This is a genomic window from Shewanella insulae (genome assembly GCF_009831655.1).
Taxonomy (GTDB): domain Bacteria; phylum Pseudomonadota; class Gammaproteobacteria; order Enterobacterales; family Shewanellaceae; genus Shewanella; species Shewanella insulae.
Map to the genome: position 1 here is coordinate 1 of NZ_WRPA01000009.1, position 115,343 is coordinate 115,343.

General features: G+C 54.6%; 99 protein-coding genes and 1 riboswitch (1 of these 100 running past the window's edge). Of the genes, 45 read left to right on the plus strand and 54 right to left on the minus strand.

Translation table 11 applies throughout. The annotated features are described in order from the left end of the window. Positions 1-140 precede the first annotated feature (140 nt). Both GNT65_RS10845 and GNT65_RS10850 read left to right on the plus strand, forming a co-directional pair. Positions 141-10,199: a VCBS domain-containing protein gene (locus GNT65_RS10845; RefSeq protein WP_160796112.1), complete on the plus strand. Its 10,059-nt coding sequence runs from the start codon at positions 141-143 to the stop codon at positions 10,197-10,199. A 375-nt stretch (positions 10,200-10,574) separates the two neighbouring features. After that, positions 10,575-11,732: a putative sulfate/molybdate transporter gene (locus tag GNT65_RS10850; RefSeq protein ID WP_160796114.1), complete on the plus strand. Its 1,158-nt coding sequence runs from the start codon at positions 10,575-10,577 to the stop codon at positions 11,730-11,732. A 91-nt stretch (positions 11,733-11,823) separates the two neighbouring features. Here the strand turns inward: GNT65_RS10850 and GNT65_RS10855 are convergent, their stop codons facing one another. Further along, positions 11,824-12,915 (minus strand): alkene reductase, encoded by a 1,092-nt coding sequence (locus GNT65_RS10855; RefSeq protein WP_160796115.1) that lies wholly within the window; start codon positions 12,913-12,915, stop codon positions 11,824-11,826. A 126-nt stretch (positions 12,916-13,041) separates the two neighbouring features. On the opposite strand from GNT65_RS10855, the gene GNT65_RS10860 reads away from it, so the two are divergent. Then, entirely contained in the window at positions 13,042-13,959 is a 918-nt protein-coding gene (locus GNT65_RS10860; protein WP_160796116.1) for a LysR family transcriptional regulator, read from the plus strand. 69 nt (positions 13,960-14,028) lie between these two features. Here GNT65_RS10860 and GNT65_RS10865 read toward each other — a convergent pair whose 3' ends face one another. Continuing rightward, on the minus strand, positions 14,029-15,405 hold the full coding sequence (locus GNT65_RS10865) for an ammonia-forming cytochrome c nitrite reductase subunit c552 (RefSeq protein ID WP_244952157.1): 1,377 nt from the start codon (positions 15,403-15,405) through the stop codon (positions 14,029-14,031). Between the two features lie 41 nt (positions 15,406-15,446). After that, positions 15,447-16,658, minus strand: a complete 1,212-nt coding sequence (locus tag GNT65_RS10870; RefSeq protein ID WP_160796120.1) for an NnrS family protein — start codon at positions 16,656-16,658, stop codon at positions 15,447-15,449. A gap of 259 nt (positions 16,659-16,917) precedes the next feature. Between GNT65_RS10870 and GNT65_RS10875 the strand changes: the two genes are divergently transcribed. After that, entirely contained in the window at positions 16,918-17,259 is a 342-nt protein-coding gene (locus GNT65_RS10875; protein ID WP_160796122.1) for a thioredoxin family protein, read from the plus strand. Between the two features lie 5 nt (positions 17,260-17,264). Here GNT65_RS10875 and GNT65_RS10880 read toward each other — a convergent pair whose 3' ends face one another. From GNT65_RS10880 to dauA, 3 genes are all read right to left on the minus strand, one after another. Continuing rightward, positions 17,265-17,807, minus strand: a complete 543-nt coding sequence (locus GNT65_RS10880; protein WP_160796124.1) for a NifB/NifX family molybdenum-iron cluster-binding protein — start codon at positions 17,805-17,807, stop codon at positions 17,265-17,267. Positions 17,808-17,816: 9 nt separating this feature from the next. Beyond that, the gene (locus GNT65_RS10885) at positions 17,817-18,101 is read right to left on the minus strand and encodes a DUF134 domain-containing protein (RefSeq protein ID WP_160796126.1); all 285 of its coding nucleotides are present in this window, start codon (positions 18,099-18,101) and stop codon (positions 17,817-17,819) included. A 243-nt stretch (positions 18,102-18,344) separates the two neighbouring features. Next, positions 18,345-20,081 carry a C4-dicarboxylic acid transporter DauA gene (dauA, locus tag GNT65_RS10890; RefSeq protein WP_276508668.1) on the minus strand — a complete coding sequence of 579 codons (1,737 nt, stop codon included), beginning with the start codon at positions 20,079-20,081 and terminating at the stop codon, positions 18,345-18,347. A gap of 481 nt (positions 20,082-20,562) precedes the next feature. After that, a riboswitch (glycine riboswitch) is annotated at positions 20,563-20,682 on the plus strand. Positions 20,683-20,897: 215 nt separating this feature from the next. On the opposite strand from dauA, the gene GNT65_RS10895 reads away from it, so the two are divergent. Then, positions 20,898-22,271: an alanine/glycine:cation symporter family protein gene (locus GNT65_RS10895; RefSeq protein ID WP_160796130.1), complete on the plus strand. Its 1,374-nt coding sequence runs from the start codon at positions 20,898-20,900 to the stop codon at positions 22,269-22,271. A 356-nt stretch (positions 22,272-22,627) separates the two neighbouring features. On the opposite strand, the gene GNT65_RS10900 is transcribed toward GNT65_RS10895, so the two are convergent. Continuing rightward, positions 22,628-23,329: an arginine N-succinyltransferase gene (locus GNT65_RS10900; RefSeq protein ID WP_160796132.1), complete on the minus strand. Its 702-nt coding sequence runs from the start codon at positions 23,327-23,329 to the stop codon at positions 22,628-22,630. A 183-nt stretch (positions 23,330-23,512) separates the two neighbouring features. Beyond that, the gene (locus GNT65_RS10905; protein WP_160796134.1) at positions 23,513-24,265 is read right to left on the minus strand and encodes a hypothetical protein; all 753 of its coding nucleotides are present in this window, start codon (positions 24,263-24,265) and stop codon (positions 23,513-23,515) included. Between the two features lie 217 nt (positions 24,266-24,482). Between GNT65_RS10905 and GNT65_RS10910 the strand changes: the two genes are divergently transcribed. Together GNT65_RS10910 and GNT65_RS10915 are read left to right on the plus strand one after the other, a co-directional pair. Further along, a complete protein-coding gene (locus GNT65_RS10910) occupies positions 24,483-25,004 on the plus strand; it encodes a hypothetical protein (protein ID WP_160796136.1) in 522 nt (173 codons plus the stop codon). Between the two features lie 120 nt (positions 25,005-25,124). Next, positions 25,125-25,379, plus strand: a complete 255-nt coding sequence (locus GNT65_RS10915; protein WP_160796138.1) for a DUF2999 family protein — start codon at positions 25,125-25,127, stop codon at positions 25,377-25,379. Positions 25,380-25,461: 82 nt separating this feature from the next. Here GNT65_RS10915 and GNT65_RS10920 read toward each other — a convergent pair whose 3' ends face one another. Continuing rightward, entirely contained in the window at positions 25,462-27,489 is a 2,028-nt protein-coding gene (locus tag GNT65_RS10920; protein WP_160796140.1) for a prolyl oligopeptidase family serine peptidase, read from the minus strand. Between the two features lie 349 nt (positions 27,490-27,838). Here GNT65_RS10920 and GNT65_RS10925 point away from each other — a divergent pair, with 349 nt between their 5' ends. The 5 genes from GNT65_RS10925 to GNT65_RS10945 all read left to right on the plus strand — a co-directional run bounded on the left by GNT65_RS10925 (position 27,839) and on the right by GNT65_RS10945 (position 31,527). Then, positions 27,839-28,165 (plus strand): ArsR/SmtB family transcription factor, encoded by a 327-nt coding sequence (locus GNT65_RS10925; protein ID WP_160796142.1) that lies wholly within the window; start codon positions 27,839-27,841, stop codon positions 28,163-28,165. A gap of 53 nt (positions 28,166-28,218) precedes the next feature. Next, positions 28,219-28,467: a thioredoxin family protein gene (locus GNT65_RS10930; protein ID WP_160796144.1), complete on the plus strand. Its 249-nt coding sequence runs from the start codon at positions 28,219-28,221 to the stop codon at positions 28,465-28,467. A 27-nt stretch (positions 28,468-28,494) separates the two neighbouring features. After that, a complete protein-coding gene (locus tag GNT65_RS10935) occupies positions 28,495-29,499 on the plus strand; it encodes a permease (RefSeq protein ID WP_160796146.1) in 1,005 nt (334 codons plus the stop codon). A gap of 92 nt (positions 29,500-29,591) precedes the next feature. Continuing rightward, positions 29,592-30,221 carry an excalibur calcium-binding domain-containing protein gene (locus tag GNT65_RS10940; RefSeq protein ID WP_160796148.1) on the plus strand — a complete coding sequence of 210 codons (630 nt, stop codon included), beginning with the start codon at positions 29,592-29,594 and terminating at the stop codon, positions 30,219-30,221. Positions 30,222-30,255: 34 nt separating this feature from the next. After that, positions 30,256-31,527 carry a hypothetical protein gene (locus GNT65_RS10945; protein ID WP_160796150.1) on the plus strand — a complete coding sequence of 424 codons (1,272 nt, stop codon included), beginning with the start codon at positions 30,256-30,258 and terminating at the stop codon, positions 31,525-31,527. Between the two features lie 73 nt (positions 31,528-31,600). Here GNT65_RS10945 and GNT65_RS10950 read toward each other — a convergent pair whose 3' ends face one another. Together GNT65_RS10950 and GNT65_RS10955 are read right to left on the minus strand one after the other, a co-directional pair. Further along, positions 31,601-32,389, minus strand: a complete 789-nt coding sequence (locus tag GNT65_RS10950) for a hypothetical protein (RefSeq protein WP_181006246.1) — start codon at positions 32,387-32,389, stop codon at positions 31,601-31,603. 2 nt (positions 32,390-32,391) lie between these two features. After that, positions 32,392-33,558, minus strand: a complete 1,167-nt coding sequence (locus GNT65_RS10955) for a BamA/TamA family outer membrane protein (RefSeq protein WP_160796152.1) — start codon at positions 33,556-33,558, stop codon at positions 32,392-32,394. A 416-nt stretch (positions 33,559-33,974) separates the two neighbouring features. On the opposite strand from GNT65_RS10955, the gene GNT65_RS10960 reads away from it, so the two are divergent. Further along, entirely contained in the window at positions 33,975-34,631 is a 657-nt protein-coding gene (locus GNT65_RS10960) for a Qnr family pentapeptide repeat protein (RefSeq protein WP_160796154.1), read from the plus strand. A gap of 95 nt (positions 34,632-34,726) precedes the next feature. On the opposite strand, the gene GNT65_RS10965 is transcribed toward GNT65_RS10960, so the two are convergent. The 3 genes from GNT65_RS10965 to GNT65_RS10975 all read right to left on the minus strand — a co-directional run bounded on the left by GNT65_RS10965 (position 34,727) and on the right by GNT65_RS10975 (position 36,687). Beyond that, on the minus strand, positions 34,727-35,131 hold the full coding sequence (locus GNT65_RS10965) for a hypothetical protein (RefSeq protein ID WP_160796156.1): 405 nt from the start codon (positions 35,129-35,131) through the stop codon (positions 34,727-34,729). Positions 35,132-35,226: 95 nt separating this feature from the next. Next, positions 35,227-36,303 carry a tetratricopeptide repeat protein gene (locus GNT65_RS10970; protein ID WP_160796158.1) on the minus strand — a complete coding sequence of 359 codons (1,077 nt, stop codon included), beginning with the start codon at positions 36,301-36,303 and terminating at the stop codon, positions 35,227-35,229. 42 nt (positions 36,304-36,345) lie between these two features. Then, on the minus strand, positions 36,346-36,687 hold the full coding sequence (locus GNT65_RS10975) for a hypothetical protein (RefSeq protein ID WP_160796160.1): 342 nt from the start codon (positions 36,685-36,687) through the stop codon (positions 36,346-36,348). Between the two features lie 883 nt (positions 36,688-37,570). On the opposite strand from GNT65_RS10975, the gene GNT65_RS10980 reads away from it, so the two are divergent. From GNT65_RS10980 to GNT65_RS10990, 3 genes are all read left to right on the plus strand, one after another. Beyond that, positions 37,571-38,368, plus strand: coding sequence for an NYN domain-containing protein (locus GNT65_RS10980; protein ID WP_160796162.1), 798 nt, complete (start codon positions 37,571-37,573; stop codon positions 38,366-38,368). A 277-nt stretch (positions 38,369-38,645) separates the two neighbouring features. After that, positions 38,646-39,818 carry an SIR2 family NAD-dependent protein deacylase gene (locus GNT65_RS10985; protein ID WP_160796164.1) on the plus strand — a complete coding sequence of 391 codons (1,173 nt, stop codon included), beginning with the start codon at positions 38,646-38,648 and terminating at the stop codon, positions 39,816-39,818. A gap of 3 nt (positions 39,819-39,821) precedes the next feature. Continuing rightward, positions 39,822-41,663, plus strand: a complete 1,842-nt coding sequence (locus GNT65_RS10990; protein WP_160796166.1) for an ATP-binding protein — start codon at positions 39,822-39,824, stop codon at positions 41,661-41,663. 498 nt (positions 41,664-42,161) lie between these two features. Here GNT65_RS10990 and groL read toward each other — a convergent pair whose 3' ends face one another. Both groL and GNT65_RS11000 read right to left on the minus strand, forming a co-directional pair. Beyond that, entirely contained in the window at positions 42,162-43,811 is a 1,650-nt protein-coding gene (groL, locus tag GNT65_RS10995; RefSeq protein WP_160796167.1) for a chaperonin GroEL, read from the minus strand. Between the two features lie 48 nt (positions 43,812-43,859). After that, the gene (locus GNT65_RS11000) at positions 43,860-44,150 is read right to left on the minus strand and encodes a co-chaperone GroES (RefSeq protein WP_011864277.1); all 291 of its coding nucleotides are present in this window, start codon (positions 44,148-44,150) and stop codon (positions 43,860-43,862) included. A gap of 227 nt (positions 44,151-44,377) precedes the next feature. On the opposite strand from GNT65_RS11000, the gene GNT65_RS11005 reads away from it, so the two are divergent. Both GNT65_RS11005 and GNT65_RS11010 read left to right on the plus strand, forming a co-directional pair. Further along, positions 44,378-45,745, plus strand: a complete 1,368-nt coding sequence (locus GNT65_RS11005) for an MATE family efflux transporter (protein WP_160796168.1) — start codon at positions 44,378-44,380, stop codon at positions 45,743-45,745. A 17-nt stretch (positions 45,746-45,762) separates the two neighbouring features. Further along, on the plus strand, positions 45,763-46,434 hold the full coding sequence (locus tag GNT65_RS11010) for a Qnr family pentapeptide repeat protein (protein ID WP_160796169.1): 672 nt from the start codon (positions 45,763-45,765) through the stop codon (positions 46,432-46,434). A gap of 2 nt (positions 46,435-46,436) precedes the next feature. On the opposite strand, the gene GNT65_RS11015 is transcribed toward GNT65_RS11010, so the two are convergent. Beyond that, entirely contained in the window at positions 46,437-47,381 is a 945-nt protein-coding gene (locus tag GNT65_RS11015) for a LysR family transcriptional regulator (protein ID WP_160796170.1), read from the minus strand. Positions 47,382-47,577: 196 nt separating this feature from the next. Between GNT65_RS11015 and GNT65_RS11020 the strand changes: the two genes are divergently transcribed. The 5 genes from GNT65_RS11020 (at position 47,578) to GNT65_RS11040 (ending at position 53,301) form a co-directional block, all read left to right on the plus strand. Beyond that, positions 47,578-48,660: an efflux RND transporter periplasmic adaptor subunit gene (locus GNT65_RS11020; RefSeq protein WP_160796171.1), complete on the plus strand. Its 1,083-nt coding sequence runs from the start codon at positions 47,578-47,580 to the stop codon at positions 48,658-48,660. Between the two features lie 3 nt (positions 48,661-48,663). Further along, on the plus strand, positions 48,664-51,738 hold the full coding sequence (locus GNT65_RS11025) for an efflux RND transporter permease subunit (RefSeq protein ID WP_160796172.1): 3,075 nt from the start codon (positions 48,664-48,666) through the stop codon (positions 51,736-51,738). 195 nt (positions 51,739-51,933) lie between these two features. Beyond that, positions 51,934-52,344: a c-type cytochrome domain-containing protein gene (locus tag GNT65_RS11030; RefSeq protein ID WP_160796173.1), complete on the plus strand. Its 411-nt coding sequence runs from the start codon at positions 51,934-51,936 to the stop codon at positions 52,342-52,344. Between the two features lie 165 nt (positions 52,345-52,509). Continuing rightward, a complete protein-coding gene (locus GNT65_RS11035; RefSeq protein WP_160796174.1) occupies positions 52,510-52,881 on the plus strand; it encodes a hypothetical protein in 372 nt (123 codons plus the stop codon). Positions 52,882-52,917: 36 nt separating this feature from the next. After that, positions 52,918-53,301, plus strand: coding sequence for a DUF6677 family protein (locus GNT65_RS11040; RefSeq protein ID WP_160796175.1), 384 nt, complete (start codon positions 52,918-52,920; stop codon positions 53,299-53,301). A gap of 118 nt (positions 53,302-53,419) precedes the next feature. Here GNT65_RS11040 and GNT65_RS11045 read toward each other — a convergent pair whose 3' ends face one another. Then, positions 53,420-53,728 (minus strand): hypothetical protein, encoded by a 309-nt coding sequence (locus GNT65_RS11045; protein WP_244952158.1) that lies wholly within the window; start codon positions 53,726-53,728, stop codon positions 53,420-53,422. A 256-nt stretch (positions 53,729-53,984) separates the two neighbouring features. Here GNT65_RS11045 and GNT65_RS11050 point away from each other — a divergent pair, with 256 nt between their 5' ends. After that, positions 53,985-54,290: a hypothetical protein gene (locus GNT65_RS11050; protein WP_160796176.1), complete on the plus strand. Its 306-nt coding sequence runs from the start codon at positions 53,985-53,987 to the stop codon at positions 54,288-54,290. Between the two features lie 244 nt (positions 54,291-54,534). Next, positions 54,535-54,789 carry a hypothetical protein gene (locus GNT65_RS11055; RefSeq protein ID WP_160796178.1) on the plus strand — a complete coding sequence of 85 codons (255 nt, stop codon included), beginning with the start codon at positions 54,535-54,537 and terminating at the stop codon, positions 54,787-54,789. Positions 54,790-54,913: 124 nt separating this feature from the next. Here the strand turns inward: GNT65_RS11055 and GNT65_RS11060 are convergent, their stop codons facing one another. The 3 genes from GNT65_RS11060 to GNT65_RS11070 form a co-directional block, all read right to left on the minus strand. Beyond that, positions 54,914-57,313: a zinc-dependent metalloprotease gene (locus tag GNT65_RS11060; protein ID WP_160796179.1), complete on the minus strand. Its 2,400-nt coding sequence runs from the start codon at positions 57,311-57,313 to the stop codon at positions 54,914-54,916. Between the two features lie 217 nt (positions 57,314-57,530). Further along, entirely contained in the window at positions 57,531-61,229 is a 3,699-nt protein-coding gene (locus GNT65_RS11065; RefSeq protein ID WP_160796181.1) for a response regulator, read from the minus strand. A gap of 252 nt (positions 61,230-61,481) precedes the next feature. After that, the gene (locus tag GNT65_RS11070) at positions 61,482-62,876 is read right to left on the minus strand and encodes a PhoH family protein (protein ID WP_160796183.1); all 1,395 of its coding nucleotides are present in this window, start codon (positions 62,874-62,876) and stop codon (positions 61,482-61,484) included. A gap of 376 nt (positions 62,877-63,252) precedes the next feature. Here GNT65_RS11070 and rapA point away from each other — a divergent pair, with 376 nt between their 5' ends. Together rapA and GNT65_RS11080 are read left to right on the plus strand one after the other, a co-directional pair. Continuing rightward, positions 63,253-66,159 (plus strand): RNA polymerase-associated protein RapA, encoded by a 2,907-nt coding sequence (gene rapA / locus GNT65_RS11075; protein WP_160796185.1) that lies wholly within the window; start codon positions 63,253-63,255, stop codon positions 66,157-66,159. Positions 66,160-66,329: 170 nt separating this feature from the next. Further along, a complete protein-coding gene (locus GNT65_RS11080) occupies positions 66,330-67,208 on the plus strand; it encodes a DUF3530 family protein (RefSeq protein ID WP_160796187.1) in 879 nt (292 codons plus the stop codon). Between the two features lie 19 nt (positions 67,209-67,227). Here the strand turns inward: GNT65_RS11080 and GNT65_RS11085 are convergent, their stop codons facing one another. After that, a complete protein-coding gene (locus GNT65_RS11085; protein WP_160796189.1) occupies positions 67,228-67,725 on the minus strand; it encodes a YqhA family protein in 498 nt (165 codons plus the stop codon). 170 nt (positions 67,726-67,895) lie between these two features. Then, positions 67,896-68,705, minus strand: coding sequence for a crotonase/enoyl-CoA hydratase family protein (locus tag GNT65_RS11090; RefSeq protein WP_160796191.1), 810 nt, complete (start codon positions 68,703-68,705; stop codon positions 67,896-67,898). 392 nt (positions 68,706-69,097) lie between these two features. On the opposite strand from GNT65_RS11090, the gene GNT65_RS11095 reads away from it, so the two are divergent. Next, positions 69,098-70,093, plus strand: a complete 996-nt coding sequence (locus tag GNT65_RS11095; protein WP_160796193.1) for a response regulator — start codon at positions 69,098-69,100, stop codon at positions 70,091-70,093. A 13-nt stretch (positions 70,094-70,106) separates the two neighbouring features. Beyond that, complete coding sequence (locus GNT65_RS11100; protein WP_160796195.1) at positions 70,107-71,078, plus strand: GGDEF domain-containing protein; 972 nt, start codon at positions 70,107-70,109, stop codon at positions 71,076-71,078. Between the two features lie 101 nt (positions 71,079-71,179). On the opposite strand, the gene rraB is transcribed toward GNT65_RS11100, so the two are convergent. The 6 genes from rraB to GNT65_RS11130 form a co-directional block, all read right to left on the minus strand. After that, positions 71,180-71,587 carry a ribonuclease E inhibitor RraB gene (gene rraB, locus GNT65_RS11105; protein WP_160796197.1) on the minus strand — a complete coding sequence of 136 codons (408 nt, stop codon included), beginning with the start codon at positions 71,585-71,587 and terminating at the stop codon, positions 71,180-71,182. A 24-nt stretch (positions 71,588-71,611) separates the two neighbouring features. Continuing rightward, positions 71,612-72,346 carry a 1-acylglycerol-3-phosphate O-acyltransferase gene (locus tag GNT65_RS11110; protein WP_160796199.1) on the minus strand — a complete coding sequence of 245 codons (735 nt, stop codon included), beginning with the start codon at positions 72,344-72,346 and terminating at the stop codon, positions 71,612-71,614. 235 nt (positions 72,347-72,581) lie between these two features. Next, on the minus strand, positions 72,582-73,373 hold the full coding sequence (locus GNT65_RS11115; protein WP_160796201.1) for a metal ABC transporter permease: 792 nt from the start codon (positions 73,371-73,373) through the stop codon (positions 72,582-72,584). Between the two features lie 57 nt (positions 73,374-73,430). Further along, complete coding sequence (locus GNT65_RS11120; RefSeq protein ID WP_160796203.1) at positions 73,431-74,342, minus strand: metal ABC transporter solute-binding protein, Zn/Mn family; 912 nt, start codon at positions 74,340-74,342, stop codon at positions 73,431-73,433. Continuing rightward, the gene (locus GNT65_RS11125) at positions 74,326-75,531 is read right to left on the minus strand and encodes a hypothetical protein (protein ID WP_160796205.1); all 1,206 of its coding nucleotides are present in this window, start codon (positions 75,529-75,531) and stop codon (positions 74,326-74,328) included. The genes GNT65_RS11120 and GNT65_RS11125 overlap by 17 nt, the downstream gene beginning before the upstream one ends. A gap of 76 nt (positions 75,532-75,607) precedes the next feature. Beyond that, a complete protein-coding gene (locus tag GNT65_RS11130; protein ID WP_160796207.1) occupies positions 75,608-75,919 on the minus strand; it encodes an ABC-type zinc uptake system zinc chaperone in 312 nt (103 codons plus the stop codon). 179 nt (positions 75,920-76,098) lie between these two features. On the opposite strand from GNT65_RS11130, the gene GNT65_RS20530 reads away from it, so the two are divergent. Continuing rightward, positions 76,099-76,296 carry a hypothetical protein gene (locus GNT65_RS20530; protein WP_181006261.1) on the plus strand — a complete coding sequence of 66 codons (198 nt, stop codon included), beginning with the start codon at positions 76,099-76,101 and terminating at the stop codon, positions 76,294-76,296. Positions 76,297-76,403: 107 nt separating this feature from the next. Here the strand turns inward: GNT65_RS20530 and GNT65_RS11135 are convergent, their stop codons facing one another. Then, the gene (locus tag GNT65_RS11135; protein WP_160796209.1) at positions 76,404-76,739 is read right to left on the minus strand and encodes a hypothetical protein; all 336 of its coding nucleotides are present in this window, start codon (positions 76,737-76,739) and stop codon (positions 76,404-76,406) included. A gap of 124 nt (positions 76,740-76,863) precedes the next feature. Here GNT65_RS11135 and GNT65_RS11140 point away from each other — a divergent pair, with 124 nt between their 5' ends. Further along, a complete protein-coding gene (locus tag GNT65_RS11140; protein WP_160796210.1) occupies positions 76,864-78,486 on the plus strand; it encodes a mechanosensitive ion channel family protein in 1,623 nt (540 codons plus the stop codon). Positions 78,487-78,561: 75 nt separating this feature from the next. On the opposite strand, the gene GNT65_RS11145 is transcribed toward GNT65_RS11140, so the two are convergent. Next, positions 78,562-80,256, minus strand: coding sequence for a formate--tetrahydrofolate ligase (locus GNT65_RS11145; protein ID WP_160796212.1), 1,695 nt, complete (start codon positions 80,254-80,256; stop codon positions 78,562-78,564). A gap of 173 nt (positions 80,257-80,429) precedes the next feature. On the opposite strand from GNT65_RS11145, the gene GNT65_RS11150 reads away from it, so the two are divergent. Further along, positions 80,430-81,320, plus strand: coding sequence for an aldo/keto reductase (locus tag GNT65_RS11150; RefSeq protein WP_160796214.1), 891 nt, complete (start codon positions 80,430-80,432; stop codon positions 81,318-81,320). 114 nt (positions 81,321-81,434) lie between these two features. Here GNT65_RS11150 and GNT65_RS11155 read toward each other — a convergent pair whose 3' ends face one another. Next, positions 81,435-82,274 (minus strand): MaoC/PaaZ C-terminal domain-containing protein, encoded by an 840-nt coding sequence (locus GNT65_RS11155; protein ID WP_181006257.1) that lies wholly within the window; start codon positions 82,272-82,274, stop codon positions 81,435-81,437. A 202-nt stretch (positions 82,275-82,476) separates the two neighbouring features. Between GNT65_RS11155 and GNT65_RS11160 the strand changes: the two genes are divergently transcribed. Then, positions 82,477-83,259, plus strand: a complete 783-nt coding sequence (locus GNT65_RS11160; RefSeq protein WP_160796218.1) for a methyltransferase — start codon at positions 82,477-82,479, stop codon at positions 83,257-83,259. 8 nt (positions 83,260-83,267) lie between these two features. On the opposite strand, the gene GNT65_RS11165 is transcribed toward GNT65_RS11160, so the two are convergent. Both GNT65_RS11165 and GNT65_RS11170 read right to left on the minus strand, forming a co-directional pair. Continuing rightward, on the minus strand, positions 83,268-83,900 hold the full coding sequence (locus tag GNT65_RS11165; RefSeq protein WP_160796219.1) for a chemoreceptor glutamine deamidase CheD: 633 nt from the start codon (positions 83,898-83,900) through the stop codon (positions 83,268-83,270). A gap of 108 nt (positions 83,901-84,008) precedes the next feature. Next, positions 84,009-84,893, minus strand: coding sequence for a TraB/GumN family protein (locus GNT65_RS11170; RefSeq protein ID WP_160796221.1), 885 nt, complete (start codon positions 84,891-84,893; stop codon positions 84,009-84,011). A gap of 48 nt (positions 84,894-84,941) precedes the next feature. Between GNT65_RS11170 and GNT65_RS11175 the strand changes: the two genes are divergently transcribed. Next, positions 84,942-85,253 carry a prephenate dehydrogenase gene (locus tag GNT65_RS11175; RefSeq protein ID WP_160796223.1) on the plus strand — a complete coding sequence of 104 codons (312 nt, stop codon included), beginning with the start codon at positions 84,942-84,944 and terminating at the stop codon, positions 85,251-85,253. A gap of 117 nt (positions 85,254-85,370) precedes the next feature. Further along, positions 85,371-87,143, plus strand: a complete 1,773-nt coding sequence (locus tag GNT65_RS11180; protein WP_160796225.1) for a bifunctional diguanylate cyclase/phosphodiesterase — start codon at positions 85,371-85,373, stop codon at positions 87,141-87,143. Positions 87,144-87,157: 14 nt separating this feature from the next. Here the strand turns inward: GNT65_RS11180 and GNT65_RS11185 are convergent, their stop codons facing one another. Then, the gene (locus tag GNT65_RS11185) at positions 87,158-87,679 is read right to left on the minus strand and encodes a DUF3016 domain-containing protein (protein WP_160796227.1); all 522 of its coding nucleotides are present in this window, start codon (positions 87,677-87,679) and stop codon (positions 87,158-87,160) included. A gap of 248 nt (positions 87,680-87,927) precedes the next feature. Here GNT65_RS11185 and GNT65_RS11190 point away from each other — a divergent pair, with 248 nt between their 5' ends. Then, positions 87,928-88,239: a hypothetical protein gene (locus tag GNT65_RS11190; RefSeq protein WP_160796229.1), complete on the plus strand. Its 312-nt coding sequence runs from the start codon at positions 87,928-87,930 to the stop codon at positions 88,237-88,239. A 195-nt stretch (positions 88,240-88,434) separates the two neighbouring features. Continuing rightward, positions 88,435-88,734: a hypothetical protein gene (locus GNT65_RS11195; RefSeq protein ID WP_160796231.1), complete on the plus strand. Its 300-nt coding sequence runs from the start codon at positions 88,435-88,437 to the stop codon at positions 88,732-88,734. Between the two features lie 21 nt (positions 88,735-88,755). Here GNT65_RS11195 and GNT65_RS11200 read toward each other — a convergent pair whose 3' ends face one another. Further along, positions 88,756-89,265: a DUF4240 domain-containing protein gene (locus GNT65_RS11200; RefSeq protein ID WP_160796233.1), complete on the minus strand. Its 510-nt coding sequence runs from the start codon at positions 89,263-89,265 to the stop codon at positions 88,756-88,758. Positions 89,266-89,536: 271 nt separating this feature from the next. Between GNT65_RS11200 and GNT65_RS11205 the strand changes: the two genes are divergently transcribed. The 4 genes from GNT65_RS11205 (at position 89,537) to GNT65_RS20535 (ending at position 91,907) form a co-directional block, all read left to right on the plus strand. Beyond that, a complete protein-coding gene (locus GNT65_RS11205; RefSeq protein ID WP_160796235.1) occupies positions 89,537-89,947 on the plus strand; it encodes a hypothetical protein in 411 nt (136 codons plus the stop codon). A gap of 254 nt (positions 89,948-90,201) precedes the next feature. Continuing rightward, positions 90,202-90,474 carry an HU family DNA-binding protein gene (locus tag GNT65_RS11210; RefSeq protein WP_160796237.1) on the plus strand — a complete coding sequence of 91 codons (273 nt, stop codon included), beginning with the start codon at positions 90,202-90,204 and terminating at the stop codon, positions 90,472-90,474. A gap of 238 nt (positions 90,475-90,712) precedes the next feature. Then, positions 90,713-91,405 carry a TorF family putative porin gene (locus GNT65_RS11215; RefSeq protein ID WP_160796239.1) on the plus strand — a complete coding sequence of 231 codons (693 nt, stop codon included), beginning with the start codon at positions 90,713-90,715 and terminating at the stop codon, positions 91,403-91,405. A 328-nt stretch (positions 91,406-91,733) separates the two neighbouring features. Further along, positions 91,734-91,907, plus strand: coding sequence for a hypothetical protein (locus GNT65_RS20535; RefSeq protein ID WP_011864234.1), 174 nt, complete (start codon positions 91,734-91,736; stop codon positions 91,905-91,907). A gap of 40 nt (positions 91,908-91,947) precedes the next feature. Here GNT65_RS20535 and GNT65_RS11220 read toward each other — a convergent pair whose 3' ends face one another. The 5 genes from GNT65_RS11220 to GNT65_RS11240 all read right to left on the minus strand — a co-directional run bounded on the left by GNT65_RS11220 (position 91,948) and on the right by GNT65_RS11240 (position 97,367). After that, a complete protein-coding gene (locus tag GNT65_RS11220; protein ID WP_160796241.1) occupies positions 91,948-93,405 on the minus strand; it encodes a methyl-accepting chemotaxis protein in 1,458 nt (485 codons plus the stop codon). Positions 93,406-93,593: 188 nt separating this feature from the next. Beyond that, positions 93,594-94,157, minus strand: a complete 564-nt coding sequence (locus GNT65_RS11225) for a chalcone isomerase family protein (RefSeq protein WP_160796243.1) — start codon at positions 94,155-94,157, stop codon at positions 93,594-93,596. 126 nt (positions 94,158-94,283) lie between these two features. Further along, positions 94,284-95,144: a hypothetical protein gene (locus GNT65_RS11230; RefSeq protein WP_160796244.1), complete on the minus strand. Its 861-nt coding sequence runs from the start codon at positions 95,142-95,144 to the stop codon at positions 94,284-94,286. Between the two features lie 73 nt (positions 95,145-95,217). Then, positions 95,218-96,399: a DUF5692 family protein gene (locus GNT65_RS11235; protein WP_181006248.1), complete on the minus strand. Its 1,182-nt coding sequence runs from the start codon at positions 96,397-96,399 to the stop codon at positions 95,218-95,220. Positions 96,400-96,461: 62 nt separating this feature from the next. Beyond that, on the minus strand, positions 96,462-97,367 hold the full coding sequence (locus GNT65_RS11240; protein ID WP_160796246.1) for a hypothetical protein: 906 nt from the start codon (positions 97,365-97,367) through the stop codon (positions 96,462-96,464). 946 nt (positions 97,368-98,313) lie between these two features. Here GNT65_RS11240 and GNT65_RS11245 point away from each other — a divergent pair. The 3 genes from GNT65_RS11245 to GNT65_RS11255 are packed head-to-tail and all read left to right on the plus strand — an operon-like array spanning position 98,314 to position 101,331. Further along, on the plus strand, positions 98,314-99,267 hold the full coding sequence (locus GNT65_RS11245) for an HlyD family secretion protein (RefSeq protein WP_160796248.1): 954 nt from the start codon (positions 98,314-98,316) through the stop codon (positions 99,265-99,267). After that, entirely contained in the window at positions 99,267-100,244 is a 978-nt protein-coding gene (locus tag GNT65_RS11250; protein WP_160796250.1) for an ABC transporter ATP-binding protein, read from the plus strand. The genes GNT65_RS11245 and GNT65_RS11250 overlap by 1 nt, the downstream gene beginning before the upstream one ends. After that, entirely contained in the window at positions 100,231-101,331 is a 1,101-nt protein-coding gene (locus GNT65_RS11255) for an ABC transporter permease (protein WP_160796252.1), read from the plus strand. The genes GNT65_RS11250 and GNT65_RS11255 overlap by 14 nt, the downstream gene beginning before the upstream one ends. Positions 101,332-101,404: 73 nt before the next feature. Here GNT65_RS11255 and GNT65_RS11260 read toward each other — a convergent pair whose 3' ends face one another. The 8 genes from GNT65_RS11260 to pmbA form a co-directional block, all read right to left on the minus strand. After that, positions 101,405-102,778 carry an alanine/glycine:cation symporter family protein gene (locus tag GNT65_RS11260; protein ID WP_160796254.1) on the minus strand — a complete coding sequence of 458 codons (1,374 nt, stop codon included), beginning with the start codon at positions 102,776-102,778 and terminating at the stop codon, positions 101,405-101,407. A gap of 315 nt (positions 102,779-103,093) precedes the next feature. After that, a complete protein-coding gene (locus tag GNT65_RS11265) occupies positions 103,094-103,549 on the minus strand; it encodes a CopD family protein (RefSeq protein WP_160796256.1) in 456 nt (151 codons plus the stop codon). A gap of 361 nt (positions 103,550-103,910) precedes the next feature. Further along, a complete protein-coding gene (locus GNT65_RS11270; RefSeq protein WP_160796258.1) occupies positions 103,911-104,159 on the minus strand; it encodes a PspC domain-containing protein in 249 nt (82 codons plus the stop codon). A gap of 185 nt (positions 104,160-104,344) precedes the next feature. Beyond that, entirely contained in the window at positions 104,345-105,574 is a 1,230-nt protein-coding gene (gene arsJ / locus GNT65_RS11275; protein ID WP_219822468.1) for an organoarsenical effux MFS transporter ArsJ, read from the minus strand. A 3-nt stretch (positions 105,575-105,577) separates the two neighbouring features. After that, a complete protein-coding gene (locus GNT65_RS11280) occupies positions 105,578-106,588 on the minus strand; it encodes an ArsJ-associated glyceraldehyde-3-phosphate dehydrogenase (protein WP_160796262.1) in 1,011 nt (336 codons plus the stop codon). Positions 106,589-106,623: 35 nt separating this feature from the next. Beyond that, positions 106,624-107,658, minus strand: coding sequence for an ACR3 family arsenite efflux transporter (gene arsB, locus GNT65_RS11285; RefSeq protein WP_160796264.1), 1,035 nt, complete (start codon positions 107,656-107,658; stop codon positions 106,624-106,626). A 4-nt stretch (positions 107,659-107,662) separates the two neighbouring features. Then, positions 107,663-108,013, minus strand: coding sequence for a metalloregulator ArsR/SmtB family transcription factor (locus tag GNT65_RS11290; RefSeq protein WP_420853517.1), 351 nt, complete (start codon positions 108,011-108,013; stop codon positions 107,663-107,665). Between the two features lie 177 nt (positions 108,014-108,190). Further along, positions 108,191-109,531, minus strand: coding sequence for a metalloprotease PmbA (gene pmbA, locus GNT65_RS11295; protein WP_160796268.1), 1,341 nt, complete (start codon positions 109,529-109,531; stop codon positions 108,191-108,193). A gap of 150 nt (positions 109,532-109,681) precedes the next feature. On the opposite strand from pmbA, the gene yjgA reads away from it, so the two are divergent. Further along, positions 109,682-110,221, plus strand: a complete 540-nt coding sequence (gene yjgA / locus GNT65_RS11300) for a ribosome biogenesis factor YjgA (protein ID WP_160796412.1) — start codon at positions 109,682-109,684, stop codon at positions 110,219-110,221. A gap of 59 nt (positions 110,222-110,280) precedes the next feature. Here the strand turns inward: yjgA and GNT65_RS11305 are convergent, their stop codons facing one another. The 5 genes from GNT65_RS11305 to tldD all read right to left on the minus strand — a co-directional run. Then, positions 110,281-111,411 (minus strand): ABC transporter permease, encoded by a 1,131-nt coding sequence (locus GNT65_RS11305; RefSeq protein ID WP_160796270.1) that lies wholly within the window; start codon positions 111,409-111,411, stop codon positions 110,281-110,283. Between the two features lies 1 nt (position 111,412). Then, positions 111,413-112,579 (minus strand): ABC transporter permease, encoded by a 1,167-nt coding sequence (locus GNT65_RS11310; RefSeq protein ID WP_160796272.1) that lies wholly within the window; start codon positions 112,577-112,579, stop codon positions 111,413-111,415. A gap of 12 nt (positions 112,580-112,591) precedes the next feature. Continuing rightward, complete coding sequence (locus GNT65_RS11315; RefSeq protein WP_160796274.1) at positions 112,592-113,563, minus strand: HlyD family secretion protein; 972 nt, start codon at positions 113,561-113,563, stop codon at positions 112,592-112,594. Next, on the minus strand, positions 113,553-114,956 hold the full coding sequence (locus GNT65_RS11320) for a TolC family protein (protein ID WP_160796276.1): 1,404 nt from the start codon (positions 114,954-114,956) through the stop codon (positions 113,553-113,555). The genes GNT65_RS11315 and GNT65_RS11320 overlap by 11 nt, the downstream gene beginning before the upstream one ends. Positions 114,957-115,138: 182 nt before the next feature. Beyond that, positions 115,139-115,343 carry the end of a metalloprotease TldD gene (tldD, locus tag GNT65_RS11325; protein ID WP_160796278.1) on the minus strand. Its footprint extends 1,244 nt past the window's final position, so only the last 205 of its 1,449 coding nucleotides appear in the window; its start codon lies beyond the right edge, outside the window; it ends in the stop codon at positions 115,139-115,141.

Below are 115,343 nucleotides of genomic sequence, written 5' to 3' on the forward strand. Positions count from 1 at the left end.
CTGGCACTGGCACTGGCACTGGCACTGGCACTGGCACTGGCACTGGCACTGGCACTGGCACTGGCACTGGCACTGGCACTGGCACTGGCACTGGCACTGGCACTGGCACTGGCACTGGCACTGGCACGCATGAAAATCCGTTGCATATTGATAGTCAACAAAATTTTCAAACGATTAAAGAAAACAGTGTTATCGATACGGTATCAGGAAAACTCGCGGCTAGCGGCGACACCAAGGACGCCATCACCTGGTCGGTAGAGACCAGCAAGGGACAATATGGCGATCTTGTGCTCAACCCCAGCACGGGTGAGTGGCACTACCATCTCAACAACTTCGATGCCAAGACCAATGCCCTCTCCGAAGGCGAGCACCACAATGAAACCTTCACCATTACGGCAACTGACAATCAGGGCAACAGCGTCAGCAGCGTCATATGCGTCGCCGTCGAGGGCAGTAACGATCTGCCGGTGATCTCTGGCGTCCATCATGCCAGCCTAAATGAACAGGGCTCGGTTGACCGAGTATCGGGGCAATTGATCGCCACAGATCCCGACTCGGGAGACGGCGTCCATTGGGCCGTGCCCCATTCATCCGGCGTCTATGGCGAGCTAGTTATCGACCCAGATACAGGTCTCTGGCAGTATCGGCTCGATAATAGCTTCCCCAACACCCTGGCCCTACATGCGGGCCAGGTGGCCACTGAGACCTTCAGAGTCACAGCAACCGACAGCTCAGGACAACCCGTCAGCCAGATAGTGACCATAGAAGTTCACGGCACAGATCAGCGAGCCATCATCCATGGCATGGCCAGCGGCTCGGTGACAGAAGACAAAGACCTGGTCGCCGGGCAGCTACAGACATCCGGGCAACTGACGGTGATCGATCCCGATGGCGGCGATGCTCACTTCATTGCTACCACACACCAAGGGCAATTCGGCACACTTACCATCAATGATTTAGGGCACTGGACTTACACCGCCGATAACTCACAATCTGCGATTCAGGGGCTGAAAGCTGGCGAGTCGCTTACCGAAACCCTGTTTGTACACTCGGTCGATGGCACCGAGCAGAAGGTGACCGTCACCATTAACGGCACCGACGACAAGGCAGTCATTGGCGGCGCGGCCACGGGCGCTGTGACCGAGGACAAAGACCTTTACCAAGGACATCTCCGCGTTGATGGCGCGCTCACCGTTACCGATCCCGACAGCGGACAAAACCAGTTCATCGCCACCAGCCTGCAAGGCCAATACGGCACCCTGACCATCAACGATCTCGGCCACTGGACCTACACAGCCGACAACTCTCAGGCCACCATTCAGGGGCTCAAGTCAGGTGAATCACTCACCGAGACCCTGTTTGTTCACAGCGTCGATGGCACAGCGCAGAAGGTGACCGTCACCATTAACGGCACCGACGACAAGGCAGTGATTGGCGGCACGGCCACGGGCGCTGTGACCGAGGACAAAGACCTCTACCAAGGGCATTTGCGTGTTGATGGCGCACTCACCGTCACCGATCCCGACAGCGGACAAAACCAGTTTGTTGCCACCACTCTTCAAGGCCAATTTGGTACCTTGTCGATTGATTCAAATGGCCACTGGACCTACACCGCTGATAACTCACAATCTGCGATTCAAGGGCTGAAAGCTGGCGAGTCGCTCACCGAAACCTTACTGGTGCACTCGGTCGATGGTACCGCGCAGAAGGTGACCGTCACCATTAACGGCACCGACGACAAGGCGGTGATTGGCGGCGCGTCAACGGGCGCTGTGACCGAGGACAAAGACCTCTACCAAGGGCATTTGCGTGTTGATGGCGCACTCACCGTCACCGATCCCGACAGCGGACAAAACCAATTTGTAGCCACCACTCTTCAAGGCCAGTACGGCAGCCTCACTATTAACGAGCATGGCCATTGGACTTACACCGCTGATAACGCACAAGCCGCGATTCAAGGCTTAAAAACCGGTGAGTCACTCACGGATACCGTGCTGGTTCACTCGGTTGATGGCACTTCACAAAAAGTGACTGTGACCATTAACGGCACCGACGATAAAGCGATGATTGCGGGTGCCTCAACCGCTTCAGTGACCGAGGACAAAGACCTCTACCAAGGACAACTCCGCGTAGATGGTGCGCTCACCGTCACCGATCCCGACAGCGGACAAAACCAATTTGTAGCCACCACTCTTCAAGGCCAGTACGGCAGCCTCACTATTAACGAGCATGGCCACTGGACCTACACCGCTGATAACGCACAAGCCGCGATTCAAGGCTTAAAAACCGGTGAGTCACTCACGGATACCGTGCTGGTTCACTCGGTTGATGGCACTTCGCAAAAAGTGACTGTGACCATTAACGGCACTGACGATAAAGCCGTGATTGGCGGTGTCGATACCGGCAGTGTTACCGAAAATTCCGCCGGTAAAGATATGTCACCTGACTATGCGCAACCAGGTATGGCTCACCTTGGCCGTAACCCTCTGTATGCCAGTGGCACCTTAACCATTTCGGACTTGGATTCCGGCGAAGCAGCCTTCAACACTCACGGGGTCGGCTTCACCTACTCGGGTAAATTTGGCGATCTACTGCTGCAAGAAAATGGTCAATGGACCTATTATGCTGATGCTGGCGGTGTGCGTATTAAAGGTGGCTACGCGTCCAACAGAGGATCGACAATTGACCAGCTCGGTGAAGGGCAAAGCCTGACCGATACCATTACCGTTTATTCAAAAGATGGGACATCTCATGACATTGTTATCACCATCCATGGCAGTAATGACCGCCCCTATTGTTCATCCGAGGTCGTACTACAAAGTGGCACTGAAGATACACGCCAAACGCTGACGACCGCTCAACTGTTGGCAAACACTGTCGATGTGGATGCCAATGACGCGGGTAAACTAACTATTGAAAACCTACACGCCGACCATGGTTCGATATTAATTAATGGCGATGGTACCTTCACTTTTACCCCAGAAAAAGACTATAACGGCGCGGTGCACTTTAGCTATGACGTCAAAGATGCACACGGCGGTATGACTCATACTGGCGCCAGTACCACTTTAGCGGCGGTACAAGATAATGCGGTTATTGCAGGCATTGATACAGGTAGTGTTACTGAAGACCTAAACCCTCATGCCAGCGTGCAAGGAAACTACGCCTATAAATTGGAGACTCAAGGCTCATTATCTGCTATCGACCCCGACAAGGATGAATCAGGCTTTGATTTTAAAACCCTTATCTCAGCAGCAACGCACCCAGAGTGGCGGCCATATTCATCATCGCTGGGTGGCCAATTGGCAATTGACCCAAAAGGAAACTGGAATTACTACATAGATAACCGCAAACCTGAAATCCAGCACTTAGGGAAAGGTGAAACCTTAACGGATACGGTGACGGTACACTCTAAAGATGGCACCACCCACGATATCGTCATTACCATCCACGGCACTAATGACGCCCCGACAGTATCAAGTGAAGTGCAGTTAAACTCAGGCAAGGAAGACTCTGTTCAAACCATTACTGCGGCTGATTTGCTGGCGCATGCAACCGATATTGATGGTAACGACCAAGGTCAGCTTACCGTCGCTAACTTGATTGCCAACCATGGCTCCATTCGAGACAACCAAGATGGCACCTTTACCTTCTCGCCAGAAAAAGACTACAACGGCGAGGTGCATTTTACTTACGATGTGAAAGATGCCCATGGTGGTATTACACATACAGGTGCTTCCACCAACCTAGCGGCCGTTGACGACAAGACTGTGTTTGGCGGTGTCTCAACTGACTCAGTTAAAGAAGACATCGATCCTGGAGTCAGCTCTTATGGCAACTTTGGCGGCAGTCGCTTCGCCGACTCACAATGGCATCAACTGACGATTACCGACATTGACAGTAAGGTCGATCAGGTTGACATTGAATTTGGCGGTAAAACGGTTACTTGGCAAGTCGGTTCGCCTCTTGATATTCAAACCAAATATGGCAAATTCGAACTAACAACATATTCTCATGGTCCGCACAAGGGGGAGCTAGTTTGGTTGTATAACGGTGATAATCGCAACCCATCAATTCAAGGTTTAAAAGAGGGCGAGTCTTTACATGAAAGTATCACCTTAGTTGCACCAGATGGCACCCGCCAGTCTCTATCGGTTGAAATTAAAGGGACCGAAGATCACGTTATAATCGATACACCCAATCATCTTGGGGATGTGATTGAAGATCAAAACACGGGTGCACAAATTACGGGGCAATTACTCGCACATGATACTGACGCCCATGACTTGGTGAGCTGGACAGTGACCCAAGCAGCCGGTAAATATGGTGATTTTTCGGTTGATGCTGATGGCAACTGGCAGTTCATTGTTGATCAATCTAAAGCGATATCTTTAGGTGAAGGAGATGAATGGAACGAGCATTTCACCATTGAAGCGTTATCGACTGATGGAAGCAAAGTGAGTAAAACGGTCACTGTCGTCGTGCACGGTAGTAACGATGCTCCAACGGTGACAAGTGGACTCGTGCTGACACAAGGCATTGAAGATAAGCAGGTTATATTAACCCAACAGGATTTGTTAGCCCATGCCAGTGATAGTGACCGCAACGATCAAGGCTGGCTAAGAGCCACCCACTTAAGCGCCGACCATGGGACAATCAGCAGCAATGCCGATGGCAGTTTCACCTTTACGCCAGAAAAAGACTACAGCGGAGATGTGCACTTTACCTATGATGTCATCGATCGCCACGGCGGCACTACGCACACAGACGCAACGATCAATTTAGTTGCAGTCAATGATGCTTCCGTACTTGCGAGTGCGTTATCTAGTAACGAAGTAATTGAAGATCATCTTAACGGTTCCTCTTCTCATACGTTAACTTCTTATTGGAAAAATCTTGATATTACTGACACCGATGCTCAAGCAGATGCACAAGTTGTCAAAATTGAAGTTAATGGTGTTGAGCATAGCGTCCCCGCCAATTTTGCAATGACTTTACAGGGTGCTCACGGTTCATTTGTCACCACTCATGGCTTTGATGGACATAATAAATGGCGTTATATCGCAGATAATAATCACCCTGAAATTCAACAATTAAAAGATGGTCAAAGTCTCACCGATCACATGACATTGATCACCGCAGATGGCACACGTATTCCTATTACAGCGACGATTAAAGGCACAGAAGATAGCGTCATTATCGATACTCCTGATTCGTTAACAGCATCGATAGGCACTGCCATTGAAGATCAAAAAGCCGCCCTATCGGGCACATTACTGGCACACGATGTTGATAAAGATGACAGCGTGCATTTTCAAACGCAGAATTTAACCGGTAATTTTGGCAGTTTCAGTGTCGCTAAAGATGGCACTTGGCATTACCAATTAGATCCGGCCAAAGCACAGCACTTAACGGCGGGACAAAATCAAACAGAAGGATTTGATATTGTTGCCATTTCAAGTGATGGCTCTACAGCAACACAACATATTCAAATAAATGTACAAGGTAGCAACGACTCTGCGATCATCGCAGGTGTCGATACTGGTTCAATTACTGAAGATCGGCACGTTTTCCCCGATTCGATGCATCATATTCAAGTGACCGGAAGCCTTTCTATATCCGATCCAGATGCTGGTGAAGATCACTTTAGGGCGTCAGGGGCATTTGGACACGAAAAAGCTATCAGTGACCCCTTCCAGGGAGAAATGCACATCGACCGTCATGGCAATTGGGATTACGTCCTAGCAAATGGCAATCCAGCGGTACAAGCCCTAAAGCAAGGTGAAACTAAAGATGTCATCTATGAGGTTCATTCTTCGGATGGCACGTCTCACCGCATTACTATTACCGTTACGGGCACTAATGATGCTCCGACTGTGTCATCGTCAGTCATATTGGCTACAGGAAAAGAAGACACGACTGTGACCTTGCAAGCTTCTGATTTGCTAGCCCATGCCAGTGATATTGACCATAACGCACAACTGAGCATACATAATTTGTCTGCCGATCACGGACAAATTGTAGACAACCACGATGGTACTTTTCGTTTTACACCTGACAAGGACTATAACGGTCCAGTCCAGTTTAGTTACCAAGTGCAAGATGAGCATGGGGCGTCTATACCACAAACCGCCTCTATTAACTTGGTGGCAGTGAACGATGTTGCAAAGATTTCAGGTGATAACAGTGCCTCTGTCACTGAGGGCGGTTCACAAGGTGCTATGCCAGATTTGACGGTTCCCCAAGGGGCTTGGCTGGCCACCATTTCTGCTGGTTTTGACTTTCCACCGGTGACCAAAAACGATCCAAACGCTGGTCGTTGGTATTCTGTAGGCGGTGATGAGGGTCCGGCAGGTGGTGCTGCTCAGGGCTTGGATCTGCAGCATGGGTTTTGGGTAATGAACATGGGAGACCCAAATTATGGTGTAAATGGCTATGCAATGTTTACGCGCGGGACAAACAGTGCCACGGCGCATTTTAATGGTGTGACCGATGATGCCCATGGTGACTTGCATATTACTGATCCAGATGCGACCCCAGACACCTTTGTTAATGTACAAAACCAAATAGGAGATCATGGTTACGGTACTTTCACTATGAAAGATGGTCACTGGTCCTTTGTGGCTGGTGATAAAGCCACATCCTTGCCAGATGGCGCAAAAGCCCAAGAAACCTTTACGTTTAGAACCCACGATGGCGTGACCCATCAAGTGACAGTTAATCTAACGGGCACGGACACCCCTTCTGAATTTAAAGGGGATTTTTCAGGAAACTTAACGGAAGGAAATGTGGGAGATGTTGCTACGGTGCACGGCAGTATTTCCATCACCGACCCAGATACGAATCAAACGCCAACACTGCCAGATATGCCGGCCACATCAGGTGACAACGGTTACGGTTCTTTTACGATGGTCAACGGACGTTGGGAATACACGCTTGATCAAAGTAAAGTGCAACATGTTGGCGCCCAAGAGAATGTACAAGATAAGATCACGGTGACCGCCAGTGATGGAACCAAACATGACATTGTAGTCACAATTCTGGGAACCAACGATGCGCCAGTTGTTAATGGGCAAACCTTTATCACGCCGCAAAATGGTAATACACCTATCGCTTTACGTGATTTGCTGGCTAATGTTCACGACTCAGATACGTATGACAATCAGCATTTAAGTGTCAGCCACCTACAAGCGGACCACGGCACCATTACTCCTGATGGCCATGGAGGTTATCTTTACCATCCTGAAAATGGATACAAAGGGCCGGTAGACATCAGTTATCAGGTCACCGACCCTGAAGGAGCTTCAGTGTCTGTTCATGCCAGTATGGGCAGTGCGCCAACGGCAAGCTCCGGGATCATTCAGATGCATGAAGATTCCCCACATACCTTTACTGCTGCAGAGTTCAGTGCGGACAATTTTGATCAGCTCACCATCAGTTCTTTACCTGATGTAACACACGGCACTTTGACGTTCAATGGGCAGCCTGTGGCAGCTGGACAACATATCGACACAGCCCACATTGACCAGCTTGTTTTTACACCAGCGCAAAACTACCACGGTGATGCCAGCTTTGGATTTACCGTGAGTGAAAATGGCATGCAGTCGGCAGCGGCTTCAGGTCATATTACGGTAGACAGCGTCACCGATGCAGCGTCGATTTCGATGCATCTGAGCGCGACTGAAGCAACCATGCAATCAGGACAAGGGAATGGGCTTGCTGTTACCCGCTTGGATGGTTCTCACCTTACCCATCAGACTTCACCAGAATTAACCGCTGAAGTCGTGGTTAAAATTCCTTCAGGCTCACACCTTAATAAAGAATCCGTTTTAATACAATTTGGTAATGCTGTCGCCAAAGGTGAACAACAAGGAGCTGCAGCAGTATGTAAAATTTATTCAGACGACAGTCATACCAACACGTTAAATACATTTACGGTCACCAACCCACAAAACCTTACTATTTGGCTACCGGGACATAAACCAATTCAAACAGGTATTGATATTACTCAAAACCATGATCCACATCGACTCACCTTCTCAGTAAATACTGCATCGCATAGCGCCACTGTTTATCAAGATGGTCAACCTGTCTTTCACACCAACAGTGCTCAGATATGGCATGATAGTGATTTAGGCATGAATAGTTACAACACTGCTGGAGATGATGCACAGATTTTTGGAAATCCTACCTTTTGGTTTAACCACCAAGGTCGTGGGGGAGACCATATACCAATCTTTATTGCAAAAGCAGTAGGACATACTGGGGTTAATTTAGGTGATGGGTTACACCCACTGATGAATGAAAATGGGCAGGTAATGTACAGCGATGGGCAGATGAAAGCGCCTGCGAGTGATTTAAGTGTGCAAGCTGTATTTACCAGTGCTGTCATTATGCAAGGAGAAGTAACAGCCCAACAGGTAGCCTCTGGACCATTAAGTGAATCAACACCAGGAATTGGTTCTGGCAGGGTTTTACTGGAATTAGGCATCCAAGGCGGGCAACTAGTCGATCATACAGGACACCAAACCGATGCATTGGCACATCACACTTTGAATACACCACAAATAGGGGGGAATCCATTCCATCACGATCTGAACCTGGATGTGCAGCCCAATGATCCGGATGATCATGTTACAAGCGTTAAGCTAACTGGCCTTCCGGATGGTACAACTCTTGATGACGGCCATGGACACACTGCTACAGTTCAGAATGGCCAAGCAGTCGAAGTGCAAGATTGGCATCGTTCAAGCATTGAGGTTGTACTCCCTAAAACTGCACCAACTGGAGATGTCCCCTTACATGTAGAAGTCACCACCACAGGGCCTGATGGCACTACGGCAACCAGTGCGGCGGATAATCATCACTACAGCACCGATACTACGGCCATTAGGGTTAACCCAATCACCAGCGACAACATCATTGACGCCAGCGAACACCAGCAAGCGATTGATATAACGGGTACAGTATCTGGCGTTGAAGATGGGCAAACGGTTACAGTAACGATTGCGGGTCAGCAGCATCAAGCCGTGGTAACTCAAGGCGCTTGGCACACTTCATTAACCGCAGCGGAGGTTCAGGCGCTGCCTGGGGGAACGGTTGATATCACCGCATCGGTTCAAGATTTAGCGGGGAATTTAGCATCAATACACAGCCCTCTGTTTATTAGCGATAGCGCTAACCCTGTACCCACTTTGAGCTTTAAGACCCCCCCTACACCAATAGGTAGTGGTAGCATTGGCTCACATATCTCAGGCGATCTCATTGCGCCGCCATTGCTTCAGCAACTCACCCCTAACTTATCCACCAAGGGCGCCTGGGCGATAGATGACGGCCATGGGCACCCTACACTCAGCCTAAGGGGTCAATATGGCACACTCACCATAGACCCAGATACAGGCCACGTAGACTATCTCTATAACCAGGAACCAACACCGGGCGATAAGGCTGCCGGCGGCACCCACTGGGCGGGGGAAACCATCTCTGAAACCCACCACGATATCTTCCATATCCTCTATCACGACAGCCACTCCTCCAATGTGGATGTGGAGGTGAATCTGGATATCACCTATATCCATGGGCACAGCGGCCACAACCAGCAATCCACTCAGTTGGTGGATATGACTGTCACTCCGGTCACCACAATCCCTGCCCCGCCACCACCGCCGCCTGAACTGCACGATGTTCCCCAATGGGGTGACAACCAGGACGCCAGCGATGATGCCCAAATCATCGTCATCCAGGCAAACGAAAGTGAGGCAGAGGATAAGCATGCACAACGCGCGGCAGCTCAAGATGAGGAGCCTGTTAATCAGCCCCATGAGCTGGCGGCAAGTGGTGCCGCCCCCTCTCATACAGAGGCCGGCACCCAGCCATTGGCGGCCGCTACGCCCGCCCCCGTGGATCACTATCTGCAGATGGTGGGGCTGAGTCAGCAGGATCTGGCGCAAGTCGATAGTCACACTAAGCCTCAGCCGGATCTGGATACGCCGTTGCTGGCCACGGAGCACTTCGACGCAGACGATCTCACCCTGACTCAGGCGGATCAGTTCGACAACCCGCTGCTGGAGGAGCATGAGAAAGAGAAGCCTCATCCATCGCTTGTGGATATCGACGATCCCAGAGACGATCAGCATGCCAGTGCCCATGACGACGACCTGCTACACAACGCCTTAAACGATATGCACAACCAACTCTGAGGCAATCACAAGGCCCGTTTACGGGCCTAGTGCCGATAAAACATTAGTGGCTCAACACCCGATCTACAGCAAAGACCCTAGTCCCAATTTAACAAACAGCGTTTCTCCTCTAACCTATTCACTGTTCGTTTGTCAGAAGCGGGATACTTACAGCCACAAGCAGCCCAAAATTCACTGCTAGCGCAGACTTCATAAAAAGTCAGCATCAATCAATATTGAGATCTCTTGTCCCAGTGCTGACCAAGAGTGTGACAACTTGTCTCACCCAGGTTAGCTAAATGGCCCATTTTGCCTCGGTTTTCCCCATAAAAGCCTACAAAAAACATGGCATTAAATTTGCCATGAAATGAGTGATGATTTCCCACGGCAAGTAATATGAGATGTAACACCCAAGACGACAATCCGCTACACAGACACATAGGAGAATTCAGCGGCGCCTTCGCCGATCTCGGCACCTTTCTGCCACTGGTGCTCGGCCTGATAGCTATCAACCACTTCTCCCCCCAGGGGATCTTTCTCGGCTTCGGCCTGTTTGCCTTTTTTACCGCTTACTTTTATCGTCGGCCCATTCCTGTACAGCCGATGAAGGTGATCGCAGCGCTGGTGATCGCCCAGGGGCTGACGCCGGGCATGCTGCAAGCCAGCGGCATCTTGATGGGCCTCATACTCTTGCTGCTGGCCTATAGCGGCGCCATCGGCTGGATGGCCAAACAGCTGTCACCCGCGGTGAGCATAGGCATACAACTGGCGATTGGCCTGCAGCTCATCTGGATGGGTGGGCAGATGATGAGCGGTACCTGGCTCATCGGCATACTGGCATTCACCGCCCTGTTTGTCAGTCGCTTCCTCCCACTTCCCTATCTAGCGATGCCGCTGGTGTTGGGCCTGGGTGTACTGTGGCAGGCCAATCAGGGCTCGGCACCCAGCTTTACCCTGTCCGCCACCACAGACTGGCAACTGGGCTGGCCCAAAATAGATGAGTGGCAATCTGCCGCCCTGCTGCTGGTGTTGCCGCAGCTGGCACTCACCCTCACCAATGCGGTCATCGCCACCTCCGCAATGGCCGGTGAGAAATTCCCCCAAGATGCCCTGGTAGATGATAAACGCTTCGCACCGCGGCGCCTGGCCACCAGCTCGGGCTGGGCAAACCTGCTGCTGGCCCCCCTGGGTGCCACGCCCATGTGCCATGGGGCGGGCGGCTTGGCGGTACAATACCATTTTGGCGCCAGAAGCTGGCGTGCCCCCGTGCTGTTCGGTATCTGCTGCCTGCTTATCGCCCTGTGCTGGGGCGACACTATCGCTCAGCTACTGTCTCTCATTCCCTTGGCGATTCTGGGGAGTCTGCTAGCGATCGCCGGCCTGCAACTGGCCTGGTCTAAGCGCTTCCTCGATGGCAAGCCCTTCTGCATCTTAGTGATCTTATCCACCGCCGCCGTCTGCCTGACTATCAATACCGCCGCCGGGCTCGCCGTCGGAGTGGTATTGGAGATGGGCCGCCGACAGTGGCACCTGATCTCTGACCTAAGACATTAGGTCAATAGACGCCCCTAACACCAATTCCTAACCCCTAGCCACCAGCGTCTTGAGGCTAGGGGGATTCCACTCATCAAACTTGATATCATACCTAACGCACGGCAGGATAGTCCGTATACCCGGCTGCGCCGCCCCCAAACAGCGGGCCCTTGTCGAAGTGCGCCAACGGCAACTGGTGTTGCAACCTGTGGGGCAGGTCAGGATTGGCGATGAAGGGACGACCGAAGGCCACCAGATCCGCATAGCCCTTGCTCAGCACTTCGCTGGCTCTGGCGAGATCGTAGCGTCCGGCAACGATAATACTGGCGTCGAACAGGTTACGCAGCTGCACCCTGAAGGACTCGGGGATCTGCGGTGCGTCATCCCAATCCGCCTCAGACAGATGAATATAGGCGATGCCCATCTTTGAAAGCGATTTGGCCGCCAGCAAGATGGTATCTACGATCTCGGGGCAGTTCATATCCTTGAAGGTCACGAAGGGGGCGAGACGCACGCCGACACGCCCGGCGCCAATTCTTTCGCTCACGGCCGCGACTACCTCAAGCAGGAAGCGAATACGTTTCTCGGCGCTGCCACCATAGGCATCGCGGCGCTTGTTGGAGTTGGTGCGTAGGAACTGGTCGATGAGATAACCATTCCCGCCGTGGATCTCTACCCCATCGAAGCCGGCGGCCACCGCATTGCTCGCAGCCATGGCAAAGTCCTTCACCACGCCGTCGATATCCGCCTGGCTCATCTCTCTGGGCGTCGGACAATCCACCATCTGCCCCTCGGGGTGCGCCTCGTCGACCACCCAAACCTGGGTTCCTTCGGGCTTGATGGCCGAGGGAGCCATGGGCGCCTCTCCCCCCTGAAAGACAGGGTGAGACACCCGGCCCACATGCCAGAGTTGATTGAAGATCTTACCGCCCGCACTGTGCACCGCATCTGTCACCTGACGCCAGCCATCGATCTGCGCCTGGGTATAGATGCCGGGAGTAAAGGAATACCCCTGGCTATCGTCGGAGATCTGGGTCGCCTCGGTCACTATCAGTCCCGCCGAGGCACGCTGGGCGTAGTAGGTGGCCATCATCTCATTGGGTAGATTGCCCGGCTGACTGGTGCGTGAGCGGGTCATGGGCGCCATCACGATACGGTTGGCCAAGGCATGCTGGCCCATCTGGTAGGAGTTAAAGAGTTTCATCGGGTTTCCTTATGCCGACAGGTGGCGGCAATTACATTCAAGTTGTTCGATGAAACCGAGTGTATTACCCGTTATATAATTTGATAATTAGGCTAGTATTGAAATCATTTTCAAAAATTTTTTGACATGTACCATCTCAAAGATCTGCAACTGGCGATCCGTATCGCCGACCTGCACAGCGTATCGGCCGCCGCTCGCGAACTGGGCATGACCCCGGCCTCCGCCAGCGCCGCCCTGCAGCGTCTGGAACACAAGCTCAACTGTCAACTGTTTGCCCGCTCGACCCGTAACATGCAGCTCACCGAGGAGGGCCAGGCCTTCATCGACACAGGGCGTCAGGCCCTCAGCCTGCTACAGGGTGCCAGCGATGCCCTCGCCGACAAGCGAGGCGAACTCAGGGGTGAGCTGCGCATCGCCCTCCCCTCAGATCTTGGTCGCAACCGGGTCAGAGCCTGGCTGGATGAACTGACGGCCCAGGCTCCCGAGCTGACCCTGCGGCTCTATTTCGGCGATCAGCTGGACGACCTCATCGAACAGAATGTCCATCTGGCGCTGAGGTACGGTGAGCTGCAGGACTCCTCCCTGATGCGGCGGCAACTGGCGCGCATGCACAGGGTGGCGGTGGCCTCCCCCGAATACTTAGACCGCCATGGCCGCCCCAGCCATCCCCAGCAGCTGAGTCAGCATAAGATCTTACTGCTCAACCGCGGCAATACCCCATGGCACAAGTGGCGCTTTGCCGACAAACGCCAGCCCCTCGAGGTCGAGCTGACGGGCAGCAAGAGTTGCAACGACGGCGCCGTGGTTAAGGAGTGGGCCCTGGCGGGGGAAGGGATCGCCTATAAGAGCTGGTTCGATGTGGCTCAGGAGGTCACAGAGGGCAGGCTCGAGCTGCTGCTGACCGACTATCTGGCCGAGCCCATTCCCCTGCAGCTCACCTACCTGCAGACGGAATACCCAAGCCATAAGGTTCGCACCTGCATCGAGTTTCTCAAGCAGAAATGCCTGGCCTTCGACAGCCAATATCCGCTACCCAAACCCTAGCAACAAAAACGCCGGCCCGGTATCCAGGTCGGCGTTTTATACCGAATCAATAGCTAGACTAGAAAACGACTAGTAACCCGTGCGGCTCACCGCGGGCCAGTGTTTGTCCACCTCTTGCTTGATAAAGGCCTGCTTAGCCTCGGTCAGCTTATCCAACTCTATCCCGACGGCCTGCTGCGCCGCCTCCTTGGTGGAGATGTCGGGGTAGTTAACCTGAGTGACAGACAACATGCTGAGGATTTCGCTAAGTGCGCGGCGGGCATGTTCTGCCTGAAGGATCGCCGTGTCCAGCAGGTCGTTAGCCTCCTGGGGGTTATGGGCATAGCTGCCGTGGGATGACATAGCAAAGTCCCAGCGCCATTGAGAATGACGGATCGCCATGATGGCATCGTTCATGATGGCCCAGCTTGCGCCCGCGTCCCAGGCGGCTCCCGCCTCATAATGGGCCTTGACCAGCAGCTGCTCAACGCGTCTCGCCTTCTCGGCAATCTGCGACTTGGCCGAGGTAAGCTGCTTCATCAGGGCCTGTTTATTCTCGTGGCAGCCCTGACACACGGCATCATAGTTTGGCAGCGCCTTACCCACCTGATGATTGGTGTATTCCTTGCCCTCGCCGTCGGTCGCCGCCGGCATGTGACAGGTCACACAGGTGACGCCCACCTTAGCGTGTTCGCTGCGGCTCCAATGCTCAAACTCAGGGTGACGCGCCTTGAGGATGGGCGTCTTAGAGATGGGATGGATCCACTCGTAGAAGCGGCGAGTATCGTAATATTTCTCTATAAGATCCGCGCTACTGCCGAAGATCCAGGGAATATTAACCTTGTTGCTGCGCTCCGGCTGAAAGTAGTAGGTCACATGGCATTGACCACACACCTGGGCCCCTTGCATCGCCTCGTCCTGCTTATCGAAGGGCAGATGGACCTTAGCCATGGCATCGCGGGCATGAGGGCGCGGCAGGGTCAGCGCCGCCTTGCCCTTGACGTGACAGTCGCTGCAGTAGACCACGCTGTTCATCTCGCTACCGAGATCGGTGAAGTTCTTCGCCGAGAAACCTTCGACCCCCAGCTCATCGATAAGCCTTGGCACATCCGGCGACTTACAGGTCCAGCAGCTCGCCGACAGCCCCTTCTTGCCCTCTCCCGACGCCACGCCTGTGCGCAGGGTATGGGTCACGTCGGCCACCGCAAACTGATGCCCCCTCGGGCTATGGTACTCCTTGGCGTAGGCCGAGCCCGCCCAGAGAATGACGGCGGCGGGATAGCTGGCCAGCATGTCGCTGCGCGCAGCCTGGGTCGAGGTCGCCTGCCAGCTGGCATATTGGTTAGGGTATTTGGCCTGCATGGCCCGCTTGCTCTCCATGACCTCAGTGCTTACATCTGCGGCAAGCGCCTGACTCAGGGTGCACCAGCCCAACAGGCTCAATGCGATGGCAGTTAGTTTCTTCATTACACTTTCCACACTCATTTAAATGACTACTTGTGTCAGGGCTAGCCCGGACGTCCGTCGACTCTGGGCCGGGTCAATATAGGCGCGTAGCACCAGACAAACCAGCCAAAGGCCAGGCTCCAGCAACTGCCGGCTATCCACAGCCACTGTTCGCTATACTCGGGAAACCACAGCGGCATCACGGCCCGGCACAGCGCCGCCAGCGTGATCCCCATGAAGGCCAGTGACATCTTGGGGCCCTGATAGATGTTGCGGCTGGTATGACCCAGGGAGACCCGGGAGATCATCGACAGGCAGAGCCCCGCCATTGTGCCTATGGCAAACAGATGCAGCAGATGACGATAGGCATTCTCATCATCTATATTCCAGGCGATCGCCGCCAGGGTCAGGGGCAGACAGAGATAGGCCAGCTGCAGGGACCAGAGCATGGGCTCTCTTAGCGTCTTGTGGGGCAGCCAGCGACTCCAGCGCAGCAGATGTGCCAGCGCCGTCACCGCCAGCAAGGCCTGCTCGGCCCCGGGCGCGAGGTATTTAGTGATCCCTTGGGCAATCAACAGGATCATTAAGGCTATCAGGCTGATATCCAGAGCCTTAATCGGCTCGGGCTTGGCCTGTTTGATGCGCACAGCGGTAAAGAAGGGGATCACCCGACCGCCCACTATGGTGATCAGCAATCCCAGCCACCAGAGCATGCCCTGCCAGATATGGTGGCTCAGCACGAAGTCACGCTGGCTCAGGGCGTAGTAACTCAGCAGGTTGATCCCCGTGGCCACCAGCAACATGATGGGAAAGCCTATGTTACGCCACTGCTTGACCCTATAGATACAAGACCAGAGCTTAGCCGCCGTGAGCAGCAAAAAAAGGCTGTCAAATAGCGCCGGCAGCCACACCGGCAACTCAAACGGCGATAGCAGGAGCACGCGCGCCAGCAACCAGCAGGCAAACACCAAGGCTAGGGGCCAGCCCTTGAGGCTAGGCTGATTGGTCCAGGTCTGCACCGAGGTGAGCAGGAAGCCTGAGACGATCGCCATGGCAAAGCCGAACAGTAACTCGTGGGGATGCCACCAGAGCGGTACCACCTTGACCCAGAACTGGGATCTCAGCAGGCTCATCTCAGGCAGATACCAGGTGATCAGCCAAAGCGGCACATACAGGGTCGCCAGCAGGGCGCCGCCCAGGAAGAAGGGCCTAAATCCCAGGCGCCAAATCGCCGGTGTCTTGTCGACTACTCTAGGATCATCGATATTAAGCATCTGCTGCGCCTCGACCTGAATAAGGGACTAAACAAACATCCTGAATATAGCTTTATTGCCGCCAGTCTACTCAGAGGAGAGATGGCGGACAACGGATATTCGACCCGAACAAAAGAAGTGTGAACCAGATAGGTTAATTAGGCTATGATATTGAATTTAAATACCTCTTTAGAGGCATTCTCAATAAGCGGAGTAACACCTGCGAAGCCACTCGAGAGCGTCGAGACTAGAGAGCAGGTAAGAGACAAGGGTAATGTAGATGGCACAGTTAACAGCAGACCATATTGAGTCGAATGAAGCCTTGGGTGACTACTTAGCCGCCCATGAGGCCGTGCTCCTGCTCTTTGGCGGCGCCCATTGCGGCGTCTGCCAGAGCATCAAGCCCAGACTGCTACAGATGCTGGTCGTGGAGTTTCCCAAGATGCAGCTTTGTTATATCGACTGTGCAGAGCAGGGCGAGATCGCCGCCGCCCACCGAGTCTTTACCCTACCCGTTGTTGAACTCTATTTTCACGGCCAGCCCTTCGAGCGTTTCATCAAGGTCTTCTCTATGGCCGAGGTGAGAGAGGCGATCGCTCGCCCCTATCAACTGCTAGACTGATGAGCCTAACTCAGGGGGCGAAAGCCGCTATAGGAGACAGACGCCTCACCCTGGGCTGACTCAGGCTTTTGTAGCAAGCTCGATACCTCAGACTTAGGCTTATGACCGCCGCAGCCACATCCGCCCTCGGCCGAACCACATCCCCCCTCGGCCGAACCACAGCCTCCCCCGCTGGCGCAACAACCGTCCTTCTTGGCGTGATTGAGGGAAGCCCTTCCCTGGAAGGCGTCCAGCAGACGACGCTCCAGCAACTGGGTCTGGCTGAGCAGCACTTCTATGCTCTCGCCGTTGTCCCCCTGGCTGACGCCGATCCCCGCCGCCAGCAACTTACCCAGCATGCGCTCGCCGATATGCTGCACTATCACTATGTCTGTCTTCTGCGCCTTGATTAGGCTTAGCAGCTCACTCTTGGCACGACAACCACCACCTAAGGCCGGGTTATCGAAGCTGGTGATCAGCTGGTGATATTCGTTAAAGAAGCCGATGCGCTGCGCCTTGGTAAAATGCGCCGCCAGACGGCCCCTGCTCATGGGCATAGCAATTATCATGATGATTCCTTATTGATTCGATGTCGGCAACACTATGGCCTGCCCCTGGGTGATCGCCGTCGCCACCTTGTGGCGGGCACTGGCCAGCAGATTGCCGAAGGTCTGGCGAGAGATCCCCATGGACGCAGCCGCCTCCAACTGACTCAGGCGCTGCACATCTCCCAGCGCTAGGGCCTCAAATTCGTCGGCCTCCAATTGGATCTTCTCCAGCTCCACGCTTGGGATCCCATTTGGCTTAAATAGGCTGCAGGGCGGACGGCACTGCAGGCGGCGACATTTCTTGGGTCTTGGCATGGCCATTCCCTTTATCCGATAAAATATTGATGAGTTATTGGCGTACGCCAATAACTGAATTGTGGGAGATCTTATGAAATGAAACTGAGGGCCAGCTCACACTGGCTCATATTCGCGATAGCTAAAAAAACAAAAAAGCGAATCACCCTACCTGTGATTCGCTCTACTGTTAACCTTAGCCAATTGTGGCCTCTCTGGAGCGCTGCACTTTGACATACCGCGGCCCCAAGTGCCCGAATAGGTTTATCCCTGCGCCGTCATTCGCCGCGCCAAGGCAAAGCTGTCGTCCATGGTACGGGCGTACTCCACCTGACCACGGCGCTTGCGGATCCCCGCCCGCCTGAGCTTGAGCAACATGCGCGGCTGCAGATTGTTGATGATCAATGCCACCTTCTTGCTCGACAGATCTTGAGCGATCGACTCCATGGCGACGATGGCGCTCATATCCAGCAGGGTTACCTCGGACATATCCAGAATCACCACCCGCACGTCTGGACGCACCAGGGCGATGGTCTTGAGCGCCTTGTGAGCCGAGCCGAAAAATAGCGGCCCGTTGATGTCATACACCACCACACTCTCAGGCACCTCATAGGCCTGATGGTTGGTCTCTACAGCCCTGGCATCGGTCAGGCTGATGCTGCGGCGAATAAACAACATGGCCGCCAGCCCCATGCCCACAGCCACGGCAATCGTCATGTCGAACAGCACGGTAAGGGCGAAACAGAGCACTAAGATCAGCACATCGTCCCTCGGCGCCACCTTTAAGGTACGGGCGAAGTGTTTCGCCTCACTCATGTTCCAGGCAACCACCAGCAGCAGCGCCGCCATGGACGCCATGGGAATGTATGACAGCAGCGGCGCCAGCAGGAGGATCCCCGCCAAGATAAACAGGCCGTGGACCACTGAGGCCAGCGGCATACTGCCCCCGGCCTTGACGTTGGCCGCGGTGCGGGCGATGGCCGCCGTCGCCGGGATCCCACCAAACAGGGGCACCAGCATGTTACCCAGCCCCTGGCCGATCAGCTCGTCGTTGGGGTTGTGTTTCTTGCCCGACATGCCGTCGGCCACCACGGCGCACAGCAGGGATTCCAATGCCCCCAGGATAGCTATGGTGATGGCCGAGGGCAGCAGCTCACGCACCAGCTCGAAGCTCATGCCTATGGGTTGGCCATCGGCGCCCGGCAGGTTCCAGGGCCACTCGAAGCTGGGCATGATGGGCGGAATACCGCTGCCCAGCAGGCCATCGAGCTCATAGTGAAAGCGGCTGCCTATGGTCGCCACCGAGAAGCCATTTACCATCTGGGTCATGATCCAGGCGATGAGTGCGCCTACCAATAGCGCGGCCAGGTGGGCCGGCACCTTAGACTTGAGCCTGGGCCAGGCCAGCAACACGGCCAGAGTCAGGGCGCCGATCAGCGTCTCCTGCCAGTTAATGCTGGTCAGTGCCTGGGCGATATGGGAGAGCTTCTCCAGGTAATGTTCGCCACCGGCGGCCACCTCGAGCCCGAAAAAGTCTTTGATCTGAAAGGTGGCGATCACCACACCTATCCCGGCGGTGAAGCCCACGGTCACGGGATAAGGCACTATCTCGATCAACTTACCCAGTTTGCCCAGTCCCATTAGCAGCAGTATCACCCCGGCCATCAGGCCGCTGAGCAGCAGCCCCCCCAGACCAAACTGCTGTACGATTGGCAGCAAAATCACCACGAAGGCCGCCGTCGGCCCCGAGATGTTGACCTTAGAGCCGCCACACAGGGCGATCACTATGCCGGCGATCATCGCCGTGTAGAGGCCGTGCTGGGGCGGCACGCCGCTGGCGATCGCCAGTGCCATTGAGAGTGGCAGGGCTATCACCCCCACGGTCAATCCCGCCAAGATATTGGTCTGTATCTCCTGAAAAGAGGGTTTAGCGCTAATGCTTTTTTTGACTGCTGAAAACATGTTGATCCCGATGAAATAATGCTTGCGGCCGCAACACAGTTGCGAACATCTGAGTGTAACGAGTCGAGATCAAGGCTTGTCTGCACTTGGCAAAAAATGGCAAGTCGTGAGGTGACGATACACCTGAAGTTTCTGTGAGCGTAGAGGCTGGACTGCTAAGCAATGAATGCCAGTATAACCACAGTGTGATTATGAGCTTTTATTCTAAACCTAGCGCGGGCGCCAAGGTAAGGGGCTGAACGAAAAAAATCGTACGCCTTTGGTCTAAGCCTGGCGTTTATGCTCTCAGCTCCCCTCTTTGCCACACTTCTCAACCAAAAGTGTGACTCACCCCCTTGAGATGGCGCGGCGTTTGACGCATGCTATACGGCCCCGGGGGCTAGCGCCCCCGGATTCCGTTCGGATGAAGGTAGCAGGAGAGTGGGGAGTCAACCCCACACCGACGAGGCAAGTTTGTCGCCAGGCGTTATCGGCGAGAAACCACTCTTTCAGGTGCCATATTGTGGCGTGGACTGTTACTGGACGAGCCTCTGGAGAGACTGTGAGCCCAGGATAACTCTTAGGTATCACGGCGCCGAAGGCGAAAGTGCAGCCCCAATGGCTGTGCGAAACGCTCAGGCAAAAGGACAGAGGAGAGGATGACTGTAGCGGTTATAGCCCTGGCTATATTCAGTCACTGTCGTTTGTTGCTTTTGCCTGTTGCTGCGTGCCACTGTTAAAGCCTATTGCTGTTAATCGGTGTCCCTGTTAATAAGAATCACCTAGCCACAAACGCCGGTCTCCACACAGACATTTCTTTTCCTCCTCCATATTAGGGGGTCTACGGACCCTAGAGTTTAATATTCGAGGAACATCATGAATTTTCACGCGTTACTTAGCGAGATCAACGCCATCGTCTGGGGCCCTATTACCCTGTGCCTGCTGGTCGGCACCGGCCTCTATCTCACCCTGCGCCTCAGGCTGATCCAGGTCTTTAAGTTACCCCTGGCACTCAGGTTGCTGTTTAAACCCGCCAGCGGCCAGGGGGATCTCTCCTCCTTCGCCGCTCTGTGCACCGCCTTGTCGGCCACCATAGGCACGGGCAATATCGTCGGGGTGGCCACCGCCATCAAGATCGGTGGCCCGGGCGCCCTCTTCTGGATGTGGCTGGCGGCCTTCTTCGGCATGGCCACCAAGTATGGCGAATGCATGCTGGCGCTCAAGTATCGCACCACAGATGCGCGTGGCAATATCGCCGGCGGCCCCATGTACTACATAGAGCGCGGCCTGGGCCTCGGTTGGCTGGCCAAGCTGTTTGCCCTGTTCGGCGTCGGCGTCGCCTTCTTCGGCATAGGCACCTTTGCCCAGGTCAACGCCATCAGCGATGCCATGACCATCGCCTTCCACGTGCCCGCCTGGGTCACGGCCCTGGTGCTCACCCTGCTGGTGGCCGCGGTGACCCTGGGGGGCGTCAAGCGAATCGCCAAGGTGGCACAGAAGCTGGTACCCAGCATGGCGCTGGGGTACGTGCTGGCCTGCCTGTGGATCCTGGTGACCTTCAGCGAGCAGATCATCCCAGCGTTGCAGCTGGTGATCCACTCGGCCTTCAGCCCCATCTCCGCCGCCGGTGGCTTCCTGGGGGCTACCGTGGCCCAGGCGATTCAGATAGGGATCGCCCGCGGGGTCTTCTCCAACGAGTCGGGTCTGGGTAGCGCCCCCATCGCAGCGGCCGCAGCCAAGACCAAGGAGCCGGTAGAACAGGGATTGGTGAGCATGACGGGCACCTTCTTCGATACCCTGCTCATCTGCACCATGACGGGACTGGTGCTGATCATCACAGGCGTCTGGAGCGGCGACGCCGCGGGCGCCGCCATGACCAGCGCGGCCTTCGCCACCGGCGGTTCGGCGGTCATCGGCCAATATCTGGTGACCATCGCCCTGGTCTGCTTCGCCTTCACCACCATTCTGGGCTGGCACTACTACGGCGAGCGCTGCTGGTACTATCTCACTGGCCACAAGCTGGGCGAGCGAGGCATTAAGCTCTACCAGTTTATCTTTCTGAGTCTAATCGCCCTGGGTGCCTTCATTCAGCTGGATCTCATCTGGCTGCTGGCCGATACCGTCAACGGCCTGATGGCGATTCCCAACCTGATCGCCCTCATCGGCCTGCGCAAGGTGATCATCGCCGACACCCTGAGCTATTTCGCCGCCAGAGACAGCCAAGGGACGCAGCAGGAGCTGACGGCCTGAGGCCATTTACATTCGCCAGAAGACTTGAGTGAGCGCCGCCGAACGCGGCGGCGATCACAACAAGTCGACAAAAGCTGATCGAGATCAAATACCCGAGTAATTTAATCAAGTACTCTGTGGCCAGTTAATCGAACCAACAGGAGTCATTATGAGTTGTTGTGGCGGATGCGGCGGACAGGCCGAGAAACCTAAACAGGAAGAGACCAAGCAAGAGAAGGCAGCAGAGCAGGAGGCCAACACCCAGCAGACTAAGGACTAGGCGCCATCTCACCATCTCCCTACACCACTGCATCGAAAGCCGGCCCTCATCAACCGGCTTTTATTTTGCCTCCAATTCAGACTGAGGCCGGGCGATTCTAGCGGCGTAATTTAAGGTAGAGTTCACCATCGCGGATCTGCAGATCGTCGACCCCATCGGCGAAGGTGGTCCAGAAGCCGCGATCGCCAAACTCCCCCACCAGATTGACGTTCTTCATGTTACCCAGCCAGGCATTGGGGATGGGCACGCCCATCAGGCTCACGCCGACAAGCGCCACCACGGGGCGACGGCTGGCGTCCAGATGGATATCCAAGCCGGCGTTCACCCGTAGGATCTCACCGGCCATGATGGGAAAATCCTGGGGAATGGGGATCAAGATCTTGGCGCTGGCCAGGTTGTCGGAAAAATCTATCGCCACCCGCTCGGCAAAGTCTGGGTTGCGGCCTATCATGGCGTTGACCTCCTTCTCGCTGAAGGTCACCTTGCGGTCGGCGTCGCGCTCACGATAGGGCTCGGGCTCAAGCTTGCCCGCCCCGCCGTGGCGATCGTCCTTGCGCTCCACCTGCCATCCCAGCTGCGACAACTTGTTGTCCAACCGCCGCTCCTCCTTCGCATTGAGGGTCACGGGGGTGAAGGGAGAGGGAAAAATATAGGTCTTAATGATGAAGAAGCTGGCGAGCGCCGTCAGTACCATGGTCAGCAGCACGATTAAGAAGATCTGCATCCCGCTGAAGCCTCGCTGGCGACGAATCACGGTCATGGGGCCGATTTTTTTAGCAAACAATATGTTAGCAAGCATTACGCCTTCCTTTGGCCGCCGAATTGTGTCGATCGCGGCACTATGAATCAATTTGTTGCAGGCTATGGTACTTGGCAGAGGCCGATAAGAAAACCTGGGCCACACCCTAAGGTGGGCCCAGGCGGAGATCGCCGACACTAGGAGAGAGGTTAGTGTCGGCAAAATTGTCGATAAAAGGCTGATTTAAAATACGTAAAAATAGCGCAGCTTCAGGGTCGACTCGGTACCCACCACGTAGCCACCAATGGGTGAGTTTTCACCTATGTAACGGGTTCTGTGGTCGGTAGAGGCGTTGTTAACCAAGAATCGCTCATGCACCAACATCAGCTTATGACGTTTGTCGTCGGTCAGATTGGCAGTCAGGTTAAACTCCAGCTTCATGGTTTGGCCCAACTCATCGTCGTTCCAGCTGGCATACTGAGGGTGGAAGGTCGCACTGAAGGTATCGTTAAACTGGTAGTCAGCCTTAAGGTTTAGCTGGACACCATGATCCTTAAACACCTTACCATCCACGCCCTTCATGTCGATCCCTGCCAGCGTCGGGTTGACCCGCAGGCAGAACTTGCCCCAGCAGTCTTTATAGGCGAGACCCACCGCGGCAATATTTGGGCCGGCGCCGAGCCAGTCCCCCTTGATGAGATCCACCGACATACCAAAGTTGTCGTTCCAGAAACCATAGCCCCAGTTGCGCGCCACCGTAATATCGCCATTACGGTTCACCTTGGCGGCGGTGATGTTGTTCCAGTTAAGCCCTAGAAACTCCACATTTGCCGCCTGTAAAATGGCTTCGAATTGCTGCTTTTCCTTCTTCTCGGTAGACTGCACGGTTTTTGCCGACTCGAAGCCTATGCCACCGATAATGGTCGCCGCCGATGCATGGCTAGGGGCCATTAAGGCGCCCGCCATCAAAGCTGGAACAATAAGTAAATTTTTCATGGACCTTCTCTCTCATCAGTCATCACATGGATTAATTGAGTGGCATTTTATCCCCGTAGGGGGGATTCGCCTCGGCAGGTATTATGCGAAAAACCAATAGATACAGGGGCACGATAACTATGACAGACCAACAGCCCCCTCGACAGGCTAGGCATTCCTGGGGATTCTGTTAGAGTAATTAAGATTAACTATAGATTAGAGCATGAGGAACTTGCCCATGGGTGTAATCACCAAGATTTCAATCCCCCTACTCGCCGCCCTGGCGCTGTCGGCCTGCAACCAGCAAGAGCAATCTGCACCGGCACAGCCACCTGCCGCAGAGCAAAGCTCGGCAGAGGAAAGTGCTAAAGAGACTGTCGCAATTAAGGCCGATGAGGCCAAGGCGACTCAAGTCGAAGCGGACAAGGCTCAGCCAAAGGCCGAAGATCTTCAAATCGTCGCCGATGGCTTATCTAAGGAGACCAGCGACTCACTGCAGAAGGCGATCACCATGACACAAGGCACGGTTAGGTATTTCAATCTCGAAGGGGGCTTCTGGGGCATAGTCGCCGATGATGGCCGCCACATATTGCCGCAAAATCTCCCCCAGGAGTATCGCAAGGATGGCCTGCGCCTGAGTTTCAAGGCCCAGGAGGTCAAGGATATGATGACCATACAGCAGTGGGGGATACTCTCTAAGCTAAGCGATATCGAGGTGATCGGCCAGGTCGACAGCAAGTCCGGCGATCCTCGCCTCTAGGCGCTCGCAGCGCTAATGGGGAAAGCCTATCAGGCCTGCTTCAGGCGCTATCACTTGAGCTAGCCACAGAGGATGCTAAACTTGCGGCCTGTTTACATTCAACCGAGATAAGGTAGTGCAATGAATCCTATTATTGCAATCTTAAAAGAACACAAGGTCAGCGACGCACAGATCCAGGAGCTATTTCAGGCCCTGACTGAAAACCCTCTGATGGCCATGGGCACCATTGGCCAACTGGGGATCGCCCCAGAAAAGCTGCAGCAGCTGATGGCGTTGGTGATGCAAAACCCTGCCCTGATCAAAGAGGCTGTCACCGAGCTGGGCCTGGATTTCGCCAAGGTCGAGGCCGCCAAGGCGCAGTTACAGAAGTCTTAAGCTGTTAATCTCATTAAAAAAGGCTGCACCCTGTAATTGGGGCAGCCTTTTTTATTGCTGACGTAAAGGTTGAATTTATCCCCTACTTGCCACCCGGCTCGGCGAAGCGGGTCATCCAGTCCTTCACCTGGTGATACCAGTAGATGGAGTTGTTAGGCTTCATGATCCAGTGGTTCTCGTCGGGGAAGTAGATCATGCGCGACTCCACACCGCGGGTCTGCAGGGTTCTGAACAGCTCGAAGCCCTGACCCACAGGCACGCGATAATCCAGCTGACCGTGGATCACTAGGGTCGGGGTGTTGAAGTTGCCTGCGCCGTAATGCGGCGAGATCGACTGGTAAATCTCAGGGTTATCCCAGTAGTTGCCAAAGCGTGGACTGTGCACCGAGAAGTCCGCCGCCATCTGCGAGTACATGTTGTAAACGGCGGCGTGGATCAGCAGGGCGTTGAAGGGATGCTTCTGCCCCAGGATGATAGAGGTCAGGTAACCACCGTAACTGGCACCACCGGCCACCATGCGCTTGTCATCGATCCAGGACTGCTGCTTAAACCAGTCGGCCGCCTTTAACACATCTTCCAGGGACTTGTTCTTCCAGTCCGGGTTGATGCTGTCGGCAAATTCCTGACCGAAGCTGCTCGAACCATGGAAATTAGGCCAGGCGGTCACATAGCCCCAGGAGGCGAAGGTCTGGGCGTTCCAGCGGTAATGGAAGCCGTCCGAGATGGCGTTGTGCGGCCCGCCATGCACCAGCATCATCAGGGGGTATTTCTTGCTGCGATCGAATCCTGGCGGGTAGTGCACCCACATCTGAATCTCTTGGTCCTTATAACCCTTGTAGGTCACAGACTCATAGGTGCCGAGATCCACATCGGCCAGGACCTCATCGTTAAAGCTATCCAGGCGAGTGGTCTTGCCATTTCTGGCGTTAACCTTCACCAGACGCGCCGGGTAGAGGAAGCTGTCGTTGGCCGCCACCAGGGTGCCGTCTTTGGCGATGGCTGGCTTGCCGAAGTTGGTCGACTTGGTGATCGCCTTCACCTTACCCTTCTTGGCGTCGATATGGTACAGGCGCCGGGTGGCCGCATCGTCGATGGCGGCATAGAAGCCCTTGCTGTCCGGGGTCCACACGAAGCGGGCTACCGAGCGATCCCACTCCTTAGCGAGCATCTTAGTGCTGCGCTTCTTGAGATCGAACAACATCAGCTTGGCGGTATCGGCGTAGAAGCCCTGAATATGCTGGCGGGTGAAGGCCAGTGTCTTACCGTTGGGGCTGAACTTAGGGCTGCCGTCTGGCGCTAGGTTGTCGGGAGTGATGTTTTCCGCCTTGCCGCTACCGATAGCCGCGAGGAAGATATCTCGTTTAGGATTTACCTGATTGTCGCTGCCGTTGGCATTAAAGGCGATCCAGGCTTCATCCGGGCTGATGTCATAGCTGCCCGCGCCTTGGGATGAGCGCGGCAGCTCGATATTCAGGGGCTGAGTGATCGCCTCCACCTCGCCACCCTTGGCGGCAATACGGAACACGTGGGCCTGACGGCCTTCGTCTATCCAGTGATCGAAGCTCGAATAGGGCAGCGCGTTCCACTGATGGGCCGACACCTTGTTATCCTTATCGGCCTTGAGCTGCTCACCTATCTCTGTCCAGTTCTTACCCGGATAGACAGAGCTGATGAAGTAGAGATGCTCGCCCACCCACTTGATGCCATAGACTCCGCTCGGCACATCGGTCAGGCGCTGAGCCTCGCCCGGCCCATCCATAGGCAAGAGATAGATCTGTCCCGCCTCATCCTTATCGCGCTTACTGATAAAGGCCAGGGTCTTGCTGTCTGGCGAGAACACCGGCTCGCTCACCCGCATCCCCTTAGCGGTCAACGCCCGCTGCTGCTTGCCGTCCTGGCTAAACAGCCACAGCTGGGTATTGCCCTTATCTTCGGGCACATCGTATTCGGTTACCGGGGCGATGATGTAATCGCCATTGGGGGAAATACTGGGGTTACCTATCCGGCTGAGCTGCCACAGCACCTCCACCGACAGAGGCTTGCCCGTTTGGGCAAAAACCGTCGTCACCGGCATCAAGATGCACAGCAAGAGTATGGCTATCTTCTTCACGCGTCCTCTCCTTCAAGTTGTTTTTATTGTGATTTGGCCCACATGATCGGCCCTAACACTTAAACTAAGCTTAATCCTTAGCACACCTCCAAGAACTTCACTCTATCACCACGCAACATAAGTACAAATTTTCGCCACACAGATAGACTATCCTGCGCTTGAGGCTCGACAGAGTTGCACAAACTGCAAATCTGATTCACCCAGATTGCAAATCAGCCAGGGCTCACAAAGCTCTCGACAGTTGACAGGCCCATCACAAACCCGAGCTAAACCCTTGATAAAAACTAACTCGCCCAAAGAACATTTGGCTATTATGCCAAATGAAGGCTCCACTCTTTTGAGGCGCACAATGAAACCAACGACAGCTCAGGCTCAGCAACAGCGACTCAATAATCGCGTCGCCGTACTCAAGGCCCTGGCCCATCCGACCCGTCTCTGGCTGGTTGAGCAGCTGGAACAGCAGGAGCGCTGTGTCTGCGAGCTCACCGACGGCGTGGATGCCGACATCTCTACCGTCTCCAAACACCTGTCACTACTCAGACAGGCGGGCATAGTCACCAGCCGCCGTGAGGGCAAGCAGATCTACTACCGCCTTGAGACGCCCTGTCTGCTCGGCATGCTGACCTGTATCGAGACCGCCCTCGAGACGAAAACGCCAGGCTGCTGCGGTAACTAGTGCTTATCAAAGACCAAGGCACAAGATTCAATCCATGCAATAAGGGGAACACAATGAAGATAGAAGTACTCGGCAGCGGCTGTAAACGCTGCACCAACCTCGCCGACGATATCGCCAGAATCGCCGATGAGCTCAACCTAAAGATAGAGCTGAGCAAGGTCACCGACATCGCCCAGATCGCCGCCTATGGCGTCATGTCTACCCCTGCCATAGTGATCGACGGTGAGGTACTGACAACGGGCCGCCAACCCGGCGAGGAAGAACTCACCCAGTTGCTAACCAAGATCCACAAGGTGCAATAACGTCTCAGCCGTCTCAGGGGAGGGCCTATGCTAGCCTGGTTTACCCAACTCGCCGACCTCCTGGTCTACGATCTATTTGGCCTCTCCAGTCAGAGCGCGGCAGGTGGGGCACTGCACTTCTTCGTCGAAGACACAAGTAAGATCTTCGCCCTGCTAGTGGTGATGATCTACCTGATCGGCTGGCTTAGGGCCGCACTCAATGTCGAACGGGTGCGCGACTATCTCGCGGGCAAGCCTAGGCTGCTGGGTTATGGCCTGGGGGCAGGCTTTGGCGCCATCACCCCCTTCTGCTCCTGCTCCAGTATTCCCGTCTTCCTCGGCTTTACCACAGCAGGGATCCCCGTGGGGATCACCATGGCGTTTCTGCTGACCTCGCCGCTGATCAACGAGGTGGCCATCCTGCTGCTGTTTAGCCTGCTCGGCGCTAAGGTTACCCTGCTCTACGCCCTCACCGGCATCACCATAGGCATGCTAGGTGGTGCCCTGCTGGATCTATTGCACGCCGAGCGCTGGCTACAGCCCCTCGCCGCCAATGCCTATCGACGCGGCGTATCTCAGGCGCAAACTGCCGCAGATCACTCCTCGACCAAGAACCCGCCAGGCATGAGCTGGCGCCAGCGCCACCAATTTGCCAAGGAGGAGACACTCACCATCTTCGGCCGGGTGTGGAAATGGGTCATCATAGGGGTAGGCCTGGGCGCGGCGCTGCACGGCTTCGTGCCAGCCGGCTATCTGGAGGCCAACCTGGGCGACGGCCAGTGGTGGTCTGTGCCCATCGCCGTGCTGATGGGCATCCCCCTGTATGCCAATGCCACCGGCGTGATCCCTGTACTGGAGAGCCTGTTGATCCAGGGCGTGCCCCTGGGCACCACCCTAGCCTTCTGTATGAGCACGGTCGCCGCCAGCTTTCCCGAGTTTGTCATGCTCAAACAGGTGATGCAGTGGCGCCTGCTGGCCCTGCTGTTTGCCCTGCTACTGGTCGCCTTCACCCTGATGGGCTGGGTGCTGAACCTGGTCACCATTAGCGGGTGACAAAGGATGAGAATTCGCGATAGCATAGGCGAATAATATTGCTTAGCCGCTGAATCAACAGGCAAATAATTCATAAAAGGACAATCTTAGCCATGGAAAGAGGCACACTGGTCCGCTGGAACCACGACAAAGGCTTTGGCTTTATCAAGCCCAACACGCCCAATGCCCAAGATGTGTTTATCCATATCTCGGCCCTGAAGCAGATGGCCAGAAAGCCTGTAGTGGGCGACGAGATCATCTACCAAAGCCAGCAGCAGAGTGACGGCAAGATAAAGGCTGTCAAGGCCAGCATTGAAGGCGTCGCCGTGATTTCAGGCATAGCTTCGGGGAGGGCTTCTGGCCTTGCGAATAAATCGACTCGCTCCCAATATAAAAACCATTCGTCCACGTCTCACTATTCTCACCGCCGCTCCGGCTCTCGCCTGCAGCGGATGATCTTCATTGTCATACTCGTGAGTATCGGCAGCTTTGCCGTCAAGCAGTATCAGGCACTCAATGCCACTCCGGTGCTCACCTACGAGGAACTCCCCGCAGTCGAACCCCAAGAGTGGCAACCGACTACCCCCAAGTTTCGCTGTGAGACAGGCAAGACACATTGCAGTCATATGAGCTCCTGTGAGGAGGCAACCTACTACATACGTCATTGCCCAGGCACAGAGATGGACGGTGACGGCGACGGCGTACCCTGTGAGCGACAGTGGTGCCGCTGGGATAAAACATAAAACACATTTAAATCAACAACTACAAGGAAGCTTCATGAAACAAGGATTGGTATTTCTCGGTCTGACCCTGGGCGGCCTGGCCCTCAACGTCAACGCTCAGCAGTGCGATCTCACCATCACAGGTACTGTACCCGAAGGGATTAGCCTGGATAAGCTGGTCGTCTCCACCTACAACAAGGAGCTGCCGGTCACCAGCCGGGACTATTCCCTGTGTGCCAGTAAGCAAGATCTTGAGGTCGTCGGCCGCCATAGCCCTAACAACACCATCTACCTGATGGACAAGAGTGGCGCCATCCCCAGGGGTATATATACCGCCGAGGTGTTTGTGCAGAGCAAGGCGATCACCTTAGGCCCTGCCTCCAGCCTGACTAAGCAAGCCTGTAACCTGCGCTGTGGCTACTATGCCAGCCAAAGAGTGCTGCACTCAGACAAATTGCAGCAACTGGCAAGCCAGTACCAACAATTACCTGCCACAGATGGCAAGGCAATTGGCGCCTTCGTTAGCCAGCATAAGACAGAGTTAGCCCAGCTCTACTATGGCGATATGCAGCCCAAGTCCATGGCGCCTGTCGATACCGGCGATCTCTGGGTCGATCCCTACAGCGGTGCCGGACTCTACTTCGATTCGCCCGATAACCTGCTCAACAGCACCTTTAGAGATACTGTGGGCACCAAGGCCAGGGAGGCCCGCAAACAGGATAAGGCCGTCGCCGAGGTGATGAAGCAACATAAGGCCTCACTACAAGGACTTATGAAAGGCTTCGACAGCTGGCAAGAACGTGTAGAGGCAGTCGACAGGGTCAGCGGCGAGCTAAAAGCCACCCAAGATCCGGCGGCAGCACAGGTGGCACAACTACTGGAAGACGCCATAAAAACAGCCGAGGAGACGCTTAACAACTACCTTACCAACGACAACAAGACGCCCGTCGCAACCCTGGCCCAGGCCGATAAGGCGTTCGACCTCTTGTTGGCCGACTGGACCATTGCCGCCTATACCCACACCAAGGATAAGCAGGCCTTCTCGGCGCTATTCAGCGAACACTTTAAGCAGCAACTGCCGATACGGGATCGCGAATTAGACAAGGCACTGAGCCGCCTTATCGACCTGCCACAACATCTGGGTAAGATGTCACTAAACGATGGCTATCAACACATTCAGGTCGAGTTTAACCATGCCCTGCCAGCTTCGAACACACGCTATGAGTTTAAGGATGCCCTGCACAGCGTCAGCTTCGTCTACGAGAAAGGCGCCTGGCGACTCGACAGTGTCAGCCAGCTGCCCATTAGCCACTATAACCAGGGCTAAATCAGGGTTAAAGCAGGGCCAAGCGTCTTGACCCTAAAAGCCTTACCAAAGTGAGGATAGTTGCGGCTCAGCCCTATGAGGCCGAGTCGCAACTCGAGCTGTAGTGATTAAGCTCGATAAGCCCTTGCAGCAAGATACCGTGATAGCGCGCCTTGATGAGCTGATAATCCAGCTCGGGGGCGAAGTAGTAGGTCACCTCTTCGGCGCCTGTCTGCTCCACCGGCACTAAGGTCAGCTTCCCCCAAGGGGTCTGCTGCGAAGGCTGAGGGGATTTGACGTAGAATTGATAAGGCTCCATGGCATCCGAGGCCTGACGAACCAGGGCAAACTGGTGTCGCCCCTTTAGCAGCAAGCGGCGCATCTCGATAGCCAGTGTGTCCACATCCCGCAGGGCCTTGTCTTTAGAGCGATAGTCGGTCACCTCACCATCCAGTGCCACCCGCGCGGCGCGGCCATTGTCGCTAAACTCTACCTGCATGTCGCGGGCGCGAAAGCCGCTCACCTGTTGATGAAACGCCTGGGTGATCCACTCCTGTGTGGCCTCCGACCAGCTTAGTTCGGCCCGCTGCCGATAGCGGGTGCCTATGCCTAGGATGCTGGCCTGACTGTCTGAGGTCACCACCGCCCGTTTGCCCTGCCACTGTTCGGTGCGGCTCATGGTGCCCGTGTGTATGCCGCTGAGATAGATATCATAGTCCGAGCGGCGACTGCACTGAGCCTTTTTATCTTGTGCATCACGGATCTGAGTCTCGCCCGCCAGCACAGGCTGGCTCGTCGCCAGGGCGGAGATAACAACCGAGGCAACCAGCACAAACTTGGCGTTGAGACGCAATCGGGCAGGCAGAGCGAGCGGCTGTTGCATCACTAGAAGACTTCGTTGACGTTGAGGTAGAAGTTGGTCTCGTTCTCGCCGACACCAATATCCAGACGCAGGTTAATCTTGTCTTTGAGCTTGAAGCGGAAGCCTGTGCCATAGGTGGTCAGCAGCTCGTCGTTAAGCTCGCTCACCTTGTCGGCCACGCTGCCCACACCCCCCCAGAACACCATGCCATAACGCTGGAAGATAGGCAGACGGTACTCGACCTGCCCCATCATCATCTGCTTGTCACGGTAGCGGCCCTTGATGTAGCCGCGCATGGCACTTGAGCCGCCGAGGTCCGGCAGCATGTTCCAAGGCACGTCGCCACTGGTAAAGTGACCCTGCACCTGCCAGGCGATAAGGCCAGGCATCTGGCTCAACCAAGAGGTGGTGCTGAGATCGATATAGTTGGCCAGCTCGAGGTCATACTTGGCGAAGCTGTCGTACTCGCTGTTTTGATACAGGCCCGCGTCCAGCTGCAACAACCAGCCCTTGGTGGCGTTGAGGCGATAGTCGCGGGAATCATAGATGCTGGTGACCACCAGGCCAGAACTGAAGTTGTCCGGCAAGATGCCGTCGGATGGCAGCGGAATGTCGCCCTCTACCCGAGTAAACTTGTCGGCACTGGCGTAGGTAAAGTCGGCGCCCACACCAACAAAATAGTTGTCGGCCACCTGGGTCATCCAACGCGGCGTGAAGCTGTAGAGCTGCTCGTCGAACTCATGGTGATTGCTGTCGATGTTGCCGTCCGCTATGCCGCGGCCGTAATAGACAGACACCTCGTTATGCAGCTCGAGTCCCAGCAACAGGCGCTGCTTGCCGCCGTTGAAGAAGGTCATGTTTTCCACTTCGACGCCGTAGGAGCTATTCATCGACACGAAGGAGTTAAGCACCAGGGAAGAGGGTTGCTCCTCGGGCGCGGCGCCATCTGCCTTGTATAGGCCGACCATCAGCAGGCCCACGCCAAACTTCTTCTCGGGCGTGTAATAGGCGGTCGGCAGATAGCTCATGTCTATGGTCTTGCTCTCGTCAAACTCACCGTCGGCGCCGAAGACGTCCAGGATCTCATCGACCCAGGTAGGCTGCATATCTTTCGGGGTTTCAATCAGGGGGTCGACCGCAAAGGCCATTTGAGAAAAGGCCAGCAGGGACAAACATAAAATCCGTTTCATAGACACTCGAATCAGTAATGGAAAAAGAGAAATAAGCCCGGCACTCGCGAGATGACCCCAAGTTAGGCCACGGCCGGACCGAAGCCGAGCGGCATTTTAACACCCCAGCGGGTTTCAACAACGACTTTTCGATTAACAAATGTTCAAAAATAGCCCCAATGGCTCAATTAAAAGTGCCGCGAAGATGCAACTCGCCCCCATGATCGGTCCAAATTTAAACAAACTCTCTGGGGCTAAAAACTTTTTTCATCATCTGTTCATACCGATTCGATAACGAAAGTGGCTTACAGCGCCATTTTGCCCCCTTAAAATCGCGATTTAGGCATAGTTTAAACCGCTGATTTTCAAGGAGTTAATTTTAATGAAAATCAAGACCTTGGATGCTAAGGTGCAGGCGATTTATTTGAGGAGTAAGCATGGATCTTATTGACAAAGTTTTTACACAACAGGACTTTTCGCACCAAGACTTGAGCGACAGACGTTTTCGACGTTGCCACTTTTACCAGTGTGATTTTCGCCACGCCAATCTGCGCGATGCCAGCTTCGAAGAGTGTTATTTCATCGAACCCGGCGCCATAGAAGGCTGCCACTTTAACTACGCCGATCTGCGTGATGCGAGCTTTAAGGCGTGCCGACTCTCTCTGTCCATCTTTGCAGGCGCCAACTGTTTTGGCATCGAATTTAGAGAGTGTGATCTCAAGGGAACAAACTTCTCACGCGCCCGGTTTTACAACCAGATCAGTCATAAAATGTATTTCTGCACCGCCTACATCTCTGGCTGTAACCTCTCCTATGCCAACTTGAGCGACCAATGCCTGGAGAAATGCGAACTATTTGAAAATAACTGGCGCAACGCCAATCTCATCGGTGCATCGCTAATGGGATCCGATCTTAATCGCGGCACCTTTTCTAGAGATTGCTGGCAGAACTTGAACATACGCGGGTGTGATCTCACCTACGCCGAGCTAGAGGGGCTCGACATCAGAAGCGTCAACTTGGAAGGCGTGAAGATCTGTGCCTGGCAGACGGAACAATTACTGGAACCGCTAGGCATAGTCGTGATGCCAGACTAACCGCGATAGGGATAACCTTATACTCATAAGCGATACCCATATTACGCGAGGCAAGCCAAAGCCCCCGATAACTATTTACGGGAGCTGAGGGTTCATTAGCGTACCCAGCGCATTAGCTGATTGGCGTCTTGCACCGCAAACTGGCGCTTGATCAGCTTACCCGAGCCGTCGAACAACAGGAGTTCGGCGGCGCCCGCCCGGTATTTGGCGATAAGCTTATCCCCATCTGGGGTGCCGACTCTCGCCAGCAGAAACACCAGGTTATCGCCCAGATGACCACGCGCCTCGTTCATCTGCTCTGTCTGGCTATGGCTCACCGCCAGATTTGGGTCATACACAAACACCAGCGCCGGCGTGCCTTTACCTATCTCCTCATGGGTCGCCTTAAAGCCCTTGGGCATCATCATAAGCAGCAGCGCGATCAGCCCCACCACGGCCAGGCTGACCCCAATCGCCATCCAAGGCCCACGCTTAGTCCCGTTTAAATGCCGCTCTCCCATGATGCTCGCTCCCTTTGATAACCATTCCAGATACAGAACAGTCACCATGTTACCTAGGCAAGCTGAGGCAAGTCTTAAAAATGGGTAGCAAAATCCTATCTCATGCTGGCTAGCTTCTCTTTCGCTTTAACATTTCCCTTCGCTGCAGACAAACTAAGCCACTTTTTAGCTTCGACATAATCTATCGGCAGACCTAAACCTGAGCCATACATGATGCCAATTAGGTACTGAGCAGTACTATGCCCTTGTTCAGCCGCAAGCAGAAAATAGTGAGCCGCTTCCTCATAATTAAGCGGTTTCCCGGCTCCCTTAAAGAAACAATATGCAACTTTTGCCTGGGCTTCAGCGTGGCCTTGATCAGCAGCTAATTGAAACCAATCACAGGAGACTGTAGGGTCCTTTTTTACCACTTGACCGACTCTATAAACCTCACCCAGATAATATTGCGCCTCAACAAGTTGTTGCTCAGCAGCTAAGTTTAATAATCTCATAGACTCTTGATTATTTAACTCAACACCTTCACCATTGGCATACAACAAAGCCATGCTGTATTGAGCATCGGGATTGTTAAGGTTCGCCGCCTTTGAAAAATACGTTACGGCAAGCGGCAGGTCTTTTGGTACATCAGTACCATAATAATACATTGATGCCAGAACATAACCTACCTCACCAGACCCGCCTTCCACCGCAAGCTGATACCATTTTATTTTCTCTTGTATATTTTTCTCGACGCCCAAACCTTTTGAATACATAGTTCCAACAACATCATATGCAGGTACAAATCCTTGTTCTGCGGTTTTGAGCAACCATTTAAACGCTAATTCATAATTAATGTCAGTGCCCAAACCTGCATAATAGGAAAGCCCCAAGTTAAATTGAGCCCGCACATTGCCAAGCTCTGCAGCCTGTTTATACAAGTTAAACGCTTTAGCGTGATCCTTATCGACAACAATACCTTCATCATAAAAGCTGGCTAAGTAGCTTATAGCATCAGGATCTCCGCCATCAGCCAAGGGCTCTATGATCGCAAATGCTGCCGCATAGTCACCATTTTCCATAGCTAACTCGGCGCGTTCGATATTGGCATAGCAACTGAATGATGCAACGCCAAGCAATATTAAACAGATAAACTTCCTCATCGCTTTTCCATACTCTAATTTTTCTGCTTCCACAGTAAACAAACTTCGGAACAAAACTCTCAATCCAACGCGTTTTTAAATATCCATTATTGCCATCGGCAAAGCGAATAACATGACTAGGCTATTAACTATAGAAATAGCTGCTGTAATTTTTGCAAGGATCGCCCAATAAACTTTTCCCTGATATAAACTAGCAGCCTTCCACACGCCAATGCATACAACCAGAATATAGACCGCATAGCTCATATTGAAAATGAACAGTGCACTGACATCTTGCAGTGCTTTAATGATGACATTAAAAAGTATCCCGCCTAAGAAATATGCGCCCCAAAATGTATCAACCAAGCCCAGTTTCCCAGTAATTAACTTTTTTATAATCCCACCCTCTTGAGGCACCTCTGAACTAAGCTCTTCCATGTACTTATCCTTTTAAAAAACGGTAAACTCCACCCTCATTACAAAACGATAACATATCACAATGTTTGACTTAGAAAAGCAAGCTGAGGCAAGTCTTAAAAATGGGTCAATAGACAGGGAAAGGTTACGACTAGCTGAAATGCAGGCTCGAACACTGGCCATACACGCCTCTCAGCCCCCAGTTATCCCCAAGCGATATCTTGTTCACTATTGCCTTGCGCGGCGGCGATACTGTAGGATAAGTTAATATTTTGTTGTTAAAACAACATTTAAGCGTTAGCTAAAGTACGCGAATAAATGTCAGGGATGGCGCCGCTCTCACCAGAGAGACGGCATAAGGCAAGGACAGCTTTCACACCTCACCTCAAACTCCCCTCTCTGGCTCATTGCTCTGACTCTGGCTCGATGGCTCTGACTCAGCCGACTTTAAGAACGTTAGTAAAGCAACTCAGCAAACTGTGCAGTTTGTGACCTTGGATAAGGTTTTATCTACGGCAGCTTGATAGCTTTATGTTTTTATTAGATTAATCTGATTTTTCGCGCTCTGGAATAGCTAGGATTCACTGCGGTAGCTATCGCTGTCGAATATCGGATAGCCGCCAAGCCACGCTTGGTTAAAGTCGTGGTGTTCCACACCACACCGGGATAAGGGGCCGTTTCGACAGGCAATTGCGTCCATGCAAAAGAGCCAGCTCACCATCCATGGTTCGCGCTCATAAACGCTATACGAGCAATCGCCCTTATCAATCCCTTGCAACCCGCGACGAAGCGGAAATCTCCTTCGAGCGGGGGTTGGGGCAATCTGAATCCCGTACCCTTCATGTAAGGCTACCTGCATCTAATCAACAAGTCTCAGAGATGCATTTTCAAAGGAATGGTTTAAATGCAAGACGTAGCAAAAATAGCGGTGTTTATCGATGCCGATAATGCACCGGCAAGAAAGTTTGATGTGGTACTGGCTGAGCTGGCCAAACATGGCGTGGTGAGTATTCGCAAGGCCTACGGCAACTGGAAAAGCCCAGGCCTGAAGCATTGGGAAGACATTCTCCACGAATATGCCATTCAACCGATTCAGCAGTTCGACCTGACCAAAGGAAAAAACGCCACAGATATCGCACTGGTGATAGATGCCATGGACATCTTATACACCAAAGATATAGATATCATGTGCCTCATCTCCTCAGACTGCGACTTCACCCCCTTAGTCACAAGAGTGCTCTCGGACGGCAAAAAGGTATTCGGCTTTGGTGAACGTAAAGCCCCCACCGCATTCGTTAACAGCTGCTCCCGCTTCCTCTACCTAGACGCAGAACCCGAAGTTGAAACCGAAGTGGAAGTCCCAGTAGAGAAAGCAATAGAGCCGACAACAGAGAAAGAAGCTAAAACCGTCACGCCAACCACAAAAGCCAGTGTTCCCCGCAAACAAAACCTTAAAGGTGATGCCAAATTAATTCACCTGCTGCGACAGGCAATTGAGGCAACCGAAGAGGACGATGGTTGGGCACAACTTGGCCCCATCGGCTCTCACATTTCGAACCACAGCTCATTCGACCAAAGAAACTATGGCTTCAAGAAACTCAGCGACCTGTTCGCCGCCATCGACCTATTCGAGATGCGAAAAACCAACGGTTCAGTTATGTGGATCAGAGAAAGCAAACGAGCCAAGAAGAGTGTGAAATAGGTGGGGTGAGTGCTAAAAAAAATACCGACAAAATAAGCCTGCTCGATTATTGAAATAGCAAAAAAAGCAAGAACTCTCGAATGCAAAAAAGACACGATACCTACACGCCGAATTGCTGAGGGTATGATTGTGATCTTAGAGCAATTTAGGGGGGAAGTTTAAGCTGACCTTACTTATTCATAAAAGTGATTTGGTTCTACTAAATTATAAAGAAAAGACTGAAAGTTTTATATTTTGAATAAATCAAAAAGCCTATATTTGTAATAAAGGGATATACATGGATGATTTAACAAATGAAGAGCTATTTTCACAAATAGAAGAACACCTGAAATGTACTGAACTTAACTGGTTGATGGGCGCAGGTATTAGCTTTGACGCTAAGCTACCACTTATGTACCCGCTAACAAATAAAGTTAAGAAGGACTTAAAAGCGGACGACCAAGACGTATTCGATAAGATTGTTGCTCCACTGTTCACAGAGTTACCTCAAGAGTGCCATATCGAACACATCCTCAGTCATTTAGGTGACTATGCCGCCTTAGCAGAGAGGAGTAAAGACAAAAAGATCAGTATCAATGGGGCTGAAGTAACGTTAGTTGAGTTGCAAGAAGCCCATCGTTTAATTCTTGACTCAATATCAAATGTAATTAGAAGTGGCTACGTTGAAGACAAAGCAGGAAACACAACTGAACAAGGAACTATCGCTGAACCAATAGTAGAAATTGACTCTCATTTAGAATTTGTTGACACTTTATTCAATCACGCAGGCGCTGGCATTTATGAACGGAGGAAATCCGTAAACATTTTTACCACCAACTATGACACTTTGTTAGAAGATGCTTTGGCATTAAACAAAATTCCCTACTGGGATGGTTTTTCTGGAGGTGCAGTAGCTCACCGAACTCAACGTTATGGTGAACCTCTACCTACTAATGGTCAACGTGCCAACTTAATCAAAATGCATGGTTCAATAGACTGGTTTCTTTGTGAAAAGGGACATGTCTGGAGAGTCAGAGATAATGTTCGCTATCCAAAAGCTGATCGCCGAGTTCTTATTTACCCTCAAGCTACAAAATATATAGCAACCCAACAAGATCCATTCTCTGCACAGTTCGACCTATTTCGTAAAGCTCTGAACTCTTCAAATAGTAATGTGTTAGCTGTATGCGGATATAGCTTTGGAGATGATCATATCAATAACGAAATTGAGTTCGCCCTGTCTAAAGACGACAACAGAACCGTTTTAGTCGCGTTTCTTGAATGCCGAGAAGAAATTCCGTCCTGTCTAGAGCGATGGCGCAAGTCGAGTTATGGCTCGCGAGTAATAATTGCATCTCTTCATGGTCTCTATGTAGGTGCGCAAGGCCCCTTTAAAAGAAAAGACGATGACGACTATTGGTGGACATTCAAAGGTGTCACATCAGTACTTAAAAACGGATGTGAGGTATAAATCATGTTTACACCAACTGATGAGCTGAAAATAGGCCAAGTTGTTGAGGTCTCAGGGACGACTATCAAAGTTGAAATTTCGAGTAAGATCTCAGAGTTAACCAGAACTTTCAATGGTAGAGTTTATCCTATAGGCCAAATCGGCAGCATGGTTAAGATCCACTACGGTCGAAAGGTTATTTTCGGTTTAGTGACAATGCTTCGAATGCGCTCTGAAGAATTGCTAGAGGCTGGTATGCCTATAAATACTGATTCTGACCAACGATTAATGGAAGTGCAGCTACTGGCTGAAGGTAGTTGGAATAACTCTAGCTCCAAATTATCCTTTAAACGAGGTATTAAGACATATCCATTACCTCAACAAGGTGTGTTTTTATTAACAAACGATGAGATTGCATGTGTTTATCGCTCAGCTGAAGGTGAGCGAGAAGAGAAAGTAAATCCATTAGTTCCATTTGCTGTATATAGCGCATCGGAGTCAACTTCTTGCAGAGCGAATATAAACAAAATGTTCGGGATGCACTGTGCAGTATTGGGCTCAACAGGTTCAGGGAAATCGGGAACTGTCGCAGCAATAATTCATAGTGTTTTGGAGCATAACATAGGAGAAATGAGCTTTTCTCCGCAAATAGTCGTAATTGACCCACATGGGGAATATGGTGCAGCATTCAGTGAAAGGGCTATACAGTATAGAGCATATAACATCGCAGCAGGTGAGGATCAGCAAGAGTTAATAAAATTACCATACTGGTTAATGTCAAGCGATGAATTTACCAGTTTGATAATTGGTAAAACTGAAGAAAGTGCCACTAGCCAAAACAACATAGTTCAAAAAGCTTTGACGCATGCTCGAATGGTTGCGGCAGGAATAGTTCAACCGTGTCCTAGAGAGTTTGATACCGAAGAACTGAAAGAACTAGAAAACCATGATGATCCAAAACTTTGTGATAAAAAAGACGCATCGGACATTCTTGAATTTGATAGAGATAAACCAAGACCATTTTGCTTAGATGAGTTTGAGAGTCATATAAAATTTATACAAGGAGGACGTTTTAAAAAAGGCACAAAAATCCTTGAGACATTGCCACCTACAGATTTAGGGAAAGCTCGTATTCCATCAGTCTTAGATAAGGTGAGAGTTCTCCGAAAAGATAAGCGACTCTCTTTTATGCTGCAATGTTGGAAAGGTGAACAAGATGAAATTAAACTTCACAAGGTTTTAAACCAACTTGTTGGGGTTCCTGTTCAGGATAAGAAAGATATTAGAATAATAGATATTTCAGGTCTTCCTAACGAAGTTGCGGGCCCTCTAGCTGCCTTGATTTCTAGATTATTATTTCAATATAAAGTATTTCAGACGCAAGAAGAGAAGGAAAAAGATCCAATTCTACTCGTATGCGAAGAAGCACATAGATATGTGCCTGATCATGGAGAAGCGCAATATGCAGCAGCACAAGGAGCTATAAGACGTATTGCGAGAGAGGGACGAAAGTATGGGATTGGTCTTATGCTTGTTAGCCAAAGGCCTGCTGATGTGGATAGTACTGTCATATCACAATGTGGCACTTGGGTTGTATTAAGGCTTACTAATTCTGCTGATCAGCAGCATGTTGCACGCTTTCTACCTGATGGACTATCTGGAATGGTTGGTGCACTGCCTATTTTATCACAACAGGAAGCCATATTTGTTGGTGAAGGTGCAGCGCTACCTTCAAGGATAAGAGTTAGAGACCTTCAGAAAAACAAACTTCCGAAGTCCAATACAATCCCATTTGCTGAAGGTTGGGCCAATGGCCGTCTAGATCTCAAGAAGCTTGAGGCTATTGCTAAAAGAATGTGCAACTAAATAAACAAAAATCAAAATAAACCTTTACTACTAAGAAACTACGCGCATACCAAACCTCATAAAAAACCGACACTGATTCCAGCCTCGGGTTTTTATGAGGTTTTTCTCTTAGCGATTAAACTAAACACTCAGACCTAAGGAACAGATGTTCTAGCGCAGGAAAAATCGTTTTAGAGCAAGGCATCTTGCCGCGACGTTTAGCTGTCTGCTAACACCTTACAAGCATGTGGCAACAAAACTCTACTCACTCTCACCACAAAGCAAATCCCCTCTTAGTATATCCATATACTCCGGGGATAATCATCTCCCTATGAAAAAGCCCCGATACTGTTAAGTATCGGGGCTTTCATTTATTTGGTTTCAGGCTGTTAAGCGTTAGACCAGCAGAGTATCTAGCGTAGGAAAAATCGTTTTAGAGCAAGGCATCTTACCGCGACGTTTAGCTGTCTAAACGAGTGGCAAGATAACGCCGCTATAGACGATTTTAACCAGCTAGAATTACATCATGCCGCCCATTCCGCCCATACCACCCATTCCGCCCATACCACCCATATCAGGTGCAGCAGCTTCTTGTGGGATCTCACCAACCATAGCTTCGGTAGTGATCATCAGACCCGCGATAGATGAGGCGAACTGTAGCGCACTACGAGTCACCTTAGTTGGGTCAAGGATACCCATCTCTAGCATATCGCCGTATACGTCGCTACCGGCGTTGTAACCATAGTTACCTGAGCCGTTCTTAACGTTGTTGGCAACCACTGAGGCTTCTTCACCCGCGTTGGTAGCGATCTGACGTAGAGGCGCTTCCATGGCGCGCAGTGCGATAGTCACACCGTGCTTCTGGTCTTCGTTAGTCACTTCGACTTCGCCGATCTTAGAGGCAACGCGTACCAGGGCAACACCACCACCGGCAACCACACCTTCTTCAACGGCGGCGCGAGTCGCGTGTAGCGCATCTTCTACGCGAGCCTTCTTCTCTTTCATTTCGACTTCGGTAGCCGCACCGACCTTGATCACTGCAACACCGCCGGCCAGCTTGGCCATACGCTCTTGCAGCTTCTCTTTGTCGTAGTCAGAAGTTGACTCTTCAGCCTGTACCTTAATCTGCGCAACGCGTGCAGAGATCTGCTCTTGCTCGCCGGTACCGTCGATGATGGTTGTGTCATCTTTGGTGATAACCACGCGCTTAGCGGTCCCCAGGTCTTCCAGAGTGGCTTTTTCAAGCTCTAGGCCGATCTCTTCGGCAATCACAGTACCGCCAGTCAGGATAGCGATATCTTGTAGCATCGCCTTACGGCGGTCACCAAAACCTGGTGCCTTAACCGCAGCAACCTTAACGATGCCGCGCATGTTGTTCACCACCAGCGTCGCCAGGGCTTCGCCTTCAACGTCTTCGGCGATGATCATCAGTGGCTTACCAGTCTTGGCCAGACCTTCAAGGATCGGCAGTAGCTCACGGATGTTAGAGATCTTCTTGTCAACCAATAGGATGTATGGGTTTTCAAGTTCAACGCTGCCGGTTTCTGGCTTGTTGATGAAGTATGGAGACAGGTAACCGCGGTCGAACTGCATACCTTCAACCACGTCCAGCTCGTTCTCTAGTGCCTGACCTTCTTCAACGGTGATCACGCCTTCTTTACCTACGCGCTCCATCGCAGTTGCGATGATCTCACCGATAGACTCGTCAGAGTTAGCAGAGATGGTACCTACCTGAGCGATCGCCTTAGTGTCGCTACACTCTTGAGATAGTGTCTTCAGCTCGGCAACGGCAGCGACAACCGCCTTGTCGATACCGCGCTTAAGATCCATTGGGTTCATGCCAGCGGCAACGGCTTTCAGGCCTTCGGTTACGATAGCTTGCGCCAGTACGGTAGCGGTAGTGGTACCGTCACCGGCGGCGTCGTTGGCTTTAGAAGCAACTTCTTTCACCATCTGGGCGCCCATGTTTTCGAACTTGTCTTCCAGTTCGATCTCTTTCGCTACCGATACACCGTCTTTGGTGATCAGTGGTGCGCCGAAGCTCTTGTCTAGAACTACGTTACGGCCTTTAGGGCCTAGGGTGACTTTTACTGCGTTAGCCAGTACGTTTACGCCCGCAAGCATTTTTACGCGTGCGTCATTACCAAATTGAACTTCTTTAGCTGCCATGTTCTGTATCCTTTAATAAAATTTTGGTTAAACGGGATATTGAGTGGATTATTCCACTACAGCCATTAAATCTGATTCAGAAAGGATCAAGACCTCTTGACCGTCGATCTTCTCTTTCTTCACGCCATAACCTTCGTTGAAGATCACTATGTCACCGACTTTAACGTCTAGCGGCTGTACAGTGCCATTTTCAAGAATTCGGCCATTGCCTACTGCAAGAACTTCACCGCGAGTTGACTGCTCGGCTGCACTACCTGTTAGTACGATGCCACCGGCTGATTTTGATTCAACTTCAGAACGCTTAACAATGACGCGGTCATGTAATGGACGAATATTCATCTACGGACTCTCCTAATGATTTTTTTGCCCAACAAACGTTGGCGGTTTATCAAATTAAAAGTGCGGCGAGTTACCTTTCGCCACGGGATGTTCGATATATGGGGATAAGGTTTAGCAGATCCAAGGGCTTTGCAAAAAAAATCTGATTTTTTTTAACTGGGTTTTATAAAAGATCAGCCTTTCCTGATAGAATTGCCCTCCTTCTGTTACCTAGGCAATCCACTTACATGAGAGACAGACACGGGCTGCTCAGTCAGCCAATCGGTCGTGTACTGCTAAATATGAGCCTCCCGAACCTGATTGGTATTCTCACCATTCTTGGGTTCAGCCTTGTAGACACCTTTTTTATCAGCCAGTTGGGTACAGAAGCCCTAGCCGCCATCAGTTTTACCTTTCCGGTCACCCTGATCGTCTCCAGCATCGCCATCGGCATTGGCGCCGGGGTATCGACTAACCTTGGCCGCCTCATCGGCAGTGGCAACAGCCCCAAGGCCAAGGTGTTTCTGCACGATGCCCTGCTGATCACCTTCTGGCTGATCGCCGCCCTCTCCTTGCTGGGCAGCCTGTTTATCGGCCCGCTGTTTACCCTGTTGGGTGCCAACGACGACAGCCTGCCGTTGATCCGCGACTATATGTTTCTCTGGTATCTGGGGGCGCCGCTGCTGGTGCTCTTGATGGTGGGCAACCAGGGGCTGCGCGCCACAGGAGATACCAAGTCGCCGGCCAAGATCATGGCCCTGGCGGCGGTGATCAATCTGGTGCTGGATCCGCTGCTCATCTTCGGCCTGGGGCCCTTCCCCCGCTTGGAAATTCAGGGCGCGGCCATCGCCACCCTGATCTCCTGGGTGGTGGCCCTGTCTCTGTCGGGATACCTGCTTATCATCAAGCGCAACCTGGTGGACTTTGCCGAGTTTAATCTGCAGCGCATTCACTGCAACTGGCGCCAGCTGGCCCATATTGCCCAGCCCGCGGCGCTGATGAACCTGCTCAACCCTGTGGCCAACGCCATCATAATGGCCATGCTGGCCCGCATCGACCACAGCGCGGTGGCGGCCTTCGGCGCCGGTACCCGCCTTGAGTCTGTGCTGCTGATCGCCGTGATGGCGCTCTCCTCCAGCCTGGTGCCCTTTATCGCCCAGAACCTGGGGGCGGGACAGACAGAGCGCGCCCGCGAGGCCCTGATGCTGTCGCTCCGTTTCGTGCTGGTGTTCCAGACCCTGATCTACCTGCCGCTGATGCTACTGGCGACCCCTATCGCCCAGTTGTTCAGTAAAGATCCCCAGGTGATCGAGTGGCTCAGCTTCTACATCATCGCCCTGCCCGCCGCCTATGGCCCGCTGGGGATGGTGATCCTCACCGCCACCTCGCTCAACGCCTACCACAGGCCGATGAGTTCCTTGGTGCTTAATGTCTGTCGCCTGTTTCTGCTCCTGCTGCCGCTGGCGGCGCTGGGCTCTTACCTGGGCGGCGTGAAGGGGCTGCTGCTGGCACTGCCGATCACCAACACCGTGATGGGTATCGCCTGTTATATCCTGGCCAGTCGCATCACAGAGCCGGACACCACGCCCAAGCATGTCGAGATCTATAAGCGTTAACAGAGGGCGCGGCCGCCATGGATGATTTGCAACACGAGACGCTTGAACGAGATTACTTTGAGCATGACTTTGGCGGCGAGGATCTACAGGGCCTGCAGTTTCGCCGCTGCCGCTTCGTGCGCTGCAGCTTTAACCGCGCCGACCTGACCGACTGCCACTTCGAGCAGTGTCTGTTTGTCGAGCCTGGCGATCTGCTGGGCTGCGATTTTAGCTACGCCACCCTGATCAACGCCAAGTTCAGCGACTGTCGCCTCAACCTGGCGCGCTTTACCGGGGCCCGCTGTTTCGGCTCCGAGTTTCGAGACTGCAACCTGCAGGGCGCCGACTTTTACCGCGCCGGCTTCGCCAACCAGATAGGCACCAATCATTACTTCTGCAGCGCAGTGATCACCGGCTGTAACCTCGCCTATGGCAACCTGTCGCAGCTGATACTGGAAGAGTGCGAACTCACCGACAACCGTTGGCGTGACGCCAACCTGACCGGGGCATCGCTTAGGGGCAGTAACCTCAGCGGCGGCGAGTTTAGCCCTGAGCTGTGGGGGGAGTTCGATCTCAGGGGCGCCAACCTGACGAGGGTGGACCTCGAGGGGCTGGATCCCCGCGAGGTGGCGCTGGAAGGGGTGATGATAGACGCCTGGCAGCAGAGTCAGCTGCTGGCGCCCTTCGGCTTAATCGTCTGCGGCGAATAGCGTTAAATTAACGGCTTAATCGCCCCCTTGGTCCTGGCTTCACGATCGCAGGCACCATTTTGAAGACACTCATCTATTGCCCTCAACACATGGTCGATAAAGCGTTGACTGGCGAGGCTAATGAAACGCCGCGACGGATAGACGAGGAAACACTTACCCTCATAGGGCTCGATATCTTTAAATAGCATCACCAGCTTGCCATTATCCACATACTCCTGCGCTATCGGCAGTGGCATCAAGGCGATGCCACGCCCCATCAAGGCGGCCTCTAAGCAGGTGCCCAGGCTATTGACACACAGGTTGCCTTTTACCGAGATAATTCTGTCTTTTCCGAAGGGCACTTCGTTGAAGATCCTGCCGTTGGGGTAACGAAACAAAATGGAGTTATGCCCATCCAACTCTTCAGGCATAGTAGGCGTACCCGCCCGCGCCAGATATTCCGGACTGGCAAAGAAGTGAACTGTCTCGCTGATGACGTGCCGCGCCACCATCTCATTCTCGTTAAAAGCATCTTCGAGCATAAAGGCCAAGTCGATATTGTTGCGGATCATATCTTTAGGCTCGGAACTGACGATGAGCTCCACCGTCAGCTCAGGGTTGAGATCCATGAACTCAAATATCGCGTGGGTGATATGCAATATTTCCGGAATGGGAAAGATCAAGATACGTAAATGGCCGGTGACCGCCGCTTCCTGCCCCGATAGCTCAGAGAAGGTCTGCTCCAAACTCGCCAGCAAGGGCGTGGTTTTATTGTAGAAATGACTGCCCGAGGCGGTGAGGGTCATGGCGCGACTCTGGCGATGAAACAGCTTAACATTGAGCTCATCTTCGAGCGTCTGCAGGCGTCGACTCAGGGTCGATTTAGGCACGTTGAGAATATCGGCAGCCTCCACCAGGCTGCCTGTCTCGACGATGCGGTGGAACAGGGCAATATCTTCGGTTTTCATCACAGTCTCACTTCAATAACAGGCGGCAGACCTGATTCTGTTATTACTTTGCACACAGTCACTGGGGTAAATCAAGTTAATACAGTTTCAATTTTTGGAACTCATGATTCCATATAATTCCATTTTAATAGATGTATCACGCTGCTATCTTAGCCGCCATGAGATACACCTTGTCACAAATGATGGAGTTTACGACATGAAACCCCTTACAACGTCACTTTCACTACTCGTATTAACTCTAGTACTTGCCGGTTGCAGCACAGAATCTGCCGAGATCGCTCCCGAGAGTGTTCGTCCCGTTAAGCTGCTGGAGATCACCGAGTTGGGCAGCGGCACCCTGAGAAGCTTCCCCGCCAAGGTCGCCGCCACCAAGCAGGCGGAACTGTCATTCAGATTATCCGGTCAGCTGGTCGAGTTCTCTCTGGTGGATGGCCAGCGCGTCACCAAGGGCGAGGTGCTGGCGCGTCTCGACGACAGAGACGCACGCAACCAGCTGCTCAACCGCGAGGCGGATCATGAACTGGCCCAGGCCGACTTTAATCGTAAGGGCGAGCTGCTGCGTCAGGCACTGATCTCCCAGGCGGAATATGACCTGGCCAAGGCCCAGCTGAAATCCAGCGCCGCCAACCTGGCCAGCGCCCAGGATCAGCTGAGCTATACGGTGATCAAGGCGCCCTTCAGCGGCACGGTCGCCAAGACCAAGATAGAGAATTTTCAGATAGTACAGGCCAACCAGCCGGTTCTGGTGCTGCAGAAAGATCGCTTCATCGACGTGGTGATCCAGGTGCCCGAGTCGCTGGCCAGCAGTGTGACCTCCTTTAACCCACATTCGCCTTCGCTGCCCATGGTGACCTTTAGCAATCACCCGGAGCAGCAGTATGCCGCGCGCCTGAAAGAGTTTGCCACTCAGGTGACTCCGGGCACCCAGAGCTATGAGGTGGTGTTTACCCTGCCGACTCCGACCGAGTTTAGCGTGCTGCCGGGCATGAGCGCCCAGCTGATCTTGGATATCGCCGGTCCCGATGCCGACAAGAAGAGCGCCATAGTGCCGCCGAGCGCCGTGCTCAAGCGAGATCAAGACGGTGAGCAGATAGTCTGGACCTATGATCTGGGCACGGGCCAGGTAAGCGCCCGCAAGGTGAGCCTGGGTAAGGTGACCAGTCAGGGGATAGAGATCACCCAGGGGCTGGCGGTAGGTGACCGCGTGGTGGTTGCCGGTGTGGCCCAGCTACACGAGAATCAGCAGGTCAAGCCTCTGCGCTGGCAACGAGGTGTTTAACCGATGAATTTTGCCGAGTATTCGATCACCCACAAGGTGGTCAGTTGGATGTTTGCCCTGCTGCTCCTCATAGGTGGCAGCCTGTCGTTCATGAGCCTGGGGCAGCTGGAATTTCCCGAATTTACCATTAAAGAGGCACTGGTCGTCACTGCCTACCCTGGCGCCTCACCGGAGCAGGTGGAGGAAGAGGTCACCCTGCCTCTGGAAGATGCACTGCAACAGCTAGATGGGGTGAAACATATCACCTCAATCAACAGCGCCGGCCTGTCGCAGATCCAGATTGAGATGCAAGACAAGTATGACGCCGAGAAGCTGCCGCAGATCTGGGACGAAGTGCGCCGTAAGGTGAGCGATACCCTGGGAGAGCTGCCCAGCGGCGCCATGACGCCTAAGGTGATCGACGACTTCGGCGACGTCTATGGCATTTTGCTCAACCTCAGCGGCGATGGCTACAGCGAACGCGAGCTGGAAAACTACGCCGATTTTCTGCGCCGCGAGCTGGTGCTGGTCGATGGGATCAAGCGCGTCAACATCGCCGGTATCGTCGATCAACAGGTAGTAGTGGAGATCTCCACTCAGAAGATCAACGCCTTAGGCCTTAATCAGGACTATATCTATGGCCTGATTAACAGCCAGAACGTGGTCTCTAACGCGGGGAGCATTCGCGTGGGCGACAACCGCATCCGCATCCACCCCACGGGTGAGTTCGACAGCGTCGAGGCGCTATCACGCCTGGTGGTGAGTGCGCCAGGTAGCGCCAAGCTGATCTACCTGGGGGATATCGCCAACATCTACAAGGCGATGGACGAGACCCCGAGCAACCTGTATCACAGCGGCGGCGACATGGCGCTGTCTGTGGGCATTGCCTTCTCCAGCGGCGTGAACGTGGTCAAGGTGGGCGAGGCCGTCAATCAGAAGATGATGGCGCTGAGCGACGAGCTGCCGGTGGGCATGATGCTGACCACAGTCTATGACCAGAGCAAGATGGTGGATCAGACCATCAACGGCTTTTTGGTGAACCTGGCGGAATCGATCGCCATCGTCATCGGCGTACTGCTGATCTTCATGGGGCTGAGATCTGGCCTGCTGATGGGGCTGGTGCTGCTGCTCACCATACTCGGTACCTTCATCATGATGAAGGTGCTCAATATCGAGCTGCAGATCATCTCGCTGGGGGCATTGATCATCGCCCTGGGGATGTTGGTGGATAACGCCATCGTGGTGACCGAAGGGATCATCATAGGCCTCAAGCGCGGTCAGTCGCGTCTGGAGACCGCCAAGCAGGTGATCACCCAGACCCAGTGGCCACTGCTGGGGGCGACGGTTATTGCCATCATCGCCTTCGCGCCTATCGGTCTGTCGGACAACGCCACCGGTGAGTTTTGTATCTCTCTGCTCCTGGTGCTGCTGATCTCCCTGTTTATCAGCTGGATCACCGCCATGACGCTGACCCCCTTCTTCTGCGATCTGCTGTTTAAGGATGGCGAGATCCCCGATGAGGCGGATAGCGACCCCTACAAGGGTTGGCTGTTCCAGCTCTATCGCGGCAGCCTAGGCCTGGCGATGCGTTTTCGCGGCCTGACCCTGCTGGTCGTGCTGCTGGCCTTGGTGGGCTCGGTCATGGGCTTCGGTCAGGTGAAGAACGTCTTCTTCCCGGCCTCTAACACCCCTATCTTCTTCGTGGATGTGTGGATGCCGGAGGGCAGCGACATCAAGGCCACCGAGGCGCTGCTGGGTCGTATCGAGCAGGATCTGATGGCGGAGCAGGAGAAACAGGATCTCGGCCTGGTAAACATCACCAGTGTGGTCGGCCAGGGCGCCCAGCGCTTCGTGCTGCCCTATGTGCCGGAGAAGGGCTACGCCGCCTATGGCCAGCTGCTGATCGAGATGACCAATCTCGAGACCCTCAACGCCTATATGCGTAAGCTGGAACAGGACCTGGTACAGCACTATCCCGAGGCGGAATATCGCTTCAAGTATATGGAGAATGGCCCCAGCCCGGCGGCCAAGATCGAGGCGCGCTTCTACGGTGAAGACCCAGAAGTGCTGAGGCAGCTGGCCCAGCAGGCGAGCGAGATCTTCCTCGCCGAGCCGAGCGCCACCAGCGTGCGCCACAACTGGCGTAATCAGGTGACCCTGGTACGTCCACAGCTGGCGCTGGCTCAGGCCCGCGAAACCGGCATTAGCAAGCAAGACCTGGATAATGCCCTGCTGACCAACTTCAGTGGCAAGCATGTCGGCCTGTATCGTGAGAACAGCCACCTATTGCCGATTATCGCCCGGGCACCGGCCGATGAGCGTCTCAATGCCGACAGCATCTCGGCGCTGCAGGTGTGGAGCACGGAAAACAATGTGTTCGTGCCCATCTCTCAGGTGGTCAGCGACTTCACCACTGAGTGGGAAGATCCGCTGATCATGCGCCGCGACCGTAAGCGGGTGCTCTCTGTGCTCGCCGACCCGGTGAACGGCAGCAACGAGACTGCAGATTCTGTGTTTAGAAAGTTACGTGACAAGGTCGAGGCCATCAGCCTGCCTGCCGGCTATGAGCTGGAATGGGGCGGCGAATATGAGACCTCCAGCGAGGCGCAGCAGTCGGTATTTAGCTCGATCCCACTTGGCTACCTGGCGATGTTCCTGATAACCGTGCTGCTGTTTAACTCGGTCAGACAGCCTCTGGTGATCTGGTTTACCGTGCCGCTGGCGCTGATCGGTGTGGTCTCTGGCCTGCTGCTGTTCGACGCCCCTTTCAGCTTCATGGCACTGCTGGGTCTGCTGAGTCTGACCGGGATGATCATCAAGAACGGTATCGTCCTGGTGGATCAGATCAACCTGGAGCTGAGCCAGGGTAAGGAAGCCTACCGCGCGGTATTCGACTCCTCGGTGAGCCGTGTGCGTCCCGTGTTGATGGCGGCGATCACTACCATGCTGGGGATGATCCCCCTGCTGCCGGATGCCTTCTTCGGCTCCATGGCGATCACCATCATCTTCGGCCTGGGCTTCGCCTCTGTGCTCACCCTGGTGGTGCTGCCGGTGGCCTACACCCTGATCTTCGGCATCAAGGTGCCTAAGGCGCAATAAGCCCTTTCCATTTCGCTTCCCGGCGTGCCCGGCTCGAGAGAGTCGGGCTTTTTCTTTGGTTCATCTCGGATTAGCGGCAAGCTGGATTTACACCCGCTCACCACAGGCGCCTTGTCTCACTCATCGCGCAGGAGGATTCTCCCTCTCAGGACTATACTTAAACCGTACTTAAAACAAGGTTATTGGGAGGATACTATGTATGCTCATCACTCCATCGACAGGCGCCTGTTACTGGTGGCAGCATTGGCCACCACGGTGCTACTGGGCTGTGAGCGGCCGGTGAGCTTCTCATCCGAAGTACAGCCCATACTCAACGCCTCCTGCATCAGCTGTCATTCGGGTGCAGGCGAAGGCATGGCAAAAACCCATCTGGCACTGGATAGTTATCAGGGCGTGATGCGCGGTACCCAGCTTGGCCCCGTCGTGGTTCCCGGCAGCTCCGCCTCCAGCACCCTCTATCTGGCGATCGACCATAAGGTCGACAGCAAGATCCAGATGCCCCCCCACCACAGTGATAAATTTGCGCAAGGCGAAGGAAAGCCCCTCAGCAGCGAGCAGATCGCCCTCATCAAACGTTGGATAGATGAAGGCGCGAAACAGAACTAGCATGCCAATCTGCTGACCACCGCCTCGAGGCGGTGGTTTTTTCTGGCCCGCTACAATGAACTGCGCGCATTTAGAGAGAACAAAATTTAAACCTGAAAACTAAACAGACCCAAAAGAGCTGTTATTATCAGACTCATCCCATAAATCACTGAGTCGAATACGCCTATGGCTCGTCTGCTTTTGCTCTCCTTATTCGCTGCCAGCCTGCTCGTCGCATGCCTGATGACGGGCTGCGCCAACATGCCCAGCCAATCCCAAACTCAAATCCAAGCCCAAGAACAAGCGGAGCAACAAGCCCTGGGGGCCATGGTGCAGGTGCTGCAACAAGCGATCGCCAGCCCATCGCCGCAGCATCTGGAGGTGATCGCCCGCTACGGCACGGATTCACGCTACTATGTGATGGTGCGCGGCTGGCTGGTACAGGAGCTGAGCGGCATTGAGAGTCAGCTCGCCGCCCACGGAGACAGTGCGCCCGAGGCGATGCGCGCCAAGGCGGAGCATCTCAGGGCCGCCATCAGACGCATCGACCTCGAATAGCGCCAACAGGTAAGATTCAATTAACAAGCGAGCATTATGAATAAAGCCATCATCGCCACCCTGCTTTCGGCCTTCGTCTGCCCAGGTTCGGGCCACTTCTACCTCAAGCGCTACAACGCAGGGACGCTGATCTCTTGCCTTAGCCTGAGCGGTCTCGCCTACCTCTTGTACCAGGCGGTCAATCGCGCCGTGACAGTGTCGGACCAGATCCTATCGGGTGAGCTGCCACTGGAGTTTGGCGCCATCTACGCCGCCATCAGCCAGGTCACTCAGGGCAGCGAGGCCTTCTGGATCGAGGCTGCCACCTGGGCCTTCATCCTAGGCTGGCTCATAGGCATCCTGGACGCCTACCGCCAGGGCCGTAAGCTGATGCGCCAGGAGGCACGGCAGAGCCAAGATCATGCCGAGGCAAATCACTGACTCAGCCTGCTAGCTCAAACTGCTAGCTCAGGCATCTGGCTCAAAGGGCTGGCTAACGCCACGAAAACTGCCATAAAAAAAGGAGCCTAAACGGCTCCTTCACAAGATCAAAAATGCTTTAGCTCTGTTTCCTGGCCGCTTCCGTGCGCGAGAAATCGTGCTGAGTCGTTCTCGGCTCGAGTTCGGTCTCATCGGCGGGTGAATTGTCGATAAAATGATACTCACTGTTGGCGGCGGTCGTCTTGGAAAAATCATGACGACTGCTCGAAAGCGGCACCTGATTCTGTTTCGCAACAGGGTTGTCGGCAAAGCGATAATCGGCCCTTGCCGCGGCGGTCTTAGAGAAATCCGGTCTCTCGGCAAACGCCTGGGTAGTAACTAGTAGAGAGGCTAAAGCTAAGGTCGTGCTGGCTAACAACTTCATCATGTACTCCAATCTTATTGACCACAATTAGCTAACAAATATACTAACCTAAACCCCACATTTTTTGAACAAGGTCACAGTAAGACTTGCAAATTGTTACACTTTTTGCATGGTACTCTCCCAGGTTGAAAATTTGCCATCTTGGCGATCCGACGGGTACACTGGCCTAAGGGCAATGCGCCCTAATAAGCTAAGTCAAACAGATAGAAGCGTTACGGATAACCCCTTAGCCCAGGGCTAAGCAGACAAGGAAATAAGCATGTCGCACCTGATCAAACTGGCGGCCCTGGTGGCTGCACTCTATTTCGGCTACCAACATTGGTTTGCCCCTTACCCGCTGGAAACCTATCGCCTCACCTCGGTGCCAGTGAGCCTCAAGTTGCTGCCAGAAGCTAAGGTGCTGCACAAGCAAAACGCCCAGGTGGAATTCGAGTCGCTCAATACCCAGAAAAATAGAGAGGACAAACTCACCATGTTCGTGATGAGTTTCAAGTCATCCATGGAGCGTATAGAACCAGAGGACTTGGAGTTCTTGCCCAAGGGTCTGTTTATCTTTCAGGTTTAATTTCCGTTCAATCTAAACGCATTTTGCACGCGGCGAGAGCCATGCAGCATAGTGGTGCTATGCGAGTGACGAACAACAAAGTACAAGATGTGTTTAGATGAACCCCACGGGCAGCGTTTGTAGGCGATTTCTACTGCGTTATTACCTGTTTATGTAGAGTAACTACACCGCACAGTCTCTGCCTTGTATAAACCGCCTACACACTGCTGCAGAAATAAACAGGAAAGGTCAACAGACCCTTTCAATGGACAAATACACCGCCATGGCGGGGCCTGAAGTGGCCAGCATTTTCGAGGATATGATCCTCAGCAAGGGCTATATCAATACCAACGGCATGCGTGGCTACGAGGTTGAGATGCGTCTGCCCAAGGACGAGACTCGCCTGATTCAGCATATCTATATCGTCGACGATCACCTGCTGTTGCTAGTGGCTGGCTATCAGTCCAGCCGCGAAGAACAGACCGCCCGCAACTTCCTCGATTCGGTGCAGCGCCTCTAGCCCACCGGGCGCAGAACCAGGCCTGAACTAGAAGCTGAGTCGACAATTTCAGACCATAAAAAAGCCCCGTGATGCGGGGCTTTTAGCTAGATACCATTTTCGCTCAGAAGCGCTTCTGACGAGTTTAGATGGGCGAGCCCGGCGGCATGGCCAGCGGCTTGTCGATCAGCTTGTGCTTGCTATCTTTCAGTCCCTTCTCTACACCATCCAGCAGCCACTGATAGTGCGCCGACTCATAGTCGCTGCTGCGTTTTACCAGGCGGCTGAGCTGTTTCTGGGCGAAGGCCAGACGACCCGCTAGCTGGGCCTTCACCTCAGGCGAACTCATCTTGTCATGATAACTGGCTAACAGGGCATCGAGTACCACGGCATTGACCCGCATCCATACCCCCTGCATAGCGCCGTTAGGGGCATCGCTAAACACTGTCCTGGCCAGCAGCTTATTCACCAGAGTGACGACGGAGAGCTGCTCTCGATCGGCGAAGTAGCCCTGATTGACGCGATTGAGTCGCATCGGCTGCAGCAGCTGCCCACAGGTGTGACGGCTCAGCACCTCGGCCATGCCGATAGGATCGATCACCACGCCTGTGGCGCTATCGAAGCTCTCACGGGTGGCACCATAGTTGCCCGACTTAGGCACCAGGGCATCGGTCACCCTGGCTGGCAACGCCAAGGCCTCCACACTCAGACCTTGTAGCAGGGCATCGAGGGCATTCTTTTGCAGCTCAGGCGCCATATAGTGCCAGCTGCGTCCGCCTTCCTGGGTGGAGTAGTTGTAGTCGGTGCCACCGATAAACTTGGCTGCGGCGGCGATCTGATAACGGGTCAGCAGATAGACGGGCACGAAGGCGTCGCGCAGCTCACCATAGGGCTGGCCTTGCAGCAGGGCCGCGTCGTTAAAGCCTTCGATGGCCGCCTCGCGCACCCTGGCCAGACGGCTCAGCTCGGCGACAGGATCCTGACCATTATCCCACAGGCTGGCGTAGGCATGGCTGGCACCGGCGCGGCGCGAATCCGCCTCGCCGATATACCTCAGCCCCTGGCGCTCCACTGCCTGCATCAACTCGGTCAACTTAGCCTGTTGATCTTCCTGGCTAAACTGACCATAGCCATAGGCCACAGTAAACTTATCCCAGGCACCTACGCCCTCATCATAGGGGGCGGAGATATCTATCTTGTCGCCCTTTAGGGTCGCCTTAGGGTGCGGGTAATCCATCACAGAGGCGTTATCGTTACTCGACGCCGCGAAGTTATGATCTAGGCCTAAGGTGTGGCCCACCTCATGGGCCGAAAGCTGGCGAATACGTGCCAGTGAGAGCTCAGTCACCGCCTGGGCGGCCGCCTCTCTGTCCTGCCAGCCCGCGGTGAGGCCTCGGGCGATGAGGTGATCTTGTCTGACACGCTGACTGCCCAGGGTCACATGGCCCTTGATGATCTCACCGGTACGGGGATCGGCGATGGCGCTGCCGTAAGACCAGCCGCGGGTCGCCCTGTGTACCCACTGGATCACGTTGTAACGAATGTCCTGGGGATCGGCATCTTCCGGCAGCAGCTCCACCTTGAAGCCGTTGATGAAGCCCCCCTCGTTGAAGGCGGTCTCCCACCAGCGGGCCCCCTCTAACAGGGCTCCACGAATGGGCTCGGGCACGCCGGGATCCAGATAGTAGATGATAGGTTTTACCACCTCGCTGGGCGCATCCCCCTGAGTGACCTTCTGCAGGCGGTGACGCAGCAGATGACGCTGCACGATATCGCTGTCGATTGCTGTGCCGTAATCCAGATATTCGTCGGACAGGTAGCCGCTGTTGGGGTGATAGGCCCTGGGCCTATAGTTGTCGTCCGGCAACTCGACAAAGGAGTAGCGCATCCGCAGCGACATCTGTTTGCCATCCGGGGTGACCTGGGCCACCTGGGGCCCGGCCTTGGCGCCCTTGAAGGTAAGCAACACGTCAACATCGCTGTTACGCTCGAAGGATTTCACGCCCTTAGGCAGGATCAGCGATGTATCCCGCTCCAGCTGATAGTGACCCTGCTTGGTCTGTTCCAGTGTCTCGCTGATGCCGTGGAGGTCGCGCAGCACAAGATCATTGATCGACACCAGCGCCCGCTTACCCGCCAGCAGCTTGCCGCGCCAGAGCACAGACTCGGCGAAGGCCTCCTTTACCGCCCGCTGCTCGGCATCGCTGTCTGTGGTCGCCCGGTAACGGGTGTTGAGCTGCTTGAGGATGATATAGGGACCGTGGCGCTCAAACTGCACCAGGCGGGTCATCCCCAGCTGGCCGCGATCCAGGCCGATGTCGTTAGAGCCCACGCCATGGGGCAGACTGGTAACCAGCAAAAATGGCTGATTGAGACGTGTCGCCTCCAGGTAGAGATCACCCGAACCTTGCTGATAGAAGAGGTTAATAAAGCCTTTGGCAGCCTGGCTGCTCTTGATCACCTTAGCGCTATTTTCGGCGGCGAGCAGGGAGCCCGTCGGGACTAGGGTTAAGGCAAGGGCCAGGGCGAGTGTAGAGGGTCTCATGTTATCTCCTTGCTGAGACTTATGATGGGAGACTTAGTTGTTCAAATATTATGCGTCTCGTGATTATCAGTCGCTTAGCTTAACAGGTCTCACTTCTGGCTCAAGTGCAAATAATTCACTCGGCCTGTTAGCCCTTCCTGCCTCGCGGTCAATGGAGTAACAGACACAAAAAAGGGGCCAAGGCCCCTTCATACGCAGGCACTAGCTCATTGTCCGATTAGTGACGCACTATCCACTGCGTCAGGGTATCGAACAACTCGTTGAGCACGATAGGCTTAGTGATGTGGGCGTTCATGCCCGCCGCCAGACTCTTCTCGCGATCCCCCGACATGGCGTGGGCCGTCATGGCGATCACAGGTAGCTCCTCCTTGGAGAAACGCTTCCGCAGCTCCTTGGTGGCCGTCAGACCGTCCATCACAGGCATCTGAATATCCATCAGCACGGCGTCATATTGTTTGGCGTCCACCATATCCAGGGCCACCTGACCATTCTCGGCCACATCCACCTCGTAACCCGCGCTCTTGAGCAGCTCGGTCGCCACCTGTTGGTTGATGAAATTATCTTCCACCAGCAGGATCTGCCCCGAGCCAGTACTCGCGGCGCTGCCTTGCTCCGGCAGGGCCGCCGCAGGATTGATCTTAGGCTTGTCGATGAAGGCGGCGATGATCTCGTCGAACAGGGCCGAGGCCTTGAAGGGTTTCTGCAACATGGCGTAGATGTCGAGATCGTCCAGATCTTCCTTAAGCGGCTCGGAGGCATAGGCGGTCATCATGATGATCACCGGACGCTTCTCCAGGCGACCGTCGGCCACCATGGCGTCCAGCGCCTTGATCACCTCGACCCCGTCCATCTCTGGCATCATCCAATCCAGCAGCAGGAGATCCACCGGCCTGTGTTCCAGCTTGTACAGGGCCTCGGCGCCGTTAGAAGCGGTATCCACGTCGAAGTGGAAATCGCGCATGGCGGTGGAGTAGATCTGCAGCGCCGTCGGGTTATCATCCACTACCAGTGTCTTCAGGTTGCCGATCACCTCGGGCACGATAAGGGGTTTCACCTCGGCCTCCTCGGCGATCTCGAAGCTGATGGTGAAGCTGAAGGTACTGCCGACCCCCAGCTCACTCTGCACCTGCATGGTGCCGCCCATCATGGAGACCAGATGTTTGCTGATGGAGAGACCCAGACCCGTCCCCCCATACTTGCGGGTGGTCGAGCCGTCGGCCTGGGCGAAGGCGTCGAACAGGCTTGCCTGCTGCTCCTTGCTGATCCCTATGCCGGTATCGCGCACCCAGAACTTGAGGGTGATGCGATGATCCCGCTCGCCCACATCTTCACAGCCCAGCTCGATCTCGCCGCTCTGGGTAAACTTGACTGCGTTGCTGAGCATGTTGATCAGCACCTGTCCCAGACGCAGGGGATCCCCCTCGAGGATCAGCCCGGCGGTCACCGGGGCGTACAGCAGCAACTCGACGCCCTTCTCCTGCGCCTTGAGGGCGTTGAGGTCCAGGGCGTGGTCCAGCACCTTATCCAGCGGGAAGGCAACCCGCTCCAACTCCAGCTTACCGGCCTCGATCTTGGAGAAGTCGAGGATGTCGTTGATGATGCGCAGCAGTGACTGGGCCGAGAAGCCCGCCTTATCCAGATAATCCGCCTGCTGCGGCGTCAGCTGGGTACGGCTGGCCAGTTGCAACATGCCTATGATGGCGTTCATCGGCGTGCGGATCTCGTGGCTCATGTTAGCCAGGAACTCACTCTTATAGAGGTTGGCCGATTCGGCGTCCTGCTTGGCTTCCAGCAGCGCCACCTCGTTGCTCTTGTGGCGGGTAATATCCTTGTGGGTACCCACCATACGCTTAGGTTGATTGTCCGAGGTGAACTCCACTACACGGCCACGACTGAGTACCCAATGGTACATGCCGCTCTTGCCGCGCATACGGAATTCGATGTCGTAGGCGCCGATAGGATCCGCCAGATACTGCTCGCGGTACTCCTGCACCCGAATGCGATCGTCCGGATGCACCAGCTCGTCAATGGTCGACACCAGGGCCGGGAATTCGTTGCTCTTATAGCCGAGCATAGAGTAGTAGGCCGGATTACAGATGATCTGCTCAGAATCCAGATACCAGTCCCACAGGCCATCTTCTACCGCGTCCATCGCCAGGTGATAACGCTCCTCCGACAGCCTGAGCTGCTCGGCGGATTCATATTCCCGGGTCACGTCACGCCACACGGCGATAAGCCCCAGCAGTTCGCCACGGCGGTTGTAGAAAGGCAGCTTGAGGGTATCCAGCAGCACCGGCTTGCCCGCCAGCTCCACCTTCTCCTGATACCTCAGCGGCGTACGCTCGGACAGCACCCGCTCATCTTCGGCGCGGATCCGCATCGACTGCTCGTTGCTGGTCATCGACTGTGAGTCCTGACCTATCATCTCGCTCTCGGTATAACCCAACATGCGCTCGGCGGACTTGTTACAGCCCAGGTATTTACCCTCTTTATCCTTGAAGATGATCGCCTCTGGGATGGAGTCCAGCAGGGATCGCAACAGGGCGTACTCGCGCTCGCGCCGCTCCGTGGTCTCCTTGAGACGCTCGGTGCGCCGCGCCACCAGGTTATCCAGGCGACGGTTCTGCTCCGCCAGGTGGCGGGTATACTGTTGGTTCTCTTCGAAGATACGGCTCACCAGCTGGAACCATGGCTCCCAGCCCAGGGTGATCTTGGCCGGTGGCTTACGCGGCTCCTGCGAGCAGCCCTCTAGGTGCGATAACAGGCGCGAGGCCGGATTCACGAAGGATCGACGGGTCTGCCAGTGCACTATGGTCACCAGCACAGACAGGGCGATCACCACCAGCAGGAAGGTCAGCTCAAGCTTTTCCCAGGAATCCTTAAACAGCTCATTCTCGTCCTGCAGATAGAGCAGACGCCAGGGGGCGTTTTGCAGCGCCACCGAGTGAATATAGTAGCCGTTACGCATGATCCCCTCATGGGCGTCGAACAGCTCAGACTCGGGCACCGAGTGCAGCGCCGAGGGGATCTTCTGGCTGATATGGAAGACGCGGTTGATGTCGGCGGCGTCGATATCGCTGTGGGAGAGAATGTTGTTCTGCTGATCCAGCAGGATCACCGTGCCCGGCATCTTGAAGTAGAGGCGGATCTGCTTATCCAAGGAGGAGAGGGTCATGTCCAGGTTAATGGAGCCGATAAACTCATCTTCCAGATAGATAGGCACGCCCACAGTAGTCAGCAGCCCCTTGCCGTTGGGCTCCACATAGGCGGGGCTCCAGGCTACGCTGCGCTGCGGGTTCATGGCGGGAGTGACCAGCTGGAACTGCTGCTTCTTCAGCAGCTCGTCACGAAAACGCTGTTCGTCCGAGGGCCAGGGATAGTAAGACATCATCCTGTGTTTGGAGATGTAGTAGATAGAGGAGGCCTTGGGCGCCGCCTGTCTGGCGACCGGGAAAGAGAGGGAGAGCTCGAACAGCATCTCCAGCTCCTGATAAAACTTGTCGCTGCGGCCATTGAGGGAACCCGCCCCCGTGATCCGCCCCATGTTGGTGAAGGGCTTGCCGCTCTGGGCATAGCTGGGCTCAAGGGTGAAGAACTGGCCGCTCTCGTTGAACTTCTCATATTGGGGCAGTCGCTCGGTACGCACCAGCTCCCCAAGACGCAGGTGATCCACCGCCACGTTGCGCAGGCTCTTCACTGCGCGGATACTGGATTCCAACAGGAGGTCGATCTGCAACACGTGACGTTCGACCAGCTCTTCGCGCTGCTCCATCATCTGGGTCTTTTGGCGCTCGAAGAAGATCCAGGCCGTCAGCAACGCCATGATGATCACGCCGATATAGGTATAGAAAACCGCGCGATTGTAGTTTTTTTGAATCGGAGACTTAAGCTGTAAGTCCGGCTCTATCGACTTCATTGATTACCTTTGAAAACAAGCATCTGCCCTTGGGCTTCCCCTGAGCGGCGCATCATATTCTGCATATAGTATCAGGAAGCCGGCCCAATGGAATACAAAGGGTAGTCGCTTTTGCCAGAATGATCTCAGTCGTCAGGCTGGCACAGGGCCGAAGAGTTTACTCAGGCCCCCAAGATCGCCCCTTCTTTAGACAAAAGACTCCGCCAAGGAGCCTTTTATCTTAGATCACCGCTTAGGTCACCGCATGGGCGGCTAGAGGTTTTCCTCGGCAAACTCTGCCAGGCGAGAACGCACCACACCATTGAGGTAGACATTGGCACTGCCATCGAAGTTTTTAAAGCGCTCGACGATATAGGTAAGCCCCGAGGTCACCGCCGTCAGATAGTTAGAATCGATCTGCGCCAGGTTACCGCTACAGATCAGCTTAGTCCCCTCGCCCATACGGGTGATCATCGTCTTGATCTGCGAGGCGGTCAGGTTCTGACACTCATCCAGCAGGACCACAGAGTTCTGTATCGAACGTCCGCGCATGAAGTTGATCGACTTGAACTGTATGTTGGCCTTGTCCATGATGTAATTCATGCTGCCGCTGGGATTGACGTCATGCTTGTGCAGCACCTCCAGGGTATCGGTAATGGCCGCCAGCCAGGGCGCCATCTTCTCCTCCTCGGTGCCGGGCAGGAAGCCGATAGACTCGGCGATCTCCGGCGTGTTGCGGGTCACGATCACCTTGTCGTAGAGGCCGCGCTCTACCACCATCTCCAGGGCCGCCGCCATGGCCAGCAGTGTCTTACCACAACCTGCGGGGCCGGTGAGGATCACCAGATCGATGTCGGGATCCAGCAGCGCCTGCATCGCCATCCCCTGATAGATGTTCTTGGGCTTGATGCCCCAGGCATCAAGATTAAGCAAACGGTCCCGGCCGAGATCCAATATCTCCAGATCTTGGTCGTCGTTGCTCAGTACTCTACCGCAGAAGTTAGAGTCTTGGTCGATAAGGAATTGGTTGGTATAGAAGTTCTCTTCGCCCACCTCCTTAACAGGCACACGGTGCACCGTATGGCGCCCCTGGGTCTCGGTATTGACATGTTCCTTACGCGCCCAGAAATCCCCCTCGAACTGGTGGAAGCCTTTGGTGAGGAAACGAATGTCGTCGATCAGCTGGTCGGTTCGATAGTCTTCGACCAGGTTGATGCCGGCACCCTTGGCCTTGAGACGCATGTTGATATCTTTGGTCACCAGTACCACGTGGCGCGGGGCAAACTGGTTCTGCAGATGCAGGGCGGTGTTGATGATGCGGTTGTCGTTGTTGTCGCCGGGCAGGGATGCCTGGGTAAATTCGAGTTGATGGTCGGGGAAGATAGAGAGGGAACCTACTGCGTCACCGTGCCCTTCACGTTTGGGCAAGGTCACCCCGCTGACGATCTCTTCCGGGGTTGTCTGTCCACCGAGTATGTCTTCCAATGCGCGAATGGCGACTCGGGCATCTCGACTGATATCTCTTTTCCTGTCTTTGATCTGATCCAACTCTTCAAGGACAGTCATGGGGACTACGACATCATGCTCCTTAAACGAATAGATGGCTAAGGGTTCATGCAGTAACACATTGGTATCCAGTACAAACAACTTCTTGTCGTCTTGTTCCATGGCGCCTCCACTTGTGCGTAGGGTGTTATATTTGTCGTCAAGCGAACTGAGCGAGTGATTAGCCTCCTTCTCTGTCAGTATGGTGATGCGCAACAAAGCACTTAGGGATTAAATCCATACTGACACCAAAATCTCACGGCTTCAACGGAAACTTGCCCAGAAAATAGCCCGACCCAGTTCGAGACTGGTAGCCTAAAATGACAATAAGATGACAAGACGGGCGGCGGCCGATCCGATTGGATAATTTGTAATCTAACATGAGAGGAATTAGGCTTTTTAAGACGGTAATTACGGGGCAGATATGTTCGACATCAAAGCCTCGATTGGATAACATACGCGCCCTTTCGTGATTCACCCTGTAGATGAGAATTTGTAAATGCCCTTTTCCTTAGGTCAACGTTGGATTAGTGATACCGAATCGGAACTCGGTTTAGGTACTGTCGTTGGACTCGAAGGCCGTATGGTCACCCTGATGTTCCCCGCCACTGACGAAAACCGCATGTTTGCCCGCGACGATGCCCCGCTAACCCGAGTGATCTATAACCCTGGCGATATCATTGAGAGTCACGAAGGATGGAGTCTCAAGGTCAGCGAAATCGAAGAGAAGAACCAGCTGGTGATCTACCACGGTATCCATACCGAGACCGGCGAAGAAGTCAGCCTCAGAGAGACGCTGCTCAACCACAATATTCGTTTCAACAAGCCCCAAGACAGGCTGTTTGCCGGTCAGATCGATCGTCTCGACAGGTTCGGCGTGCGCTATCAGAGCCAGCTGCTGCGTCACAAGCTGGCCACCTCAGATCTGCTGGGCCTACAGGGCCCCCGCGTTGGCCTGATCCCCCACCAGCAGTGGATCGCCCATGAAGTGGGCCAGCGCTTCGCGCCGCGGGTCCTGTTAGCGGACGAAGTAGGCCTGGGTAAGACCATCGAAGCCGGCCTGATCATTCACCAGCAGCTGCTGACCGGCCGCGCAGAACGTATCCTGATCATAGTGCCAGACACCCTACGCCATCAGTGGCTGGTTGAGATGCTGCGCCGCTTCAACCTGCGCTTCTCGGTGTTCGACGAAGACAGATGCGTCGAGGCCTACGCCGACCACGACAACCCCTTCTACACAGAGCAGCTGGTGATCTGCTCATTAGAGCTGCTGCGGAAGAAGAAGCGCCTGGATCAGGCCCTGGATGCCGACTGGGATCTCATGGTGGTCGATGAGGCCCACCATCTGGAGTGGACCGAAGAGGCGCCGAGCCGCGCCTACCGCGTGGTCGAGGCCCTGAGTGAAGTGGTGCCCGGCGTGCTATTGCTGACCGCCACACCTGATCAGCTGGGGCACCAGAGCCACTTCGCCCGTCTACGCCTGCTGGACCCAGACCGCTTCTACGACTATCAGGCCTTCCTCAAAGAGGAGGAGAGCTACAAAGAGGTGGCCAGCGCCGCCGATGCCCTGGCCAGCGGTAAGCGCCTGCCCGACGAAGCCGTTGCCAGCCTGACCGAGCTGCTCAACGAGAAAGATATCACCCCTGCGCTGCGTCTGATCGAAGATGAGAGTGTCGATGGAGAGCTGCGCGACCAGGCCCGTAGCGAGCTGCTGCAGGAACTGCTGGACAGACACGGCACCGGCCGAGTGCTCTACCGTAACAGCCGCGCCTCGGTGAAAGGTTTCCCGGCCCGGCACTTCCATGCTCACCCTCAGGCCATGCCGGCTCAGTATGAGACCGCCGCCAGAGTGTCTGAGATGATGGGTGGCCAGACAGATCTGACCGCCAAGGTAAAGCAGGCCCTGAGCCCGGAGAAGCTGTACCAGGCCTTCGAGAGCGACAGTGCCAGTTGGTGGAAGTTCGACCCTAGGGTCGACTGGCTGATCGATTTTCTCAAGAACCATCGCAGCAAGAAGGTGCTGATCATCGCCAGCCAGGCGGAGACCGCCCTGAGCCTGGAAGAGGCCCTGCGTACCCGCGAGGGTATTCAGGCCACAGTGTTCCACGAAGGCATGTCCATCATTGAACGCGACAAGGCCGGCGCCTACTTTGCCCAGGAAACCGGCGGCGCCCAGGCGCTCATCTGTAGTGAGATCGGCTCGGAGGGTCGTAACTTCCAGTTTGCCAGTCACCTGGTGCTGTTCGACTTGCCGCTGAATCCAGATCTGCTGGAACAGCGCATCGGCCGTCTGGATCGTATCGGCCAGGCCAACGACGTCGAGATCCACCTGCCCTACCTGGCAGGCACGGCGCAAGAAAACCTGATGAACTGGTACCACAAGGGACTCAACGCCTTCGAGCAGACCTGCCCTAGCGGCCATATTCTGTTTAACGAGTTTTCCGAAGAGCTGCTGACCCAGCTGGTCTACCGCGACGAAGACAAGTTCACCCAGCTGCTCAACCACACCCAGAGCCGCTATAAGGAACTGAAGAAGGCGATGGAACAGGGCCGCGATAAGCTGCTGGAGATCAACTCCCACGGCGGCGACAAGGCGCAGAAGTTAGTGGAGAGCCTGGCGGCACGCGACCAGGACACCCAGCTGATCGGCTCAGTGATCCGCCTGTGGGACATCATAGGCGTAGAGCAGGAAGACAGCGGAGAAAACGCCATAGTGCTGCACCCGAGCGAGCACATGATGTTCCCGACCTATCCCGGCCTACCTGAAGATGGCATTACCGTCACCTTCGACCGTGAGATAGCCCTGTCCCGTGACGATATCGCCCTGATCACCCAGGAGCACCCTCTGGTGCAGACGGGTCTGGATCTGATCACCTCTTCGGAAACCGGCACTACCAGTGTCGCCGTGCTTAAGAACAAGGCGCTGCCGGCGGGCACCGTCTTCCTGGAGCTGATCTATATGGCCGATGCCTCGGCGCCGCGTTCGAGCCAGCTCTACCGCTACATGCCACCAACCCCGGTGCGCGTGCTGCTGGACAAGAATGGCAACAACCTGTCGGAGAATGTCAGCTACGAGAGCTTCGACAAGCAGCTGAGCGCAGTTAACCGACATATCGCCAGCAAGCTGGTGAATGCTTCGCAGACCCTGCTGCATCCTCTGTTTGCCAAGGGCGAAGAGTTTGCACTGGCGGCGATGAAGCAGCTGACCGAAGAGGCCAGCAACAGGATGACTCAACAGCTCACCGCCGAGCTGGAACGTTTGGAGGCCCTCAAGGCGGTCAATCCCAACATTCGTGACGAGGAGCTGGAGCACCTGAGAAATCAGATGGTCGAGCTGGGCAACTACTTAGATGCCTGTCAGCTGCAACTGGACGCCGTGCGTCTGGTCCTGGTCAGCCATGCCTAAGCCAAGCCATGCATAAGTCCAGTCACGCCTAACCTCCTAATTCGGCATATCTACTCATGGCACCGACACCAGTTCGGTGCCAGCTTTTTTTGCATTTTGTCGCCAATGGCAAGCACTTAGGCTTATACTGACGCCATAGCCAAAGTAAATGCCCAATGACTTAGATACCGATGAATCTACGCTCCACACTGCTTAGTCTTTTCCTGCCCTCTCTGATGAGCCTGGCCCTACTCCCTTTTATGGCCTCTGCCCAGCAAAGTGCTACACCCGATTATGACTACCTGCCACCAGAGGAGATCGCTAAGATCACTCTGGACGAGAGTGAGCAAGCTGTATTGGTACGCCCCTGGCAGGGGCGTCATGAGTATGGCGCGGCAGTCATATTAGGGGATCTGGGTGAGGATGCCGACCCAGAGGGCCTGCTGGCCTTTCTCAGACGCGAACTCACGCCTAAGGGCTGGGCGACCCTAAGCATTGGCGCGCCCCAGGGCGCGGCGCAGCCCAACCACATTACCGACGCAGGCGAGATATCTAAGCCGGGCGAGCAGCAGCTGAGCCAGAAGAGTCATCAGAGCCTGCCCAAATACAGCCAGGAAGATTGGGCGACGCTGCGGGAGAAGCAGAAGACAGCCATGAGTCAGACCCTGGGGCAGCTCGACTCTCTGGGGAGCAACTATCCGGGGAAACGCATCCTTATCGTCACAGGCCAGAGCGCCGGCCTGGTTATCGAGATGCTAGCGGCCGCGACGTTGCCGAGCCCAGATCTGCTGGTGGTGATCAATCCCTACCTGGAACAGGATGCGGAGAATCGGGAGCTGCCAGGCAAGCTGGCTAAGCTGGAGCTGCCGGTATTGGATATTCAATCCCCCAACGGGCTACCGGCCTCGCTGGCAACTCAAGATACCCGCAAGGCACTCTCCCCCATGGGGCAGCCACTGCGTTATGAGCAGCAGCGACTGGCGTTAAACCTGGATCAGCCCACAGCCTGGCAGGAGGTACTGACCCTAATTCAGGGCTTCGCCCAGCGCATCCTACGGGCCTACCCGTAAAAAATGGCTATCTAGTCCCTTACTTCTTGTCTTTGCTAAGCATCAGCGCCAGGGCGATCAGCACCACTATGACGCCCATGTAGAGCAGCTCGAGCATGGAACTCGGCTTCATCTCGGTAAAGTAAGAGAACACCTTAATGATCAACATCATAAGGATCACCTTACCCAACTTGCTCTTGAGCGAGTCTATGCTGCTGATCACCAATATCTTACCGCCGGCGACACTGTCTTCCGCCGCCTGCAGGTTGCTGATAAATAGCTCATACAGGCCAAAGGCGAAGATAAGCAGTACTGAGCCCAGCAGGAAGGTATCTAAGATCTCGACCACCACCATCACCAGATCGTTGCGCACCTCGTAGCTGCCGGTCAGCACATAGTCCCACAGCAAGGCGACCATGTGGACCACATCTTTCACCCCCATGATAAACACCACAAAGGCCGCCAGCACACAGGCAAACACCCCAATCATCACAGAGAGGCGGCTACTCCAGAGAAATCGTTCGAACCCTTGTCGCATTATCATGCTTTCCTTAATCAAAAATTTGGCAGCAGGATACTAGCGAGCCTAGGTATGCCCGTCTCGCCCAGCGAGAAGGAGTGTGAAGCAGGTCACATTGAAAAATGTTTATGTCTCATTCGCTTAGCTGCACGCCCTAATGATGCCAGCCTCGCCAATAAGGCCCCAGGCTAGCGCCACCAGGGCTGACGCACCTGGTAACGACGCTCAGGATCTTTGGTCTGACGCAGGGCGGCAATCACCCGGTTCTTACCCAGCAACAGGCGCACCTGACTCAGAGACTCACGGGCCAGCAGGCTGCGCTCGCTGGCGCGCCAGCTCTTGTTGATGCTGAACTTGATCGCCGCATTGGCATCGGGCGAGGTGTTTGCCAGCCTCAAGGCCAGCGCCTCGGCGGCCTCGCGCGGCGCCTCACTCACCTGGGTCACCAAACCATAGGCCTTGGCCTGCTCGGCGTCGATCACCTCTGCGCTCATGGTAAGCTGCATGGCGACATCCTTTCCCACCAACTCTCGCAAGCCGACCAGGCCAGCCATGTCGGGCACCAGGCCCCACTTGGCCTCCATGATGGAGAGGCGGCAGTCTGGCGCGGCGATGCGCATATCGGCCCCTAAGGCTATCTGAGTGCCGCCGCCATAGCAGATCCCCTCGAGCACACAGATCACAGGCACAGGCAGGCGTCGCCAGCCGATAGACACCCGCTGTGCCAAGTTGGCACTGCCCGGCAGCCATTTAAACAGCAGCTTAAAGGCCTGCATGGGCGACTTCATCACGCTACCTACATCCAGGCCGGAGCAGAAGTTGCCACCGCTACCGCTGAGGATCACCGCCCGCACATCCCGGCGTTTGGCGATGTGCCTCTGCACCTTCACAATAGATTCAAACAGGGCGTAATTGAGGGCGTTGTACTTTTCCGGTCGTGACAGTTCCACCCAGGCGATACCTTCGGCTATGGTCAGGGTGACGTGGGGATGTTGCATTCCTTTACTCCTCAATCGCTGCAGTTAACTCTATTACTGGTCAGTCCAGAGGAAATGTAACACATTTGGCAAATATCCCTAAAAGATATAACATAAGCCCGTTTCTTGACTGGTGTCAAAATATTGCCACTGAGCGGTTTACGGTTGTTAATCAAGCTGATAGATAATAACCTTTAGACAGAGCTTCTCATTCGTGTACGCCAACTTAGCCATGGATGCCAAGGACTCGGGTAAACCCCTAGGTAAATATATCAAAGAGTAACTCCCATTAAGCCCTGTCGTGACCACAGACAAAACCGATAAAACTGCCTCAGGATGAAGCTTTTAGCCACCAAGCGAGTGATTTGGTGTTATCTTCTAATAATGAAGGCAGATTAGGATGTTATAACTAGATGTCGATCCCCGTACTCATATGCGATGACTCCGCACTCGCTCGCAAGCAGATGGCCAGAACCCTGCCCAAGGAGTGGGATGTCGAGATCACCTTTGCCAACAATGGCGCCGAAGGTATCGAGGCGATCAGGGCCGGCAAGGGTGAAGTGGTCTTTCTCGATCTCAACATGCCGGTGATGGATGGTTATGAGGTACTGGAGACGATTCAGAAGGAAGATCTGCCCGCCCTGGTGATCGTGGTCTCGGGCGATATTCAGATCAAGGCTCATGAAAAGGTTAAATCCTTGGGTGCCCTGGACTTTATCCAGAAGCCCGTGAGTGCCGACGCCATCAGCAATATCCTCCAGGAATACGGCATACTCACCATTGCACTTGGTGAGCAAGATAACGACAACCCCATGATAGAGGTGGATCTGCGCGACGCCTGCCAGGAAGTGGCCAACGTCGCCATGGGCCGCGCCGCCGATCTGCTGGCCAAGCTGCTGGATGTCTTCGTGCTGCTGCCTATCCCTAACGTCAACGTGCTGGAAGTCAGCGAACTGACCATGACCCTCAAGGCCACCGAGCAGTACAGCACGGTTTCCGCCCTGTGCCAGGGTTTCATCGGCGCAGGGGTTGCGGGCGAGGCGCTACTGCTGTTTCACGACTCCTCCTTTCAAGACATGGCCAAGCTGATGGGACTGGCCAATCCTGAGGATGCCAACACAGAGATAGAGGTGATGATAGACACGGGCAACGTGCTTATCGGCGCCTTCCTCAGCGGCATCTCGGAGCAGCTGCACATGAAGTTCAGCCAGAGCCATCCCGTGGTGCTGGGGCGTCACTGCACGGTAAACGACCTGATCCACGACAACTCGGAGAAATGGTCCCGCACCCTGGCGATGGAGATCAACTACCGCATCGAAGGCCATGATATTCAATGCGATCTCCTGCTGTTATTTACCGAAGACTCTTTGCCGACGCTTAACTATAAGCTGGGCTACCTGCTGGATTAAGTTGGACCAAGATATGTCATATGACCAAAGCGCGATGAACGAACTCCACTGGCTAATCGATATGGTGCAGACCATAGAGGTCGGCCTGGTCGTGCTGGATCGCGACTACAACATCCAGCTCTGGAATGGTTTCATGGAGAATCATAGCGGCATCTCACCCAACTCCATCAAGGGCAAGAATCTATTCGATCAGTTCGACTACCTGCCGGCCACCTGGCTGCAGCAGAAGATGGAATCGGTGTTTCTGCTGAAGAATCGCGCCTTCATCAGCTGGGAACAGCGCCCCTATGTGTTTAAGTTCGGCAACTATCGCCCCATCACGGGCCGCGCCGACTTCATGTACCAGAATGTGACCCTGTTGCCACTCTCCTCCCTCACGGGACAGATCACCCATATCAGCATGATCATCTATGACGTTACCGATGTGGCGATCAACAAGCTACAGCTCAAGGCCGCCAACGAGCGCCTGGAACATCTGAGCCAGACGGATGGCCTGACCCAACTGCACAACCGCCGCCACTGGCAGCTCTGCATGCAGAAGGAATTCGACCGTCATGCCCGCTACGGCGAGCCCACCACACTGGTGATGTTCGACATAGACCATTTCAAACGGATTAACGACACCTATGGCCATATCGCCGGCGACAAGGTGATCCAACATGTCTCTCATATCCTGCGTCAGTCCCTGCGGGACACAGATTGCGCCGGCCGCTATGGCGGTGAGGAGTTCTCCGTGGTGCTGTCGAACACCAATGCCGAGGCCGCACTGCATTTTGCCGACCGTCTGCGGGAGAAGATTGAAGCATCTGAGCTGAGGTTCGAGAGTGCCATCCTCAAGGTCACAGTCAGTATCGGCATCTGCGGCATAGATGAACACCTGAGCAACAGCGCTCAATGGTTAGCGCAGGCCGACAGCGCCCTCTATCAGGCCAAACAGCAGGGACGTAACTGCTGCGTCATCTTCAGCTCAGATGAGGCAGAATGAGACAGGAATATAACGGGCTAAAAACCACAAACAATTGAGAACAAGACACAAAAAAAGCCCATCCATGATGGGCTTTTTGCTCAGGGCGAGATAGCGCAGGATTAATGGAAGCGAGAGTCTTCCTCTTCATACTCCTCGTCATCACCTTCCATCTCGTCGCCGATGAAATAGGTGCCCCAGCCGTCGTAATCCACCTTCAGCTTAGCCGCCAGCTGGATCAGATCTTCACAGGCCTTATCCAGCAGGGCCACCTCGAGCTTATGGTAGGCGATGGCGTCGAAACAGAAGATCACTGAGCCGTCTTCCAGCTCCATCTCTTCGGCATCGTTCACCTCGAAGCCCATCTTAAAGGCTTCTACCGCCGCCTTCTCCAGGCGATCGAAATTAGAGGCCGAGAAGTGATGTTCTATGGTGTATTCGGCATCTGGCTCAGAACCATCGGCAAGAATCGCATCCACGATCTCCTGGTTTTCCTGTTTCTGTTCCTGCAGCTGACGTTCTGTAGACATGGATCTCTCCGAATAAAAATGTTCTTAATTAATTGCTTTCTTGGCCATCAGGGCACTGGCTTCCTGATTAAGCTGAGCCAACTTCTCCGCCATCATGGCATGAATCCGGGTAGAAAGCTCTTTTACCTGGGACTTGGCCAGCCCCTTGGTCTCTATGGGATCCATCATCTCTATGATCACCACGCCGTTATTCCAACGATTGAGCTTAATATGTTCCTGATTAGAGGCCAGCACAGGCACCATGGCGACCCCTGCCTCGATGGCGGTATGGAAGGCGCCCGCCTTGAAAGGCAGCAGCCCCTTGCCCCGTGAGCGCGTGCCCTCTGGGAAGATCCAGATAGAGAGGCACTTATCCTTAATCTTCTTCGCCGTCTGCGCCATGGTCTCGAAGGCACGGTTACGGTTTTTGCGGTCGATCAGTATGTTACCCGACAGCCAATAGATCTGGCCGAAGAAAGGGATCCAGGCCAAGCTCTTCTTGCCCAGGCTGACTGTCCCCTTAGGCACGGCGGCCGTATGGGTGAACATATCGAAATTGTTCTGGTGGTTAGCCAGGAAGATACAGGGTTCGCAGCGCTCTACCTTGGGCTTGCGCACCACCACCTTGACCCCCAGCACCGGCGCGGCCCAGGAAAAAATCTTAGCAAACAGATGAACATTGTCTCTATGACGGGGGCGCAGCAGGCAATAGAGGCCACCGAAGACAAAGGCCAACAACAACATGATGGCTAAGATCAGAGATCTGAAGATTAACAGCACAACTTACTCCTGTGATTTCAGTGGCGACATTATAGCAGCAGGCTTTTTGACTTACACCTGTCGTCTTAAGCCCCTCTCGGCCTTACAGGATAAGAAACAAATGTTAAGGGGATAAGTCACGGAATTAACAGTAAAAAGATATTGCCTCAATCAAAGGTTACCAAGAAAAAAGCGGGCCAGAGCCTATCTGGCCCTACCCGCTCATCGTTCAATAGCTTGGTTATTATCGACTTTTCTAGTTAGCCTCAACCTTTGTAATCGAACTACCTCCGAGTAGTCTGGCCAGCAGCAGACGAAACACTACCGTGCTCACCGCCAGGGTCGCCACGATCGCGGCGCCACTTGGCAGGTCGAAACTGGCCGACAACAGCAGGCCTATACCATAGCCCAGCAGACCCACCAGATAGGCCAGTGGCCACTTTCCCTTGCCGTGCAGCTTGTTGACCGCCAGGGCCGGCAGGATCAGCGAGCTGAACACCAGATAGACGCCCACCAGTTCCACCGACAGGGTGATCACTAAGGCGAATAACAGGTAGAAACCGGCGCCATTGAGTATGGCGGGACGCAGGGCGATGATCGCCAGCACCAGGCCCGACACCAGAGCCGGTAGGACCAACTGTGACCAGTTCACCCAGAGGATCTGCCCAGACATCAGCTGCTTAAGCATCTCTGCGCCATGGGGATCGTTCGACAGCAACAACATGGCCGCCACCGCCGACAGCACATAGAAGCAACCTATGATCGCCTCCAACTCGTCCGCCATACGCTTGGCCAGCCAGGCGATGAAACCGGCTCCCAGCAAGGCAAACAGGGCCGGCATCCAGACTGTGGCATAGGGCAGATGCTCCAACTCATGGTTGGTGTGGGCGATGATGGCCCCCAGCGCCGCCACTTGGGCAATCGCCAGGTCGATGAAGATGATGCCCCGCTTGAGGACCTGACTCCCCAGCAAGACGTGGGTTGATAGCACCAGAATACCCGCGGCGAAGGCGGGTAACAGGATAGATAAGAGATCGAAATCGAACATGATTGAATACCAAAAAGCGAACAACGGCGCCCCATGGGGCGCCGGATCTAAACCAGGCTAGCGATTCACGCCCAGTAATAAATGGATAACGCTGTCGTACAGGCCGAAAAGATCCTGGGCGTCATCGTTACCGCCGACCGACATGGGCAGGTTGACCACGGGCAGGCCGGTACGCTCACCGAGCCAGTTGGCGCCGCGCTCATCCTGATAGGAGGCAACAATAATCGCCATCACATCACCCTGTCCGGCGCGCCCCTGCAGGCTGGCCAGGTGTCCGGTACTTGGCGGCAGGCCAGGCTTAGGCTCAAGATCCCCCACCTGCTCCATGCCTAACCAGTTGAACAGGTAGCGGAAGCTGGTGTGATAGGCGATCACCTTCTTACCTTGCAGCGGTGCCGCCTGTGACTGCCAACGGCCTGTCGCCGCCTGCCAACGTTGACTGAAATCGGCCAGAGCAGACTCGTAGGCCGGACGATTGTCCGGGTCGAGCGACACCATCTTGGCCGACAGCGCCTTAGCCACCTCCAGCAGACGCTCTGGGTCGAAGTGCAGATGCGGATTGCCCTGGGCATGGACGTCACCCATGCTGCGATCCACCTGAGCCAGCTTATCCAGGGTCTGGGTGTGCTCAGCGGCGTAGAACAGCCCCTTGTCGGTTGAGCGCACCTGGGCATTGGCCGACTTCATCTGCAACATGGGCAACCAACCCACCTCGAGATCGGCACCGGCACAGACCGCCAGATCCGCCTGGCGCATCTTGGCGATCAGACTCGGTCTGGCCTGCACCTGATGGGGATCCTGCATAGCGGTAGTCGCGGCGTAGATCTTGGCATCCGGTGCCAGCTCCTTGGCCAAGGCGGCATACTCTGGCTCGCAGGCGAAGATATTCAATTTCGCCTGTGCACCACAGGCAAAGCTCAGTGCCAACGCCGCAACGCCGGCCTTTAGATAGTTAGAATTGATGCGCACCGTGAGCCCCCAGAGTCATGACATATTGAAGTGTAATGACATTATCATCAGTGATGCCGTCAAAGTTAGTGCCTTGCTGATTGGTGTATTGTAGACGCACTGTAGAGAAGTGGCTGTGATGCCAGGCCAGGCTAACTTCTGTTTCTTTTAACTTCTGGGCATCGAAATGCTCATCATGCAACAGGTGGGTATCGACCTGACCATAACGCAGGCCAGCCGACCAATTTGGCGAGAACTGATAGACAGAGCTGAGATACCAACCCGTGTGGGCATCCGGCTTAGCGGTATCATGATCGTCCACAGCCTCATGATCATGGTCATGGTCGTCCAGCGGTTCATAGTCGCTCACGCGGAAATACTCGCCGCTCAGGGTCAGGTGCTGATACTTATAGTTGCCCTGTGGTGCCCACTTATAAACGAAGTCCGCCATATAGGTGTTCTCGCCAGTGTATCTCGCGGCGTGACTATGGTCATGATCATGACCAGCCTCGGCGACCACCTGCTCTTCATGCTCCTCATGGGCGGTGAGACGACCATTCTCGTTACGCAGATAACTCAGGCCCAGCTGCCAGGAGCTACTGACGCCAATATCGCCCCCCAACTTAGTGTAGGCGGTGTAGACGCCGACGTTCTTGAATTCGCGCTCACCGTGCTCATCTTCGGCGCGCATGCCATCGCCCTTGAAGGCCTCGACGCCCATGGACCAGTAGAGATCCGTGGGCGCGACATAATCCAGACGCACACCATCATCGAAGTAGTGACTCCCCAGGAAGGCACGGTAGGCCGCGGGGCGATCTGAGAAGGCGTCTGTGTGCACATGCTGATTGTTGAGGTAACCCACATCCGACAGGAAACGACCGCCGCGCATCGAGAATCCATAAGGCATCGCCAGAGTCTGAATGAAGGCCTCTTCGAGTCCCACCTCGGTCTCGCCATCGTGCACCTCGATCACAGAGGTCAGCTTGCCATAGAACATGTCATCTATGTTGGCACTCAGGGCCAGCTCGGTGTGACCCAGACCAAAGCCCTCGACGCGCTCTGCCATGGGGCGCTCGGCGTTTTGATAATAACCATCGAGCACCGCACTGATGGCTGGGTTAGTCAGGCTAGGATCCGCCGCAAAACTTAGACTTGGTAAACAGGCACAGGCAAGGGCAACCGCCGACAGGCGGGCATTGAAATTAATCATAATGTCTCCAAAAAACAGCTAAACAACTCCGCCACCTATGGGCGCAGAGTATTAATTATCTTGAGTCTTTGAGGTATTACGATTGTGCGGGCGGGGCGCGGCTCTGGAAGTAGTCGACATGGACGGTGGCAAGGGCCGTGGGTTCGCGCAGCGGCACTTCCACCGTAAGGCTAGGCAGGCTAAAGCTGAACTCACCGACCGGCAAGACACTATTTAGCTGCAGTTTTTGAATACACAGGGTGCAGTGTGTGGTGGCGCCCTCGTCCAGATGTTCCAGGCTATGGGCAGGCGCAAGCACAGACAAGCAGAACAATATAGCACTTAGCCATATCGCCACTCCTCTTACTTTTCCTTTTACCGACATTGCCATGGGATCTACTGGACGCATTCAAATTTCGACCAAGTTTAGGGATACGAGTGATGAAGTCAAGCCAGAATTGGCGGTAGCTCGGGCTGGAATGTAACAAAAGTTATGAAAAAGTTTTACTTAAGTGCCAGCCTAAAGCGTGGCCCACATCACGGCCAGATTGGCTAAAATTAAGTCTGACTTAAGTTAGTGACACTAAGATGACAACTAAATTGAGCGGCTGCTTTGAGCAACCGACTCTCCCCATTCAAGGTTTAAAGGAAATGCTCTCTATGAAGGAATTTTTTCGCGAAAATTTCAAACTGCTGTTCTGGACTGCGATCTTCTTTGTCGCCATCCTGGGCGGGATCTATTATGTCGAAACGGCGCTAGAGGCGCAGGTTCAGGTCGTAGAATAACGACTCGGGTAATAACACCAGAATAACGATTCGGCTATCAGATGAGCTAGGCTCTAGGCCTAGCTCAGGCACGGCATCATCTCTGCGGGCTCACACAGCCACGCCCCTCAACGATACTTCTGTCTGTGCTCGCTGTCGTCCAGCACTTGCCGCGGCGGTGCCTGGGTCACCTTGAGGTGATCCATCATGTGGCTAACCAGTAGTATCATCACGGCAAAGATCGCCACAGGCGTGGTCAGGTTACGCCACTCAGGCCAAAAATAGCCCACGACCAGCATCACCAGCCCCAGATAGAAACCCAATATCTTCAATCGCATCAAGGTGGTACTTCGCCCCAACCAGGCCTCGCAGTGAGGACATTGGATCTGGGCATCTAACCCCTTGCCTCGCTGGGCGGCCACCTGCTGGGCGCGAAAGGAGTGACTACAGTGAGAACACAGCACAACAAACTCTCAAATAACGGCAAAGAGTGCTAGTCTATCAGATTGCGCCGCAGCGCGTTGCGAATTTACAGCGCAGATGGAACAGATTATGATTCCAGCCATTAGCTAACACAGGACGGATAATATGTTACGCACCCTAGCCTTGGCGCTGGTGACAGTGATGGCGCTTGCCCATCTCCCAGCCGCCGCCGATGAAGCCCTCCAACCCCCTCAACCCCTGACCGAACTGACTCAACTGCAACAGACCATAGATTCAGACACTGCTAAACTAGGCAGCGCCAACGGCGAGATGAAGCAGTTCATCGAGTATCGCATCAAGGAACACGCCAACCAGATTCATGACAAGTTCAAGCTGCTGATGAGCCAGCAACCACTGGATAAGGCACAGCTGCTGCCGCTGCTACAGAAGCATCTGGCCTTCATCGACAAGGTGGCCGACTACTACGCCGCCGATATAGAAGAGTTCAAGCAACAGCTTGGCAGCGACAATGACACCGGCATCATGTATAAGCTGGCCATGCGGGATCGCCAGCGCGACGAGATCCTCAATGCCAAATATGAAACCCTTACCTGGTTAGACTCCCTAGGCAAAGACACCCAGGCGATCAAGACCCAGCTGACAACCCATCTGCTCAAGCGCTCCGACATGCTCAACAGCCTAGTGCATTTCACCCAGGACAAGCTCAAGCTGGCAGTAGACGAGGCGGCCAAGGCGGGTAAGGATGTCACTGCTGAACAGACCGCCCTGGTCACCAACCTTAACGAGCGACTCAACCTGACCAGCGCCAGCCTGTCGGTGGCGATCGAGCTTCTCGATGCCCTGAGCCAGGACACCACGGCGCTCAAGCAGACCCTGTTCAGCATCTCGGGGGATATCACCCAGGACGTGCTCAACGTCGATGTGGCAAGCAACCTGCTGGATCAATGGTGGAACAAGGCCAAGAGTCAGGCGCTGGACAACGGCCCAGGGTTGCTGTTCAAGCTGTTCATCTTTTTGCTTATTCTCTTCCTGGCCCACCTGGCCGGCAAGGCGGTGCAGCGTATCGTCAAGAAGATGGTGAGCAACTCAAAGCTCAAATTCAGCAAGCTGCTGCAAGACTTCTTCGTCTCCCTCTCCGGCAAGACGGTATTTGCACTGGGTCTGATGATCGCCCTGTCGCAGCTGGGCTTCGAGCTTGGGCCGCTACTGGCGGGCTTCGGGGTCGCGGGTGTCATCATAGGTTTCGCCCTGCAAGACACACTGTCTAACTTCGCCTCGGGCATGATGATCCTCATCTATCGTCCCTACGATGTGGGCGACCTGATCAACGCCGCGGGCGTGACGGGTAAGGTGAGCCAGATGAGCCTGGTCTCCACCACCATCAAGACCCTGGACAACCAGCGACTGATCATCCCCAACAACAAGATCTGGGGCGATACCATCAACAACATCACGGTGGAACATCAGCGCCGCGTCGACATGACCTTCGGCATAGGCTACGGAGACAACATAGAACAGGCCGAACAGGTACTGCGCGGCATAGTCGATGAACATCCTAAGGTACTCAAGCAACCTGAGCCGACGGTGAAGCTACACCTGCTGGGCGAGTCTTCGGTGGACTTCGTGGTGCGTCCTTGGGTGAAGCCGGAAGATTACTGGGATGTGTACTGGGACATCACCCGCGCGGTGAAGATGCGCTTCGACCAGGAAAGTATCTCGATTCCTTTCCCGCAGCGCGACGTGCATATTTATCAGACAGAAAAATAGTCGCTTACATAAAAACGCCTGCAATTGCAGGCGTTTTTTTATCTAGCTAGAACAAGAGCCGATAACCCACCAGCCTTAGGCCAGTCCGGTGATCTCACCCTGCTCATCGATATCTATGTTGAGGTAGCCGGGTCGTATCCCCAGCCCAGGCATGGTCATCACCTTACCCACCAGCGCCGTGATAAAGCCGGCACCGGCATTGAGTTTCAGCTCGGCGATAGGCAGCTCAAACCCTTGCGGCGCCCCCTTGAGCTTAGGATCATGGCTGACCGACATGGGGGTCTTGGCGATGCAGAGCGCCAGCTTTTCGAATCCCTGGCGTTGCAGCTGAACCAGCTGCGCCTTAGCCTTATCGGATAAGCTGATACCGCTGGCGCCGTAGCCAGCCTCGGCGATGGTCAGCAGCTTAGCCTCTATGGACTGCTTGGTCTCATAGAGATAACGGAACTGACTGGCCTGCTCGGTAGCGCGCACCACGGCCTCGGCCAATGCCACCGCGCCTTCGGCGCCCTCGCTAAAGGCTTCGCAGACTTCACAGGCAAACACCCCCTCTTGCAATACGCGGGCCTTAAGCCAGTCCAGCTCCTCCTGGGTATCCTCGGCGAAGCGGTTGATGGCCACCACCAGCGGCAGGCCATACTTGGCCACGTTGCTTATGTGCCAGCTTAAGTTAGCATAGCCGGCGGCGAGCTTATCCATCTCACTCCCCGCTTGGGGATTGTGGGACTTGAGCGCCTTGACCGTCACCACCAAGACCGCCGCATCTGGCGCATTGCCCGACTGGCGCGTCTTGATATTACAGAATTTCTCGAAGCCCATGTCGGAGCCAAACCCCCCCTCTGTCACCACAATATCCGCCAGCCTCAGGGCGATATCGTCGGCGATGATCGAGGAATTACCGTGGGCGATGTTGGCAAAGGGTCCTGCGTGGATCAGACAAGGGGCACCGCTTAGGGTCTGCATCAGGGTCGGCGAGATGGCCTGACTCATGATGGCGGTCATGGCGCCGGCCACACCGAGATCTTCGGCGCTGATATAGTCGCCCTGCTTGTTCTGTGCCAGCACGATACGGCCGATGCGGGCACGCAGATCCTTGAGATCCCGGCTCAGCGCCAGGATCGCCATCAACTCGGAGGCGGCACTGATATCGAAGCCCCCCTGATGCACAGGGCCGTTGACCTCACCCAGGCCGACCGTGATGGTGCGCAGGCTGCGCTCATTCTGATCCACCACCCGGCGCCAGAGGATCTTGTCGGGGTCTATATCTAAGGGCGCTAACCCAGATTGCTCGCGAAAGGCATCACTCCCTAAACGCTGCTCATGATAGAGGCGGGCATCAATGGCCGCAGCAGCCAGATTATGGGCACTGGTCACCGCATGTATGTCACCGGTCAGGTGCAGGTTGAGATCTTCCATGGGCACCACCTGGGCCAGGCCACCACCGGCGGCGCCGCCCTTGATGCCAAACACCGGGCCCATGCTGGGCTGGCGGATACAGGCGCAGCTCTTCTTGCCGATCGCCTGCAAGCCCTGTGTCAGGCCGATACTGGTGACCGTCTTGCCTTCACCGAAGGGGGTCGGTGTTACCGCAGTAACTATCACTAACTTACCATGTTTGTTATCTTTAATTCGGTCAGCGATAGCCAGATCGACCTTGGCCTTGGTCCTGCCATAGGGGCTTAATTCGTGGGGCAAGATCCCGAAGGCAGCGGCGATCTCTTCTATGGGTTGTAAGCTGGCTTGGCGTGAGATTTCGATGTCAGTCAGCATATAGCGCTCCTACAATAAATAAGCATGAAAAAAAGCGAGCTGGTGCGAATATAGAGCAAAAAATGGTCACAACAAACCTATTCATTGTCGACAATAGCTTTAATTAAGGATTTATGAATCTAAATCAATAAAATGATTATTAATGGAAAAAATTAATCCAAACGGAGCGGCCCATGAGTCAGCAAAGCTTTACATTTTCTCCCTTTATCGCCGGCTTCTGGCGTCTCGATAGTTGGCAACAGACGCCACAGCAGACCCTGGCGCTGATCGAACACTATCTCAGCCTGGGTGTAACCTGTATGGATCATGCCGACATCTATGGCGAGTACAGCTGCGAGGCGCTGTTTGGCCGCGCCCTGGCCCTCAAGCCCTCTCTTCGACAACAGATGCAGATAGTCACCAAGTGCGGCATCAAGCCCGCCTTTGCCTCCACAGCTGATCGCTACGTCAACCACTATGACACAGGCTATCAGCACATTCTCGCCAGTGTCGACAACTCCCTTAAGGCGCTGCAGGTGAATGAGATAGATCTACTGCTGATCCACAGACCGGATCCCCTGATGAATGCCGACGAGGTCGCCCAGGCCTTCGAGCAACTCTACCAGACGGGAAAGGTACGCCACTTTGGCGTCTCTAACTTCACCCCAGCCCAGTTCGACCTGTTGCAATCCCGCCTGGATTGCCCCTTGGTGACCAACCAGCTGGAGATCTCTCCCATGGCCATGCATACCCTGAACGATGGCAGCCTGGATCAGGCGCAGCAGTATCGCTGTCCGCCCATGGCCTGGTCCTGTCTCGGGGGCGGCGAGATCTTCCACAGCCAGAGCGAGCAGGCCGTTAGGCTACGTAAGACATTGAGCAAGATAGCCGCCGACCATGGCACAGACGATATCAGTCAGATCATCTATGCCTGGGTGATGGCCCTCCCCAGCCAGCCAAGGCCTATCATAGGTAGCGGTAATTCTGAGCGGATCAGCGCCGCCGTGGCTTCCGGCGAGATAACGCTCGACGGGCAGGAATGGTTTAGCATCTGGCAGGCCTCCACCGGTCACAGCGTGCCTTAGGACACTAAAAAGTAATTACCTTTCTGCACCAGAAACCAAAAAGCCAGCAATCTGCTGGCTTTTCTCTATCCATCTCAAACTTAGACTTAGTCTGAGAAGTTAGCTTTTAAGGAATTAGTCGTGAAACTTCACCTGACCGGTCAGGTGCGGCCTGCGTCCCTTGACGTCGCGCAGCTCGAACATCAGCCCCTCGGCGCTCTCGGTGTCGAAATCGAAGCTCACCTGGGCCGGCATGAGAAGTGGCAGCTTGAAGGCCACCTCTACTGTACAGGGCTTATCGCCGATCTCTGGCATCAGCTGGGCCACGCTTCTCGCCTTAGACCACATGCCGTGAGCCAGCACGCGATCGAAACCGAAACGCTTAGACAGCACGGGATGCAGGTGGATCAGGTTGTAATCGCCCGATGCCTTGGCATAGCGGCGGCCGAGATCTTCGCTCAACTCCCAGCTAACCGGATTCGACCAGCTCATTGGGCTTGCCTTGGGCGGACGCGCTCGCTTGCCGCCGCGATCGATACGGTAGAGATAGGTCGATAGCGACTCCCATACCAGCTCGCCACCGACGAAGGCCCGAGACACCAGCTCAAACTCCAGCCCTGAGTCTGTCATCTCGCTGCTGGTCAGCTCGCACTCGAGGTCATAGCGCTCATCGACGCTTGTGGTGCGATAGCGGGTAATGCTGTTCTTCAGATGGATCATGCCCAGCAAGGGGAAGGTGATCGCATCTAAGGTAAAGATGCTGGCATGCAGGCGAAACACCATGACATAGAGATAGGTCAACGGCAGCTGCTGACCATCGAACTCGAAGCCACATACCTTGGCATATTGGGCGACCTTGTCGGCGCGCACGGCCACCTGTGGACAGGTCACCTTAACATGGGGGAGAGGCTGCTCATCCCAGCCTGGCTTTCGGCCAAAAAAGATCTTGCGATAAAGTGATAACAACGACGGCATCGCCTTAAGTTCAACACAAATTTCTTTATTCACGCTATCCAAACCCTTCACACTTTACTCAGCCTAAAAATTGCAAGCCCGCGAGTATACCCCAAAATCACGCTTTTTACCTAAACCTTAAGTCTGTTTAATGCGCGTCGCCCCCGCCTATGGCAAAATAGCCCTCCTAATTTCAGTCAGCTTTTCCCATGGGCGTCACTCAGTGCAAGACAAAAACTTCGATGCATTAGCCGGTAAATTTGCCAAGAACATCTACGGCACCCCTAAGGGCGAGGTCCGCGCCGCCGTGCTGTGGCGAGATCTATCCCAGGCCTTGACTCAACTGCCAACTGGGCCGCTACGTATCTTGGATGCGGGCGGCGGCTTCGGCTTCTTCAGCCAGAAGCTGGCGAAGCTTGGCCATAGCGTCACCCTGTGTGATATCTCCAGCGAGATGTTGGCCCTGGGACAGGCGCAGATAACAGAGTATGAAAACGATAGCGGCGACAAGCTGGATATCACACTGCTGCACGCACCGATACAATCCCTGACCCGGGAAGAACTTGGCCAGTTCGACCTCATCCTCTGCCATGCGGTAGCCGAGTGGCTGAGCGATGCCAGGCAGACCCTGGCCGGTCTGACCCAGCTGTTAAAACCCCAGGGACTATTTTCCCTCATGTTCTACAACAAGGAGGCGATGCGCTTTCACAGCCTGATCTCGGGTAACTTCGACTATGTGGCGGCAGATTTTAAGGTGAAGAAGAAGGTCGGCCTCACCCCCAGCTATCCCCTGTATATCGACGATGTAAGGGCCTGGGTAGCCGATTGGCAGATGGAGCTGGTCACAGAGTCTGGCGTACGGGTGATCCACGACTATCTCAAGACCCACCAGCCCCCTAATGCCGATTTCAGCCAACTGCTGGAGATGGAGCTGCAATACTCGACCCACCCCGCCTACATAGGCCTGGGGCGCTACGTCCACTTCATCACCCGCAGGCAAAGATAGCTAGCTTACTAATCGAACAGCTCCACCTGACTCTCCCCCTGAGCGGTGACTATCTGTTTCAGATAGCGCTGCTCTTCGCTCATCATCTTACTGATTCGCTCAGGTGACAGTCGCATCAGCTTAACCTTGCCACTGTTTGGGTGAAACAGCACCTTGCGGGGCCAGGGGCCACCGAGATCTTCGCTCACAATCTCTATGCCCTCTGTCTTGAGGTAATTCTTCACGAAGTTGATGTTGGACTCGCCGACGTTCAACACACTGGCGGCCGTCATCTGTGCACCGCCGAATACCTTGGCCTTGAGGCGATTACGCATGCCGCCCAGGTTCAATATGTTGTTGATCAGCTGCTCCATGGCCCAGTTGCCGTAACGACAGGTATAGCTGGTCAGCTGATGCCAATCTTCATGGAGTTGCCGCTCGGGCAGCAGGAAATGGTTGAGGCCGCCTATGCCCAGTAAGGGATCCCAGATGCAGGCGGCGACACAGGACCCCAGGCGGGTGAAGATCAACTCATCGTGACCGGTGACATAGAAGTTGCCAGGATCGACGCGGGCCACCACGGCTTCGTGGCGGCTATCCCACTGACGGGGGATAGCCTCAAATTCGGATCGAACGGGGAAAAGGGTCGCCTCTGCCTGCATCTTGCCTCCCTGCATCGATGGGCCCTGCGCCCATCGATATCTCGGCTAACGTGTATCCTGCCTAACAGTATAGCCAAACGAGAGACACAGATGCCCTGCAGAGAGGCTTTAGTTACAGGTCGTCTGCCAGCAGTTTTGTACCTTGGTCCCTTCTAATTCAGCAAACTTGGCGGGAATCCCCTTATCCCCCACCACGTGACCGGCGCCAACCACCACAAATAGCGGCGATGGGCCATCTTGCTGCATCATCAAGGAGCCGATCTTGGCCGTCATCTGCTCGTTGCGCTGCCACAGCATCTTGTCGATAAGCTCCTTATCGCCATCGTGTAGCATCTGCCCCTGCATCAAGGCATCGAGCCCCGCCTCGTCGCCGCTGCGCCAGGCCTTAATCAGCTGCACCATCTCCTCGTCCGGCGCATCGATCGCCTCCAGCACCATTTCCCACTGAATCTGCGGGCTGAAAGAGGCCATCAGCTTAAACTGATACTCGGTACTCTCGAGCTCGATCACCGGGCGCGAACCGTTCTTGCTCAGCAACATCTGATCTACGCCCCACTTGGCCTGATAACCCAGGGAGGCGAAACGCATCACACTAAACTGCATCGCCTGCATCCAGGGGGCGTAGGGCTGCATGGGGGTGCAGATCTCACTACGGGTACGGCAGTATTCTTCCAGGCGCGCCTTGGTCTTGGCGTCGGCAGCCACCTGGTTCAAGCCATACTTGCGGATCAGCCCCATGATATCCGCCTTGTTGGTATCGGCCTCTACCGCCAGGGCGCCCGCCTTGGCAAAGGCCGATTCGATCTGCTCCGCCATGGGGTAGAAGTCGGCCTGGCCGATATGGACCGATCCTAAGAGATAGGTCTGTTTGCCTTGGTAAGTGATCTTATAGAAGGGCGGTTTATCATCACCGGCTGCCATCGCGCCGAGTGACATGATCCCTGTCAGTAGTAAAATCCCTATGTTTAATAAACGCGGTCGACTTGTTGCCATCAGGCTTGCCCCTTATAATTCGGCTAAATTTTTCTACACGAGGCAGTTATGCCACATAGTCACCTAATAGAGCAACTGAAAGAGAACCTGCAGTTGGCCTATCGTCAGGCCATCGACGCCGATGCCAAACTGGATGAGTTAAAGAAGGCCGGCCACGGTAAGTTCACCACCATCTTCACCCAGGATGAAGGCTTTACCTCCCGCAGCAACCGCTTCGGCCCCTATGTACAGGAGCTGGCCGACGAGATGACCAAGCTGCCAAGCCAAGGCGAAGATCTTGCCCCGGCGCTGGAGAGTTTCGTGCGTAAGCTAGGGGTACTGCTGCAGACCCTTCAGGCATTTAAGAGCCAAGCCAAGTAACGAAGCACCTAAGTAACTAAAGTAACCGAATGAGCTAGTAGGCTCATACTTTAGTGTCATATTGCTGTCATGGCCTGGCCATAGAATCGCCCTACTTTTCGTACGAGGCGAACCTGGATGACAGCAATCGACCTGAGCAGTGAACTGGATAAGATCATCGAGCGTGAGAAGATCCATGTGCTGTTTCAGCCCATCTTCAACATCAATAGCCAGAGGCTGCACGGCTTCGAAGCCCTGAGCCGGGGTCCAGAGCATAGTGCCCTCTTCTCCCCCGTGCCCCTGTTTCAGACCGCGGCTCACGAGGGACGCCTGTCGGAACTTGAAGAGATCTGCCGTCGTCACTCCATCAGGCAGTTCGACACCCGCGAGTTGCCGGGCAAGCTGTTTATCAACATCTCCCCCAAGGCCCTGCTTGAACCCAGCCACGCCAAGGGGCTCACCCTAGGCTTGGTACAAGAGCTTGGACTCTCGCCGGATCAGATAGTGATAGAGCTGTCGGAACAATACCCCGCCGACGATATCGATCTCCTGAAGGAGTGCCTCAACCACTACCGCAGCCAGGGGTTTCTGACCGCCATCGACGACCTCGGCACCGGCTATTCTGGGCTGAGGCTCTGGTCTGAGCTGGCACCGGACTATGTCAAGATAGACCGCCACTTCATCTACCAGATAGATCAATCACCGGTGAAACAGGAGTTTGTCCGCTCCATCATAGATCTCTGCCAGAGCCTGAGTTGCAAGGTGATCGCCGAAGGGATAGAGACCCAGGCCGAATTGGCACTGCTGACCCAGCTCGGCATCGTCTATTGTCAGGGCTACCTGCTGGGCCGCCCCCAGACTCAACCGACACAGACCCTGACGGCGATGGCGCCTCAGGAGGCCAAGCAGCGACAGACCCGCTACGCCGAATCGGCCGAAAGCCTGTCGACCCGCACCATATGTGTGACACCCGAGACCAAGTTGAAGGCCCTGAGCGCCCGCTTCGTGCGCTCGCCGCACCTGCAGGTGGTCGCCATCGTCGATACTGACCGGCAGCCTCTAGGGATAGTGGACAGGGCGCAGCTGATGGAGCTGTTCAGCACGCCCTATGGCCGTGCCCTGCACGAGAATAGTCCTGTGATTGAGGTGATGAATGACAAGGTACTCAAAGTGCCAGCCTGCATGCCGATCTCCGAGGTGAGTCAATGCCTGACCGCAGAACACGGCACGGTTGCACAACATTTCATGGTAATGCGCGACCAGCGACTGCTGGGAATTGGCCACACCAAAGATCTGCTACAACAGATCACTGAGCAGCGCATCAAGATGGCCCGTCACGCCAACCCCCTGAGCGGCCTACCGGGCAACATCCCCATTCAGGAGGAGCTGCAACGCCTGCGCCAACAGGGCCGCGCCTTCTATCTGGCCTACTTCGACCTGTGCCACTTCAAGCCCTATAACGATATCTATGGTTTCTGCCGCGGCGATGAGGTGATTCAAGCCGTGGCGAAGCGCCTGCAGCAACAGCTGGGCGGCGAGCACTTTGTCGGCCATGTGGGCGGTGATGATTTTGTGGTGATAGGCACAAGCCCGGCCATCATCGACGCATGCAGGCAGCTGCTGCGCGACTTCAACCAAGACAGAGAGGCTTTCTATAGCCCTGATGACTGGCAGGCACAAGGTGTGACGGCCGAAGACAGACAGGGGCAGAGGGTGACTCATCCCTTGATCAGCCTGTGTGTCGGCCTGCTGCCCCCAGAGGTGACCCGCTTTTGCGACGAGCAGGGGCTATCGACCTATAGTGCAGCGGCAAAAAAACAGGCTAAAGCCGCAATGAGTGGCTTTAGCCTGTTCACCCCCGCGCCCAACGACGCGGCAATTACTCTGTATCGACCGCTTAAACTCGCCTGAGAGGCTCTACAGCCTTAGAGTTTAGGCTGCACCGTCTTCTTCAACCAATCGTTGAGCATCTTGGACTCATGCCTGAGAGGCTTGTCGTTCATCACGCCTGTGGTGTGCATGAAGCTCATGTCTCTGAGCTTCTCATCGCCGGCAATCACCACCTGCTCACCGTCGAGTACCTGGTAACTAAAGGTCATTCGCGGCGGATAGATATCTTTGACCACGCGAATATCGTTGGGTGTCGCACCGAAGGTTGGGCGCACGTCTCCCGCCAGGTCCACATCGGTGACCACCAGCTCCAGCTTCTGGTTAGGCTTGAGCATCTTCTCGGCGGACTTGTTGAGATTCTTGGTCAGGGTCTCGAACACTCGCAGCTCATAGCGAGACTGAATGTCACCCACCGCCTTCACATCACGGTAGCTGTCCACATCCTGCCAGGTGATCTTAACCATACCTGTCTCGGTAACAGGGTTCTCTTTGGCTTCTTCGGCGGCAAGGTTGAGTGACACCAATGCCCCCACCAAGAGTAGAGATTGAAACTTCATATTTTGCCTCCTTAATCGCCCAAGCATGGGACACCAGTTGAGAGTCTTGTAACAACACTGAGTGTACAAAAGCTAACCTGAATATAGGCTTAATGCAAAAGCAAGGCGAGCCTTTTCCTTATCTTTCTATCTATTGGACAAGCGTGACTAACCCTTTTCTCCCAAGCCCACAGTTTTTAGTCGCCTTTGTATCAATTTGCTTCGAGCCTGGGATAAACTCTCAGAATAAACAGGCCCTAAGGTAAATCATGCAAAATCGATCTTCTCTGCTATTCGTCATCATCCTCTTTTCACTGCTGGCCGGCGCCCTCTATTGGATCGCCTTAGAGGAAGAAACCCAACAGGCTCCGGAAACCTGGTCAGCCTTCGTCTACGCCCATGGCTACAACTCGGGTCGCTACAAGAAAACCGATGACTTTGAGGATTACGAAAGTTGTAAGGCCTTCGCCACCGAGCAGGCCAAGGAACTTGGCGACGTCTTGTGGGAGTGTGGCCTCAGGTGTCGCTTCGACAATAGCCGCCAGGGGTTTCAGTGCGAGACCATGCAAAACCATCAATAGCCATAGTCAGAGCCATAGTCATAGTCATAGTCATAGTCACTGTCTGTTTTTTGTTCAGCTAAGGTTCAAGCAATAACCATTAACATAGGTATCAATGAAACGGCAGCATCACTCAGGCGGCAGCAAGCACAGCCCCAGAGACAGGCCCAGATACCGACAACAGATTGAACTTAAGCACTGACAGGAGCCATGACTATGAACAAGCTAACCCGCACAAGATTCTCTGGCAGATTCGCCCTATTGGCCACGCTAATCCTAGGTTTCGCCTTTATCTCAGGCGCCAATGCTAATGAAATTAGCGACAGCGAACGTGCCGCGGTAGAACAACACTTCCAGATTCTGGACCAGCAGCAAGAAGCGAGCGACAATCAGACACTCGACACCTTCCAGGCTGACCTAGACAGCCAGCTGGAGCAGGCCGAAGAGGAGTTTATGGAAGGCGCCTGCGCCGAACATGAACTGCAGTTCGATAGCGATAGCCAGGTCTGCTACTAAACCAGCCTTACCGAGAGGTCGCTAGAAAGGAAACAACTGAAACAGCTGAGGGTAAGTCGCCTTCAGCTGTTTTTTCTTGTGCGAGAACTTCTTACCCTGAGGCGTCGCCTGTCCAGACGGCACAAAGGGTAGCTCCTCGCCGGTGCGATCTTCATAGATCTGTCCCGCGATCAGATCGTAATCCTCCACGAAGGGATAGGCATAACCATCCTTCTCAGGCCAGGCGGGCAGCTCAGCCAAGGCATCGGGGTCGAGTAGCACTCGCTCGAACCACTCCTGTCCCAAGGAGATCAGAAAGGCACGAAACTCGGCAAAGCCATATTCGCTATCACAGCCCGTCACTATGTAGGCGGCGCCCCACAGTGACCAGAGGTAAGATCGGCGCATCTGCTGCGAGAAGAACTTATCGAAAGCCGCCAAGTCTTGGTTGTCAAGTTCATTCAGTTTCGCCTTCAGCTCCGCCGCCAGGCTCTCCTGATCTTGTTCAGGCTTGCTGCGGGTAACTAACTGCCAAAATTCATTCTCGTTCATGTTCTTCTCGCGCCGGAAGCGGCTTAACTTTTAGAGTAACCTAAGTAGTTGACTCTGATGGATTGAATTACTGTTCGACTCCAACCGGGCAGCGGGCGTTACACTCGCCAAAACACCTGACCAGGCGGAGGCCACATCTTACCCTAAGTCGGGCCTGCTGGCAGTATGGCCATAGCAATTTAGACAAAGCACTGGACATAGAGGTAAAGCATTGGACTAAGTTGCGCCATTTTTCTACACTGCGGGGCAAATCATTCACCCAAGAGCCAAGATGAACCGACCAAGTCCGAGCATACTGCTACTGATCGCTTTCTATATCCTTATTGCCATTCTCGCCGGCTGGCGCGCCCTGGACAGCCAGACCCTAGATCTCTTTACCCTGGGTGTACTCCCCGTGCTCATCGGCCTCATCGCCCGCACTAGCTGGGCGAGCCTAGTGCTTAAGATCTATATCGGCATACAGACCCTAGGATTCACGGCGCTGGGTGCCACGGCGGTTATCGCCTACCAGATCACCCCGGAAGACGTTAAGGTGGTGGTACGCGGTCAGGAGCTGCCTATCTGGGCCATCGCCCTAGTAGTCATCGTATTACTGAGTTTTCAGTGGTATATGGCATTCTCTAAGGGGCTGAAACAATACCTGCCACAGGCAGCGCAAGCCAGCGACAAGAACAAGGCCTAACTCTTCCCACGGGGAGGTTTATAGCCTGTCACCTCCCCAGGCCTTATCTGACAGGCCTTTGTACCAATCCAGTCAAAACCGGGGCGTTTTCTGCTACCTCAAGGGTAAATTTTTACTGAATTTGACTGAAAGCACCCTTTCGACGCATAAAACCGCTTTCAATATAGGGATGCTTGTGGCATGTTAAGTTCAGCAATTGCAAGTATCTAATGTAATTGGTATTACTAAATCTACGGAAAGAAGAGACTATCCAAATGAATAAAACTGAACTTGTTGCAAAAATAGCGGAGAACGCTGAACTCACTAAAGCTGAAGCTGCTCGCGCCTTAAAGTCTTTCGAAGAGACGGTAGCGGAAGCGATGAAGAACGGCGAGAAAATCTCTATTGTAGGTTTTGGTTCTTTCGAGACCACTAGCCGTGCAGCACGTACAGGCCGCAACCCACAAACGGGCAAAGAAATTCAGATCCCAGCGGCTGTAGTACCTAAGTTTAAAGCCGGTAAGACGCTAAAAGACAGCGTAAACTAAATCGGTATTTAATCCGTCGAAAAACCTCCTCCATGGAGGTTTTTTTATGCCCTCTCTTAGTGCATCCTCTGCCTCATTTTTAGTCAAACCCTTGCTTCTTTCTAACGCAAGCAAAATAACCAACTGAAATATAACAGATAAATATTTGGCACGCTCTTCGCTATAGCTTGTACGCGGCCTGACAATACTCATAACAACAGCCAGGGCCGCTCCCATAGACCAATAAGAAGGAATGAGTATGAAACAAGCATTGCGAACCCTAAGCCTACTCGCGGGCACCTTGATGGTTGCATTACCCGCCAGCGCTAGTGTCACGGGCAACATAGGCGCGACCTCCAACTACTTGTGGCGCGGTGCCACGCAGACGGGAGACGCGCCCGCGGTTCAAGGCGGCATAGACTTCGAACACGACAGCGGCCTCTACCTCGGAACCTGGGCGTCCAATGTGGATTTCGGCGACGACACCAGCTATGAGATCGACTTCTACGGCGGCTACGCTGGCAGCATAGGGGAAGAGTTTGGTTATGACATCAGCTACCTCTACTACGCCTACCCAGATAGCGATTCGAGCATAGACTTCGGTGAAGTGACTCTGGCCCTAAGCTGGAAATGGTTCAGCATCGCCTATTCACAGGTGGTCAATGCCGATAGCGACGTGGCAGCGGATCCCTTCGATGAGAAAGATCTTAGCTATATCGACGCCGGTGTCAGCTTCCCACTGTCTGAGACCCTGTCTATCTCGGCTCACTATGGCTACTCCAGCGGCGACGTCGTCAATGCCTGGTTCGATACCGACCACTATGCCGACTACTCACTCTCTCTGGATAAGGAAACCGACTTCGGTACCATCTCCTTCCTGGTCAGCGATACCGACCTCGAGGGTGACGATCCGAAAGTGGTCGTTGGCTACAGCTATAGTTTCGATTTGTGATCTAAATTTAAATGAGTTGCCGCTAAATTAGCCGGCAACTCACTATTGTCCTGAAATTATTTCATTTAAAAACCGCAACTTAAAATCCATCCGTCCACCGAACCACACAGAGTTTGTCCACAAAACCGACAAATACAATTGTGTTAACTCGATCAAACAAAAATCGAAAATCCCCTGCTATTTTTCTCATTAGCGCTCGCTAATGTGCTCAGGCCTTAGGACGCTATACTAGCTAACGCTTTGACCCAGTTAACTTTATGTTAAAGCGGCTCAGTGCTAAGTAGCACCAAATGAGTGCTCAAGCACTTTATTTGACGAGGATTTCACTATGGCTCAGTTACTCGATGTTATTCCGAACGATGCTGAAATCGAAGCGATCACAGCACCCAAAAACCCTAAGGCCGCCTGTGAGCTGCAACACAGGCGGGAAGTCAAACGTCGCCTGGAAGAGTTACTCGAAGAGGCAGCCCTCAAACGCGCCATGGGTGGTGATTTCTACTGAAACCCAGAGATAAGGGTAGGTAACGCCTACCCTGATTAGGTCAGCTCGCTTGGCAACGTACCACCTTAGTTAGGCTATTTGCCAACGCCTGCAACTGCTCGACTCGCTTGGTCAGCTGCTCCCCAGCGAGCGCCACCGACTCAGACACCTGATTGGTATCCACCACGCTGGATGCCACTTCACAGCTGGCGCTATTGAGTTGCGTCAGCGCCTCTCCTTGCTGGGCCATTAACACCGCCATTTGATTAACGTCGTGAACAACACTGGCCACCTGTTCGATAATCTGCGTCAGCTCCTCCGTGCTCTGCGCTATCACCTTCTGTCCTTGTAACACCTCGTCACGACTGCTTCCCAGCAGCTGACGTATCTCGACCGCAGACTGATCGCTCTTGGCCGAAAGCTCTCTGACTTGCTCGGCAACCACGGCAAAGCCTCGTCCATATTCGCCGGCCCTGGCCGCCTCAATTGCCGCATTGAGTGCGAGTAGATTAGTCTGTTCCGCCACAGACGTAATGAGGTCGGCGACCGAGACGATTTCCTGGTTGCTTCTTAGTATCGCCGCGATGGCACTGGTCGACGCCTCTAAGGATTGGGCGCTATCGGTCGCCCGGCGATCGATAGATTGGCAGCGCTCCCTCAGCTCTGTCATAAACTGCTCTGATTGCCGCATGTCTTGGGCCATCTGCGACACCTGTTGACTCATCTGCTCTGCCGCACTGGCCTGAGAGTCACAATTCACATTAAGCTGAGTCACCTGCCGGTGAAGATCCGAGGCTTGGACGTCTAGCGCAGAGGCAACACAGGACAGCGCCGAGGCATCCTCACTCGCCTGAGTCAACACCTGTCCAAGGCGCTGCTCGCCTGCCTGCGCCTTAGCGGCGCTCGATTGCACACTCTGCTGTGCTTCGGCCTGGGCCTGGTTGGCCCTATGCCGGGCGGCGCAACTATAGCCTTGCGCCACCACGATCACGACCAGAGGAAGTATCATGCCACTCCAGGCCTCGACCGCCTCCCCCGTCTCAGACAGCGCTATGGTCACCACTATCTGCTGCTGCAAGCCTAACTGCACCATGACAGCCGATAGGCCGATGACGATAAGACTCCACACAGTCGCCATGGTTAAATTGGCGGTCAGATAGAAGGCGATAATCAACACGGCAACCCAGAGGCTTTGACTCGAGGCAAGGATCCCTCCGCCCTGATAGATGACGTTGAGGGCGTGCAACACCATGCCAAAGAAGCCCAGATTTAACGCCAGATTTATCTGGCGTAGAAAACGAACCGTCGCCGCCGCCATTACCTCGACAGAGATAAAGATCATCGAGGTGATCATCAGCAAGCTATGGGGCTGCTGTGCCCATTTGATCAGGCTATATAGCCCGGTAAACAGGCATAACAGGGTGAAGAAAAGCAGGGTTTCGACCAAACGAACCTGATCATTATTCCAATGATGATGCTTGGGGAAAAACAACTGATGCCAGATAGCGAGTGGGGTCATAGGCTTAGATCTCCTGCCTGCAAACGACTCGAGGTGAGAAATAAGTCAGCCTGTTGCCAATTCACATGATGCCCTATTGCAACCACCGGGTGAACAGGAGTGGCTCATCGCCGCGGCTCAGCCTCATCACGAGCCGAGCCACGTCTGATGGAGCATCACATGATAGCCGCAACAGGCCGACTCAAGACTTACCCCTTTAACATCTCTTTCTTAAGACCCTTATCGGTTGGGTTATCACCCAACCAGATCGCCAGCACGGCCTTACGAAAATCCTCACCACTGGTCACAGACAACTGCTGACCATTTTTATAGCTGACAATGCCGGTACCGGGCACACTCACCAGGGTAAATTGATCCCCCTCTTTAATCGGCTCGGCAAAGGTCGCGATAAAGGAGGTGATGCTCTCGGCAATGGCACTGGTGTCGCCGTCGGTCGCCCGCTCGAATCCATCATGCATCGCCTCCGTCATCTTCTCAGAGGTGATCATGCCAGAGGTAATATTGAGCCGAATCGCGGCAATCTGTTCGCCATCAAGCACCATGGCTGCCTGCTCTGTCTGGGAGACCGTATACAAGGACCCCACATACAGATCCATGAAGAACTTGCTGCGAACACCCGCACCATTGAGCTGTAGCACCTGCTCTTGAGAGGTCATGGTCTCGGCGACATCGATACCTGCAACCTCGACAGCCGACACAGATGTGGTACTCAGTAACAGTGCTCCGGCCAATAACAAGCTATGTTTATTCATTTGTCACTCCGTCGATATCCAAGTCATGGCGGTTGCCTAAGCCATTGCAGACCAGCCGCACACGACACAATTAAAAAGGCACTAGCGCCGAACTGGGGAGCAAAACGCTAGTGCAAAGGGCACCAGCTAGAATGCGTGGTTATACTCGATCCAGTAGCTGTCATCTGTGCTATCACTATTGTCTGTCTTATAGTTCACACGAATGTTCTGACGCTTGTTCATCTGATAAGCCACCGAGATCTCTCCATTGAAACTGGCCATCTGTAATCCACCATCCATGATGTCATCACTCCAGCCTTTACCTTGAATTTCATCGGTATAAGAGGCGCTCACCAAGGTCCACCAGTGCTCGTTAAAGGCATAACGGGCGTAAACCATACCGGTCAAAATCAGTGAAGGGACGTCGATACCACTGCTGGACACGGCTGTGCTAGCAGCCATGTCAGGCGGCAAGATCTGCGACATGTTGTCTTCAACCACCACGGCGCCGGCATAGAGAATCGGCCAGATGTAGAAACTGTCGGTCACAGGAATCGTCATCACAGGGCCTGCCTGAATCACGGCCATATTGCCGTAGAAGGGATGATCCGCCAGGATGGCATCGACCGACCAGCCTGTACCATTTGTGGTATTGATAGTTCCGTAACGCATCCGGTACGATCGCTTGCTGGTTTCATCGTTAAAGGTGGGGATCATGCCGTATTCGGGATGGGCCACCATGCCGGTAAATTGCTGTGTCTTATCCCCCTCATTGAAGATGTTTTTCGCCTCGAAGATCACCCCTGTCTTCTGTCCCGAGGTCGCCGTCTTTTCCGACAACATCAATTGCGCCTTAAAGTTGGCACCTTCGCTGCCATAAGACGCTCCCAGTGAGGTATACACATCCGTTGGGTTAGACATATCGATGTCGGCATCATCTGCCGCCATCGCATTGAAACCACAAGCCATTGACGCCACCACAGCAACACTTAAAAGATGCTTTTTCATAATTGACTCCATCGTCATCATTTGATCTATTTGTTTTAAAAATCGGTTTAAATCACTTGTCGTATTGCGGCGGTTAACTTGCCGCAGCCAATGCCTGACGGCGCTTCCACTTACCGGTGAAGAAGACATAGGCATATGCACTGTTGATCACAAAGCTTGCTGCACCGGCGGCGAGCATAAGCTCATCGTTACGTGGCATAGGCACCACATTGCTTTCATACATAAATGGGCAACTGAAGTAGTACATAAAGGATCCAGCCAGCGTGAAGGCACGGGCTTGCAACCAGGTTCCTTTCTTGATGAACAGGGCCGGTAGCGTCGCGGCGATCAGCACCATCATCTGAGCCGTTGCAGACCCCGGGAAGTTGAGGTAGACGAAGACGATATTCCAAACGTCGTAGGCAATAATCCAGAAGGTGGTCATTGCCGGCCAGATCATATCTTGCTGCTTAGACTTGTCGGCGAAGATCTGCGCCCAGCCCGCCAACGTGATGATGGACAACACGCCGCCAATGGCGTTGAGGATGTTAGCCAGGTTACCCATGCTAAAGTCCTGCATGACGGCTTCGGAAATGTTGATAGCGAGGAAAGCGGCAGCACCAAACTTGGCCCACTTCATATCCCCTATCTTGGTAAAGCGGATCAGGGTAAATAACGCCGCGGCGCCCACCACAGAATAGAGCTTGACCCACTTGAACCAATAGGTCACACCATAGCTAGACCACAATGGAATCAATACGATGGGAAGAATGAACCACAGCAGATAATTGCTGTATTTAAAGCGGCGACACAGCTCGTTAAGCAGCATCAAACCAATCAGCACCAAAAACACATGACCGAAGGCGCGGTTTTGATACCACTTGTGAATGTTAAAGCCGTCTCCATCCAGACTAAAGCGCATGGTTTCCGCTTCGACGAAGCTGATCTGCGCGCCGTCAAAGTCGGTGATCAAATCTCCAGGCTGACTGGTGATTGTCAGCTCATGACCCGACAATGCCCAGTGTTGAATCTCGCTATGGTTAAAGCCACCCGACTGCTTAGTGACCTCAACCGTGTCGTCACTGCCAAATTCGAGACGATAGAACAGGCTGCCCTCGCCTGGCTTGCCATCCCGTGTTCCCTGCCAAACCTGCCCCTGAATATTATCCAGATGCGATGTCGCATCTAAGGAATCGTCTGCATGAGTTACTGTGCTACAAAGCAGCAATAACATGGCAAACATAGTGCTGATTATCTGTTTCACCCTGAGTTTCATAATTTCACTCTCTCAATCGTGATGCTTAGATGAGGGGCGCCACCTAGCGGCGCCCTAAGGTCTTAAGCCGTGGTTAGTCGTTGCTGTTTTTCCGGCGTGTCTTTGTAGTACTCATTAAGCATCGGCGGCTCGTTGTCCCCGGTCGGCGGCTCACCTGTTGGGCTAGTGCGTTGCTTATTGAAGTACCAGATGGCAAACGGAACGTGCATCGCCAGGTTGATCGCGCCCCACGCCCACAGCACTGTGTCGTTGGCCCAGCTGGACGAGTCCATTACTGGCGTGAAGATGTCGGCATTGGCACGTACCAAGATGTGGAAGGCTAAGGTGTACACTCGGGCGATGATGTAGAGCTCGGGACGCCCCTTGATGATGGGGTACAGCTCCGCCGCCATTAAGATACAGAAGGAGCTGGCGAAGTAGCCTGGGTTCTCGCCAAACACAAAGGCCAGGTTCCAGGTGGTGTAGAGGAAGTTCCATGCCGCAGTCGAATAGAACAAGAGATCATTGGGCTTGTCTCGACCTATCACCCAATACATGCGTTGACCATTCTTATAGCGAGGGAAAGGAATCGTGATACAAAGAATCACGCCACAGATCGCATTGAAGTAGTTTGCGGTGGCAAAGTCTTTAGCCGTCGCCTCGGCAATGTTGAGGAAGAGTACGGCATACAAGACCTTGAGTACCCAGTCTCCCCTGAAAAACGCCAATACCCTGTTAGGGTTGTCGTAATAGAGATAAGCAATTCGAGCGCCACCCACCACGATAGCAGTGGGGATGAGAACACTCACGGTTTTCGCCCAACGGAACCAGCCGTCGAGGTTATCGGCCCATAAGGGCGCGGTAAGCAATGACAACAGCCAAAATGCTGCGGTTAAACGAGGTGTACGGCGCATGCCTTCCACCAACACGAGCAAGAACACTATGTATCCGCTCATCGAAACAACATATTGCCAGACAGGTATGTCCATAACGCCTCCTGAGTTAATTTGATTCAGGTTGAGGTCTAAAACGACGCTATCCTGAACAATTTATAGAGCAATTACTCTAAATTAGAGTCTTTACTCTATTTTTTCTTTTCTCGACTTAATGAGAGCGACCTCACATTGCGGTGAAGATCAGGGGGACAGATGTGAACGTTTTGCAACAGGATGTGATCTCGATAACAAAGTGGATAAGATTTATTTAATGAATGATAAGCAAATGTAAAAAATGCCATTTGCCAATAGATGCTGAAAGCAAGAGTCAAGAGTCACAGCTATAGGACAGTACGAACAACTCATATAAAATCGTTTATAAACATAAAGATAAAACCGAACCCTCATTTGTCATTAGAAAAATTTGGCTGAGGTGCAGGGCTCTAAAGTGAGGTGGGAGTAGACACAAGCGATTTACGCTTTAGAGGCTGAAAGTATAGTTTCTAGCAAAAGATGCCCAAACGAATCCCCAAACTCAGGCTCTCAAGTCAAAACAATGTTAACAAGATTGGCGGTTTTCAACGCACTGCCTGACTAAAGTCGAGCATCGCAGCAGAAGAAAAGAAAGGGCCTAGACTAGGGTTTCTTTAGGTTATGACAATCGGTCTGCACTCACTTGAGTCAGCCATCACAGAGTCCGGCATTGTTCTAAATAACGAAAAATAGTGCAGATTATTCGGTCAAAACATGACTCGACCAGCCTGATTCGATGACACTAGAGCACCAGTTCAGGCGCTAATAAACCTAAGTACACCTGCGAGCTGCAACACAGGCGCCAAGTCAAATACCGCCAGTAGGAGGCACTCCAAGAGACGACCCCTCAAACGCAAGGGTCAAAGATTCCCCTTCTACCCAGGTTAAATTGGTGTAAGATTAAATTCAGCACATAACTTGTTGATAGTCATAATTCTTCCAAGCAGTTCGTCTGCAAGAGGTCATCATGACGCTGAGCAAATCCTTACGCCTTCTCGCCCCACTGCTCCTGCTGCTTAGCGGCTGTCAGGGCGCCGAACCTCCCCAGGCACTAGGTACGCTGGAGCGTGACCGGGTACTCCTGCGCGCCACCACCTCAGAGATCATCACGGCCTTACCTAAACGCGAAGGCAGCCAGGTCACCGAAGGCGACTTGCTGCTACAGTTCGACACCCGCAAACAGGCGGCACGAGTTGCCAACGCCCAGGCCCAGTGGCAGAAGGCCCAGGCCTATCTGCTCAGGCTCACCAATGGCGAACGCCCAGAGGATATCGCCAGCGCCCAGGCTAATCTGGAGCGTGCCACCGCCGCCATGGTTCAGGCGGAGAAGACCTATCGGCGCATCGACAAGCTCAAACGCCAGAATCTGGTGAGTCAGCAGGAGCTGGATCAGGCTGTCGCCAGCCGGGATCAGACCATAGCCGAACACAACGCCGCTAATGAGGCCCTGAGCAAGTTGATCGTCGGCGTGCGCCAGGAAGATATTCAGCAGGCCCAGGCGGCTCTGGATGCCGCCGCGGCCGAGCTGGATCTGGCGCGGCAACTGCTGGATGACCTCAGCATTACGGCGACCCGCAGCGGCCGCCTCGACAGCCTGCCCTTTAATCTGGGCGAGCGGGTGCCCGCCAACGCCGTAGTAGTGGCGATTCAGGCCGACAAGGCCGCCTATGCCAGGGTCTATATTCCCGCCCCCGCCATGGCCAAGCTCGCCATAGGGATGCAGCTCAAGGTGCATGTCGACGGTCAGAAGCAACCCTTTAACGGCACACTCCGCTGGCTCAGCAAGGAACCGGCCTTCACCCCCTACTACGCCCTGAATCAGCAGGACAGGTCTCGCCTCGTCTATCTGGCGGAGTTCGAGCTCGACGACACGGCCCAGAGTCTGCCCACGGGGATCCCCGCCCAGGTGGAGCTGCCCTGATGCCGTCAAATGCGGAGCTAGCCATAGATGCCCGCGGCGTCGATAAGCAGTTTGGCAAACTACGAGCGGTGGCCGAGCTGGATCTACAGGTGCAGAAGGGCCACATCTACGGCTTTCTCGGCCCCAATGGCTGCGGCAAGTCCACCACCATACGCATGCTCACCGGCCTATTGACCCCAACACGGGGCGAGATCAATGTGCTGGGCATGGCCATCCCCCAACAGGCCGAGGCGCTGAGGCGGCACATCGGCTATATGACCCAGAAGTTTTCCCTCTACGAAGACCTAAGCGTCAGAGAGAACCTGCAGTTTATCGCCGACATCTATGGCTTGGGCGTCAGGGAGAGTAAACGCAAGATAGATGAGCTGACGGCCACCTATCATCTCGACGCCCAGCGCCAGCAGCTCGCGGGCACCCTCAGCGGCGGACAGAAACAGCGCCTGGGGCTGGCCTGCGCCTGTATCAACGAGCCCGAGCTGCTGTTTCTCGACGAACCCACCTCGGCGGTAGATCCCCAGAACCGCCGTGACTTCTGGGAGCAGCTGTTCGATCTCTCCGATCGCGGCACCAGCATATTAGTCACCACCCACTACATGGATGAAGCCCAGCGCTGCCACCAACTGGCGATCATGGAAAGCGGCCATATTCGTGCCAAGGGCAATCCTCAGGCACTACTCGAGGCGATGCCGCTGCATGTCATCGAGATAGCCGGCCACAGACTGCGCCAACTAAAATCTCACCTGGGCCAGTTCAGCGAGATCCCCTCCGCCGCCCAGCTAGGCGATCGCCTGCGGGTTCTGGTCGACAAAAAGATAGACGCCCCCATCCCCTGGCTACTGGAAAAGAGTCGCGCCGTGGCAGGCCAACTGACGCCACCGCAACTGACTCAGGTCGCCCCCAACCTGGAAGATCTCTTCGTTTCCGTCACCGGCAAGGGGCTCGAGGCGTCTCGGGAGGCAGAAGATGTTACTGGCTAGCCTGAGGCGAATAAAGTCGATCACCACCAAGGAGATCCGTCAGCTCAAGCGGGATCGCATCACCTTCGGCATGGTGGTGATGATCCCCCTGATCCAGCTGCTGCTATTTGGCTATGCCATCAATACCGACGTGCGCAACGTGCCCGTGGTGGTGGTAGATCAGAGCCACTCAGCCGCCGGGCGCTGGATAGTCGAGGCCGTCAAGGTGACACAGGTAGTCAGCATAGAGAAGCACTACGCCAGCGCCGAGGAGGCCGAGGCAGCCATTACCCGAGGCGAGGTACGCGCGGCGCTGATCTTACCGCCCAACCTCACCGAGAAGCTGGCCCACGGCGAAACCCTGGGCCAATGGGTAGTCGACGGCTCAGATACCATGATCGCCTCGGCCATCAGCCAGCTGAGAAACATGCCGCTGGATCAGCTCACCAGGCAAGACACCCAGAAAAAGCCCACCTTCGAGGTCGCCCTCTTCTACAATCCTGAACAGCGCTCGGCGGTCAACATAGTGCCAGGGCTGATTGCGGTGATCCTCACCATGACAATGATCCTCTTTACCTCGGCGGCCATAGTGCGAGAGCGGGAACGTGGCAACCTGGAACTGCTGATCACCACGCCCATCAAGCCGTTGGAGCTGATGCTGGGTAAGATAGTCCCCTACATCCTGGTGGGGCTGGTGCAGATGACCATTATCCTCGGGCTGGGCCATCTTATCTTCGATGTCCCCATCAATGGCGCCATCACCCAGCTGTTGATGGGCACCCTACTCTTTATCGCAGCCAGCCTCACCCTGGGGTTGATCATCTCCACTATCGCCAAGACCCAGCTGCAGGCGATGCAGATGACCATCTTCGTCATACTGCCCACTATCTTGTTATCGGGCTTTATGTTTCCCTTCGAGGCCATGCCTAAGCCTGCCCAATGGATTGCCGAGCTGCTGCCTGCCACCCACTTCATGCGTATCATTCGTGCCATAGTGCTGCGCGGTGGTACCCTGAGCGACATGCAATTCGATGCCCTCTGGTTAATCGGTTTCACTCTGGTCGGCATCCTGGTGGCCTCGCTGCGCTTCAACAAGCGCCTCGACTAGCATTGTTAGTAGCACACAGTAAGTGGCACAAAAAAAGCGCCCGAGGGCGCTTTTTCATCTCATACCATGAGACTTAATTACTAGCTTCCGCTTCCTGCTGACGCTTCTTGATGAAGTACTCACGGGTCAACCCAAAGACCACAGGGCTAAGCAACGCCAGGGCGATCAGGTTAGGAATCGCCATCATGGCATTCAGGGTATCGGCCAGCAGCCAGATGAAATCGAGGGAGCTGACGGCCCCTAGCGGCACCACCACAACCCAGATGGCTCTAAAGGGTTTTACCGCACGCACACCAAACAGGTACTGCACGCACTTCTCACTATAGACGCTCCAACCCAGGATGGTGGTGAAGGCAAAGACAGAGAGGGCGATGGCCACGATATAGTTACCCATAGGCAGAGCATGAGAGAAGGCATAAGAGGTCAACGCCGCGCCGTTCTCACCCGAGGTCCATGCGCCAGAGACTACGATCGCCAGACCGGTAATGGTACACACCACCAGGGTATCGATGAAGGTGCCTAGCATGGCTACTAGGCCCTGAGCCACAGGGTTATTAGTCTGGGCCGCCGCGTGAGCAATGGGCGCACTACCCAGCCCGGCCTCGTTAGAGAAGACGCCGCGAGCCACACCGAAACGCACTGCCGCCCACACTGCCGCCCCGGCAAAACCGCCCTGTGCCGCCACAGGATTGAAGGCGCTGTGGACGATAAGGGCGATGGCATCGGGAATATCGGCGAAGTTGACCACGATCACCGACAGACCTGCCGCAATATAGAATACCGTCATCAGGGGCACCAGCTTACCCGCCACATCCGCGATACGCTTGATACCGCCCATCAGCACGGCGCCTACCAACACCATGAGCACCAAACCCGTCACCCAAGTGGGCACGCCGAAGTTACTGCTCAGGGCGTCGGCCACAGAATTGGCCTGTACCGTGTTGCCGATGCCGAAACCGGCGAAGGATCCAAACAGGGCGAAGGCTGTACCCAGCCAGGCCCATTTACTGCCCAGACCATTCTTGATGTAGTACATAGGGCCGCCGATATGGTTGCCGTTATCGTCTACTTCACGGTACTTCACCGCCAACACGGCCTCGGAGAACTTGGTCGCCATGCCGACTAAGGCAGTACACCACATCCAGAACAGGGCACCCGGGCCGCCAATAAAGATGGCAGTCGCCACCCCGGCGATGTTACCCGTACCTATAGTGGCTGACAGCGAGGTCATCAAGGCATTGAAAGGGCTGATCTCCCCCTTCATCTGCTTATCCTTGTCGGGAATACGTCCGGACCAGAGCAGCTTAAAGCCGGTGCCCAGCTTGAGGATCGGCATCAACCGCAAACCAACGGAAAGAAAGAGTCCTACGCCTAAGATCATCACGAGCATGGGAGTACCCCATACGAACCCGTTGATCGTACTGACAAATTCAGTAATAACTTCCATTCAAACCTCGTCGTTTTTATCGTTTTTTTGGTGATCTACGCCACGCTTTGTTGATTGCATCCCAGAGTACAACGAAAAGCGTTCAAAATGAAAGCAGCGATTGTTAACAAATTGAAACAAAGAGACTTGTTCAAGAAATGGGCAATGCCCTGGATGGCCTGTGAGATATGAAACATGGCAAGCGATTGAGATCAGGTAAGCCCACGCCAGTGTAATTGTCTAAGTTTATCAAATGGATTGAAACGGCCGAAATATAAGGGCTATCAGCTCGCCCCCCATCTGCAAGCACAAGCCTGATGAGCCCGTCGCACCGAATTAAGAGACCAGGTAGGCCAAGCCACCCAGCTTGAAGGAGACCCCCACCAATACAAACATGATTGAAAATAGCGTTACCGGAATAATATGAAGCGCCATATCGGTCAGGTTTGATGGTGAAAGCTTGGGGATAACTCTGAATCTGGCATCTAATGCCAAGAGGAAAGTTAAACCGAGTAAGGTTAATTTCGCCGCTATGCCGTGAGCCAAGGGAACCGACATATCAAACCACAGGCTAACATCTGGCAGTAGCCGATACGCTAACATCAAGCCGGTTATGATCTGAATAACCAAAGCTGGCATGCCGATCTTTTCGTAGACGGACTCAAACTCCAACAGGCGCTGAGGAGATTTCTCTTTAAGTACACGGGGCAGCACTACCACCGAAAGCACTATATGCCCACCCGTCCAGATGGTCGCCGCCAAAATATGTAACGTGAGTAATATACCGTACATCCCTAGATTATCTCCTGTGAGTACTTACGTCTCTCTCCATGGGTAGTGCTGACCGCAGAATCGATGGTTAGCCAGCTGCGGCGCTGTTTAATCTATCTCGCCAAGCGAAACCGACAAGCACACCGTGGGGCTCATCTACATGACCCATATATTACACGACTTAGATGCTGCATAATGCCCGTTGCGATCAATAATGAGACGCAAAAACACCTTAATTCTCTTGCACTCTTGTTGGATAGGCCGACGGCAGCTCCCACCTCAACCTCTCGCCCCTGAGACTAAGATTTTTAAACTAAGAAGGAAGTAGAACGGCTAAGTGGAGTAAGCCAGAATCAATACTGATAGGTGCTGTCGCCACCAGTCACCGGGCTTGGCTAGCCTTTCGCTGCAACTGACGCCGCATCGCCTGGGTTGTGGGGTATTTAGGCAACACTAACCAGCACACCAGATAGACGAGCATAGGTAGGAAGAAGAATAGGCTGCTAAGGACAAAAGCGACCCGCAGTCCGTTGACTCGCCAGCCGAAATAGTCGGCCAACCCAGCGCACACTCCGGCAACGACGCCTCTCTCGCCCCGGGTTAATATCTTGATTTTCTCTAAATCTGTCATACAAATCCCTATGAAATTCAGATTGATATTACTCAGCATATCCTGTTGCACCTAGAATCACTACACCAAAATTCTTTTGATTTTATTGCACAGTGAATCTAAATCCTGCCATATTAATTCTTCAACACTTCCCATTGTCGCTAGAATACTCCCCCCGCCCAAAGCAATCAGCCTTTATTTAAAGGCTAGCGCCTCGGCAGTCCCACACTAATCAGCGCCGTCAGCCCGAGCAGCGCCGTCGAGCTCCATAGGCAGGCGGCCAGCCCATAGGCCTGATACACCCAGCCCGAAAGGATCGTCCCCAGCAGGCGCCCCATGGCATTGGCCATGTAATAGAAACCCACATCCAGGGAAACACCATCGTCGCTGGCATAGCTGACAATCAGGTAACTGTGCAGGGAGGAGTTGACCGCAAACACGGCGCCAAACAGCATTAGGCCGAGCAGCAACACGCCGAGATTGAACTCGGGCGCCTGGGCGGCCAACTCACTATTCATCAAATAGGCGATCAGTGCGGGGATCAGGGTCAGCGCCCCGGCCCACCACATGGCGCTGCGCCCGTCGGGCACCTGACCGCTGGCCTTGCCCGTGACCCTGGGGGCCAGGCTCTGCACCGCGCCATAGCCGATGATCCACAGCGCCAGGAAGCCGCCTACCTGATAGTGGTCCCAGCCAAATTGGCTGGCGAGATAGACGGGCAGGGCCACCACAAACCAGACATCGCGAGCGGCAAACAGGCACATGCGCGCCGCCGAGAGTATGTTGATCGCCCGGCTCTTGGAAAACAGCTCGGTAAACTTAGGCTTGTTCTTGGCCTTGCCGAGATCTTGCTTGAGCTTGATGATGCTCACCAGCCAGACGATAGCCAGCAGGGCCGCCATCAGGCCGATCGCCCCCTTGAACCCCAGCATCGCCAGCAGGGCGCCGCCGAGGAAGAAGCCCGCCCCCTTGAGGGCATTTTTGGAGCCGGTCAGCACGGCGATATACTTGTACAGCCTGCCCTCTTCCCCCTTGGCCACCAGCATCTTCACGCTGCTCTTGGCGCTCATCTTATTGAGATCTTTAGCGATCCCCGATAGCGCCTGGGCCGCCATCACCCAGGGCACGACAAGCCAGCTGCTGGGCACCAAGAGCATGGCCAGCGCCACCACCTGCAGCCCGAGGCCGATATTCATGGTGCGATTAAGTCCGAGGCGCGCCCCCAGATAGCCGCCCACCAGATTGGTCACCACGCCGAAGATCTCGTAGAAGAGGAACAGCATGGCGATCGACAGCGGCGAGTAGCCAAGCTGATGAAAGTGCAGCACCACCAGCATGCGCAGCGCGCCATCTGTGAGGGTGAAGGCCCAGTAGTTGCCCGTCACCAGCAGATACTGGCGCATCTCGCTCGGCAGGGCGCGCAGGCTGGCAAGCATCATTTAGGCCTTATCCATGCGGCCGACCATGCGCGCCAACTCGGCGGTGCGGTTGGCATAGCCCCACTCGTTGTCGTACCAGACATAGAGCTTGAGCTGAGTGTCGTTGATCACCATGGTCGACAGGGCATCGACTATGCTGGAGCGGGGATCTGTCTTGTAGTCCACCGACACCAACGGGCGCTCCTCGTAGCCAAGAATATCTTTAAGCTCACCTTCGGCGGCCGCCTTAAACAGGGCGTTGACCTCCTGTTCAGTCACAGGGCGTTGCATCTCGAACACACAGTCTGTTATGGAAGCATTGGCCAGGGGCACACGCACCGCATGACCGTTTAACTTGCCCTTCAGCTCGGGGAAGATATGGGTGATGGCGGTGGCCGAGCCCGTAGTGGTCGGGATCAGCGACTGACCGCAGGCGCGGGCCCGGCGCAGATCCTTATGGGGCGCATCTAAGATGGTCTGGGTATTGGTGATGTCGTGAATGGTGGTCATGGAGCCATGCTTGATGCCTATCTGTTCATGCAACACCTTCACCACGGGGGCCAGACAGTTGGTGGTGCAAGAGGCCGCCGTGACGATAGGATGTTTATTCTTGTCATACAGCTGATGGTTAACCCCCATGACGATGTTGAGTACGCCCTCTTCCTTTACCGGCGCGGTCACCACCACGCGCTTCACTCCTTGATCCAGATAGGCCTGCAGCAGCACCTTAGACTTCATCACCCCTGAGGCTTCGATCACCAGATCGCAGCCAGACCAGTCCGTGTCGCCGATGGCGCGGTTAGCGCTAGTATTGATACGCTTGTCACCTATGACGATCTGATCGCCGTCTGCAACTGCCTCATGGGCCCAGCGGCCATGGATGGAATCGAAGGTCAGCAGGTGCGCCAGGGTGGCGGCGTCGCCCGCCGGGTCGTTGATCTGCACAAACTCGATATCGTCCCATTCCCAGGCGGCGCGCAGCGCCAGGCGTCCCATGCGGCCAAAGCCGTTAATTCCCACTTTGATTGTCATCTTATCGTCCTATTCGTTAGATTCGCGGTTGCCGCCTAGGTCTTGCCCAAGCCGCGCAGGTAATTGGTTTTGTCCCGATTGACGAAAGCCACCAGGGAAAGCATCACAGGCACCTCCACCAGCACCCCCACCACGGTCGCCAGGGCTGCCCCCGAGTGCAGACCAAACAGGGAGATGGCCACGGCCACCGCCAGTTCGAAGAAATTAGAGGTGGCTATCATGCAGGCGGGTGCCGCCACATCCTGCTCTAGCCTCATCCGCTTGGCCGCCAGATAGGCGATGAAGAAGATCCCGTAGGTCTGCAGCAGCAAGGGAATGGCGATCAGCAAGATGTTTTGCGGCTGAGCCAATATGGTGTTGGCCTGCAGACCAAACAGCAGCACAACAGTGGCCAGCAGGCCTAGGATAGACCAGGGCTTGAGGCGGGCAACAAAGGCCTCGACACCCGAGGCATGACCCTTTTTATTCAATGCCCTGCGCGTCGCTATGCCTGCCACCAGAGGCAGCACCACATAGAGCACTACAGAGATCAGCAGGGTCTGCCAGGGCACTTGAATATCGCTCACCCCAAGCAGGAAGGCGCAGATGGGGGCAAAGGCAAACACCATGATGATGTCATTCACCGACACCTGCACTAGTGTGTAGTTAGGATTGCCCCTGGTGAGCTGACTCCAGACAAACACCATGGCGGTACAGGGGGCGACGCCCAGTAAGATCATGCCGGCGATATACTCGCTGGCGGTCTGCGGATCGACCCAGGAGGCAAACAGCACACGGAAGAAGAGCCAGCCCAGCAGTGCCATGGTAAAGGGCTTGATCAGCCAGTTCACCACCAGGGTCAGCACCAGTCCCTTGGGACGCTTGCCCACATCCTTCACCGCCGAGAAGTCTATCTGCACCATCATGGGGTAGATCATCACCCAGATCAGCAGGGCGATCAGCAGATTGACGCTGGCGTACTCGAACGAGGCGATCAGGGCAAACTGGTCCGGCAGCAGATAACCCAGGGCGACGCCCGCCACTATGGCTAGCCCCACCCAGACACTCAGATAACGCTCAAATAATCCCATACCTCTATCCCTTACAGCAGACTTGCACCCGCTCCGGGCGCTGACCCATCTCGGCCAATCTGGCCTGGGCCTGACTCAACAGCTGAGGGTTGCCCGCCAGCGTCTTTTGGATCACCTCGCCCGCCCATTCGGGTAGCTCAGGATTGATACGGTAGAACACCCACTGTCCCTGGCGACGATCGCTCAGCAGCTCCGCCTTGCGTAGCTGCGCCAGATGGCGCGAGACCTTGGGCTGACTCTCGTCCAGCGCAGCCATCAACTCGCACACGCACAGCTCCCCCTCGGCCTGTATCAGCAACAGGCTCAGCAGACGGGTCTCATCGGAAAGGGCTTTAAAGATTGCAACGGCCATCAATGCTTCCTCAAACAAACATACGGAAAATCATATATATGATTTTCCATATATACAAGTCTTGATTGCCACATTTTGGCTCTGGCATAGCAATACTGTTTGGGGCACAAAAAAGCGAGCCATCGGGCTCGCTTTAAGGTCTCTAAAAAATATCAGGCAAAATGGACATTATTGCCTGAATTAGTTACCGGCAATCTTCATCTCATCGAGCAGAATGGCGCCGGTACGGATGGAGGAGCGCAAATCCCGCTCCTTGCCCACCGCCACTATGTTGCGGTACATATCCTTGAGGTTACCGGCTATGGTGATCTCTTCCACCGGATATTGGATCTCGCCATTCTCCACATAGAAACCGGCGGCGCCGCGAGAATAGTCACCGGTCACGCCATTAACCCCCTGGCCCATCACCTCGGTGACGATCAGGCCTGTGCCCATCTTCTTCACCAGCTCATCGAAGGTCTGTCCGGTATGGGACAGCGTCCAGTTATAGATGCCACCGGCATGACCCGTATTGGTCAGCCCTAACTTGCGCGCCGAATAACTGGTCAACAGATAGGTGGAGAGTATGCCGCTATCTATGATGTTGCGATCTATGGTCGCCACCCCTTCGCTGTCATAACAGGCGCTGGCTAGCGCCCCCTTGAGGTGCGGCTGCTCGGCGATGGTAAACCACTCTGGGAAGATCTGGGTATCTATGGCATCGAGCAAAAAGCTCGACTTGCGATACAGGCTGCTGCCGCTGATGGCACCCACCAGATGGCCCATGAGGCCGGTGGCCACATCGGGTGCGAACAAAATAGGCAGCTTAGTGGTGGCTATCTTACGCGCACCCAGACGACTCAATGTCTTCTTGGCTGCCTTCTGGCCCACAGCCTCTGGCGTCCACAGTTCGTCGAAGCGACGGGCCACAGTGTAGTCGTAGTCCCGCTGCATCTGGCCATCTTGCTCGCCGATCACCACACAGCTCAGGCTGTAGCGCGAACTGACATAGCCGTTGAGGAAGCCATGGCTGTTGCCATACACCTTGGCGCCCGTATGGGCGTTGGCGCTGGCACCGTCGGAGTTGACAATACGGGCATCGGCATCCAGGGCCGCAGTTTCGGCGCTGGCCGCCAGGGCTTCGAGCTCGGCGGGTGTGGTCTCATGGGGATAGTAGAGCTCGAGATCTTGGATCTGCTTGGCCATCAGCTCGGCATCGGCCAAGCCATTGAAAGGGTCTTCCGAGGTGAAGCGGGCGATATCGTCGGCGGCCTTCACGGCACGGCGAATCGCCTCAGGGCTCAGATCTGAGGTCGACGAGCTCCCCTTGCAACCGTCTCGAAACAGGGTGATCCCCAACGCACCATCTTTATTAAACTCAACGGTCTCAACCTCTTTCAAGCGCGTCGAGACTGAGAGTCCCTGCTGCTTGCTGATGGCCACTTCGGCCCCCGAGGTGCCCAACTTGGCGGCATATTCCAATGCCATAGACACGGCGTCTTTCAATGAATTCAATTCGGTTTCGATGCTTGGAGAAGGCACAGATCTACTCTATTTGTTGTCAATCGTGGCCGTAGCATAGCAAACCCGCCGGGCTTTCACATTAAATAACTGAGTCGTTTCGTAGGCGATATTGGCCGGGAATGTTATGATTAGGGGAGTTATAGCTTGAACCCCAGAGATTTTTTAATGATGAATATTGTTGGCGACTCAGAACACTTTAAACAGCCCTTCGATCATGACGATGATTACGTCAGTAGAGCCGATATAAAGCGCGAGATGGTCATTTACCAGGAGCTAGGTAAGAAACTGGTTGCCCTCAGCAAGAGTCAGCTAGAGAAGCTGGAGCTGGATGAGCTGCTGCACGACAACATCTTGAAGGCCAAGACGATCCGTATCAACAGCGAGGGTCATCGCCGCCAGATGCACTATGTGGGCAAGCTGATGCGCAATGTCGATATCGACGAGCTGCAGGCTAACCTGAAAAACGTGCTTAACCAGAACCGCAACGAGAGCTCGAAACAGAACGTCGCCGAGAAGCAGAAAGATCAACTATTAACCGGTGGTGATGAGGCGATTCAGGCCCTGCTCGAGCAGCATCCGAGTCTGGAACGTCAGAAGCTGCGTCAGCTGGTGAGGCAAGCCAACAAGGAGCTGACGAAGCAGCCAGAAAAGGCCTCTAAGTCTGCCGCCGAATTGGTGAAATACCTGCGCACCGAGATCACCGAATAATCGTTCCCGTATATATGCGCCACACCATAAAAAGCCCGCTCTAATTAGCGGGCTTTTTACTATCTATTCAGACGATACCTGACGCCAAGATAGGCGAGCAACAAATAAACCAGGGCGAGAGCCCACAGGTGCCACCAGAAGCCGACAACGCCGACCCAGCTGGCCCCCATCTGGTTTAACTGCAACATGCCTTGAATCGCTGGAACAGCCGGCACAGCCTGCGCCAACCAGATAAGCGCGGCAGGAATCAGCTCTAGCGGCCAGATAAAGCCCGAGACAAACAGGATCGGCATGGAGATCAGCAAGAGTACCTGAGTCGGTAAATCCCGCCTGGTAAACAAGCAACTAAAGGCCACCCCGGCGACTGCCGTACAAAGAATAAAGGGCACCAGAAACAACACCACCTGCGACAGTATTCCCTGAACGCTGACCCCGTACCAATAGTTACAAAAGCCGACATAGAAGCAGGTGAATAGGCTATAGATGATGCTGAAGACGCTCACCCGCGCGAAAATAAGCTGCATGGTAGATGCTCGCTGCCAGTAGCCCTCTCTCCCCCATTGACCCGCCCCCAGGATACCCGCTCCGATAAGCAGCGTCTGATGCAGCACCAACAGCAGGACACCGGGCACCACATAGGGGGTATAGCCCAGGCTGGGGTTGAAGGCGGGCACACTGTTGAGCTTAATCGGCTCAAGATCATGCTTCACCTGCTTGGCCGAACTGCCTCTGGCCAGCAGGCCATTAAACTGTACATACCTGCCGGCATCGATTCCTACCGACATCAGGCCTTCGACCACGGCAGAATAGATCAAGAAGTAGTTGGCATCGCCGCCATAGGCTAAGGTGACTCCTCTTTGGCGTATCAGATCGCGCCGAAAGCCTTCCGGAATCACCAAATAACCATGGGCCTTCCCCGAGGCGACCCAGGTCTCGGCCTGGCTAATATTGGCCAGCTCGCCGACCACGGCCAACTTAGGGCTGGCATCGGCATGCCTGATCAGTTGGCGGCTGAGACTGGAATGATCGCCATCGACGACCACTATCTGCTGCTTCGTCGGCACTTCATGCAGATAGGGGAGCGGATACAGCACCGAATAAAACAGTACGCCGCCAAACAGGGTGATGGCGATCGCCTTGTCGGTCACGATCGCTTTAAAATCTGCCCACATCAGAGACCAAAAATCCATACTAGGGCGCCTCAGTTGAAGGCTGGCCACCGGCCTGCGACATATTGGCCTGCTTCACCCTGCGAGCCAACAAGACTATCACAGGGATCAGGACTAAGAAGCCTGCGTAGCTGGTCACCTGCTGGGCAAAGACCGCAAAACCCTGTCCATAGCTGACCACACCGACATGGGTATCTATATAATGACTCGACGGCATGAGCACTCGCCACCACTGCGCCAACTGCGGCATCTCCTGAGTCGGAAAGGTGATCCCCATAAAGGGAAAGGCTGGCGCAAACAGTGCGGTACAGAAACTGATCACCCTGGCCGGATCTTGCAACAGGAAGAAGATAGTCAACACCAGTAGCCACACCGCCAACAGCATGACAATCTGCGCTAGCAATAGCTGTCCAAAGGTTCCCGCCAATGGCAGTCCCAAATATTGATATAACAGGGTTAAAATCAGGCGCCCCTGTAACACGATAAGCGGGGTATAGACCAATATCTTGGCCCACAATACCCGTCGCGTACCCAAGCTAAACCACTCTTGGAGGGTGTTTAGTCTTAACTCTCGATTAAGTGAGTTGGCAAACACCAACATCGCCAATAGCTGCCCCAAGGCAAGCAGTATCGGCGGCAATAAAAACACCACATAGTTACTGTTGGCGTTGTACAGAGCGCTTACCTGGGTCTTCACCAGATTCAGGTTAACTTCGGCCTGTGCCATTGGCACACCCGCCGCCAGCTGTTTCAGCAAGGCCTTGTGTCTGAGGCCGTCCGCCAGACTGAGCTGGATCTGACTCGACAATAATTTCCCCACCAGCAGATATTGGCTGTTGTAGCGTATGTCTATGGTCGGTTGATGCCCTGTCAGTAGATCGCGATTGAGCTGAAATGGCAACACCACCAGCGCATAGGTCTTCGCCCTTTCCATGGAGTCTTTGGCTTGGTTAATGTCTTGATAATGGATGGGGCTAATAACAGAGTTCGCTTGTAGCTGTCTCACCAACATGCGGCTAATCTGGCTCTGATCCTGATCGACAATGGCTACGGGTAATTGTCGTGGCAGTCCTGCACTAAAGAGCCACCACAAGCCGAATATCCCTACCAGGGGAATATAGCTTACCAAGGCGAGCTGCCAGGGGTCATGCCACAAGGCAATCAACTCGCGTTTAATAAGTTGCTTCATGGAAGCCAAGGCTTAAAGCACCAGCAGAGTTGTCATACCCACCCGCAAGTCGGCGATGGGCGCCACTGGCCTCAGCTCCATCTCGAAGGTGCGCATGTCGAAATCGTGGCCACTCTCGGTGGAGCGCCAAGTGGCGAAATGGCCCATGACGCTAATGTGGGTCACCTTGAAGGGATAACGCTCACCGAGCGCCGGAATATCCACCTCTAGGGTATCGCCCTGCTTAAAGCCCTTAAGCTGATCTTCTCGTACCTGAAACACGGCCCAGGCATCTTGCATGTCGATCACGCTCACCACAGGAAAGCCGCTAGGCGCCAGCTCGCCGGGCTGCAGCAACACCTCGCTGACCTCACCGGACTTGGGCGAGCGCATCTGGCTGTCGGCAAGAATCGCGCTGACCTCTTTTACCGCCCCCTCGGCCATGCGGGCATTGCCCTCGGCTGCCGCCTTGGTCTCTTCTCGGGCGCCCTCTTCGGCCATCTGATACATGGCATAAGCCGCCTGCTGGGTGTACTTGGCCGCCTGCCACTGGGTAAAGGCCTCGTCGCGTTTCTGACGGGCAAGCACTCCTTCGCTAAACAGGGCTTCCACCCGCTTGTAAGTAGTCTCGGCCAGGGTAGCCGCCGCCTTCGCCTTTAACCATTGCTCCTTTGATGCCGCCACCTGCTGCTTACGGGCGCCGTTATCCGCCTCCTGCTGCATCGCCTTGGCAGCATCTCGGCCCCCCTGGGCCTGCATCAGCTTAGCGTTGAGCTCAGGGCTGTCGATGGCAAACAGGAGATCGCCTTCGGCCACCTGATCGCCGCGGCGCACCATAACCTGCGCCACACGCCCTGGCACCTTAGAGGAGATGTTGTACTCTCTGGCCTCTATCTGTCCCTGCAATCGCTCGGCTTTGGGCGTATGGGCCAGTTTCAAGCCGTAGGCCAGGATGGCCACCAAGGCGATTAGGGCGACAATGGCTAGGATTCTGTTAGTGCGCATCAGCTCTCTCCTGGGCGGTGCGTGAACGACCGATAAATTCATCTAACTGGCCACTGATGGCCATCAATCTGGCGTAGGCCTGTACATAGCGGTACTGGGCCGCCAACTGCTGGGTCTGCACACCGCTCAGCTTGAGTTCGGCGTCCACCTTCTCGATAGAGGTCGATAGCCCCTGGCTGAAGGCGAGATCCCGCAGGCGTTTGTTTTCTCTGGCAAGCGACAGCGACAGGTCGAGGGACTCAGTCTCCTCCCTGGCCTGTTGTAGCTGACGATAGCTCTGATCCAGTAGCAGGCTGAGATCCTGCTGGGTCTGCGCCTTGGTGTAGCGGGCCTGCAACAGGGCGCTGCGGGCGGCCTCGACCTTACCGCTGCGACCATCGCGACTGATCAGCGGGATCTTCACCCCGACGCCGACCATCCAGTCGGGCTCCATCTTGGCCAGCAGGGTATCGTCTTCATACAATGTGTAGTTGCCGTAAAGAAAGACGGTGGGGTAATAACTGCCCTTCTCCACATCGATAAGGCCGTTGGCCTGGATCTCCTTGGCCTCCAACAGCTTGAGCGCCGGATGGCTAGTCAGGGTCAGCTGACTGAGCTGACCGAGAGAAGGCGGATTATCGAGGAGAAACAGCTTAGAGGCGGTATCGACGTCGCTCTGATGCAGCATGCGTGACAGGGCTATCTGACTCATCTCCAGCTGGCGCTTGGCACTGGCATAATCCACCCGGGCATTTTCCAGGGCCACCTGGGCGTTGAGGCGCTCAACCTTGGCGATCTGTCCCTGCTGCTCCAGTTTGACCGCATGCTCGGCATGCTCGGTGAGGGCATCCACCAGCTGACCTCGGGTCGCCATCAGGGCATGGCTCACCGCCACCCCATAGTATCTGTCCACCAGTTGGACAAAGAGATCCCGGGTAGACAACTGATGCTGCTGCTCCTTCTCGGCTACCTGAGCCTCATGGATCCCCTGGGCGGCGCTGATACGACCGCCGGTATAGATGGGCCACATGGCCTGCAGGCTGGAGCGGAAGATATCCTGCTCGGTAAAAGGAGTGACAAACAGCGACCCGGGAATGGCGCCCAGGGCGCCACCCAGCGCCGGCGGCAAGGTAGCGGGATCGAGACTGGCTAAGGGGTTAAGATCCCTCAGATCAAGCTCCAAGGGTTTCTCTAAGCGTGTGTAGCTACCATTAATCGATAGCGAAGGCAGGTTGAGGTCCTCCCCGGCAGCCTGCTCGGCCTGGGCCCGGTTAACCTCCTGCTGACTGGCCTGCAACTTGTCGCTGACCTGTAACAGCTGCTGCCAGGCATCGCCAAAGGCGAGCTCTTTCGCCTGGGCAGCATTCCCCGCCAGGGCTAACAGCGACAGCCAAATAATATGTGAATATCTCATCGACACCTCTAGAGCTAAAACTCTATTTCCTTGGCAAATGTTAACACCCTATGGGGGCGTTGAGAAGCAGGCCTTGTTGACAAGCTGCTTCACAAGCAGTCGGCAGCCTTTCCTAAGCTCTCTCCTGTTACCACCTGTCCCCGCCTCTAACGACTATGCCAGAGGCGCGAGTAACGACTGAATTAAGCCGTGCCCCCGACCGTCAGGCGATCGAGTTTCAGGCTAGGCTGGCCCACGCCCACGGGCACACTTTGACCATCTTTGCCACAGACACCGACGCCCTTATCGAGCGCCAGATCATTACCCACCATGGAGATCTGCCCCATGGCCTCGGGACCATTACCTATCAGGGTCGCGCCCTTGATCGCCTGGGTGATCTCGCCCTTC

Bases quoted from the DNA above. Each gene is read 5' to 3' on its own strand.
- GNT65_RS11150 (WP_160796214.1), top strand. From the start codon at position 80,430: ATGAGTCAGCAAAGCTTTACATTTTCTCCCTTTATCGCCGGCTTCTGG.
- arsB (WP_160796264.1), bottom strand. From the start codon at position 107,658: ATGGGATTATTTGAGCGTTATCTGAGTGTCTGGGTGGGGCTAGCCATA.
- GNT65_RS11315 (WP_160796274.1), bottom strand. From the start codon at position 113,563: ATGCGCACTAACAGAATCCTAGCCATTGTCGCCCTAATCGCCTTGGTG.
- GNT65_RS11030 (WP_160796173.1), top strand. From the start codon at position 51,934: ATGTATGCTCATCACTCCATCGACAGGCGCCTGTTACTGGTGGCAGCA.
- GNT65_RS11225 (WP_160796243.1), bottom strand. From the start codon at position 94,157: ATGAATAAACATAGCTTGTTATTGGCCGGAGCACTGTTACTGAGTACC.
- GNT65_RS10880 (WP_160796124.1), bottom strand. From the start codon at position 17,807: ATGATAATTGCTATGCCCATGAGCAGGGGCCGTCTGGCGGCGCATTTT.
- GNT65_RS11175 (WP_160796223.1), top strand. From the start codon at position 84,942: ATGCCACATAGTCACCTAATAGAGCAACTGAAAGAGAACCTGCAGTTG.
- GNT65_RS11050 (WP_160796176.1), top strand. From the start codon at position 53,985: ATGTCGCACCTGATCAAACTGGCGGCCCTGGTGGCTGCACTCTATTTC.
- GNT65_RS11310 (WP_160796272.1), bottom strand. From the start codon at position 112,579: ATGAAGCAACTTATTAAACGCGAGTTGATTGCCTTGTGGCATGACCCC.
- groL (WP_160796167.1), bottom strand. From the start codon at position 43,811: ATGGCAGCTAAAGAAGTTCAATTTGGTAATGACGCACGCGTAAAAATG.
- arsJ (WP_219822468.1), bottom strand. From the start codon at position 105,574: ATGCTTGCCAGCCTGCGCGCCCTGCCGAGCGAGATGCGCCAGTATCTG.
- GNT65_RS11055 (WP_160796178.1), top strand. From the start codon at position 54,535: ATGGACAAATACACCGCCATGGCGGGGCCTGAAGTGGCCAGCATTTTC.
- GNT65_RS10910 (WP_160796136.1), top strand. From the start codon at position 24,483: ATGGGTGTAATCACCAAGATTTCAATCCCCCTACTCGCCGCCCTGGCG.
- GNT65_RS10855 (WP_160796115.1), bottom strand. From the start codon at position 12,915: ATGAAACTCTTTAACTCCTACCAGATGGGCCAGCATGCCTTGGCCAAC.
- GNT65_RS10885 (WP_160796126.1), bottom strand. From the start codon at position 18,101: ATGCCAAGACCCAAGAAATGTCGCCGCCTGCAGTGCCGTCCGCCCTGC.
- GNT65_RS11125 (WP_160796205.1), bottom strand. From the start codon at position 75,531: ATGATTAATTTCAATGCCCGCCTGTCGGCGGTTGCCCTTGCCTGTGCC.
- GNT65_RS11235 (WP_181006248.1), bottom strand. From the start codon at position 96,399: ATGAAACTCAGGGTGAAACAGATAATCAGCACTATGTTTGCCATGTTA.
- GNT65_RS11035 (WP_160796174.1), top strand. From the start codon at position 52,510: ATGGCTCGTCTGCTTTTGCTCTCCTTATTCGCTGCCAGCCTGCTCGTC.
- GNT65_RS10955 (WP_160796152.1), bottom strand. From the start codon at position 33,558: ATGAAACGGATTTTATGTTTGTCCCTGCTGGCCTTTTCTCAAATGGCC.
- GNT65_RS11180 (WP_160796225.1), top strand. From the start codon at position 85,371: ATGACAGCAATCGACCTGAGCAGTGAACTGGATAAGATCATCGAGCGT.
- yjgA (WP_160796412.1), top strand. From the start codon at position 109,682: ATGAATATTGTTGGCGACTCAGAACACTTTAAACAGCCCTTCGATCAT.
- rraB (WP_160796197.1), bottom strand. From the start codon at position 71,587: ATGTCTACAGAACGTCAGCTGCAGGAACAGAAACAGGAAAACCAGGAG.
- GNT65_RS11005 (WP_160796168.1), top strand. From the start codon at position 44,378: ATGAGAGACAGACACGGGCTGCTCAGTCAGCCAATCGGTCGTGTACTG.
- GNT65_RS10860 (WP_160796116.1), top strand. From the start codon at position 13,042: ATGTACCATCTCAAAGATCTGCAACTGGCGATCCGTATCGCCGACCTG.
- GNT65_RS10940 (WP_160796148.1), top strand. From the start codon at position 29,592: ATGGAAAGAGGCACACTGGTCCGCTGGAACCACGACAAAGGCTTTGGC.
- GNT65_RS11320 (WP_160796276.1), bottom strand. From the start codon at position 114,956: ATGAGATATTCACATATTATTTGGCTGTCGCTGTTAGCCCTGGCGGGG.
- GNT65_RS10965 (WP_160796156.1), bottom strand. From the start codon at position 35,131: ATGGGAGAGCGGCATTTAAACGGGACTAAGCGTGGGCCTTGGATGGCG.
- GNT65_RS10980 (WP_160796162.1), top strand. From the start codon at position 37,571: ATGCAAGACGTAGCAAAAATAGCGGTGTTTATCGATGCCGATAATGCA.
- GNT65_RS11130 (WP_160796207.1), bottom strand. From the start codon at position 75,919: ATGCGTCCAGTAGATCCCATGGCAATGTCGGTAAAAGGAAAAGTAAGA.
- GNT65_RS11210 (WP_160796237.1), top strand. From the start codon at position 90,202: ATGAATAAAACTGAACTTGTTGCAAAAATAGCGGAGAACGCTGAACTC.
- GNT65_RS10850 (WP_160796114.1), top strand. From the start codon at position 10,575: ATGAGATGTAACACCCAAGACGACAATCCGCTACACAGACACATAGGA.
- GNT65_RS11205 (WP_160796235.1), top strand. From the start codon at position 89,537: ATGAACCGACCAAGTCCGAGCATACTGCTACTGATCGCTTTCTATATC.
- GNT65_RS11200 (WP_160796233.1), bottom strand. From the start codon at position 89,265: ATGAACGAGAATGAATTTTGGCAGTTAGTTACCCGCAGCAAGCCTGAA.
- GNT65_RS11070 (WP_160796183.1), bottom strand. From the start codon at position 62,876: ATGGAACAAGACGACAAGAAGTTGTTTGTACTGGATACCAATGTGTTA.
- GNT65_RS11145 (WP_160796212.1), bottom strand. From the start codon at position 80,256: ATGCTGACTGACATCGAAATCTCACGCCAAGCCAGCTTACAACCCATA.
- GNT65_RS10950 (WP_181006246.1), bottom strand. From the start codon at position 32,389: ATGCAACAGCCGCTCGCTCTGCCTGCCCGATTGCGTCTCAACGCCAAG.
- GNT65_RS11080 (WP_160796187.1), top strand. From the start codon at position 66,330: ATGAATCTACGCTCCACACTGCTTAGTCTTTTCCTGCCCTCTCTGATG.
- GNT65_RS11015 (WP_160796170.1), bottom strand. From the start codon at position 47,381: ATGAAAACCGAAGATATTGCCCTGTTCCACCGCATCGTCGAGACAGGC.
- GNT65_RS11100 (WP_160796195.1), top strand. From the start codon at position 70,107: ATGTCATATGACCAAAGCGCGATGAACGAACTCCACTGGCTAATCGAT.
- GNT65_RS11040 (WP_160796175.1), top strand. From the start codon at position 52,918: ATGAATAAAGCCATCATCGCCACCCTGCTTTCGGCCTTCGTCTGCCCA.
- GNT65_RS11010 (WP_160796169.1), top strand. From the start codon at position 45,763: ATGGATGATTTGCAACACGAGACGCTTGAACGAGATTACTTTGAGCAT.
- GNT65_RS10900 (WP_160796132.1), bottom strand. From the start codon at position 23,329: ATGCTTGCTAACATATTGTTTGCTAAAAAAATCGGCCCCATGACCGTG.
- GNT65_RS11220 (WP_160796241.1), bottom strand. From the start codon at position 93,405: ATGACCCCACTCGCTATCTGGCATCAGTTGTTTTTCCCCAAGCATCAT.
- GNT65_RS11085 (WP_160796189.1), bottom strand. From the start codon at position 67,725: ATGCGACAAGGGTTCGAACGATTTCTCTGGAGTAGCCGCCTCTCTGTG.
- GNT65_RS10945 (WP_160796150.1), top strand. From the start codon at position 30,256: ATGAAACAAGGATTGGTATTTCTCGGTCTGACCCTGGGCGGCCTGGCC.
- GNT65_RS11260 (WP_160796254.1), bottom strand. From the start codon at position 102,778: ATGGAAGTTATTACTGAATTTGTCAGTACGATCAACGGGTTCGTATGG.
- GNT65_RS11265 (WP_160796256.1), bottom strand. From the start codon at position 103,549: ATGTACGGTATATTACTCACGTTACATATTTTGGCGGCGACCATCTGG.
- GNT65_RS11195 (WP_160796231.1), top strand. From the start codon at position 88,435: ATGAACAAGCTAACCCGCACAAGATTCTCTGGCAGATTCGCCCTATTG.
- GNT65_RS11185 (WP_160796227.1), bottom strand. From the start codon at position 87,679: ATGAAGTTTCAATCTCTACTCTTGGTGGGGGCATTGGTGTCACTCAAC.
- GNT65_RS10935 (WP_160796146.1), top strand. From the start codon at position 28,495: ATGCTAGCCTGGTTTACCCAACTCGCCGACCTCCTGGTCTACGATCTA.
- GNT65_RS10930 (WP_160796144.1), top strand. From the start codon at position 28,219: ATGAAGATAGAAGTACTCGGCAGCGGCTGTAAACGCTGCACCAACCTC.
- GNT65_RS20530 (WP_181006261.1), top strand. From the start codon at position 76,099: ATGACAACTAAATTGAGCGGCTGCTTTGAGCAACCGACTCTCCCCATT.
- GNT65_RS10865 (WP_244952157.1), bottom strand. From the start codon at position 15,405: ATGAAGAAACTAACTGCCATCGCATTGAGCCTGTTGGGCTGGTGCACC.
- GNT65_RS11020 (WP_160796171.1), top strand. From the start codon at position 47,578: ATGAAACCCCTTACAACGTCACTTTCACTACTCGTATTAACTCTAGTA.
- GNT65_RS11115 (WP_160796201.1), bottom strand. From the start codon at position 73,373: ATGTTCGATTTCGATCTCTTATCTATCCTGTTACCCGCCTTCGCCGCG.
- GNT65_RS11140 (WP_160796210.1), top strand. From the start codon at position 76,864: ATGTTACGCACCCTAGCCTTGGCGCTGGTGACAGTGATGGCGCTTGCC.
- GNT65_RS10915 (WP_160796138.1), top strand. From the start codon at position 25,125: ATGAATCCTATTATTGCAATCTTAAAAGAACACAAGGTCAGCGACGCA.
- GNT65_RS10990 (WP_160796166.1), top strand. From the start codon at position 39,822: ATGTTTACACCAACTGATGAGCTGAAAATAGGCCAAGTTGTTGAGGTC.
- GNT65_RS11045 (WP_244952158.1), bottom strand. From the start codon at position 53,728: ATGATGAAGTTGTTAGCCAGCACGACCTTAGCTTTAGCCTCTCTACTA.
- GNT65_RS11240 (WP_160796246.1), bottom strand. From the start codon at position 97,367: ATGGACATACCTGTCTGGCAATATGTTGTTTCGATGAGCGGATACATA.
- GNT65_RS10925 (WP_160796142.1), top strand. From the start codon at position 27,839: ATGAAACCAACGACAGCTCAGGCTCAGCAACAGCGACTCAATAATCGC.
- GNT65_RS11090 (WP_160796191.1), bottom strand. From the start codon at position 68,705: ATGCAACATCCCCACGTCACCCTGACCATAGCCGAAGGTATCGCCTGG.
- GNT65_RS11095 (WP_160796193.1), top strand. From the start codon at position 69,098: ATGTCGATCCCCGTACTCATATGCGATGACTCCGCACTCGCTCGCAAG.
- GNT65_RS11065 (WP_160796181.1), bottom strand. From the start codon at position 61,229: ATGAAGTCGATAGAGCCGGACTTACAGCTTAAGTCTCCGATTCAAAAA.
- GNT65_RS11230 (WP_160796244.1), bottom strand. From the start codon at position 95,144: ATGAAAAAGCATCTTTTAAGTGTTGCTGTGGTGGCGTCAATGGCTTGT.
- GNT65_RS11190 (WP_160796229.1), top strand. From the start codon at position 87,928: ATGCAAAATCGATCTTCTCTGCTATTCGTCATCATCCTCTTTTCACTG.
- GNT65_RS10905 (WP_160796134.1), bottom strand. From the start codon at position 24,265: ATGAAAAATTTACTTATTGTTCCAGCTTTGATGGCGGGCGCCTTAATG.
- rapA (WP_160796185.1), top strand. From the start codon at position 63,253: ATGCCCTTTTCCTTAGGTCAACGTTGGATTAGTGATACCGAATCGGAA.
- GNT65_RS10875 (WP_160796122.1), top strand. From the start codon at position 16,918: ATGGCACAGTTAACAGCAGACCATATTGAGTCGAATGAAGCCTTGGGT.
- GNT65_RS11245 (WP_160796248.1), top strand. From the start codon at position 98,314: ATGACGCTGAGCAAATCCTTACGCCTTCTCGCCCCACTGCTCCTGCTG.
- GNT65_RS10975 (WP_160796160.1), bottom strand. From the start codon at position 36,687: ATGGAAGAGCTTAGTTCAGAGGTGCCTCAAGAGGGTGGGATTATAAAA.
- GNT65_RS11215 (WP_160796239.1), top strand. From the start codon at position 90,713: ATGAAACAAGCATTGCGAACCCTAAGCCTACTCGCGGGCACCTTGATG.
- GNT65_RS11165 (WP_160796219.1), bottom strand. From the start codon at position 83,900: ATGCAGGCAGAGGCGACCCTTTTCCCCGTTCGATCCGAATTTGAGGCT.
- GNT65_RS20535 (WP_011864234.1), top strand. From the start codon at position 91,734: ATGGCTCAGTTACTCGATGTTATTCCGAACGATGCTGAAATCGAAGCG.
- GNT65_RS11255 (WP_160796252.1), top strand. From the start codon at position 100,231: ATGTTACTGGCTAGCCTGAGGCGAATAAAGTCGATCACCACCAAGGAG.
- GNT65_RS11025 (WP_160796172.1), top strand. From the start codon at position 48,664: ATGAATTTTGCCGAGTATTCGATCACCCACAAGGTGGTCAGTTGGATG.
- GNT65_RS10985 (WP_160796164.1), top strand. From the start codon at position 38,646: ATGGATGATTTAACAAATGAAGAGCTATTTTCACAAATAGAAGAACAC.
- GNT65_RS11170 (WP_160796221.1), bottom strand. From the start codon at position 84,893: ATGGCAACAAGTCGACCGCGTTTATTAAACATAGGGATTTTACTACTG.
- GNT65_RS11250 (WP_160796250.1), top strand. From the start codon at position 99,267: ATGCCGTCAAATGCGGAGCTAGCCATAGATGCCCGCGGCGTCGATAAG.
- GNT65_RS11305 (WP_160796270.1), bottom strand. From the start codon at position 111,411: ATGGATTTTTGGTCTCTGATGTGGGCAGATTTTAAAGCGATCGTGACC.
- GNT65_RS11155 (WP_181006257.1), bottom strand. From the start codon at position 82,274: ATGCCGTCGTTGTTATCACTTTATCGCAAGATCTTTTTTGGCCGAAAG.
- GNT65_RS10870 (WP_160796120.1), bottom strand. From the start codon at position 16,658: ATGCTTAATATCGATGATCCTAGAGTAGTCGACAAGACACCGGCGATT.
- GNT65_RS11000 (WP_011864277.1), bottom strand. From the start codon at position 44,150: ATGAATATTCGTCCATTACATGACCGCGTCATTGTTAAGCGTTCTGAA.
- GNT65_RS11280 (WP_160796262.1), bottom strand. From the start codon at position 106,588: ATGACAATCAAAGTGGGAATTAACGGCTTTGGCCGCATGGGACGCCTG.
- GNT65_RS11270 (WP_160796258.1), bottom strand. From the start codon at position 104,159: ATGACAGATTTAGAGAAAATCAAGATATTAACCCGGGGCGAGAGAGGC.
- GNT65_RS11060 (WP_160796179.1), bottom strand. From the start codon at position 57,313: ATGAGACCCTCTACACTCGCCCTGGCCCTTGCCTTAACCCTAGTCCCG.
- GNT65_RS10960 (WP_160796154.1), top strand. From the start codon at position 33,975: ATGGATCTTATTGACAAAGTTTTTACACAACAGGACTTTTCGCACCAA.
- GNT65_RS10895 (WP_160796130.1), top strand. From the start codon at position 20,898: ATGAATTTTCACGCGTTACTTAGCGAGATCAACGCCATCGTCTGGGGC.